General features: G+C 68.0%; 102 protein-coding genes, 3 tRNA genes and 1 pseudogene. 68 read left to right on the top strand and 38 right to left on the bottom strand.

Translation table 11 applies throughout. From position 1 onward, the window contains the following. The first annotated feature begins 123 nt into the window (after positions 1 to 123). From E3T19_RS10385 to E3T19_RS10375, 3 genes are read left to right on the top strand one after another with little or no spacing between them, the layout of a single operon-like run. Positions 124 to 447: a hypothetical protein gene (locus E3T19_RS10385; protein WP_370291363.1), complete on the top strand. Its 324-nt coding sequence runs from the start codon at positions 124 to 126 to the stop codon at positions 445 to 447. Positions 448 to 452: 5 nt separating this feature from the next. Further along, a complete protein-coding gene (ettA, locus tag E3T19_RS10380) occupies positions 453 to 2,135 on the top strand; it encodes an energy-dependent translational throttle protein EttA (protein WP_088456413.1) in 1,683 nt (560 codons plus the stop codon). 7 nt (positions 2,136 to 2,142) lie between these two features. Then, positions 2,143 to 2,619 carry a thioesterase family protein gene (locus tag E3T19_RS10375; protein WP_088456412.1) on the top strand — a complete coding sequence of 159 codons (477 nt, stop codon included), beginning with the start codon at positions 2,143 to 2,145 and terminating at the stop codon, positions 2,617 to 2,619. A gap of 23 nt (positions 2,620 to 2,642) precedes the next feature. Here the strand turns inward: E3T19_RS10375 and E3T19_RS10370 are convergent, their stop codons facing one another. Then, on the bottom strand, positions 2,643 to 3,059 hold the full coding sequence (locus E3T19_RS10370; protein ID WP_134408753.1) for a ubiquinol-cytochrome c reductase iron-sulfur subunit: 417 nt from the start codon (positions 3,057 to 3,059) through the stop codon (positions 2,643 to 2,645). A 36-nt stretch (positions 3,060 to 3,095) separates the two neighbouring features. After that, positions 3,096 to 3,971, bottom strand: a complete 876-nt coding sequence (locus tag E3T19_RS10365) for an acyl-CoA thioesterase II (protein ID WP_174776234.1) — start codon at positions 3,969 to 3,971, stop codon at positions 3,096 to 3,098. A 64-nt stretch (positions 3,972 to 4,035) separates the two neighbouring features. On the opposite strand from E3T19_RS10365, the gene E3T19_RS10360 reads away from it, so the two are divergent. Further along, on the top strand, positions 4,036 to 4,713 hold the full coding sequence (locus E3T19_RS10360) for a hypothetical protein (protein WP_088456410.1): 678 nt from the start codon (positions 4,036 to 4,038) through the stop codon (positions 4,711 to 4,713). Between the two features lie 24 nt (positions 4,714 to 4,737). On the opposite strand, the gene E3T19_RS10355 is transcribed toward E3T19_RS10360, so the two are convergent. The 4 genes from E3T19_RS10355 to pepN form a co-directional block, all read right to left on the bottom strand. After that, positions 4,738 to 6,423 (bottom strand): FAD-binding dehydrogenase, encoded by a 1,686-nt coding sequence (locus tag E3T19_RS10355; RefSeq protein WP_134408752.1) that lies wholly within the window; start codon positions 6,421 to 6,423, stop codon positions 4,738 to 4,740. A gap of 53 nt (positions 6,424 to 6,476) precedes the next feature. After that, positions 6,477 to 6,917 (bottom strand): globin, encoded by a 441-nt coding sequence (locus tag E3T19_RS10350; RefSeq protein ID WP_088456408.1) that lies wholly within the window; start codon positions 6,915 to 6,917, stop codon positions 6,477 to 6,479. After that, positions 6,907 to 8,052, bottom strand: a complete 1,146-nt coding sequence (locus E3T19_RS10345; RefSeq protein WP_134408751.1) for a mechanosensitive ion channel family protein — start codon at positions 8,050 to 8,052, stop codon at positions 6,907 to 6,909. Before E3T19_RS10345 ends, E3T19_RS10350 begins: the two co-directional genes overlap by 11 nt. Positions 8,053 to 8,168: 116 nt before the next feature. After that, complete coding sequence (gene pepN / locus E3T19_RS10340; RefSeq protein WP_134408750.1) at positions 8,169 to 10,712, bottom strand: aminopeptidase N; 2,544 nt, start codon at positions 10,710 to 10,712, stop codon at positions 8,169 to 8,171. 102 nt (positions 10,713 to 10,814) lie between these two features. Between pepN and E3T19_RS10335 the strand changes: the two genes are divergently transcribed. Beyond that, positions 10,815 to 11,852 (top strand): DUF2332 domain-containing protein, encoded by a 1,038-nt coding sequence (locus tag E3T19_RS10335; RefSeq protein ID WP_134408749.1) that lies wholly within the window; start codon positions 10,815 to 10,817, stop codon positions 11,850 to 11,852. A gap of 7 nt (positions 11,853 to 11,859) precedes the next feature. Here E3T19_RS10335 and E3T19_RS10330 read toward each other — a convergent pair whose 3' ends face one another. The 3 genes from E3T19_RS10330 to E3T19_RS10320 all read right to left on the bottom strand — a co-directional run bounded on the left by E3T19_RS10330 (position 11,860) and on the right by E3T19_RS10320 (position 16,076). After that, entirely contained in the window at positions 11,860 to 12,615 is a 756-nt protein-coding gene (locus E3T19_RS10330) for an exonuclease domain-containing protein (protein ID WP_240632188.1), read from the bottom strand. Positions 12,616 to 12,789: 174 nt separating this feature from the next. Further along, positions 12,790 to 14,334, bottom strand: a complete 1,545-nt coding sequence (locus E3T19_RS10325; protein ID WP_088456405.1) for an SDR family oxidoreductase — start codon at positions 14,332 to 14,334, stop codon at positions 12,790 to 12,792. A gap of 167 nt (positions 14,335 to 14,501) precedes the next feature. After that, positions 14,502 to 16,076: an MFS transporter gene (locus tag E3T19_RS10320; RefSeq protein ID WP_088456404.1), complete on the bottom strand. Its 1,575-nt coding sequence runs from the start codon at positions 16,074 to 16,076 to the stop codon at positions 14,502 to 14,504. Positions 16,077 to 16,359: 283 nt separating this feature from the next. On the opposite strand from E3T19_RS10320, the gene E3T19_RS10315 reads away from it, so the two are divergent. The 7 genes from E3T19_RS10315 to E3T19_RS10285 all read left to right on the top strand — a co-directional run bounded on the left by E3T19_RS10315 (position 16,360) and on the right by E3T19_RS10285 (position 22,972). Then, positions 16,360 to 16,986 carry a disulfide bond formation protein DsbA gene (locus E3T19_RS10315; RefSeq protein WP_134408748.1) on the top strand — a complete coding sequence of 209 codons (627 nt, stop codon included), beginning with the start codon at positions 16,360 to 16,362 and terminating at the stop codon, positions 16,984 to 16,986. Between the two features lie 41 nt (positions 16,987 to 17,027). Next, positions 17,028 to 17,516 (top strand): ribose-5-phosphate isomerase, encoded by a 489-nt coding sequence (locus E3T19_RS10310; RefSeq protein ID WP_088456402.1) that lies wholly within the window; start codon positions 17,028 to 17,030, stop codon positions 17,514 to 17,516. A 41-nt stretch (positions 17,517 to 17,557) separates the two neighbouring features. Continuing rightward, on the top strand, positions 17,558 to 18,544 hold the full coding sequence (locus E3T19_RS10305) for an Fpg/Nei family DNA glycosylase (RefSeq protein ID WP_134408747.1): 987 nt from the start codon (positions 17,558 to 17,560) through the stop codon (positions 18,542 to 18,544). A 65-nt stretch (positions 18,545 to 18,609) separates the two neighbouring features. Further along, positions 18,610 to 19,266: an FMN-binding negative transcriptional regulator gene (locus tag E3T19_RS10300; RefSeq protein WP_134408746.1), complete on the top strand. Its 657-nt coding sequence runs from the start codon at positions 18,610 to 18,612 to the stop codon at positions 19,264 to 19,266. Next, entirely contained in the window at positions 19,263 to 20,744 is a 1,482-nt protein-coding gene (locus E3T19_RS10295; RefSeq protein WP_103479564.1) for an amidohydrolase, read from the top strand. Before E3T19_RS10300 ends, E3T19_RS10295 begins: the two co-directional genes overlap by 4 nt. A gap of 78 nt (positions 20,745 to 20,822) precedes the next feature. Continuing rightward, complete coding sequence (locus E3T19_RS10290; protein WP_134408745.1) at positions 20,823 to 22,274, top strand: sensor histidine kinase; 1,452 nt, start codon at positions 20,823 to 20,825, stop codon at positions 22,272 to 22,274. Then, the gene (locus E3T19_RS10285) at positions 22,274 to 22,972 is read left to right on the top strand and encodes a response regulator transcription factor (protein WP_088456397.1); all 699 of its coding nucleotides are present in this window, start codon (positions 22,274 to 22,276) and stop codon (positions 22,970 to 22,972) included. The genes E3T19_RS10290 and E3T19_RS10285 overlap by 1 nt, the downstream gene beginning before the upstream one ends. Positions 22,973 to 23,075: 103 nt before the next feature. Here E3T19_RS10285 and E3T19_RS10280 read toward each other — a convergent pair whose 3' ends face one another. Further along, positions 23,076 to 23,765 carry a hypothetical protein gene (locus E3T19_RS10280; RefSeq protein WP_134408744.1) on the bottom strand — a complete coding sequence of 230 codons (690 nt, stop codon included), beginning with the start codon at positions 23,763 to 23,765 and terminating at the stop codon, positions 23,076 to 23,078. A gap of 98 nt (positions 23,766 to 23,863) precedes the next feature. On the opposite strand from E3T19_RS10280, the gene E3T19_RS10275 reads away from it, so the two are divergent. Next, a complete protein-coding gene (locus E3T19_RS10275; RefSeq protein ID WP_103431987.1) occupies positions 23,864 to 24,850 on the top strand; it encodes an L-lactate dehydrogenase in 987 nt (328 codons plus the stop codon). A gap of 3 nt (positions 24,851 to 24,853) precedes the next feature. Then, entirely contained in the window at positions 24,854 to 25,807 is a 954-nt protein-coding gene (locus E3T19_RS10270) for an oxidoreductase (RefSeq protein ID WP_103479561.1), read from the top strand. Positions 25,808 to 25,835: 28 nt separating this feature from the next. Here E3T19_RS10270 and E3T19_RS10265 read toward each other — a convergent pair. Next, positions 25,836 to 25,909 (bottom strand) — tRNA-Gly (locus E3T19_RS10265). Between the two features lie 206 nt (positions 25,910 to 26,115). Here E3T19_RS10265 and E3T19_RS10260 point away from each other — a divergent pair. The 5 genes from E3T19_RS10260 to clpX all read left to right on the top strand — a co-directional run bounded on the left by E3T19_RS10260 (position 26,116) and on the right by clpX (position 30,556). Beyond that, positions 26,116 to 26,192, top strand: a tRNA-Pro gene (locus E3T19_RS10260). A gap of 54 nt (positions 26,193 to 26,246) precedes the next feature. Next, complete coding sequence (tig, locus tag E3T19_RS10255) at positions 26,247 to 27,653, top strand: trigger factor (RefSeq protein WP_134408743.1); 1,407 nt, start codon at positions 26,247 to 26,249, stop codon at positions 27,651 to 27,653. Positions 27,654 to 27,818: 165 nt separating this feature from the next. Then, a complete protein-coding gene (locus tag E3T19_RS10250; protein ID WP_088456392.1) occupies positions 27,819 to 28,418 on the top strand; it encodes an ATP-dependent Clp protease proteolytic subunit in 600 nt (199 codons plus the stop codon). A 12-nt stretch (positions 28,419 to 28,430) separates the two neighbouring features. Then, complete coding sequence (locus E3T19_RS10245) at positions 28,431 to 29,117, top strand: ATP-dependent Clp protease proteolytic subunit (protein ID WP_370294270.1); 687 nt, start codon at positions 28,431 to 28,433, stop codon at positions 29,115 to 29,117. A gap of 158 nt (positions 29,118 to 29,275) precedes the next feature. Further along, complete coding sequence (clpX, locus tag E3T19_RS10240; protein WP_088456390.1) at positions 29,276 to 30,556, top strand: ATP-dependent Clp protease ATP-binding subunit ClpX; 1,281 nt, start codon at positions 29,276 to 29,278, stop codon at positions 30,554 to 30,556. A gap of 81 nt (positions 30,557 to 30,637) precedes the next feature. On the opposite strand, the gene E3T19_RS10235 is transcribed toward clpX, so the two are convergent. Beyond that, positions 30,638 to 32,683: a M3 family metallopeptidase gene (locus E3T19_RS10235; RefSeq protein ID WP_103479560.1), complete on the bottom strand. Its 2,046-nt coding sequence runs from the start codon at positions 32,681 to 32,683 to the stop codon at positions 30,638 to 30,640. A 67-nt stretch (positions 32,684 to 32,750) separates the two neighbouring features. Between E3T19_RS10235 and E3T19_RS10230 the strand changes: the two genes are divergently transcribed. Genes E3T19_RS10230 through E3T19_RS10220 form a run of 3 tightly spaced genes read left to right on the top strand, consistent with a single transcriptional unit; the run spans position 32,751 to position 36,287 of the window. Further along, positions 32,751 to 33,617: a class I SAM-dependent methyltransferase gene (locus tag E3T19_RS10230; RefSeq protein WP_088456388.1), complete on the top strand. Its 867-nt coding sequence runs from the start codon at positions 32,751 to 32,753 to the stop codon at positions 33,615 to 33,617. A 32-nt stretch (positions 33,618 to 33,649) separates the two neighbouring features. Continuing rightward, positions 33,650 to 35,095 (top strand): class I adenylate-forming enzyme family protein, encoded by a 1,446-nt coding sequence (locus E3T19_RS10225; RefSeq protein ID WP_103479558.1) that lies wholly within the window; start codon positions 33,650 to 33,652, stop codon positions 35,093 to 35,095. Next, complete coding sequence (locus E3T19_RS10220) at positions 35,076 to 36,287, top strand: thiolase family protein (protein ID WP_088456386.1); 1,212 nt, start codon at positions 35,076 to 35,078, stop codon at positions 36,285 to 36,287. Before E3T19_RS10225 ends, E3T19_RS10220 begins: the two co-directional genes overlap by 20 nt. A 53-nt stretch (positions 36,288 to 36,340) precedes the next feature. Here E3T19_RS10220 and E3T19_RS10215 read toward each other — a convergent pair whose 3' ends face one another. The 3 genes from E3T19_RS10215 to valS are packed head-to-tail and all read right to left on the bottom strand — an operon-like array spanning position 36,341 to position 39,649. After that, entirely contained in the window at positions 36,341 to 36,607 is a 267-nt protein-coding gene (locus E3T19_RS10215; RefSeq protein WP_088456385.1) for a hypothetical protein, read from the bottom strand. Positions 36,608 to 36,609: 2 nt separating this feature from the next. Next, positions 36,610 to 37,056 (bottom strand): GNAT family N-acetyltransferase, encoded by a 447-nt coding sequence (locus E3T19_RS10210; RefSeq protein WP_088456384.1) that lies wholly within the window; start codon positions 37,054 to 37,056, stop codon positions 36,610 to 36,612. Positions 37,057 to 37,066: 10 nt separating this feature from the next. Beyond that, entirely contained in the window at positions 37,067 to 39,649 is a 2,583-nt protein-coding gene (valS, locus tag E3T19_RS10205; RefSeq protein WP_088456383.1) for a valine--tRNA ligase, read from the bottom strand. 416 nt (positions 39,650 to 40,065) lie between these two features. Here valS and E3T19_RS10200 point away from each other — a divergent pair, with 416 nt between their 5' ends. Both E3T19_RS10200 and E3T19_RS10195 read left to right on the top strand, forming a co-directional pair. Next, a complete protein-coding gene (locus E3T19_RS10200; protein WP_088456382.1) occupies positions 40,066 to 40,689 on the top strand; it encodes a hypothetical protein in 624 nt (207 codons plus the stop codon). Positions 40,690 to 40,735: 46 nt separating this feature from the next. Then, on the top strand, positions 40,736 to 43,654 hold the full coding sequence (locus E3T19_RS10195) for a hypothetical protein (RefSeq protein WP_134408742.1): 2,919 nt from the start codon (positions 40,736 to 40,738) through the stop codon (positions 43,652 to 43,654). Positions 43,655 to 43,689: 35 nt separating this feature from the next. Here the strand turns inward: E3T19_RS10195 and E3T19_RS10190 are convergent, their stop codons facing one another. Continuing rightward, the gene (locus E3T19_RS10190; protein WP_241980151.1) at positions 43,690 to 44,238 is read right to left on the bottom strand and encodes an HNH endonuclease; all 549 of its coding nucleotides are present in this window, start codon (positions 44,236 to 44,238) and stop codon (positions 43,690 to 43,692) included. Next, positions 44,238 to 45,029, bottom strand: coding sequence for a hypothetical protein (locus E3T19_RS10185; protein WP_134408740.1), 792 nt, complete (start codon positions 45,027 to 45,029; stop codon positions 44,238 to 44,240). The genes E3T19_RS10190 and E3T19_RS10185 overlap by 1 nt, the downstream gene beginning before the upstream one ends. 157 nt (positions 45,030 to 45,186) lie before the next feature. Between E3T19_RS10185 and E3T19_RS10180 the strand changes: the two genes are divergently transcribed. From E3T19_RS10180 to E3T19_RS10170, 3 genes are all read left to right on the top strand, one after another. Then, positions 45,187 to 45,879 carry a hypothetical protein gene (locus tag E3T19_RS10180; RefSeq protein WP_134408739.1) on the top strand — a complete coding sequence of 231 codons (693 nt, stop codon included), beginning with the start codon at positions 45,187 to 45,189 and terminating at the stop codon, positions 45,877 to 45,879. Next, positions 45,876 to 46,469: a hypothetical protein gene (locus E3T19_RS10175; RefSeq protein WP_103479554.1), complete on the top strand. Its 594-nt coding sequence runs from the start codon at positions 45,876 to 45,878 to the stop codon at positions 46,467 to 46,469. Before E3T19_RS10180 ends, E3T19_RS10175 begins: the two co-directional genes overlap by 4 nt. A gap of 89 nt (positions 46,470 to 46,558) precedes the next feature. Beyond that, positions 46,559 to 47,044 carry a hypothetical protein gene (locus E3T19_RS10170; protein WP_133159796.1) on the top strand — a complete coding sequence of 162 codons (486 nt, stop codon included), beginning with the start codon at positions 46,559 to 46,561 and terminating at the stop codon, positions 47,042 to 47,044. 15 nt (positions 47,045 to 47,059) lie between these two features. Here the strand turns inward: E3T19_RS10170 and E3T19_RS10165 are convergent, their stop codons facing one another. The 5 genes from E3T19_RS10165 to E3T19_RS10145 all read right to left on the bottom strand — a co-directional run bounded on the left by E3T19_RS10165 (position 47,060) and on the right by E3T19_RS10145 (position 53,635). Further along, complete coding sequence (locus tag E3T19_RS10165) at positions 47,060 to 48,322, bottom strand: hypothetical protein (RefSeq protein ID WP_103479552.1); 1,263 nt, start codon at positions 48,320 to 48,322, stop codon at positions 47,060 to 47,062. Between the two features lie 27 nt (positions 48,323 to 48,349). Then, positions 48,350 to 50,101 carry an ABC transporter ATP-binding protein gene (locus tag E3T19_RS10160; protein ID WP_134408738.1) on the bottom strand — a complete coding sequence of 584 codons (1,752 nt, stop codon included), beginning with the start codon at positions 50,099 to 50,101 and terminating at the stop codon, positions 48,350 to 48,352. Continuing rightward, positions 50,098 to 50,898 (bottom strand): ABC transporter permease, encoded by an 801-nt coding sequence (locus E3T19_RS10155; protein ID WP_103479624.1) that lies wholly within the window; start codon positions 50,896 to 50,898, stop codon positions 50,098 to 50,100. The genes E3T19_RS10160 and E3T19_RS10155 overlap by 4 nt, the downstream gene beginning before the upstream one ends. A gap of 80 nt (positions 50,899 to 50,978) precedes the next feature. After that, positions 50,979 to 51,968 (bottom strand): ABC transporter permease, encoded by a 990-nt coding sequence (locus E3T19_RS10150; RefSeq protein ID WP_240632187.1) that lies wholly within the window; start codon positions 51,966 to 51,968, stop codon positions 50,979 to 50,981. Next, positions 51,953 to 53,635, bottom strand: a complete 1,683-nt coding sequence (locus tag E3T19_RS10145) for an ABC transporter substrate-binding protein (protein ID WP_174776233.1) — start codon at positions 53,633 to 53,635, stop codon at positions 51,953 to 51,955. The genes E3T19_RS10150 and E3T19_RS10145 overlap by 16 nt, the downstream gene beginning before the upstream one ends. 124 nt (positions 53,636 to 53,759) lie before the next feature. Here E3T19_RS10145 and E3T19_RS10140 point away from each other — a divergent pair, with 124 nt between their 5' ends. The 5 genes from E3T19_RS10140 to ndk all read left to right on the top strand — a co-directional run bounded on the left by E3T19_RS10140 (position 53,760) and on the right by ndk (position 60,204). Beyond that, on the top strand, positions 53,760 to 54,383 hold the full coding sequence (locus E3T19_RS10140) for a TetR/AcrR family transcriptional regulator (RefSeq protein ID WP_240632186.1): 624 nt from the start codon (positions 53,760 to 53,762) through the stop codon (positions 54,381 to 54,383). 260 nt (positions 54,384 to 54,643) lie between these two features. Continuing rightward, positions 54,644 to 58,072, top strand: coding sequence for an isoleucine--tRNA ligase (gene ileS, locus E3T19_RS10135; protein ID WP_134408737.1), 3,429 nt, complete (start codon positions 54,644 to 54,646; stop codon positions 58,070 to 58,072). Continuing rightward, positions 58,065 to 59,435 carry a folylpolyglutamate synthase/dihydrofolate synthase family protein gene (locus tag E3T19_RS10130; protein WP_088456376.1) on the top strand — a complete coding sequence of 457 codons (1,371 nt, stop codon included), beginning with the start codon at positions 58,065 to 58,067 and terminating at the stop codon, positions 59,433 to 59,435. Before ileS ends, E3T19_RS10130 begins: the two co-directional genes overlap by 8 nt. After that, a complete protein-coding gene (locus E3T19_RS10125) occupies positions 59,432 to 59,788 on the top strand; it encodes a DUF4233 domain-containing protein (protein ID WP_103459903.1) in 357 nt (118 codons plus the stop codon). Before E3T19_RS10130 ends, E3T19_RS10125 begins: the two co-directional genes overlap by 4 nt. Then, positions 59,785 to 60,204 carry a nucleoside-diphosphate kinase gene (gene ndk / locus E3T19_RS10120; protein ID WP_088456374.1) on the top strand — a complete coding sequence of 140 codons (420 nt, stop codon included), beginning with the start codon at positions 59,785 to 59,787 and terminating at the stop codon, positions 60,202 to 60,204. Before E3T19_RS10125 ends, ndk begins: the two co-directional genes overlap by 4 nt. 80 nt (positions 60,205 to 60,284) lie before the next feature. Here the strand turns inward: ndk and E3T19_RS10115 are convergent, their stop codons facing one another. Next, complete coding sequence (locus E3T19_RS10115) at positions 60,285 to 60,884, bottom strand: vitamin K epoxide reductase family protein (RefSeq protein WP_103431970.1); 600 nt, start codon at positions 60,882 to 60,884, stop codon at positions 60,285 to 60,287. A 278-nt stretch (positions 60,885 to 61,162) separates the two neighbouring features. Here E3T19_RS10115 and E3T19_RS10110 point away from each other — a divergent pair, with 278 nt between their 5' ends. The 4 genes from E3T19_RS10110 to E3T19_RS10095 all read left to right on the top strand — a co-directional run bounded on the left by E3T19_RS10110 (position 61,163) and on the right by E3T19_RS10095 (position 67,281). Continuing rightward, a complete protein-coding gene (locus E3T19_RS10110; RefSeq protein WP_103479549.1) occupies positions 61,163 to 63,829 on the top strand; it encodes an Rne/Rng family ribonuclease in 2,667 nt (888 codons plus the stop codon). 144 nt (positions 63,830 to 63,973) lie between these two features. Beyond that, positions 63,974 to 65,035, top strand: coding sequence for a permease (locus E3T19_RS10105; RefSeq protein ID WP_088456371.1), 1,062 nt, complete (start codon positions 63,974 to 63,976; stop codon positions 65,033 to 65,035). A 4-nt stretch (positions 65,036 to 65,039) separates the two neighbouring features. Further along, positions 65,040 to 65,837, top strand: coding sequence for a TIGR03943 family protein (locus E3T19_RS10100; RefSeq protein ID WP_241980143.1), 798 nt, complete (start codon positions 65,040 to 65,042; stop codon positions 65,835 to 65,837). Further along, the gene (locus E3T19_RS10095; RefSeq protein ID WP_103479547.1) at positions 65,827 to 67,281 is read left to right on the top strand and encodes a hypothetical protein; all 1,455 of its coding nucleotides are present in this window, start codon (positions 65,827 to 65,829) and stop codon (positions 67,279 to 67,281) included. The genes E3T19_RS10100 and E3T19_RS10095 overlap by 11 nt, the downstream gene beginning before the upstream one ends. 7 nt (positions 67,282 to 67,288) lie before the next feature. Here E3T19_RS10095 and E3T19_RS10090 read toward each other — a convergent pair whose 3' ends face one another. Then, positions 67,289 to 67,552, bottom strand: a complete 264-nt coding sequence (locus E3T19_RS10090) for a DUF4031 domain-containing protein (protein ID WP_088456368.1) — start codon at positions 67,550 to 67,552, stop codon at positions 67,289 to 67,291. A gap of 260 nt (positions 67,553 to 67,812) precedes the next feature. On the opposite strand from E3T19_RS10090, the gene rplU reads away from it, so the two are divergent. From rplU to E3T19_RS10040, 10 genes are all read left to right on the top strand, one after another. Next, complete coding sequence (gene rplU, locus E3T19_RS10085; protein ID WP_066595881.1) at positions 67,813 to 68,121, top strand: 50S ribosomal protein L21; 309 nt, start codon at positions 67,813 to 67,815, stop codon at positions 68,119 to 68,121. Between the two features lie 18 nt (positions 68,122 to 68,139). Beyond that, positions 68,140 to 68,397 carry a 50S ribosomal protein L27 gene (rpmA, locus tag E3T19_RS10080; RefSeq protein ID WP_066595878.1) on the top strand — a complete coding sequence of 86 codons (258 nt, stop codon included), beginning with the start codon at positions 68,140 to 68,142 and terminating at the stop codon, positions 68,395 to 68,397. Between the two features lie 84 nt (positions 68,398 to 68,481). Continuing rightward, positions 68,482 to 70,065 (top strand): GTPase ObgE, encoded by a 1,584-nt coding sequence (obgE, locus tag E3T19_RS10075; protein WP_088456367.1) that lies wholly within the window; start codon positions 68,482 to 68,484, stop codon positions 70,063 to 70,065. A gap of 20 nt (positions 70,066 to 70,085) precedes the next feature. Then, positions 70,086 to 70,886, top strand: a complete 801-nt coding sequence (gene proB, locus E3T19_RS10070; protein WP_088458016.1) for a glutamate 5-kinase — start codon at positions 70,086 to 70,088, stop codon at positions 70,884 to 70,886. 4 nt (positions 70,887 to 70,890) lie between these two features. Beyond that, complete coding sequence (locus tag E3T19_RS10065; protein ID WP_134408736.1) at positions 70,891 to 72,180, top strand: glutamate-5-semialdehyde dehydrogenase; 1,290 nt, start codon at positions 70,891 to 70,893, stop codon at positions 72,178 to 72,180. A 106-nt stretch (positions 72,181 to 72,286) separates the two neighbouring features. Next, positions 72,287 to 72,493, top strand: a complete 207-nt coding sequence (locus tag E3T19_RS10060; RefSeq protein ID WP_088456365.1) for a hypothetical protein — start codon at positions 72,287 to 72,289, stop codon at positions 72,491 to 72,493. Between the two features lie 2 nt (positions 72,494 to 72,495). Next, positions 72,496 to 73,098 carry a nicotinate-nucleotide adenylyltransferase gene (nadD, locus tag E3T19_RS10055; RefSeq protein ID WP_255416811.1) on the top strand — a complete coding sequence of 201 codons (603 nt, stop codon included), beginning with the start codon at positions 72,496 to 72,498 and terminating at the stop codon, positions 73,096 to 73,098. Between the two features lie 206 nt (positions 73,099 to 73,304). Continuing rightward, the gene (locus tag E3T19_RS10050; RefSeq protein ID WP_103479546.1) at positions 73,305 to 74,051 is read left to right on the top strand and encodes a hypothetical protein; all 747 of its coding nucleotides are present in this window, start codon (positions 73,305 to 73,307) and stop codon (positions 74,049 to 74,051) included. 72 nt (positions 74,052 to 74,123) lie between these two features. Then, a complete protein-coding gene (gene rsfS / locus E3T19_RS10045; RefSeq protein ID WP_088456363.1) occupies positions 74,124 to 74,609 on the top strand; it encodes a ribosome silencing factor in 486 nt (161 codons plus the stop codon). A gap of 73 nt (positions 74,610 to 74,682) precedes the next feature. Then, positions 74,683 to 74,758: transfer RNA gene (locus tag E3T19_RS10040), tRNA-Ala, on the top strand. 144 nt (positions 74,759 to 74,902) lie between these two features. Here the strand turns inward: E3T19_RS10040 and E3T19_RS10035 are convergent. Both E3T19_RS10035 and E3T19_RS10030 read right to left on the bottom strand, forming a co-directional pair. Continuing rightward, positions 74,903 to 75,697, bottom strand: a complete 795-nt coding sequence (locus E3T19_RS10035; RefSeq protein ID WP_088456362.1) for a PspA/IM30 family protein — start codon at positions 75,695 to 75,697, stop codon at positions 74,903 to 74,905. Further along, positions 75,694 to 76,320: a hypothetical protein gene (locus tag E3T19_RS10030; protein ID WP_134408735.1), complete on the bottom strand. Its 627-nt coding sequence runs from the start codon at positions 76,318 to 76,320 to the stop codon at positions 75,694 to 75,696. The genes E3T19_RS10035 and E3T19_RS10030 overlap by 4 nt, the downstream gene beginning before the upstream one ends. 257 nt (positions 76,321 to 76,577) lie before the next feature. On the opposite strand from E3T19_RS10030, the gene E3T19_RS10025 reads away from it, so the two are divergent. The 11 genes from E3T19_RS10025 (at position 76,578) to E3T19_RS09975 (ending at position 90,081) form a co-directional block, all read left to right on the top strand. Continuing rightward, entirely contained in the window at positions 76,578 to 76,928 is a 351-nt protein-coding gene (locus E3T19_RS10025) for a zinc ribbon domain-containing protein YjdM (protein ID WP_088456360.1), read from the top strand. Between the two features lie 84 nt (positions 76,929 to 77,012). Then, entirely contained in the window at positions 77,013 to 77,528 is a 516-nt protein-coding gene (locus tag E3T19_RS10020) for a heme-binding protein (RefSeq protein WP_088456359.1), read from the top strand. A gap of 20 nt (positions 77,529 to 77,548) precedes the next feature. Then, a complete protein-coding gene (locus E3T19_RS10015; RefSeq protein ID WP_103479545.1) occupies positions 77,549 to 77,977 on the top strand; it encodes a YchJ family protein in 429 nt (142 codons plus the stop codon). A gap of 55 nt (positions 77,978 to 78,032) precedes the next feature. Further along, positions 78,033 to 79,697, top strand: a complete 1,665-nt coding sequence (locus tag E3T19_RS10010) for an ABC-F family ATP-binding cassette domain-containing protein (protein WP_088456357.1) — start codon at positions 78,033 to 78,035, stop codon at positions 79,695 to 79,697. Between the two features lie 114 nt (positions 79,698 to 79,811). Continuing rightward, positions 79,812 to 81,275, top strand: coding sequence for an FAD-binding oxidoreductase (locus tag E3T19_RS10005; protein ID WP_134408734.1), 1,464 nt, complete (start codon positions 79,812 to 79,814; stop codon positions 81,273 to 81,275). Positions 81,276 to 81,357: 82 nt separating this feature from the next. Next, positions 81,358 to 82,392, top strand: coding sequence for an LLM class flavin-dependent oxidoreductase (locus E3T19_RS10000; RefSeq protein ID WP_134408733.1), 1,035 nt, complete (start codon positions 81,358 to 81,360; stop codon positions 82,390 to 82,392). 106 nt (positions 82,393 to 82,498) lie between these two features. After that, on the top strand, positions 82,499 to 84,727 hold the full coding sequence (glgX, locus tag E3T19_RS09995; RefSeq protein WP_134408767.1) for a glycogen debranching protein GlgX: 2,229 nt from the start codon (positions 82,499 to 82,501) through the stop codon (positions 84,725 to 84,727). Between the two features lie 5 nt (positions 84,728 to 84,732). Further along, positions 84,733 to 87,054, top strand: coding sequence for a malto-oligosyltrehalose synthase (treY, locus tag E3T19_RS09990; RefSeq protein WP_134408732.1), 2,322 nt, complete (start codon positions 84,733 to 84,735; stop codon positions 87,052 to 87,054). Then, entirely contained in the window at positions 87,051 to 88,817 is a 1,767-nt protein-coding gene (gene treZ, locus E3T19_RS09985) for a malto-oligosyltrehalose trehalohydrolase (RefSeq protein WP_241980140.1), read from the top strand. The genes treY and treZ overlap by 4 nt, the downstream gene beginning before the upstream one ends. An 81-nt stretch (positions 88,818 to 88,898) precedes the next feature. Continuing rightward, entirely contained in the window at positions 88,899 to 89,423 is a 525-nt protein-coding gene (locus tag E3T19_RS09980; protein WP_134408731.1) for a DNA-binding protein, read from the top strand. 85 nt (positions 89,424 to 89,508) lie between these two features. Further along, on the top strand, positions 89,509 to 90,081 hold the full coding sequence (locus E3T19_RS09975) for a hypothetical protein (protein ID WP_088456352.1): 573 nt from the start codon (positions 89,509 to 89,511) through the stop codon (positions 90,079 to 90,081). 19 nt (positions 90,082 to 90,100) lie between these two features. On the opposite strand, the gene E3T19_RS09970 is transcribed toward E3T19_RS09975, so the two are convergent. After that, entirely contained in the window at positions 90,101 to 90,964 is an 864-nt protein-coding gene (locus E3T19_RS09970) for an oxygenase MpaB family protein (RefSeq protein ID WP_134408730.1), read from the bottom strand. Between the two features lie 174 nt (positions 90,965 to 91,138). Between E3T19_RS09970 and E3T19_RS09965 the strand changes: the two genes are divergently transcribed. Further along, positions 91,139 to 91,699: a YceI family protein gene (locus tag E3T19_RS09965; RefSeq protein WP_088456350.1), complete on the top strand. Its 561-nt coding sequence runs from the start codon at positions 91,139 to 91,141 to the stop codon at positions 91,697 to 91,699. Between the two features lie 88 nt (positions 91,700 to 91,787). On the opposite strand, the gene E3T19_RS09960 is transcribed toward E3T19_RS09965, so the two are convergent. From E3T19_RS09960 to sepH, 4 genes are read right to left on the bottom strand one after another with little or no spacing between them, the layout of a single operon-like run. Then, complete coding sequence (locus E3T19_RS09960; RefSeq protein WP_134408729.1) at positions 91,788 to 92,480, bottom strand: TMEM175 family protein; 693 nt, start codon at positions 92,478 to 92,480, stop codon at positions 91,788 to 91,790. A 9-nt stretch (positions 92,481 to 92,489) separates the two neighbouring features. Beyond that, entirely contained in the window at positions 92,490 to 93,533 is a 1,044-nt protein-coding gene (locus tag E3T19_RS09955; protein WP_370028116.1) for an aromatic acid exporter family protein, read from the bottom strand. Between the two features lie 51 nt (positions 93,534 to 93,584). Further along, positions 93,585 to 94,718 (bottom strand): winged helix DNA-binding domain-containing protein, encoded by a 1,134-nt coding sequence (locus E3T19_RS09950; RefSeq protein ID WP_134408728.1) that lies wholly within the window; start codon positions 94,716 to 94,718, stop codon positions 93,585 to 93,587. Positions 94,719 to 94,747: 29 nt separating this feature from the next. Beyond that, the gene (gene sepH / locus E3T19_RS09945; RefSeq protein WP_088456347.1) at positions 94,748 to 95,863 is read right to left on the bottom strand and encodes a septation protein SepH; all 1,116 of its coding nucleotides are present in this window, start codon (positions 95,861 to 95,863) and stop codon (positions 94,748 to 94,750) included. 196 nt (positions 95,864 to 96,059) lie between these two features. On the opposite strand from sepH, the gene E3T19_RS09940 reads away from it, so the two are divergent. Continuing rightward, positions 96,060 to 96,353, top strand: coding sequence for a DUF4193 domain-containing protein (locus E3T19_RS09940; protein WP_066599570.1), 294 nt, complete (start codon positions 96,060 to 96,062; stop codon positions 96,351 to 96,353). A 6-nt stretch (positions 96,354 to 96,359) separates the two neighbouring features. Here E3T19_RS09940 and E3T19_RS09935 read toward each other — a convergent pair whose 3' ends face one another. Further along, on the bottom strand, positions 96,360 to 96,815 hold the full coding sequence (locus E3T19_RS09935) for a DUF3093 domain-containing protein (protein ID WP_088456346.1): 456 nt from the start codon (positions 96,813 to 96,815) through the stop codon (positions 96,360 to 96,362). Between the two features lie 38 nt (positions 96,816 to 96,853). Between E3T19_RS09935 and dut the strand changes: the two genes are divergently transcribed. From dut to E3T19_RS09900, 7 genes are all read left to right on the top strand, one after another. Continuing rightward, a complete protein-coding gene (gene dut, locus E3T19_RS09930; RefSeq protein WP_134408727.1) occupies positions 96,854 to 97,366 on the top strand; it encodes a dUTP diphosphatase in 513 nt (170 codons plus the stop codon). 95 nt (positions 97,367 to 97,461) lie between these two features. Next, positions 97,462 to 98,055: a DUF3710 domain-containing protein gene (locus E3T19_RS09925; protein WP_134408765.1), complete on the top strand. Its 594-nt coding sequence runs from the start codon at positions 97,462 to 97,464 to the stop codon at positions 98,053 to 98,055. Between the two features lie 31 nt (positions 98,056 to 98,086). Next, positions 98,087 to 98,893: a DUF3159 domain-containing protein gene (locus tag E3T19_RS09920; protein WP_088456344.1), complete on the top strand. Its 807-nt coding sequence runs from the start codon at positions 98,087 to 98,089 to the stop codon at positions 98,891 to 98,893. Between the two features lie 121 nt (positions 98,894 to 99,014). Continuing rightward, entirely contained in the window at positions 99,015 to 101,834 is a 2,820-nt protein-coding gene (acnA, locus tag E3T19_RS09915) for an aconitate hydratase AcnA (protein WP_134408726.1), read from the top strand. A gap of 115 nt (positions 101,835 to 101,949) precedes the next feature. After that, positions 101,950 to 103,911, top strand: coding sequence for a 1-deoxy-D-xylulose-5-phosphate synthase (dxs, locus tag E3T19_RS09910; RefSeq protein WP_103459880.1), 1,962 nt, complete (start codon positions 101,950 to 101,952; stop codon positions 103,909 to 103,911). A 156-nt stretch (positions 103,912 to 104,067) separates the two neighbouring features. Beyond that, positions 104,068 to 104,448 carry a MerR family transcriptional regulator gene (locus tag E3T19_RS09905; RefSeq protein WP_134408725.1) on the top strand — a complete coding sequence of 127 codons (381 nt, stop codon included), beginning with the start codon at positions 104,068 to 104,070 and terminating at the stop codon, positions 104,446 to 104,448. Further along, complete coding sequence (locus E3T19_RS09900) at positions 104,445 to 105,425, top strand: aldo/keto reductase (protein WP_134408724.1); 981 nt, start codon at positions 104,445 to 104,447, stop codon at positions 105,423 to 105,425. Before E3T19_RS09905 ends, E3T19_RS09900 begins: the two co-directional genes overlap by 4 nt. 87 nt (positions 105,426 to 105,512) lie before the next feature. Here E3T19_RS09900 and E3T19_RS09895 read toward each other — a convergent pair whose 3' ends face one another. The 4 genes and pseudogenes from E3T19_RS09895 to E3T19_RS09880 form a co-directional block, all read right to left on the bottom strand. Continuing rightward, positions 105,513 to 107,705 carry a 3-hydroxyacyl-CoA dehydrogenase NAD-binding domain-containing protein gene (locus tag E3T19_RS09895; protein WP_134408723.1) on the bottom strand — a complete coding sequence of 731 codons (2,193 nt, stop codon included), beginning with the start codon at positions 107,703 to 107,705 and terminating at the stop codon, positions 105,513 to 105,515. Continuing rightward, complete coding sequence (locus tag E3T19_RS09890; RefSeq protein ID WP_134408722.1) at positions 107,702 to 108,907, bottom strand: thiolase family protein; 1,206 nt, start codon at positions 108,905 to 108,907, stop codon at positions 107,702 to 107,704. The genes E3T19_RS09895 and E3T19_RS09890 overlap by 4 nt, the downstream gene beginning before the upstream one ends. Positions 108,908 to 108,984: 77 nt before the next feature. Next, positions 108,985 to 110,196 (bottom strand): HRDC domain-containing protein, encoded by a 1,212-nt coding sequence (locus E3T19_RS09885; RefSeq protein WP_370294269.1) that lies wholly within the window; start codon positions 110,194 to 110,196, stop codon positions 108,985 to 108,987. Between the two features lie 562 nt (positions 110,197 to 110,758). Then, positions 110,759 to 111,313: pseudogene (locus E3T19_RS09880) on the bottom strand (DUF3000 domain-containing protein); the annotation flags it as partial. 23 nt (positions 111,314 to 111,336) lie between these two features. Here E3T19_RS09880 and E3T19_RS09875 point away from each other — a divergent pair. Continuing rightward, positions 111,337 to 112,614, top strand: a complete 1,278-nt coding sequence (locus tag E3T19_RS09875; RefSeq protein ID WP_241980138.1) for a S9 family peptidase — start codon at positions 111,337 to 111,339, stop codon at positions 112,612 to 112,614. A gap of 29 nt (positions 112,615 to 112,643) precedes the next feature. On the opposite strand, the gene E3T19_RS09870 is transcribed toward E3T19_RS09875, so the two are convergent. After that, positions 112,644 to 113,090, bottom strand: coding sequence for a SufE family protein (locus E3T19_RS09870; RefSeq protein ID WP_088456336.1), 447 nt, complete (start codon positions 113,088 to 113,090; stop codon positions 112,644 to 112,646). Next, on the bottom strand, positions 113,087 to 113,989 hold the full coding sequence (locus E3T19_RS09865; RefSeq protein ID WP_134408721.1) for a sulfurtransferase: 903 nt from the start codon (positions 113,987 to 113,989) through the stop codon (positions 113,087 to 113,089). Before E3T19_RS09865 ends, E3T19_RS09870 begins: the two co-directional genes overlap by 4 nt. Positions 113,990 to 114,153: 164 nt before the next feature. Here E3T19_RS09865 and zapE point away from each other — a divergent pair, with 164 nt between their 5' ends. Continuing rightward, a complete protein-coding gene (gene zapE / locus E3T19_RS09860) occupies positions 114,154 to 115,200 on the top strand; it encodes a cell division protein ZapE (RefSeq protein ID WP_134408762.1) in 1,047 nt (348 codons plus the stop codon). Positions 115,201 to 115,343 lie beyond the last annotated feature (143 nt).

Below are 115,343 nucleotides of genomic sequence, written 5' to 3'. Positions count from 1 at the left end.
TGTCTTGTCCTCGGCCTGGGCCTGGCCGGATGCTCCGCCGCCCCCGTCGACCGCCCGACGCCGACAGCGACAGCGCCCGCGACCGCAAGCCCAACCCCGACGGAGGTTGCTCCGCCGGCGCTCATGCCTGAGGGCACCGCCGCCGAGAACCTGCCCTACTTCGACTCGGTCATCACCGCGGCGCTCGCCGCCGACCCCAACGTCGCCGGCCGCAGCTACATCGACGCCCTGGTCGCCGCCGGCTTCGACAAGACAACGATGGAGGTCACCGCCGACACCACCACCAAGGGTGAACCGGCGGACTCCATCCAGTTCTCCGTGAACATCGCCGGAGAGTGCCTGATCGGCCAGAACGGTCCCTCCACCGGCGGCTACCACAGCGTCGTCGCCCCCCTGCTCGCAACCGGAACGTGTCTCGTGGGAGCCACGCGCCAAATAGACTGGTAAACACTATGGCTGAATTCATTTACTCGATGGTGCGTGCGCGCAAGGCAATCGGCGACAAACTCATCCTCGACGACGTCACAATGTCGTTCTTCCCCGGAGCCAAGATCGGTGTGGTGGGCCCCAACGGTGCCGGTAAGTCCACGATCCTGAAGATCATGGCCGGGCTCGATACCCCGAGCAACGGTGAGGCCAGGCTTTCGCCGGGCTACTCCGTCGGCATCCTCATGCAGGAGCCGGAGCTCGACGAGACCAAGACCGTGCTGGAGAACGTGCAGGAAGGCGTTGGCCCGATCAAGGCCAAGGTTGACAGGTTCAACGAGATCAGCGCCGCGCTGGCCGAACCCGACGCGGACTTCGACACCCTGCTCGCCGAAATGGGAACCCTGCAGGAAGAGATCGACGCCGCCGACGCCTGGGACCTCGATTCCCAGCTCGAGCAGGCCATGGATGCGCTGCGCACCCCGCCGGGCGACTACCCCGTCGTCGACCTCTCCGGTGGTGAGAAGCGCCGCGTGGCGCTCTGCAAGCTCCTGCTGCAGAAGCCCGATCTGCTCCTCCTGGACGAACCGACTAACCACCTCGACGCCGAAAGCGTGCTGTGGCTCGAGCAGCACCTCGCCAAGTACCCCGGCGCCGTGCTCGCCGTCACCCACGACCGGTACTTCCTCGACCACGTGGCCGAGTGGATCGCCGAGATCGACCGCGGCCACCTGTACCCCTACGAGGGCAACTACTCCACCTACCTGGAGAAGAAGCAGGAGCGCCTGCAGGTGCAGGGCAAGAAGGACGCCAAGCTTTCCAAGCGTCTCGCCGAGGAACTCGAATGGGTGCGCTCCAACGCAAAGGGCCGTCAGGCCAAGTCGAAGGCCCGCCTGGCCCGCTACGAGGAGATGGTGAACGAGGCCGAGCGCGGACGCAAGCTCGACTTCGAAGACATCCAGATCCCCGTCGGCCCCCGCCTGGGCGCCCAGGTCATCGACGCCAAGAAGCTCAAGAAGGGCTTCGGCGACCGGGTGCTGGTCGAAGATCTCTCCTTCACCCTGCCGCGTAACGGCATCGTCGGCGTGATCGGCCCGAACGGTGTCGGTAAGACGACATTGTTCAAGACCATCGTGGGCCTCGAGCCGCTGGATGCCGGTGACCTCAAGATCGGCGAGACCGTCGACATCTCCTACGTCGACCAGAGCCGTGGCGGCATCGACCCGAACAAGTCGCTGTGGGAGGTCGTCTCCGACGGCCAGGACTACATCCAGGTCGGCAAGACCGAGGTGCCGTCTCGCGCCTACGTGTCCACGTTCGGCTTCAAGGGCCCCGACCAGCAGAAGAAGGCCGGTGTGCTCTCCGGTGGTGAGCGCAACCGCCTGAACCTGGCGCTGACGCTCAAGCAGGGCGGCAACCTGTTGCTGCTCGACGAACCGACTAACGACCTCGACGTCGAAACCCTCGGTTCGCTCGAGAACGCGCTGCTCGAGTTCCCCGGCTGCGCCGTGGTCATCACTCACGACCGGTGGTTCCTCGACCGCATCGCCACGCACATCCTCTCGTATGAGGGCACCGCTGAGGCGCCGGGGAACTGGTACTGGTTCGAGGGCAACTTCGAGTCCTACGAGCAGAACAAGATCGAGCGACTAGGCCCGGACGCGGCCAAGCCGCACCGGTCCGCATACCGCAAACTGACGCGCGACTAGGAACCCCATGCGGCTGCACGTTCCCATCCGGCTGCGCTGGTCGGACCTCGACGCCTACGCCCACGTGAACAACGCCGAGATGCTGCGCCTCCTCGAGGAGGCGCGCATCCAGGCGTTCTGGGTCAACGACGAGGCGGCCGGTGCATCGGGTGCGCGGGGAACCGCGGTGCTGGACGGGCGGCCGGGGGCGGCGACGCTGACCCTGATCGCCCGGATGGAGATCGAGTACCTCGCGCCGATCCCGTATCTGCGGGAGCCCATCGACGTGCAGCTGTGGATCGGCAAGCTCGGCGGCGCAAGCCTTGACGTGTGTTACGAGGTATACGGACCGGCCGGGCAGGAGTCCGCGCGGCTGTACGCCCGCGCGACCACCACGATCGTGCTGGTGGACGCGGCGACGGAGCGCCCCCGCAAGATCAACGACGTCGAACGAGCCGCCTGGACCCCATACCTGGAGCCCGCGGTCCCCTTCACCCGCAAGTAGCCCCGTTCACGAGCGTGAACGGGTCAGCCGGCGAGGACCTTGTCGCCGTCGAGGGTGACCGTGACCGCCGGGAGGGGCTCGGTGGCTGGTCCCTGGAGGACCGCGCCGGTGGCGGTGTCGAAGAGAGACATGTGGCAGGGGCAGTTCAGGCCCTTCTTCTCCGGAACCACGATGCAGCCCTGATGGGTGCAGATGGCGCTGAACGCCACGACCTCGCCGGCGGTGGGCTGCGACACGATGATCTGCGCACCGTCGAACATGACAGCGATGGCGCCGCCCACGGGGATGTCGGAGAGTACCGCGACCTCGGCGGGTGAGGCCGTGCCGGCGTCGGTATCCGTGTTCGGGTCGCCGGGTGCGCAGGCGGCCAGGGCCAGGGCGGTACCGGCGCCTCCGGCGACGAGCAGGGTGCGGCGGGTGAGGTCAGCGTCGTGGGTCATGATGCTCCTACTGGCTCGGACAGGTTGGGCTGCAGCCTAGTCACGGGGCTTGGGAACCCGCACCATGCCCTCCTGGGCCACCGTGGCCAGCAGCAGGCCTTCGCGGCTGTAGATGCTGGCGGTGGACAGTCCCCGGCCGCCCTGGGCGGAGGGGGAGTCCTGCACGTACAGCATCCACTCGTCGACCCGGCCGAAGCGGTGCCACCACATGGCGTGGTCGAGGCTGGCGACCTTGAGGCCCGGGGTGGCCCAGGGCAGGCCGTGCCGGCGCATAACGGGTTCCATGATCGAATAGTCGCTGACGTAGGCGAGTGCGGCGCGGTGCAGGTCGGGGTCGTCGGGGATGGGCTCGAAGGTCTTCATCCAGATCATCTGCTTGCTGGTGTGCTCGCCGTCCACGGTGAGGTAGATCGACGAGGGCACGTGGCGCATGTCGAACGGGCGGTCGTTGGCCCAGGCCCGCGCGAAGTCGTGGTCGATGTGACCGAGGGTGTCTGCCGTGGTCGGCAGGGATTCGGGGTCGGGCAGGTCGGTCGGCATCTCGATGTGATGCTCGAGACCCTCGTCGGTGTCCTGGAACGACGCGATCATCGACAGGATCGGCACGCCGTTCTGGTACGCCTGGGTGCGTCGAGTGGAGAACGAACGGCCGTCGTGGATGCGGTCGACCGAGAAGGTGATCGGGTGGTTGACGTCGCCGGGGCGCAGGAAGTAACCGTGCATGGAGTGCACGTTTCGTTCGTCGGGCACTGTGCGCATGGCGGCGACGAGGGACTGCGCGAGCACCTGGCCGCCGAAGACGCGACCTTGTGGCATCCACTGCGAGGGGCCGGTGAAGATGTCCTCACTGGTGCGGGCACCGGTGTCGGTCAGGTCGAGAGCGGCCAGAAGACCCTCCAGCGGTGCGTGCATGCTGCCTCCTTGTTCGAGCTCGGGTCCCCGGGACACCGACGTACCTTGGTAGTTTAGACAGCAGATGAGCCAGTCATTTTCCCTCTCAGATTCCCTGTCCCTCGGCGACCTCCGGGTCTACCTTTCGCGCGCCAGCCGGGTGGAGGACGGATCGGTGCGGCTCGTCTCCGCGGCGGGCGTGCTCGCCGTGTACACGGCGATCCTGTACCCGCGTGGTCTGCTGGACTCGAGCCCCACGGTGTTGGGCCTGCGCACCTTCGCGCTCACCGAACCTGTTGACCTCGACGTCGTCGTTCCGGTGCGGTCGCTGTTGGATCGGCTGCTGCGCCTCGAGGCCGCCGTCACCGACGCGGATGCTCCGGTCACCGTCACCGTGCCGCTGCAGGTATCCTCGGTCACCTGGGCGGGCATCACGCCGCCGAAGGGAGGCTGGACATCCCATGGCAGCGCCTCACCGGCTGTGCTGGAGGGCGCCGCCCGCGAGGGCATCGCCGAAGTCGCGTCCGTCATCCCGACCGGCACCGGTGAGCAGATCGTCCAACGGGTACGGTCCGAGGTCTGGGGCCGCCCGATCGAGGCCCTGGACTTTGTACCCGCCGGTGCCGGGTTCGCCGCGGTGAGCCTGGGCTTCCTCGCGGCGGATGAGCCGGTGCAGCTCTTCGAGACCGGCCCCTGGACGCGTCTGAGCACAGCCCGCGGCCACATTCTGGTACGCCGCAAGCCCTGGTCCTTGCGCGCCTGACGCTCCACCCGGGTGCGGGACGGGTTAGAGCGCGGCGGCGACGGCTCGACCGGCGGTGCGGCCGGAGAACAGGCAGCCGCCGAGGAAGGTGCCCTCCAGCGAGCGGTAGCCGTGCACGCCGCCGCCGCCGAAGCCGGCGGCCTCGCCTGCCGCGTAGAGTCCGGGGACCGGTTGCCCGTCGGCTCGGAGAGCCCGGGCGGAGAGGTCGGTTTCGATGCCGCCCAGGCTCTTCCTTGTGAGCAGGTGCAGCTTCACCGCGATCAGCGGCCCGTTGGCGCGGTCGAGCAGCTTGTGCGGGCTCGCCACCCGAATGAGCCTGTCGCCGCGATAGTGCCTGGCCTGGCGAATCGCGTTGATCTGGGCATCCTTGCTGAAGTCGTTGTCGAGCTCCCTGTCGCGGGCCAGAATCTCCCGTTCCACCTGCGCGGCATTGATGCGCACCTCGGGGGAATGCTGCTGCATGCCCTTGATCAGCTGGTGCAGGGTATCGGCCACCACGAAGTCCTCACCCTTGCTCTTGAACGCTTCCACCGGGCCGGGCGCGCCCGATCCGAGCCGCTGGGCGAGCAGGCGCAGGTCCTTGCCGGTGAGGTCGGGGTTCTGTTCGCTGCCCGAGAGGGCGAACTCTTTCTCGATGATCTTCTGGGTCAGCACAAACCAACTGTGCTCGTGGCCGGTCTTGAGCAGGTATTCCATCGTGCCGAGGGTGTCGAAACCGGGAAACAGCGGGGCCGGCAGGCGTTTTCCGGTGGCGTCCAGCCACAGGGATGACGGGCCGGGCAGAATGCGGATGCCGTGGGCCGGCCAGACCGGGTCGTGGTTGACGATGCCCTCGGTGTAGTGCCACATACGGTCGCCGTTGATCAGTCGGGCGCCGGCCTTCTCGGTGATCCCGAGCATCCGGCCGTCGACATGGGCGGGCACACCGGAGAGCAGCTTCGCGGGTGCCGGTCCCAGCCGGGCCGGCCACTGGGCGCGCACCAGGTCGTGGTTGCCGCCGATCCCACCGCTGGTGACGATCACCGCGGACGCCCGCAGCTCGAACTCGCCGACGATCTCCCGGCTGCTGGCCTGACCGCGCGCCGCAGCGCTCGGGATGAGCAGGCTGCCCCGCACTCCCGCCACGGCGCCTCCCTCGACGATCAACTCGTCGACGCGATGCCGGTGCAGGGTGGTGACCAGGCCGGCGCGCACCCCTTCACGGACCCTGGTGATGAACGGCTCCAGGATCGCGGGCCCGGTTCCCCAGACGATGTGGAAGCGTGGTACCGAGTTGCCGTGTTCCAGGGCGGTGTAACCGCCACGTTCGGCCCAGCCGACGACCGGGAAGAACGTCACGCCGCGTTCCTTGAGCCAGGCCCGCTTCTCGCCGGCGGCGAAGTTGAGGTACGCCTCGGCCCACCGGGTCGGCCAGTAGTCCTCACCGCGATCGAACCCGGCGCTGGCGAACCAGTCCTGCCGGGCCAGAGCCAGGGAGTCCGTGACTCCCATTCGGCGTTGTTCGGGGGAGTCGACCAGGAACAGCCCGCCGAACGACCACCAGGCCTGACCGCCGAGCGAGGCGGCGTTCTCCTGGTCGACGAGCAGCACCCGTTTCCCCGCCTCCACGAGTTCGGCCGTGGCCACCAGGCCGGCCAGGCCAGCCCCCACCACGATCACGTCGGCGGAGGTGTTCGGATGCGTGGGCAGGCCGGGGCGGGCTGGGCTCATGGTGACTCCATTGTCAGTGAGGGTGCTGCGGGGCGGATGGTGCGGTTCGAGTGTTACGCGTCGAAGGTGTTGACCATAGCGTGTGCGGCTCGCTCGAGGTAGTCCCACAGGGTGGCGCGTTGCAGCGGGGGCAGGTCGCAGGAGTCGACGGCGTTCCGCATGTGCAGCAACCAGCGGTCCCGGGAATCCGGGTTCACCTTGAAAGGCTGGTGACGCTGGCGGAGCCGCGGGTGTCCGCGTTGCTCGCTGTAGGTGCCCGGCCCGCCCCAGTACTGCTCGAGGAAACCGGTCAGCCGCTCCGCAGCGGGGCCAAGGTCCTCCTCAGGGTACATCGGTTTGAGGACCGGGTCGCCGGCGACGCCCCGGTAGAACTCGGCGACGAGCTTCTCGAAGAACGGCCGGCCGCCGACCTCCTGGTAGAACGACGGGCTCACGGCGGCGGCGTTCTCGCTCGACCGAAGGTGTACTCCGAGCGGGATGTTGTCACTTGTCATCGGGCTTCTCCTGTTCGGTGGCCGCTGCGCCGCCTGGCGTGCCGGTCGATCCGGAATCGGGCTGCTGGTCCGTCGCGGGCTTCTTCGGCCGGCGCGGGGCACGAACCCGGCGGGCGGGCACGGGCTGTTCGAAGGGCGCCGTGTCGGTGCTCGGGAGCGCGGCGGCGGCCTGGGCCGCTGCATCCACCGGGGCGCCGTCTGCCGCGCCGTCACCGTTGTTGCTTCCGGCGGACACCGATCCGTCGGCCGCGGCCATCACCACGCTGTTGAGCGGGGTGAGTCCTGAGCCCATCCCGTCGAGGGCTTTCTTGAGATGGAGCCGCAGGTCACGGGCGAAGTCCCAGCGGGCGCCCACCCGGGTGCGCACGACCAGGCGCACAACGAGGGCCTCCGCCGAGATGGATTCGAGGCCCCAGATCTCGGGCTTGCCGAGCATCGCCCCGCGCCACTTGCGGCTGGACGCCAAGGCTCGGGCGACCTTGAGCAGTTCGGCCTGCACGGCCTCGACATCCGACGAGTAGGGGATGGCAAGGTCGACGATGACGCGGGCCCAGCCCTGGGACATGTTTCCGGTGCGCAGGATCTCGCCGTTCCGGACGAACCAGAGGGTGCCCTCGATGTCGCGCACCTGGGTGATGCGGATGCCGACGGACTCGACGACTCCGGTGGCCAGGCCGAGGTCCACCACGTCGCCCACGCCGAGCTGGTCTTCCATCACCATGAAGAGACCGTTGAGCACGTCCTTCACGATGTTCTGGGCGCCGAAACCCAGGCCGGCGCCGAGAGCGGCGGTGAGCAGGGCGAATGACCCGAGGATGTTCTCGTTGATCGTCGTGACGATCAGCAGGGTGGTCACGATGACGACCAGGACGTTGACGATATTGGTCAATACCGACCCGAGTGTGCGGGTGCGCTGCACGACACGCACGGCGGTGACCGGTGACACGTCCAGCGACTGGGTGTCGTCGACGTTCTGGCCCTTCTTCACCCCGGACACGATCTGCGTGACGACCCGCCTGATCACGAAGAGCAACACCCAGCGGGCGACCAGCGCGAAGATGATGATGACGACGACCTGCACGATGGTCAGGTTCCAGATGTAGTCGGCCGTAGCCCAAAAAGTGTCCCAGTTCATAGATCGACCAGTCTACCGAGCGCCGACTCGGCGCTTCCTGAAGGTGCCATACGACAACGGCGCCGCCACGATGAAAATCATCGAAGGCGGCGCCGTTGTCCGGTGGTGCCGGCGGACTACTCCTGGTCGCGGGCCTGCACGCGCAGGCTGCGTTCGACGCCGGCGAGGTTCTCCACCACGAGACGGCGAAGCGCCGCGGGCTCCGGGTTGGCGTCCAACCACGCCCGGGTCGCGTCGACCAGGGCCTGGTTCGACAGCGGCGACGGGTAGAGGCCCACGATCAGCTTCTCGGCGATGGAGTAGCTGCGCTCGGCCCACACCTTCTGCAGCACATCGAAGTACTGGCCGACGAACGGCTCGAGCAGGCTCGTGTCGTGTGCGCGCAGGAATCCGGCGGCGGTGACCCGCACGATGGTGTTCGGTGCGGTGTCCACGTCGATCAGCGAGGCCCAGGCTGCCTGCTTGCCTTCGATGGTGGGGATCGCGGCGCGCGCGTTGGCGGCGGACTGGGCACCGGTGGCGGTGTTGTCCGCGGCCAGGGCGGAGGCGATCTCCGCCTCACCGGCTTCGCCGCCGGCGACCAGCGCCGCGAGCAGCTCCCAGCTGAGGTCGGTGTCGATGTCCAGGCCCGGCAGCTTGAACGAACCGGTGCGAAGGCCCGCAACGGCGGCCAGCTGGGCCGGCGTCTCGGCGACGGAGGCGAAGAACTTCACAAACTGGAACTGAGCATCACTGCCGGCCTCTGCGCCCTGGGCCAAGGCCCAGAGTGCGTCGCCGACCGAGGCGACGGTGGCGTCGCGGTGCTCCGGGGCCACGTAATACTGCGCGGCGAGGGACACCTGGCCGAGAACCGTGCGGAGCGTCGTCGACTCGGTCTCGGTGGCGACGTTGCCCAGCACCAGCTTCACGAAGTCGCGCGGCGAGGTCTCGGCGTCGCGGGTGGCGTCCCAGACGGAGCCCCAGACCAGCGAGCGGGCCAGCGGGCTCTCGATCGCTGCGAGGTGCTCGAGCGCCACGGCGTGCGAGGCGGGGTCGAGGCGCACCTTTGCGTAGGCGAGGTCGTCGTCGTTGAGCAGGATCAGATCGGCACGGGTACGACCGACGAGTTCCGGCACATCCGTCTGCACGCCGTCGACGTCGAGTTCGACGCGGTGGGTGCGCACCAGGGCGCCGTCGACCAGGTCGTAGAACCCGATCGCGAGGCGGTGCGGGCGGATGGTGGGGTAATCCTCGGTTGCGGTCTGCAGCACGGCGAACGCGGTGATGACCCCGGCATCGTCGACCTCGATCTGCGGGCGCAGGGTATTGACGCCGGCGGTTTCGAGCCAGAGGGCGGCCCAGCCGGAGAGGTCACGGCCGCTGGCGGCCTCGAGCTCGACGAGCAGGTCGGAGAGCTCGGTGTTGCCCCAGGCGTGCTTCTTGAAGTAGGAGGCGACGCCGGTGAAGAACGCGTCGATGCCGACCCAGGCGACGAGCTGCTTGAGAACGGATCCGCCCTTGGCGTAGGTGATGCCGTCGAAGTTGACCTGCACGTCTTCGAGGTCGGTGATGGTGGCCACGACCGGGTGGGTGGAGGGCAGCTGGTCCTGACGGTACGCCCAGCTCTTCTCCATTGCCGCAAAGGTGGTCCAGGCTTCGGTCCACTCGGTGGCCTCGGCGGTGGCGATGGTGGATGCCCACTCGGCGAACGATTCGTTCAGCCACAGGTCGTTCCACCACTTCATGGTGACCAGGTCGCCGAACCACATGTGCGCCAGCTCGTGCAGGATCGTGACGACCCGGCGTTCCTTGATCGCGTCGGTGACCTTGGAACGGAAGACGTAGGTCTCGGTGAAGGTGACCGCGCCGGCGTTCTCCATCGCGCCGGCGTTGAACTCCGGCACGAACATCTGGTCGTACTTGTCGAACGGGTACGGGAAGTCGAACTTCTCCTCGAAGTAGGCGAAGCCCTGGCGGGTCTTCTCGAAGATGTAGTCGGCATCCAGGTACTCGAACAGGCTCTTGCGGCTGAACAGGCCCAGCGGAATGATGCGGCCGTCGCTGGAGGTGAGCTCGCTGCGCACCACGGCGTACGGACCGGCCACGAGGGCGGTGATGTAGCTGGAGATTGTGTGGGTGGGTTCGAACGCCCAGGTCTTGTTGCCGTTGCCGGCATCCGTGGGCTCTGGCGTGGCCGAGTTGGAGATGACCTCCCAGGCGCCGGGCGCGGTGACGGTGAAGGTGAAGGCGGCCTTGAGGTCGGGCTGCTCGAACACCGCGAAGACGCGGCGGGAGTCTGGCACCTCGAACTGGCTGTACAGGTACACCTCGTTGTCGACGGGGTCGACGAAACGGTGCAGGCCCTCGCCGGTGTTCGTGTACGCGGCGTCGGCGACGACGGTGAGCACGTTCTCGGCCGCGAGGTCGTCAAGCTGAATGCGGACGCCGTCGCTGACGACAGCCGGGTCAAGCGAGGCGCCGTTGAGGGTGACGCTGTGCACACTCTCGGTGATCGCGTCGATGAAGGTCGAGCTACCGGCCACGGCGCTGAAGGCGACCGTGGTGGTGCTGGCGAAGGTCGTGGGACCCGTCGTCAGGTCAAGGGTGACGTCGTAACTGGTCACGCTGACGAGCGCTTTGCGCTCCTGGGCTTCGATCCTGGTGAGGTTTTCTCCGGGCAACGGTTTCTCCATCTTCGTTTCGCGAGAGCGCTCTGGCGCATCCGCATAGAGAACAAGCCTAGCCACGGTCGCGCTGGTGGCGCGCCTGATTAGGCTGCCGGCATGAGAACCAGCACGGATGCCGGCGCCGATACCGCGCTGCGCTATCGAGCCTTCGCCGAGGTGGAGGCCCGGGGGCTGAGCGCCTGCTACGAGGCCTGGGCGGCGGGGGTGGCGTGCGATGCGGCGACGATCGGATTGATCGACCGGCTGCCGCCGACCAAACGGCAACCCAACCTGGTGTTCAGCGCGGCCAGGTTCCACGGCGCCGAGGCCGGCGGTTATCTGGGTTTCCGGGCCTGGCTGGCCGAGAACTGGGCGGTGGTCGAGCAGACGTGCCGCAGCCACGCGACCCAGACCAACGAGCCGGGCCGATGCGCGGTGCTGCTCCCGACGCTCGGGAGTCTGCCGGGGCCGCTCGCCCTGATCGAGGTGGGGGCGTCGGCCGGGCTCTGCCTGCTGCCGGACTTATACAGCTATCGGTATCGGCCGGGCGGTCGCAGTGCTGACGGCCCGGGTGACGGCGCGGCCCTGCTCGACCCGCCCGCGGGGACCAGCCCAGTGCTGCTGGAGTGCGCGGTGACCGGATCTGTTCCCGTGCCGAGCCGGCTGCCTCGCGTGGTGTGGCGGGCCGGCATCGACCTCAACCCGCTCGACGTGACCGATCCCGCCGACGTGGCCTGGCTGGAGGCTCTGATCTGGCCGGAGCACGATGACCGGCGGGCCCGGCTGCGGGCGGCCGTGCAGGTCGCCCGCACAGCCCCGCCCCGGCTAGTGCGCGGCGACCTCAACGAGCAGGTCGAGGCTCTCGTGGCCGAGGCCCCGCCGGATGCGACCGTCGTGGTGTTCCACACGGCGGTGCTGGCCTATCTCGACGAGGCCGGCCGGGACCGGTTCGTGGCGACCATGGCCCGGTTGAGGGCCGAGCGTGGGGTGCGCTGGCTGGCCAATGAGGGGCGCACCGTGGTGCCAGGGGTGGCCGGGACGCTGCCGTCGACGCTGCCTGCGGCATCCGGTTCGGCTGACTTCGTGCTGTCGTTGGACGGCCGGGCGGTCGCGCTAGCCCAGCCGCACGGTCGCGCGGTGCATTGGCTCGGCTGAGGGCAGGCTAGATCGCCGGTGTGGCCAGCATGGGCGCAGCCGCGGCACGGTCGGCGCCGGCCCGGATCGGCCAGGCACCGTCGATGACGATCAGGTCGTCGCCCTTGGACTTGCGCAGGTAGGTCTGGAAGCTCTCTGCCTGCTCCCTGGCCCAACCGACCTGGCGGTCGTGCAGGGTGTACAGGTCGGTCTCCTCGGTCTTGGCCAACAGGGCCCAGGCGACCCGACCGGTGGCCACGGCATCCGCTTCGGCGTCGTGGGCCCCCTCGAGCAGCACGCCGTAGTACTCGGCGGTGGCCACCAGGGTGCGCTTGCCCTTGCGGTAGCGGTCCACAGCCTTGTCGATCACGTAGGGGTCGAGCACCGGGCCGAAGTCCTCGATGGGCGCCAGCCCGTAGCGGCGGGCCTCGGCGTTGAGCATCGACAGGTCGAAGCTGGCGTTGTAGGCCACGATCGGGCGGCCTCCGTCGATGCTGCGGCGCAGTACCGTGAGCATCTCGGCGATGGCGGTGGCCGGGTCGACGCCGTCACGCTGGGCGACCTCGTCGGTGATGCCGTGGATGGCGGACGCTCCCTCCGGAATGGGGATGCCGGGATTGAGCAGCCAGCTGTACGAGCCGTTCACCGTGCCGTCGCGCATGACGCGGCCGATGAAGCACGTGACGATGCGGTCCTCATCGGTGTTCACACCCGTGGTCTCCAGGTCGAACACGCACAGCGAGGGGATGTCGGCGATCGCGGTCTTGGCGGTTGATGTCTGCACGTTCCGACCCTATCGGCGCCCACCGACACTCCCGGTGAGGCGGCCGGGAGTGCCGCGCATCCTCTCCACAACTCATCGCGAAAGCGGTGAATCGGTTGCTTCAGCGCCGCGGAGGCAGCCGTGAACCCGCTTTCGCGAGATGAACCTTTCGCTAAGAGGGGGTGGTGCGGTCCCCTACCAGGTACCGGGGCGGTAGTCCTTGAGGAAGACCCCGTGCACGTCTTCGCCGGCCTCGCCGCGCACGATGGGGTCGTACACCCGGGCGGCGCCGTCAACCAGGTCGAGTGGGGCATGGAAACCCTCCTCGGCCAGGCGGATCTTGGTGGGGTGCGGGCGCTCGTCGGTGATCCAGCCGGTGTCGACGCTGGTCATCAGGATGCCGTCGGAGAGCATCTCCTTGGCGCTGGTGCGAGTGAGCATGTTCAGGGCGGCCTTGGCCATGTTGGTGTGCGGGTGCCCCGGACCCTTGTAACCGCGGCCGAAGACACCCTCCATCGCTGACACGTTCACGATGTAGGTGCGCCGAGCCTCGGATGCCGCCATCGAGGCCCGCAGACGGCTCACCAGCAGGAACGGGGCCGTGGTGTTGCACAGCTGCACCTCGAGCATCTCGAGTGGGTCGACGTCTTCGACGTTGGCCGTCCAGCTGTTCTCCTCGTGCAGGTCGGGCACCAGTCCGCCCGCGTCGATGGCGGTGCCAGCGGCCAGCCGTGCCAGCGAAGAGGAGCCGGGGGCCAGGGCCAACGCGGTGAGGTCGTCGGCGGTGAGGGCGGCGCCGGTGGCCGCGGCGGCGAGGATCGGGTGGCTGGCCACGGACGCGGCCAGCGCGGTGGGGTGCGCATCGTTGGTGTGCCCGAACGAGACGATCTCGGGCAGTTCGCCGTCCGGCAGCGGCGAGGACTCGGCCTCCACCAGCGGGGAGTACGACCCGGGAGAGCGGCGCACGGTCTGCGCGGCGTTGTTGATCAGGATGTCCAGCGGACCCTGCGCGGCGACGGAGTCGGCCAGGCCGATCACCTGGGCGGGGTCGCGCAGGTCGATGCCGACAACGCGGAGGCGGTGCAGCCAGTCCTTCGAGTCGGGCATGGCGCTGAACCGGCGCACCGCGTCGCGGGGGAACCGGGTGGTGATGGTGGTGTGGGCGCCGTCGCGCAGCAGCCGCAGGGCGATGTACATGCCGATCTTGGCGCGGCCGCCGGTGAGCAGGGCGCGTTTGCCGGTGAGGTCGGTACGGGCGTCGCGCTTGGTGTGGCTCATCGCCGCGCAGCTCGGGCAGAGCTGGTGGTAGAACGCGTCGACGAGGGTGTACTTCTGCTTGCAGATGTAGCAGGCGCGCGGCACGAGCAGTTCGCCGGCCGAGGGCCGGTCGGTGCCCAGACGCAGCTGGGCGCCGATGGTCTCGTCGTCGATGCGGGTGGGAGCCCCGGTGGCGGTGGCGGCGATGACCTCCCGGTCCGCGTCCGCGATCAGCTGGCGCTTCTCGTGGCGGCGCACGGTCTTCACCGACTTGAACATCTTGGCGGTGGCCTGGCGCACGGTGACGAAGTCGGGGTCGTCCGGGTCGATGGTGGCCAGGGAGGCGAGCACGCGCAGGGCCACCTCGAGGTCGTGGGGGTCGATCGCGGGTGTCGCGGATGCGTCGCCGGTGGGAGCATCATCGACGGACGCGACGGATGCGGGCTCTACGGGTGTGCTCTGCGGGTGTTGCTCGGTGGTCATCAGAGAATTCTACGACGGCGCATCCGCCCCTCACACAGCCGGGCGAACAGACAACTGTGGCCGGTGCGGACAATTGCGCCCGGTGTGCGGGTAACAATTGTCCGCACCGGCCACAGTTGCTTGTGTAAAGCAGTCCTCCGAAGTGGACGGGGCGGTGCGAGGTGGAGCTAGACCTTGGCCGGCTCCGAGTCGGTCTCGGTCTTGAGCGCGCTCAGGTCCATCGACGAGGTCGGCGGCTCGAAGGTGGCGTCGAACGGCATCTCGTCGTGGTCGAGCAGGGGGTTCTCAAACTGGCCGGCAACGAGCTCGTGTGCCTCTTCGACCGATTCCACGCTCGGCATGGAGCCGGGCAGCGGGCGGTTGGCGGATTCCTTGAGCCAGAAGATGCTGATTCCACCGATGAACGAGGTGGCCATCAGGTAGTAGGCCGGCATCATGTCGTCACCGGTGGCGGCGATGAGCGCCGCGATGATGAACGGCGTGGTGCCACCGAAGATGGCGACGGCGAAGTTGTACGCGATGCCCATCGCGCCGTAGCGGCTGGCCGTGGGGAACAGGGCCGGCAGCGCCGAGGCGAGGTTGGCGACGTAGAACGTCACCGGGAGGGCGATCAGGGCCAGACCGGCGAGGGTCGTGAAGACGGAGCCCATACCGATGAGCAGGAACGCGGGGATGGCGAAGACCACGGCGCTGATCGAACCCATCCAGAGCACTGGGCGACGGCCGATCTTGTCGCTCAGGCGACCGGTGAGCGGGATGCAGCAGGCCATGATCACGAGGATCGGGATGGTCAGCAGCGTGCCGTGCAGCTCGTCGTACCCCATGGTGCTGGTGAGGTAGGTCGGCATGTACGAGGTGAGAGCGTATCCGACGGTGTTCGCGGCGGCGACGAGGATCATCGCGAGGACGATGCCGCGCCAGTAGTTCTTGAAGATGGCGACAGGTCCCTTGGGGATGCTGTCGTCCTCCACGAAGTCGGGGTTCCTGGCGTTGACTTCCTGAGCGTCCAGGCTGGCCTGGAAGGCCGGGGATTCCTCGATCTTCATCCGGAAGTAGATGGCGATCAGGCCCAGCGGTCCGGCGAGCAGGAACGGCAGACGCCAACCCCACTCTTCCATGGCCGCCTGACCGAGAGTCACCTGCAGGATCGACACGAGAGCGGCACCCATCGCGAAGCCGAGGTAACTACCCATGTCGAGGAAGCTGGCGAGGAAGCCACGGTTCTTGTCCGGAGCGTGCTCGCTGACGAAGGTGGTGGCACCGGCGTACTCGCCGCCGGTGGAGAAGCCCTGCACGAGCTTGGTCAGCACGAGCAGCACCGCTGCCCAGATGCCGAGCTGGGCGTAGCCGGGCAGGATGCCGACCACGAAGGTGGAGGCGGCCATGAGCATCAGCGTCATGGCGAGCACCCTCTGGCGGCCCAGCTTGTCGCCGAGCCAACCGAAGAACACGCCACCGAGGGGGCGGGCAATGAAGGTGGCGGCGAAGGTGCCGAGCAGGAACAGCGTCTGCACGGTCGGGTCGGCTTCGGGGAGGAAGACGGGACCCATTGTGGTGATCAGGTAGCCGAAGACTCCGACGTCGTACCATTCCATGGTGTTTCCGACGATCGTGCCGCCGAGCGCCTTCTTCAGCATCGGGCGGTCGACGACGTTCACGTCGGAGACCTTGAGCTTCCGGCGCAACAGCGGCTTCTTGATCTTCTTCACGGTGCGATCAGCACCGTTAATAGCGTTTGACATGTGTCACTTTCTGACAGTAGAGATGCCTCTTGTGGAGGTCATGACATGACTCTTGCGCAGGCACGTCGAGCCTCGAATGGAGGTCGTGAGATGCCTCAGATGGAGGTCATGTGCCCCGGATGCGGGGCCGCCCCTCGATGGGCATAAGCATCAATTTTAGCGCAATTTGCCTCAGAATCAGGCATTTCTCTTTCGATAGCCGCTCTGGACAGGGCTTTAGCCGGGTTCGGTGCGCGCCGCTTCGGCGGCATTTCGGGACCTTCGACTCGCTTAGGCTGGGTCGATGAGCGACTCTGTGACCTTCTGGTTCGACCCCTCCTGCCCCTGGGCCTGGATGACTTCTCGTTGGGTGGACGAGGTGAGTGATCTGCGCGGCTTCGAGGTGAGCTGGCAGGTGATGAGCCTCGCGGTGCTGAACGAAAACACCGACGTTTCCGAGGAGTACCGCGCGTTCTTCCCCCGGGCCCTCAAATACACCCGTCTGGTGCAGGCCGCTCAGGAGCTGCACGGCCAGGAGACCGTCAAGGCTCTCTACGACGCGCTGGGCACCCGAATCCACCACGAGGGCAACTCGGATGCCGATTCCGTGATTCCCGTGGCGCTCGCCGAGGTGGGCCTGCCGGCCGACTTCGCCCGCTACGCCGAGAGCGACGAGTTCGACGTGCAGATGCGCGCCAGCCACTTCGACGGCATCAACCGGGTGGGCCAGGACGTCGGCACCCCGGTGATCGCCGTGAACGACGTTGCCTTCTTCGGCCCGGTCATCTCGCCGGCACCGACCGGGGATCAAGCGCTGGCCCTGTGGGACGGCGTGGTCGCGGTGGCCGGCTACGACGGCTTCTTCGAGATCAAGCGCAGCCGCACCCGCGACCCGATCTTCGCGCCCGCCCTCGTTGCGGCAGCCGAGTAGCAGCGCCGCAGCATCCCGCCCGACTAAATAGACTGCTCATCATGCGCATCCACATCGCCACCGACCACGCCGGCCTCGACTTCAGCACCCTCCTGATCAGCCACCTCGGTACGGCCGGGCACGAGGTCATCGACCACGGGCCCACCAGCTACGAACCGCTCGACGACTACCCGGCGTTCTGCATCAGCGCGGCGGCGGCCGTGGTCGCCGACCAAGCGGCCGGCGTCGAGGCACTCGGCGTGGTGTTCGGCGGCTCCGGCAACGGTGAGCAGATCGCGGCCAACAAGGTGCACGGCGCACGCGCCGCGCTGGTCTGGAACGCGGCCACCGCCACCCTCGCCCGCGAACACAACAACGCCAACGTCATCGCGATCGGCGCCCGCCAGCACCCCATCGAGGACGTCATCGCGTTCATCGACGCCTTCATCGCCACCCCGTTCCCCGGCGAGGAACGCCACCAGCGCCGCATCGACCAGCTGGCCGAATACGAGACCACCGGCACCATCGCCGGCACCGTCCTGAGCAACTGAGCTGTACCTCACCTGATCCACCGAGTCGGAAAGGCATCGCCGTGCCAGAGGGTCATTCCGTCCATCGCATCACCCGGCAATTCGCGCGCAACTTCGTGGGCCGCCCGGTGCAGCTCTCGTCGCCGCAGGGCCGGTTCGCCGCCGGTGCGGCACAACTGAGCGGTCACGTCATGACGGATGCCCGCGCCGTGGGCAAACAGATGTTCCTGGAGTTCGACAACGGGCTCTGGCTACGGGTGCACCTGGGCATGTACGGCGCCTGGGACTTCGCGGGCGACATCATCATGGACGCCACGATCGCCTCGAGCAACGGCCGGATGGGACAGACCAACCAGCGCGGCACCGACCTCGCGCCGGTGCTCGATTCAGCGGGCGAGAACTCCATGCACAGCATCGGTGCGCCCCGCCGCACCCGGGTGCGCATGGCCGAGCAAGAAAAGGAGATCGACCAGCTCGACACGTTCCCGCCCGAACCCGTCGGCCAGGTGCGGGTGCGCCTGCTCACCGACACGGTCTCGGCCGACCTCCGCGGCCCGACCGCCTGTGAGGTGCTCGACCCCGCCCAGGTCGACGCTGTGCTGGCCAGGCTCGGCCCCGACCCGCAGCTCGACGACAGCCCGGAGGCCGAACAGCGCTTCGTGGACACCGTGCGCAAGAAGCCCACCCGTATCGGCCTGCTGCTGATGGACCAGTCAGTCGTCAGCGGTATCGGCAACGTCTACCGCGCCGAGCTGCTGTTCCGGGCGAAGATCAACCCGCACGCCCCGGGCAAGTCGCTGACCGAGGAGAGCCTGCGGGCCCTCTGGCGGGACTGGGCGCATCTGCTGGCCATCGGTGTGAACACCGGCCAGATGATGACCATGGACGACCTGACCGGCGAGGATTACCGACTCGCGATGAAGAACCGCGCCGACCGGCACTGGGTCTACAAGCGCGAGGGCCTGCCCTGCCGGATCTGCGGCACCCACATCACCCTCGAGGAAATGGGCGCCCGCAAGCTCTACTACTGCCCGTCCTGCCAGGCCTGACCCGTCCCATCCGCCGCACCTGCGTCTGTCATCGCTGACCCCGCCCGCACCCCAGGAGCCCGCCCGTGAGAACCAACCCCAGCTTCGCGCTCGACCAGGTCGACGAGGTACGCCGTCTGATTCAGGAGTACCCCTGGGTCACCCTGGTGAGCTCCACGGAGGCGGGCGAGCTCGTCGCCTCGCACTACCCGGTGATCCTCGACACGGCGGCCGCCGACGGCGAGATCGTGCTGCTCAGCCACGTCGGTCGGCCCGATGAGCAGCTGCACGAGCTGGGCGCGCACGAGATCCTCGTGATCGTGCAGGGCCCGCACGGCTACATCTCGCCCGGCTGGTACGACGCCCGCCCCGCCGTGCCCACCTGGAACTTCGTCACCGCGCACCTGCACGGCACTCCCGAGATACTCTCCGACGCCGAGAACCTGCGGGTACTCGCGGCCCTGGTCGACCACTTCGAGGACCGCATGGACGAGCCCCGGCGCATGAACGGCACCCCGGAGAACGCCGACTACGCTGCCCGCATCGTCGCCGGTACCGTGGGTTTCCGCCTGCGGGTGACGCGCTTCACGGCGAAGGACAAAATGAGCCAGAACAAGCCGGCCGCCACAGTCGACCGTATCCTCGCCGAGCTCGACGGTGACGGTCCGTACGCGAGCCCGGCGCTGGCCGCCCGGATGCGCCGGGCCCGCGACAGCGCCGCCGAACCCAGCGCCGCCGAATGAGCCTGGTACTGCGCAACGGCCGCCTGCCCGGCAGCGACGACCTCGTCGACGTGCGCGTTGACGACGGCCTGATCACCTCGATCGGCTACCTCGCACCCGCGAGCGGCCACTCGCCGGCGACCCGGACCGTTGATCTGGACGGGCGCTGGATCACGCCGGGGCTCTGGGACAATCACGTGCACTTCAGCCAGTGGTCCCAGACCGCCAGGCGCCTCGACGTGTCCGACGCGACGAGCGCCCGGGCGGCCGCCGATCTGGTCGCCGACCGGCTGGCCGCGGTGCCGGCCGCCGGCAAGCACGACAGACTCGTCGGCTTCGGCTTTCGGGACGCCCTGTGGTCGGATGCCCCGAGCCGCACTCTGCTCGACGCCGCGTCAGGGCCGGTGCCGGTGGTCCTGGTCAGCGGCGACCTGCACAGCTGCTGGCTGAATTCCGCCGCCCTCGCGGTCTACGGTTTCGCGGGCCACCAGACCGGGCTGCTGCGCGAGGACGACGCCTTCGCGGTGGAACACGCCATCGACAACGTGCCGGACGCCGACCTCGACGCCTGGGCCGACGAGGCCGCCCGTGCTGCGGCCGCCCGCGGTGTGGTCGGCATCGTCGACCTGGAGATGACCTGGAACCTCGACGTCTGGCGGCGCCGCATCGATGCGGGCACCGACAGCCTGCGGGTCGATTTCGGCCTGTACACGCACCACCTCGACGACGCGATCGCGCAGGGTCTCACCAGCGGCCAGGTGATCGACGGCACCGGCGGGCTGCTCACCGTCGGCCCGTACAAGGTGATCACCGACGGCTCGTTGAACACCCGCACCGCGTACTGCTTCGAGGCCTACCCAGGACTCTCCGGCGACCACGACCGTGGCATGCTCACCGTGCCCGCCGACGAGCTCGAGGCCCTGATGCGGCGGGCCGCCGCCGCCGGCATCCGCCCCGCCGTGCACGCCATCGGCGACAACGCCAACAGTCTCGCCCTCGACGCCTTCGAGGCCGTGGGCTGCACCGGCAGCATCGAGCACGCCCAACTTCTCACCGCGGCCGATGTGGCCCGGTTCGCCCGCCTGGGGATCACAGCCAGCGTTCAACCCGAACACGCCCTCGACGACCGCGACGTGGCCGACCGGTACTGGGCCGGCCGCACCGAACGGGCGTTCCCGCTGGCCGACCTGCTGTCCGCCGGGGTGCAGCTGGCGCTCGGCTCCGACGCACCCGTCGCGCCACTCGACCCGTGGGTGGCCATCTCGGCCGCCGTGGGGCGCAGCCGGGGCGAGCGCGCCGCCTGGCACCCCGACCAGGCGATCTCCCGGCAGGCCGCGCTGGCGGCATCCGCCCGAGGCCGGCACGGCATCGGTGTGGGCCAGATCGCCGACCTCGCGATCTGCGAGATCGACCCGTTTGTGGCGTCGGTGGCCGATCTGCGACGGATGCCCGTGGCCGCGACACTGCTCGGTGGCCGGTTCACGCACAGCACACTCTGAGGTGCGGGGGATAACCCCCACACAGATCCGGCGGCTGAGGGGATGGGCGCAGGCCGCCGCCGAGAGCACGCTGGAACCATGACCAACGACACCCTCAATTCCGCCACGGGCGCCGGTGACACCACCGGGAGCCCGAACTCTGCCACGCTGGGCTTCGTGCAGCCCGCCATCAAGCCCGCCGAGAGCGGCCAGAGCCCGACCGGCTATCTCAGCCTGTGGGCGCGCACGCCCAGGGAGCTCGGCTTCCTGCTGCCGACCCTGCCCATCGTCATCGTGTCCCTGACCGTCCTGGTGACCCTGTTCGCCACGGGAGTGAGCCTGGTGGCCCTGTTCGTGGGCCTGTTCATCGTCGTGGCCGCCCTGTACGCCGCCCGCGGCTTCGGCGTCGTCGAGCTCACCCGGCTGCGCTGGGCCGGCCAGCCGGCCATCACCCCGCCGCAGTGGACACCGCGCGGCGAACCCGCGACGCCGCTGCGCGCCATCCTCGGCCCGCTGGTGTCCGGTCATTACTGGCTGTACCTGCTGCACGGCATGATCGTGAATTTCATCGTGGGCGTCGTGTCCTGGTCGATCGTCATCGTGTGGCTGTCCGGCGCGCTTGGCGGGCTCACCTACTGGATCTGGAGCTGGTCGCTGCCCAACGACAGCGAGTCCGTGGGGCTCTTCGATCTGATTACCGGTTCGTTCGGCCCCGACAGCGGCCAGAACCTGGCCGCCGAGAACGTGCTGAACGCCGCCCTGGGCCTGGCCTTCCTGCTCACCCTGCCGTTCGTCACCCGCGGCATGGTCTTGATGCACCAGGGCATCGCCAGCGTGATGCTCGGCGCCTGGTCGTCCGAGGCCCTGCAGCGCGAGGTCGCCGACCTCAGCGCCTCCCGCGGCGCGGCCGTGTCGGCTGAAGACCAGTCGCTGCGGCGGCTCGAACGCGACATCCACGACGGGCCCCAGCAGCGCCTGGTGCGCCTGCAGATGGATCTCGCCAGCGCCGAACGCCGGCTCGACGACGACCCGGATGCCGCGCGCCGGCTTCTCGTCGAGGCCCGCGAACAGGCGCGCGACACGCTAGAGGAACTGCGGGCACTCTCCCGCGGACTGGTGCCGCCGATCCTGCAGGACCGCGGCCTGATCGTGGCCCTGGAGTCGCTGGCCGCTCGCAGCACCGTGCCCGTTCAGCTGGAACTGCAGGTGGACCACGACCTGCGGCTGCCCTCGGAGATCGAGCGCAGCAGCTACTTCATCGCCGCCGAACTGCTCACCAACGTGGCCAAGCATGCCGGGGCCACTGGCATCCGGCTGCACCTGGAACTCCGCCGGGTCCCGGAGGACGACTCCACCTGGCTGGACCTCTGGGTGATCGACAACGGCCGCGGCGGCGCGGTGCTGCAGGACGGCCACGGTCTGGCCGGCCTGGACGAACGCCTCAAGGGCCTGCGCGGCATCCTGTCGGTGCGGAGCCCGCACGGCGGCCCCACCGCGGTGGGCGCGCACATCCCTGTGGTGCACGACCTGGGCAGCTCCGTCGTTCGGTGATGAGTGCGCCCTATCCTGAACGGGTGAGCACACTCCAGCGTCCCACCCCGACCGCACCGCTACGCCTGGTCCTGGCAGAGGACTCCGTGCTGCTGCGTGAGGGTCTGGTGCGGCTGTTCGCCGAGGCAGGTTTCGACACCGTGGCCGCCTACGGCGACGCCGACGCCCTGCTCGCCGAGATCGAAGCCCTGCGACCCGACCTGGCGGTGCTCGACGTTCGTATGCCGCCCACCTTCCGCGACGAGGGGGTGCGCGCCGCGATCGAGCTGCGGCGCCGGCTGCCGGGCATCGGCATCCTGCTGCTCAGCCAGTACGTCGAGGGCACCTACGTGCAGGAGCTGCTGGCGTCGGGGGAGGGCGGCCTGGGCTACCTGCTCAAGGACCGGGTCGCGTCGCTCGACGAGCTGCAGGATGCCGTCGCCAGGGTGAGCGCCGGCGGCACGGTGCTCGACCCGCAGGTGGTGCGCGAACTGCTGGCCCGCCGCACCAGTCCGCTGGCGGCGCTGACCCCGCGGGAGCGTGACGTGCTCGGCCTGATGGCGGAAGGGCGCACCAACGTGGGCATCGCCGAACGCCTCGTGATCGGGGTCGGCGCGGTGGAGAAGAACGTCACCGCGATCTTCGTCAAGCTCGGGCTCGACGACACCGGGTCCGATCACCGCCGGGTGCTCGCGGTGCTGGCCTTCCTGCAGGGCTAGCAACTGCAGGGCTAGCAACTGCAGGGCGCCCCTGACTTGCGGCACCGTGCCCCGTCAACGCCCGCACACGGTGCTTCGTTCGCACGTCGGCGAAGAGCAGGGATCACTCGGCAGGGGGAGACGGGAACAACGGCGTGTACCGCCGCCAGAAGCCGAGATACCGGGTGCCGCCCACCACGATCGAGCCGGCCAGGAAGCCCACGCCGCCCACTACGGAGATCGCGAGGCAGACGAGCAGCGGCAGGCCAAGCCCCAGAGTGATCCCGGCCAGCAACAGGCCGAGCAGGGTGGAGTTCACCGCGATGATGAACATCATGCTGCTGCCCAGAACCTGGCTGAAACTCCGCGGCTTGCCGCCCAGGAAGTAGTAGGTGGTCTGGGTGCCGGGCAGGTCGTCGAACCGGGACGCCATCAGGTACGGCGCGACCCCGGGGTCAAGCTCCACGTACGCCGCCCGCAACCTGTTCATCGCCAGCACGTAGGCCAGGTCCTCCATGCTCACATTCGTCACCCGTACCTGGGTGAGGACACCCACGAGCAGGATGATGCCGAGCACCGTGAGGGCGAAACCGGGGAAGCCCTCGTCGAACTGGGTGGCCTGCCCGGCCAGGGCCAGGCTCACCAGCCCGGCCGAGACCAGGTACAGGAACATGCTGATGCGGGTGAGCACCTCACCCTGGGTGGTGCTGCGCGAAGCCAGCAGGCTCCAGTGCTCGGTGGCGAGCAGCTGGGCGCGCACCGCGGGCGGTACCTCCGGGTTCGGGCGGGCCGGCGCCGGTTCCTCGTCGGGCATGCAGCCATAGTGGCCCGCATCCGCCAAGCCGCACAGTGCACCCGGCGTGACAGGGCACGGCGTGAGGGAGCGGACCCACGATAGAGGACACTGGGACCATGAGCGTGATTGAGAACTCCAAACTGGCCATCGTCGGCGCCGGCGCCGTCGGCACATCCCTGGCCTACGCGGCCCTGATCCGCGAGTCCGCCCGTGAGGTGGCTCTGTACGACATCAACTCGGCCAAGGTGGCCGCCGAGGTGCTCGACCTCGCACACGGCACCCAGTTCACCGGGGCATCCAGGGTCACCGGCGGCGATGACCTCGACGTGGTGAGTGGCGCCAACGTCGTCGTGATCACCGCCGGCGCCCGCCAGCATCCCGGCCAGTCCCGCCTCGAGATGGCCGGCGTGAACGTCGAGATCCTGCGCGACCTGATGCCCAAGCTCGTCGAGCGGGCCCCCGACGCCATCTTCGTCCTCGTCACCAACCCCGTCGACGTGCTCGCCGTGGCCGCCCAGCAGTTCAGCGGCCTGCCGCCGGCGCGGGTGTTCGGCTCCGGCACCGTGCTCGACTCCTCCAGGCTGCGCTGGATGCTCTCCGAACGCGTCGGCGTGGCGATCTCCAACGTGCACGCCCTCATCGTCGGCGAACACGGCGACTCCGAGTTCCCGCTCTGGTCGCAGGCGCGTATCGGGCCGATCTCGCTGGCCGACTGGATGCTGGCCCGCGGCGCCACCGGACCGGCGCAGGGCAGCGGATCTGTGCCGTTCTCCGAGGCCGAGTTCGAGTCGATCGCTGACGAGGTCAAGAACGCTGCCTACAAGGTGATCGAGGGCAAGGGCGCCACCAACTACGCCATCGGCCTCTCCGGCGCCCGCATTGTCGAGGCGGTGCTGCGTGACGAGGGAGCCATCCTGCCGGTCAGCTCGGTGCTCACCGACTACCGGGGTGTCAGCGGGGTGGCCCTGTCGGTGCCCAGCGTCATCGACGCCAGCGGTATCGCCCGCGTCATCGACGTGCCGTTCTCGGCCAAGGAGCAGGCGCTGTTCGAACACTCCGCCGCCACCCTCCGCGCCTCCCTCGACACCCTCGGACTGGCCTGACCCGTGGAACCGAAACTCGGCTACGGCTGGACCGAAGACAAGATTCCCGACCTCACCGGCCGCACCGCCATCGTGACCGGAGCCAACTCGGGTTTGGGCTTCGTGACCGCGGCGCAGCTGGCCGCGCACGGCGCATCCGTGACCCTGGCCGTGCGGGACGGCGCCAGGGGAGCGGCGGCCGTGGAGCGGATGCGGGATCGCCTGCCGGATGCCGATCTGTCGGTTCGAGTGCTGGACCTGGCCAGCCTGGTCTCGATTGCCGCTTTCGCCGAGGAGTTCATCGCCGGCCCCGGTCGTCTCGACCTGCTGGTGAACAACGCCGGTGTGATGAACCTGCCCGAGCGGCGCACCGTCGATGGTTTCGAGATGCAGTTCGGCACCAACCACCTGGGTCACTTCGCACTGACCGGGCGGCTGCTTCCGCTGCTGGTGGCCGGCCCGGATGCGCGCGTGGTGACGCTGTCGTCGACGGTGCACCGCATCGGACGGATGAACTTCGACGACCTGATGGGCACCAGGCGCTACCGGCCGTGGCCGGCGTACGGGCAGAGCAAGCTCGCCAACCTGTTGTTCACCAGCGAGCTGCAGCGCCGGTCGGCGGCCGCGAAGCTGTCCCTGCGGGCGATGGCTGCGCATCCGGGCTTCGCCCTGACGAACCTGCAGACCGCCGGTCCTGCCATGCGCGGTGCGAAGACCACCACCAGGCGCAGCCGCCTGATGGCGACGCTGACCCGGGAATTCGCCCAACCGGCGGTGTGGGGTGCGTTGCCGTCGCTGTACGCGGCCACCCTGCCCGGGCTGGCCGGCAACTCGTTCGTCGGGCCGGAGGGGTTCGGGCAGCAGCACGGGCATCCGGTGCCCGTCACACGCTCCAAGCGCGCACAGAACACCGACGACGCCCGCCGCCTCTGGACGGAGAGCGAGCGCCTTACCGGTGTGACCTACGTCTTCGCCTGACCCGGAAGGGCCCGAGACCCTTGCAATATGGAGGGGATGACGGGAATCGAACCCGCGCCATCAGTTTGGAAAACTGAGGCTCTACCATTGAGCTACATCCCCATGTGCCACACCTGCTGGCACTCGAATATCGTAGTACAGGTTTCGGTGCGTGATTTCCCCAGCGCCGACAAACACCCCGGAACGCGCCCGGAATCCGCTCAGGGACGCCCCGGGCTGCGGGTGGTGCACTAGACTGACGGAGGTCAATCCGCCTGTCGCGTGAGTATGCGTGCCAAGTTGGTGGCCCCAACGGGTGAGATGACATCCGGGGCGTAGCTCAGCTTGGTAGAGCGCTCGGTTTGGGACCGAGAGGTCGCAGGTTCGAATCCTGTCGCCCCGACCATCACCCCCCTGCACATCTGTCGAACATAATCTGTCGAACACAGGAGATTTAAACGTGAAGTCCACGGTAGAAAAGCTGAGCCCCACGCGCGCCAAGGTCACCATCTCGGTGACTCCGGAAGAGCTGAAGCCCAGCATCACCCACGCCTACGGGCACATCGCCGAAGACATCAACATCCCCGGCTTCCGCAAGGGCAAGGTCCCGCCCGCCATCATCGACCAGCGCGTCGGCAAGTCCGCCGTGCTGGAGCACGCGGTCAACGAGAGCCTCGACGGTTTCTACCGCAAGGCCGTTGACGAGCACAAGCTGCGCCCGCTCGGCCGTCCGGAGGCCGACATCGTCGAGTGGCCCAGCGACAAGGACTTCTCCGGAGACTTGCAGCTGGCCATCGAGGTCGACGTGCGTCCCGAGATCGACCTGCCCGTCTACGAGGGCATCAAGCTCACCGTCGACGCCGTCGAGATCTCCGACGATGAGGTCACCGAAGAACTCAACACCTTGCGCAGCCGCTTCGGCACGCTGATCACGGTCGACCGTCCCGCCACCTCGGGCGACTTCGCCCAGATCGACCTCGTCGCATCCGTCAACGGTGTCGAGGTCGACAACGCCAGCGGCATCTCCTACGAGGTCGGCTCCGGCGACCTCATCGAGGGCATCGACGAGGCCCTCGAGTCCCTCACCGCCGGTGAGACCACCACCTTCGCCTCCAAGCTGCTCGGCGGCGACCACGAGGGCGAGACCGCGGAGATCACCGTCACCGTCATCGCTGTCAAGGAGCGCGAGCTTCCCACCGCCGACGACGACTTCGCGCAGATCGCCAGCGAGTTCGACACCATCGACGAGCTCACCGAGAGCCTCAAGGTCCAGGTCGGCCGCTCCAAGGTCTTCGGCCAGGGCAACCAGGCCCGCGAGCTGCTCATCGAGCAGCTGCTCTCCTCCGTCGAGGTCCCGATCCCCGAGGCCATCATCGCCGACGAGGTGCACCGTCACCTCGAGGGCGAGAACCGCCTCGAAGACGAGACCCACCGCGCCGAGGTCACCGAGGCCAGCGAGAAGACCTTCCGTCAGCAGATCCTGCTCGACACCATCGCCGAGGCTGAGAAGGTCAAGGTCAGCCAGGACGAGCTCACCCAGTACCTGATCCAGGGTGCCTCGCAGTACGGCATGGACCCGAGCGAGTTCGTTCAGGCCCTGTCCGGCAACGGCCAGATCCCGTCCATGGTCGCCGAGGTCGCCCGCAACAAGGCCCTCGCGATCGCCCTGGGCAAGGCCGAGGTCACCGACTCCAACGGTGCCTCCGTCGACCTGTCCGAGTTCACGGCCGTCGTCGACGACGAGCCTGCAGCCGACGAGGCTCCTTCTGACGAAGCCGCCTCTGATGAAGCCGCCTCTGATGAAGCAGCCGAGGAGGCCCCGGCCGCCGAGGCCAAGCCGAAGAAGAAGGCTGCTGCAAAGAAGTAACCCCGACGCCTGATGGCGCTGGTAAACGGGTCGGATGTCTGCGGACATCCGGCCCGTTCTGCGTGTACCGCCGCCGGCGTGAATCTGCCGAGGGCGAACAGAGCCTTTTGCGCGCGTTGGACCCTATAGATTCATTCTGAAGCGACAAGCGAAACGGAGCGCGACATGGCCGAAATGGCACTTACACCCGGCGTTTTTGACAAACTGCTGGCCGACCGCATCATCTGGCTCGGCTCAGAGGTGCGAGACGACAACGCCAACGAGATCTGTGCCAAGATCCTGCTGCTGGCCGCAGAGGACTCGCAGCGGGATATCTTCCTCTACATCAACTCACCCGGTGGCTCGATCACCGCGGGCATGGCAATCTACGACACCATGAAGTTCGTATCGAACGACATCGTCACCGTGGGAATCGGACTGGCGGCCTCGATGGGCCAGTTCCTGCTCTCCTCCGGCACCAAGGGCAAGCGGTACATCACCCCGAACGCGCGCGTGCTGTTGCACCAGCCGTCCGGTGGGTTCGGCGGCACGGCGGCCGACATCCAGACCCAGGCCAAGGTCATCCTCGACATGAAGAAGCGGATGGCAGAGCTCACGGCCGAGCAGACCGGCAAGTCGGTCGAGCAGATCCTCATCGACAACGACCGCGACAACTGGTTCACCGCCCAGGAAGCCCTGGACTATGGATTCGTTGACCACCTGCGCGAATCTGCGACGCAGGTTGTCGGCGGCGGCGGCACCGACGACTCAGTGAACAAGAAGTAGGACGGGCAGAAAATGGAATTCACTAATTTTGGCCACCAGGCCGGCAGAATGGCGCCCGGTGGAATGGCACCGCAGGCCCCGCAGTCGCGTTACATCCTCCCCACCTTCGAGGAGCGCACCGCCTACGGCTACAAGCGCCAGGACCCGTACGCCAAGCTGTTCGAGGACCGCATCATCTTCCTCGGCGTGCAGGTTGACGATGCCTCGGCCGACGACGTCATGGCCCAGCTCCTGGTCCTCGAGAGCCAGGACCCCGACCGCGACATCGTGATGTACATCAACTCGCCCGGTGGCTCCTTCACCGCCATGACGGCGATCTACGACACCATGCAGTACATCCGTCCGCACATCCAGACGGTCTGCCTCGGCCAGGCGGCCTCCGCCGCCGCCGTGCTGCTGGCCGGTGGAACACCCGGCAAGCGCCTCGCGCTGCCGAACGCCCGCATCCTCATCCACCAGCCGTCGGCCGGCGGCCAGGGTGGCGGCCAGGCCTCCGACATCGAAATCCAGGCGGCCGAGATCCAGCGGATGCGCGAATGGCTTGAAGAGACCCTCGCCGGTCACTCCAACCGCACCAAGGAGCAGGTCCACAAGGATATCGACCGCGACAAGATCCTCGGCTCGAAAGAGGCCCTCGAATACGGTCTGATCGACCAGATCCTGACCAGCCGCAAGAACGTGCCCACGCTGGTCAAGTAGTACCGCAACGGACGGGTTGGCCCTCTGGTCAGCCTGTTCACCGAACGGCGCGTCGCCCCGAGGCGGCGCGCCGTTTCGCATTGTTCCGTGGCTGCACGCATCTGTCACACGCACAAGCTAGGCTCGAATTCAGCGTCATTGATGGAGGAGGCTCACGGATGGCCCGAATAGGCGAGAGCGCCGACCTGTTGAAGTGTTCTTTCTGCGGAAAGAGCCAGAAGCAGGTGCAGCAGCTCATTGCCGGACCCGGCGTGTACATCTGCGATGAATGCGTTGAGCTCTGCAACGAGATCATCGAAGAACGTCTGGCCGAGGCCGGAGCCGAAGAAGTCGGCAGCGAATTCGAGCTGCCCAAGCCCCGGGAGATCTTCGGATTCCTCGAGGAGTACGTCATCGGGCAGGAAGCCGCCAAGCGCGCCCTCGCCGTGGCCGTCTACAACCACTACAAGCGCGTGCGCAGCCGCGCCACCCTGACCGCGGCGGACGCCATCCATGACGACGTCGAGATCGCCAAGTCCAACATCCTGCTGATCGGCCCCACCGGTTGCGGCAAGACCTACCTCGCCCAGACCCTCGCGAAGCGGCTCAACGTGCCGTTCGCCGTCGCGGATGCCACGGCCCTCACCGAGGCCGGCTACGTGGGTGAAGACGTCGAGAACATCCTCCTCAAGCTCATTCAGGCCGCCGACTACGACGTGAAGCGCGCCGAGACCGGCATCATCTACATCGACGAGATCGACAAGATCGCCCGCAAGGCCGAAAACCCGTCGATCACCCGCGACGTGTCCGGGGAGGGCGTGCAACAGGCGCTCTTGAAGATCCTCGAGGGAACCGTCGCCTCGGTGCCGCCGCAGGGCGGCCGCAAGCATCCGCACCAGGAGTTCATCCAGGTGGACACCACCAACGTGCTGTTCATCGTTGCCGGCGCTTTCGCCGGGCTCGACGACATCATTTCCCAGCGTGCCGGCAAGAAGGGCATCGGCTTCGGCGCCCCGCTGCACAGCAAGGGCGACGACATCAACCTCTTCAGTGAGGTGCTGCCGGAAGACCTGCACAAGTTCGGGCTGATCCCCGAATTCATCGGCCGGCTGCCCGTGGTGACCACGGTCACCCAACTCGACCAGGTCGCCCTGATGCAGATCCTCACGGTGCCCAAGAACGCCCTGGTGCGCCAGTACCAGCGCATGTTCGAGCTCGACGGTGTGGAACTGGACTTCGAACAGCCCGCGCTCGAGGCCATCGCCGACCTCGCGGTCCTGCGCAAGACCGGTGCCAGAGGCCTCCGCGCCATCATGGAGGAGGTGCTCGGACCGATCATGTTCGAGGTACCGTCTGCCACGGATGTCGCCCGCGTCGTGGTCACCCGCGAATCGGTCCTCGAGAACGCGGCTCCCACCATCGTGCTGCACTCGGCTCGGCGCGAGGAGAAGTCCGCGTAACCGGTCCCGTCCGCCCCGAACCGCCCCCGACCTCACATCGGGGGCGGTTCTGCGTCCACGGTCGATTACGTTTACGGCCGGTTAGTCGAGCCCGCGGCGGTCGAGCAGGGGCTGGATGTGCGCGTCGCGACCGCGGAAGGACCTGTAGGCGACCAGCGGGTCGCCGCTGCCGCCCACGCCGAGCAGCCGGTCACGGAACCTGTCACCGTTGGCCCGGGTCAGGCCGCCGTTCTCGGTGAACCAGGCCACGGTGTCCGCGTCGAGCACCTCGCTCCAGATATAGGAATAATAGCCGGCGTCGTAGCCGCCGGAGAAGGTGTGCGCGAAATATGTGCTCGCGTACCGGGTGGGGACCACGGGGTTGTCCAGGCCCACCGCGGCCAGCGCGGCCGCCTCGAAGGCAGCCACATCCGCCACGGTGTCGTCGGCGGTGATGCGGTGCCAGGCCTGGTCGAGCAGGGCGGCGGCAAGGTACTCACTGGTGGCGAATCCCTCGTTGAACGTCGCCGATTCGCGGATGCGGTCCACGAGCTCCTGCGGCATGGACTCGCCGGTGCGGTAGTGCCTGGCGTAATTCGCCAGGACCTCGGGCCAGAGCATCCACATCTCGTTGACCTGGCTCGGGAATTCGACGAAGTCCCTGTAGACATTGGTGCCGGCGAAGCGCGGGTAGGTGACCTGCGCGAAAAGACCGTGCAGGGCGTGCCCGAACTCGTGGAACAAGGTGGTGACCTCGTCGAAGGTGAGCAGGGTGGGGGAGCCAGCGGCGGGCTTGGGCACGTTGAGGTTGTTGGTGACGATGGTGGGAGTGCCCAGCAGGGTGGACTGCGAGACCAGCGCGTTCATCCAGGCACCGCCGCGCTTGGAGTCGCGGGTGTAGAAATCGGCGATGTACAGGCCCACCGGGGAGCCGTCCTCGTTCGCGACCTCGAAAACGCGAGCCTCGGGATTCCAGGCGGTGAGGTCGGGCCGTGCGGTGAAGGTGATCCCGTAGAGCCGGGTGGCAGCGTAGAAGACCCCGTCGTGCAGCACCCGCTCCAGTTCGAAGTACGGCCGCATGGCGCTCGTGTCGACGTCGTACCTGGCCTGTCGTACCTTCTCGGTGTAGAACGCCCAGTCCCAGGCAGCGAGCTCGAAGTCGCCGCCAGAGTCTCGTACCGCGGCCTGCAGCGCCTGCTGTTCGTCGCGCGCGTTGCGTGCCGCGGCGGGCGCGAGTCGATCCAGCATCCCGGCGACGGCTTCCGGGGACTTCGCGGTTTCGTCGGCCGTGACGTATGCGGCGTGGCTGGCGAAGCCGAGTAGCCGCGCGCGCCGGGCTCGCAAGCGGGTGATCTCGAGCACCAGCTCGCGGTTGTCGTGCTCGCCGCCGCGGATGCCGCGTGACCGGGACGCGGTCAGCAGGCGTTCCCGAACCGCGCGGTTGGTGAGCGAGGCGAGGTACGGATGGCTGGTCGGCAGCACCAGGGTGATGACGTACTTGCCGGTAAGACCCCGTTCGGCGGCGGCGCCGGCGGCCGCCGAGATCTCGCCGTCGCCGAGCCCGTCGAGCTCGGCGACGTCGTCGATCACGACGGCGAGGTCGTTGGTGTCGGCGAGCAGGTTCTTCTCGAACCGGGTGGTGAGGGTGGACAGACGCATGTTCAGGTCGCGCAGGGATACTTTGTCAGCGTCAGAGAGCGCCGCGCCGGCGAGGGTGTACTCGGTGTGATATCGCTCGAGCAGGTACGCGGTCTCCGGGTCGAGATCCAGGGAATCACGTCGCTCCTGCAGCGACGCGATACGGGCGTACAGCGCAGGGTCGAGCCGAATGGCGTCGGCGTGCGCTGCGAGCAGCGGTGCGAGCTCCTCCTCGAGTGCGGTGCCGAACTCTGTGGCGTCCGACGAGCTCAGCGAGAAGAACACCGTGGCCACGCGCTGCAGAACCTGTCCGCTGCGTTCGAGTGCGATGAGGGTGTTCTCGATGGTCGGCTCCGCGGGGTCTGCCGTGATGGCCGTGATCTCGGCGAGCTGCTCGGCCATCCCGGCGTCGAACGCCGGACGATAGTGCTCGTTGCGGATCTCACCGAAGGGGGGCAGCTGGTAGGGCAGGGTGCTGGGAGCAAGGAAGGGATTCGCGGAGTCGGCCATGGACCCAGCCTAGGACGCCGGTTGACGGGGCCGCTCACAACGGGGCCAGGCGTCGTACAGTGGCGGCATGAACAGTGTCGGCACGAGCAATGGAGGCCGGGGTGACACCCCGGAGCGACAGGAGACCGCACCTCGTGCCGGGCATCCGTTCGGTCACGAGCACCCGCAACGGGTGTTGACCTGGCGCACCGCCGAGAATTCCGCCGGCTACCTGCTCCCGCACTTGCGACCCGGCCTCAGCCTGATCGATGTCTCGAGCGGAGCGGGCACCGTCACGCTCGATCTGGCCCGACGGCTCGCGCCGGGCTCCGTTCTCGGCGTGGACACGTCGGCCCTGGCCGTGCAGCAGGCGGCGGGCCTGGCCTTCGATGAGGGAGTGCACAACGCCAGGTTCGCGGTCGGGAACGCCTACGCGCTGCCGGCGGAGGACGCATCCGTGGACATTGTGCACGCGCACCAGGTGTTGCAGCACCTGGACAACCCGGTGGCGGCGCTGCGTGAGATGAGGCGGGTCCTCAAGCCCGGCGGCATCCTCGCCGCCCGCGATGCGGACTACGGTGCCGTGGCCTGGTACCCGAAGCTGGCCGGGCTCGGCTCCTGGATGCAGGTGTACCGCGCGGTGCACAGCTTCGACGGCGGTGACCCCGACGCCGGTCGGGCGTTGAAGGCCTGGGCCAGGCAGGCCGGCTTCGACACGGTGAGCGTGAGCGCGTCGATCTGGTGCTTCTCGTCGGAGGCGGAGCGGGAATGGTGGGGCGAATCCTGGGCGGCGCGCGCAATCGAGGCGGACTTCGCCGCTCACGCCATCGAGTCCGGGGCCGCCCGGCTGAGCGACCTGCACGAGATCAGCGCCGCGTGGCACCGGTGGGCCGAGGATCCGGACGGCTGGTTCTGCATGCCGCACGGCGAGATCATCGCCGTCCAACCGTCCTGATCCGCCGGCACAGTGCGGTAGAAATGGTACCGATGCCCATTCTCACGTCCCTCCAACTCTGGGCCGAGTCGTTCCCCGACCAGGTCGCCGTGGCCGTTGACGACGACAAGGTCAGCTATGCCCAGTTGCGCCAACGCATTCTCGACCACCCCGGCAGCACCGGCCTCACCGTGCTCAACAGGGTCAACAGCATCGACGTCGTCGCTGACTTCCTCGCGGCTGTGTCGGGCAGCGGATGCGTCGCCATGCTCGACCCGCACTGGCCGGCAGAGCAGCGCGCCGAGGTCGAGGGGCGCCTACGCGGCATCGCCACCGGATCCGATGCGCGCAGTGCGCCGGGTGCGTCCGGTCCTGGAGGAGGCACCGCGGGGCGTCTTACCGACGGTCCGGCAGAGTCCACCTTCCTCTACGGATTCACCTCGGGAACAACCTCCCTGCCCAAGGCCTTCCGCCGCACGCGGCGGTCCTGGCAGCGGTCACTCGAGCACAGCGCCGAGGTGCTGCACCTCACACGGCATGACCGCACGCTCGCGCCGGGTCCGCTCACGGCCAGCCTCAACCTCTACGCGTTGGCCGAATCGCTGCAGGCCGGCGGCAGCTTCCATACCCTGGAGAGGTTTGATGTGGCGGCAGTGCTGGGCTGCCTCGAGCGGGAACGGATCAGCAGGCTGGTGGCCGTTCCGACCGTGCTGCGGATGCTCGCCGACCGGGCGGTGGCGGCCGGCCGGGTGGATCGCGGGCTCACCTGCATCGTGAGCGGTGGGGCCAGGCTCGACGCGGCCACCACCGGGCTGCTGCAACGGTGGGCGCCCCACGCCACCATCGTGAGCTATTACGGCGCCGCCGAACTGGGCTTCGTCGCGGCGTCGTCGGTGGCCCCTGGCGACGCTGCCGGCAGCGCCGTCGCCGGCGCCGACAGTGCCGTGGGCCAGCCCTTTCCCGGGGTCAGCATCCGCATCGCGGACGACGACGGCCGACCGCTCCCCGCCGGTGCGACCGGAACCATCCAGGTTGCCAGCGACTTCGTCTGTGACGGCTACCTGTGGGGTGATGACGGAGAGGCTTTTACACGCGTCGGCGCGTGGTGCACGGTCGGCGACCAGGGCTTTCTCGACGAGTCCGGCGTGCTGCACGTGCTGGGTCGCCGTGCCGACATGATCGTCAGCGCCGGCACCAATGTGTATCCGCAGGAGGTGGAGGCCGCCCTGCACCGGGTGCCAGGAGTGCAGGCCGCCGTGGTGACGGGATGCGCCGATGCCGTCGTCGGCACCCGGGTCGTCGCCGCCGTGATCGCCGCGCCCGTGGTGGACGCCGCCCGGCTCCGGAACGCCTGCATCTCAGCGCTGGCCGGCGAGCACCGGCCGCGTGATTTCTTCCGGCTGACCGAGCTTCCCGTGACGACGGCCGGCAAGGTCAGTCGCGGCCTGCTGGCCCGGTGGATCGAGGAGGAGGACCCCCGTGTCGTTCGCCTCCGCTGATCCGCTCAGCCCCACGCCGGGTGTCATCCCTGATGACCGGCAGCCCGTCATCCTGCTGGGCCGTCGCACGGCGTTCACCCGTTTCAACGGGGCCCTACGCGGCGTGACCGCCGCAGAGCTGCTGGCGCCGGTGCTCGAGGCAGTCCTGGCCGACAGTGGCCTGCCCGCCGCAGACGTCGATGACGTGATCATCGGCAATGCCGTGGCCGGCGGCGGCAACGTGGCGCGACTGGCCCTGCTCACGGCGGGACTTCCGCCGGCCGTTCCCGGGGTGACCATCGACCGGCAATGCGGATCGGGCCTCGAGGCCATCGTTCTCGCCTGCCGGCTCGTGCAGGCCGGTGCCGGCAGCCTGTACCTCGCGGGCGGGGTCGAGAGCACGAGCACGGCTCCGCTGCGAGCCCACCGGCTCAGTTCCACGGACGGCGCCCCGGATTTCTACGACCGGGTGCGATTCTCGCCCGACGACATCGGCGACCCGGACATGGGCGTTGCGGCAGAGACGGTCGCGGCCGCCTACGGCATCGAACGCGAGCGGCAGGATTCCTTTGCCCTCCGAAGCCACCGGCTCGCTGTTGCGGCCGGGCAGGCGGGCGCGTTCGCCACCGAGATCGTCGACGTTGAGACGGCGAACGGGCCGGTCTCGGTGGATTCCGGACCGCGGCCGACCTTGACCCCGAGCCTCCTGGCCCGGTTTCCGGCGGTGTTCACTGCTGGGGGAACGGTCACGGCCGGTAACTCCTGCGGCGACGCGGATGGCGCCGTGGTTGTGGTTGTCACCAGCCGGGCGCGGGCGGCCTCTCTCGGCGCATCCGGTTGCCTGGCCTTCGTAGATGCGGTGCCGGCGGGCGTCGACCCCAACCTGCTCGGGATCGGCGGCGGGGCGGCTGCGCTCAGACTCTTCGCCCGCACCGGTGTATCGGCCGCGCAGCTGGGCCGGGTCGAGTTCACCGAGGCGTTCGCGTCGCAGACGCTGGCATCGCTGGACCTGATAGCGGTCCCGGTGGAGCGCGCCAACCTGCAGGGCGGTGCCATCGCGCTCGGGCACCCCTACGGAGCTTCCGGCGCGCTGCTGGTTCTGCGCCTGCTCAGCCAGTGCCGCGCCGAGGCTTCGGCGGGTGAGCTATCCCTGAGCGCCCTGAGCATCGCGGGCGGACTGGGGCTCGCCGCCCTGTGGCGGTGGGAGAGCTAGGGCGCTGGGAGAAAACGGGCAGTGGCGGAACAAGGGCAGTGGCGGAACGAAGACTAGATCCAGTCCTCGTCATCGTCCATGACGATGGCGGGCTGCGTGATGGTGGCGCTGTCTTCCTTCGGGTCGAACCGGATGACGGTGCCGTCGTCGAGCTCGATGACCGGGTTGCCTTCCAGCCAGGTCAACGTCCATCGCCAGGCGCTGGTGTCGTCGGGCAGCGCCTCGAGGTCGCCCTCGACCGCCTGCAGGGCGATGACGACGACCTCGGGCAGCCCGGTCGGCGGTTCTGCGCCGAGGGACCAGCGGGTTCCGAGCTGCATGGTTAGACCTCGGCCTGGTAAGTGACCAAGCTGGTGCGGGTGCCGACCTCGTCGTAGAGCTTCTTGGCGGACTTGTCGTCTGCCGTGGTGACCCACTGCAGGGTGCGGTAATTGTGCGCCTTGGCGTACTCGCGGGCGAATTCCAGCAGGGACTTGCTCACCCCGCCGTCACGGACAGCCGAGGTGACGAAGAGGTCGTCGATGAACAGTCCGACGTCGCCGCTGAGGGTGCGTGGGAACGGTCGGTAGAGCGTGAATCCGACGAAGTCCCCGTTGTCGTCGACCGCGACAGCGCCGTCGAGGTCATGGTTCTTGTCGATGATCCAGCTCCACACACGCAGAGCCTTCTCGTCGGTCAGGTCGCTCTTGGAGAACTCGCTATACCCTTCGAGCAGGCCCAGCCACGGGAAGAAGTCTTTGTCGCCCAGCGGGCGGACCTTGATTGACATGCGGTTCTCCTTAGATTTCCGACACCGTGGCGAGCACGATATCAGTTACGACCAGCTCATCGGCCTTGACGAAGGTCAAGTCCGTGATCCGGCCTACTGCTTTCAAATCGGCGGCGACCTGCGCGAGCAGGGCAACCTCTGCTTCCGGTCCGCCGATGGTGGCGGAGACGACGGCAGACTTCTGTGACGCCTTCGCGTCGGTCTTCGCGCGGCGGATGCCCGTGAGCGCCCGGCTGGCCAGGTCCAGCAGCGCGAGGCTGTCGGCGTCCGGCGTCGTGCCAGAGGCGACCGGCCATGGGGCACGGTGCACCGAGTCGTCGTTGGACCACGACCAGGCTTCTTCGGTGGCGAACGGCACGAACGGGGCAAACAGGCGCAGCAGGGTCGACAGGGCGGTACGCAGCGCGGCGACGGCCGACGCCTGCTCCGGACCGGGCTCGCCGTAGGCGCGTTCCTTGACCAGTTCGAGGTAGTCGTCACAGAAGGTCCAGAAGAAGCTCTCGGCGGTCTCGAGCGCACGGGCATGGTCGAATGCGTCGAACGCGGCGGTCGCCTGGCCGACGACGACGTCGAGACGGGCGAGCATGCTCACATCGATGGGTTCGGTCACCGGTGCTGCGTCATCGCCGGCGAAGCCGAGGATGAACTTGCTGGCGTTGAGGATCTTGATCGCCAGGCGGCGGCCGATCTTGATCTGGGTGGGGTTCTTCGGGTCGAACGCCGCGTCGGTGCCCAGCCGCGAGGACGCCGCCCAGTACCGTACGGCGTCCGAACCGTGCTGACTGAGCACGTCGGCGGGAGTGACCACGTTGCCCTTGGACTTGGACATCTTCTTACGGTCGGGGTCGACGATGAAGCCCGACAGTGCCGCGTGCTTCCACGGCGATTCGCCGTGTTCGAGTTCGGCGCGCAGGAGGGTGGAGAACAACCAAGTGCGGATGATGTCCTGGCCCTGGGGACGCAGCGAGTACGGGTACACGAGGTCGAAGAGTTCGGGGTCGCGCTCCCAACCGCCGGCCAGCTGAGGGGTGAGGGACGAGGTGGCCCAGGTGTCCATCACGTCGACCTCGCCGACGAAGCCGTTGGCCGCTCCGCGCTGCTCGGCCGTGTAGCCGGGGGCCACATCCGAGGACGGGTCGACGGGTAACAGGTCGGCGGTGGCGATGATCGGCTGGTCGAAGACCGGGTTGGACTCGGCGTCGAGCGGGTACCAGACGGGCAGGGGAACTCCGAAGAAGCGCTGGCGGGAGACAAGCCAGTCACCGGTGAGGCCGTTGACCCAGTTCTCGTAGCGCACGCGCATGAATTCAGGATGCCACTGCAGAGCGGATCCGTGTTCGATCAGGCGGGCGCGAAGCTTTTCGTCGCGGGCACCGTTGCGGATGTACCACTGGCGGGTAGAGACGATCTCGAGGGGCTTGTCGCCCTTTTCGAAGAACTTGACCGGGTGCACGATCGGCTTGGGGTCGCCGATCAGGTCGCCGGACTCACGGAGGAGCTCCACCATGGCCTGCTTGGCCGAGAAGACCGTCTTGCCGGCAAGCTGGGCGTAGGCGGCCAGCGCGGCCGGGGTGACGATGACGTCGGGGGCCTCGGCGATGATACGGCCGTCGAAGCCCATGATCGCGCGGTTGGGCAGGTCGAGTTCACGCCACCAGACCACGTCGGTCACGTCGCCGAAGGTGCAGATCATCGCGATCCCCGAGCCCTTGTCCTTCTGGGCGAGGTGGTGAGCGAGAATCGGGATCTCGACGTCGAACACCGGGGTGCGTACCGTGCTGCCGAAGAACGGCTTGTAGCGGTCGTCGTCCGGATGCGCGACAAGAGCGACGCAGGCGGCGAGGAGTTCCGGCCGGGTGGTCTCGATCTCGATGGTGGAGCCGTCCGGCTTGTGGAAGGAGACCCGGTGGTACGCGGCCGGCATCTCCTTGTCCTCGAGTTCGGCCTGGGCGACGGCAGTGCGGAAGGTGACGTCCCAGAGGGTGGGAGCCATGGCCTGGTAGGCCTCGCCACGGTTGACGTTGCCGACGAAAGCGAGCTGGGAGGCGGTGATGGACTCCGGCGCGATGGTGCGGTAGCTCTGGTTCCAGTCGACGCTGAGGCCCAGGGTGCGCCACAGTTCCTCGAACTGTTTCTCGTCCTCGACGGTGAGGCGTTCGCAGAGTTCGATGAAGTTGCGGCGGCTCACGGGGAGCTGGTCGGCGGCCTTGGTGCTCTTGCCGTCGCCCCCCTCGAAGGGCGGCACGAAGTCGGGCGTGTACGGCAGCGATGGGTCGCAGCGCACGCCGTAGAAGTTCTGCACACGTCGTTCGGTGGGCAGGCCGTTGTCATCCCAGCCCATCGGGTAGAAGACGCTCTTGCCGCGCATGCGCTGGAAGCGAGCCACGACGTCGGTGTGCGTGTAGCTGAAGACATGGCCGATGTGCAGTGAGCCGGAGGCGGTCGGCGGGGGAGTGTCGATCGAGAAGATCGACTCCTTCGTGGCGGCCGCGCGGTCGAAGCGGTAGGTGCCCTGTGCTTCCCAACTGGTCTCCCACTTGGCTTCCAGCCCTTCGAGGGCGGGCTTTTCGGGAACGCGGTCAGCGTTGGTCATGACACTCCGATTCGGTTCAGCGGCACCGTGTCGATGGTGAGGTGCCTTCAGTACTGCTGAACCAATCTAGCCGATTCTGCGCCCGAGGCCGCACGACGAGGGGGCGAACGGGCTGATCCGAGCGAGGATCGCGACGTTGGCTCCCACCGAATCTGCCTTTCGGCGGACATCTGGCGGGCGGGCGGCGCGGTGCCGGGGCGGTCGCCAGAATGGCGAAGAATATTGACATGAAAATACTTCAGATTTAACTTGTGCGCGGTGGTGGGAGACCGCTAGTTTGAGCGAAGGGGCAACCGATTTTTTTGGGTCTACCGGGGAATTTCCTTCCTGACTGGGTCAACTCAGGGTTTCGATTGGGTCGCATACTGCGGCCTTCATTCTGGACCCCGGCCTGCCCTGAACCGAAGGATTCCGTCATGCGTAAACCCAGTACACTCGCCCGGCGTATTGTGACCGTTGGTGTTGGCCCGGCCGCCATCCTGCTCGCCGGCGCGATGGTGTTCCAGGCGTCGAACGCCGCCTTCTCATCCTCGACCCGAAACCCCGGCAATAGCTGGAGTACCGGAAGCGTGGCCCTCACGGACGACGACAACGGCACCGCCGGCTTCCAGGTCACCAATGTCACGCCTGGCGACACGGGCGAGAAGTGCCTCGTCGTGACGGCATCGTCGTCCGTCGCCGGGGTAGTCAAGGCCTATGTGCAGAACCTGTCGCCCTCGGCGCAGGGACTGGAGAAATACATCAAGCTGAAGATCGAACAGGGCACCGGCGGGAGCTTCGCCGACTGCACGGGTTTCGTCATCGACCCGGCGGTCCCGGTCCTGCCGGCAGCGTCGTTGGCCACGCTGTCCACGGTCAATAGCGACTACGCCACCGGTGGTAGCGCGTGGACGACCACAGGAAACGCCAGCGGGGAGTCCAAGACCTACAAGGGCACCTGGACCTTCGACGCGACCGGACTGACCCAGCTGCAGGTCGACGCGTTGCAGGGCGCCTCCACCAGCATCGACCTCGTCTGGGAGCTGCAGAACAGCAACTAGTTCGGCCATCCCACCACCAGGTAGCGCCCCGACAGATCAGGTAGCAGTGTCCCTCGACAGCGGATCCACCGACAGCACCGTCGGTCGCCAGCCCCGCGCCGTGCGCGGGGGCTGGGGATTCCTGACGATCGCCACCCTGTCGAGGGCCTACCTGGTGCTGATGCTTGCCCTGGGCGCCTGCGCCACCCTGCCGATGCTCACCGGCCTCACGGGTTCGATCGTGCAGAGCGGGTCCATGGAACCGCTGATCAGCACCGGCGACGTCGTGCTCTCCGAGCCCATGGAGGCCGACACTCCGCCGCCCCTCGGGCGCGTCGTGAGCTTCCCCGCCCCGGCCGGATCTGCCACCGCAGGCACCATGCTGCACCGGGTCGTCGGGGCCAACGAGGACGGGTCGCTCATCACGGCGGGTGACGCCAACCAGAGCGTGGACAGCAGCCCCCTGGACCGGGGCGACATTATCAGCCAAGCCCAGCTCCTGATCCCCTGGATCGGGCTGCCCGCCTTCTGGCTGACCACGACGGCCATTACTCCGCTAGTGCTGTGGCTGATCCTCACCGCCGCGGCCGTCGTCGTCGTCGCGCTGGACGGCGCCGCGAACCCCCGGCCGCGCCGGCCCCGTGGACGTCACTTCCGACCGTCCCGCCAGGGGAGGGGCCCGCGGGTTGCTCCGGCCGAACTGGCCGCAGTGGGAGTCGTTGCGACCCTGATCGCCGTCACACTGGTGGCGGCACCGCCAACCGAGGTGACCGCCGCCTTCAGCGCCTCCACAACCATGGCCGGCAGCTCTTGGGAGACCGCCGGCCCCGCAACCCAACTGGCCTTCACGACCGCCCCCTCCGGGTCAACCGGCGGCGTCGCCTGGGCCCGTCAACCCGTCGTGGCCATCCAGAACGCCGAAGGGGAAACCGCGTCGAGCTCCGCCAGCGTGGCCCTGACCTTGACCAATCCGGCTGGGGCGACCCTGGCCTGCGCGGCCAATCCGGTAGCCGCCGTCTCCGGCCGGGCGTCATTCGCCGGCTGCCGCATCGACCGGGCCGGAACCTACACCCTGACCGCCCGTTCCGGCGCACTTCCCGCCGCTGTCAGCGCCACATTCACCATCACGACGGGCCCGGCCTCGAAGCTGGTCTTCACGGCCCAACCGGGTTCCACATCGGTGGACACGGCCTTTGCCGTCCAGCCGGTACTGGCGATCCAGGATGCCGGCGGGAACACCGTCAGCAGCACAGCGGCCGTCACCCTGGGCCTGACCAGCGCAGCAGGGGCCGGCCTCACCTGTACGGCCAACCCGAGAGCTGCCGTGGCCGGAACCGCGACCTTCGCCGGCTGCAAGATCACCAAGCCCGGGAGCTACTCCCTGACCGCGACCGCGGCCGGGTTGACCGCGGCCGTGAGCGGATCCGTCGCGATCAGCGCTGGTCCCGCCGCTCGCCTCGTCTTCACCACCAGCCCGTCCGGCTCAACCGGCGGGAGAGCTTTTGGCACCCAGCCCGTGGTCGCCGTACGGGACGCGGGTGGCAACGCCGTCGCCACCACCATGCCGGTCACCCTGGCGATCACCACAGCGGCGGGGGCAACCCTCGCCTGCAGCGCGAACCCGGCCACGGGCACCGGGACCGTCGCATTTGTCGGCTGCTCTATCGGGCGGGCGGGCACCTACACCCTGACCGCCAGCTCGGGAACACTCACGGCGGCAGTGAGCGCAAGCTTCACCATCGCGGTCGGACCCGCCACGAAACTGGGTTTCACGTCGGCACCGAGCACGACCCGGTACAACACCACCTTTGACACCCAACCCGCGGTCGCGATTCAGGACGCCGGCGGCAACACCGTCGCGAGCACCGCCGCCGTGACCCTGAAGCTCACGACCGCTGCCGGGGCCACGCTGTACTGCACAGCGAACCCCAAGGCGGCAGCGTCCGGGGTTGCGACGTACTCCGGCTGCAGGATCGACAAGGCAGGCAGCTATACGCTGACCGCCACATCCGGCGTCCTGACCGCGGCTGTCAGTGGCAGCTACACGGTGACCCCGGGTCCTGCAGCGAAACTGGCTTTCAGCGTCAACCCCGGTGGGTCGACCGGCGGCGTGGCGTTCTCCGGCCAACCCACGGTCGTGGTGCAGGACGCCGGCGGCAACATCGCGACCGGCACCACGCCGGTGACACTGAGCCTGACCACCGCAAACGGAGCCACGCTGACCTGCACGACGAACCCGGTCTCCCCGCTGTCGGGCGCAGCCGCATTCGCCGGCTGCGCCGTCGACCGCGCCGGCAGCTACACGCTGCGGGCGGTGTCCGGCAATCTCACCGCCGCCACGAGCGCAAGCTTGACGGTCGCGACCGGGCCCGCAGCCCGGCTGGTCTTCGTCTCTTCACCAGGGTCGACGACCTCGGCGACCACGTTCGGAAACACGCCGGCAGTGACCGTGCAAGACGCAGGCGGTAACGCTGTCACCGCGACCGGGCAGGCCACGCTTGCCCTGACCAATGCTGCCGGCGCAACACTGGCTTGCGCGACAAATCCCGCGCCGTCGTACGTCGGTTGGGGATTCATCTTCTCGGGATGCAGCATCGACAAGGCCGGTACATACACACTCACCGCAACCGCCGGCACTCTGACGACCGTGAGTCCCGCATTCACGGTCACGCCCGGTGCCGCGAGCAAGCTGGTCTTCGTTGCGGCTGGGTCGGGTGGGTCGGTGAACCAGGTCTGGGGCACCCAGCCGAGCGTGGCCATCCAGGATGCCAGCGGCAACGTCGTTGCGAGTTCGGCCTCGGTCACTGTCAGGCTGACGACCCCGGCAGGCGCCACTCTCACGTGTACCAGTAACCCTCGTGCGGCGGTGTCCGGTGTGGCGGCGTTCGCCGGTTGCCGGGTGAATCGGGCGGGGAGCTACACGCTCACCGCGACGTCGGGGACCCTCGCGGCGGGGGTCGGCCCCGGTTTCACGATCGCTCCGTAGTCGTGGAATAGCGGAGTTCGCCCGAACCCGCCCGATCAGAACGGCGGATCGTCGGGCAGGTCGCTTGTCCGCGGCCGTGCCGGTGTCGCTGGTGGTTTGGGTGTGGGGGCCAGGGTGGGTGGTGGCCCGAGGGTGGTTTCGGGGTAGGTGCGGTGGGTTTCCCCGGCCGGGGAGGTCCAGCGCAGCACCCCGCCGGGTTCTTGCACCACGGCCCATAGTGTTTGGTGTTTGGGCCGGCGGTGGGCGCGGCAGAGGTGGGCCAGGTTGTCGAAGTCGGTAGGTCCGCCGTGTTCTCGGGCGATGGTGTGGTCGATATCGCTGCGGGATGCGGGCCGGGTGCAGCCCGGGAAACGGCAGGTGCCGTCCCGCAGCGCAACCCAACGGCGCATATCAGCGGGGGCTGTGTAGTGTTCTTTTCCGACCGAAAGCACGGCCCCGGTCTCCGGGTGGGTGAGTATCCGAATGAAGCTGGGGCAGCCGGCAGCGATCTCCCGGGCGGTGTCGGCCGGGATCGGCCCGTACCCTTCCAGGAATCCCGGTTCCATGGTTCGGCCCATCAGGGTGAAGACCGGGACGGTGACCATCACGCTGCCGCGGATGCCGCCGCCGGTGCCGGCGGGGGTGACCCCGTCCAGGACCAGGTCAGAGTGCCCATGCCATCGGCCCGACCCTCCCACCAGACCCCGCGTTCGGCAACCGCGGCGGTGGCCCGTTGGGTCAGGGTCTCCGGGTGCGCCCGCTCCCGCATCCGCCGGGCCTTCACCGCGAGCTTGCCGACCGTGAGGTCTTTCGCCACGGGCAGCAACCTCGCTTCGAACTCGGCGGCCTCCTCGAGCGGGGGGAAGCTGAGCTGCTCCATCAACACCTGGCCATGCCGGTAACTGATCTCGCCGGAACTCATCGCCGTCGAAGTGGCCTGCATCGGGCCGGCGAACAAGGAGGATTCACCGATCAGGTTCTCCGCCGTGCGATCAGCCAGGCGCAGCGAGCAGGCGACCTCGGTCGTGATGGTGCGGCGGGCGATTTCCTGGTCTTCCCACGCCGCGACCTTCCGCGGGCTCGCGTCGGCGTCGGTGCGGACCGGCCCGCGGGCCGACTCGGCGGCGTAGTCCGGGTTGAGCAGTTTCGCGGTGGCAGGGTCGGAGCTCCACCGCTGCAGCTCCGCGAGTGCGCGAGCACGTTCGGCGGTCGCCTTCGCGATCCTGCGGTGGGCCTTCCTGGCCTTGGTGACCTTCCGGGCGAGGGTGGCCTGCGCCTGCTCCTGCAGGGTGCGGCGGCGCCGGTGCGCCTGCGCGTGAGCGTCGGCATCGGGGCTGCGGGCGTCGTGACCCGGGTCCTCCGGGTCGGTCGGGAACTGCTCAGCTGGGCTGCTCATACCCCGATAATCGCACCGACCACCGACACTCCAGCCCCTCCAGAACCGGGTGGGGAAAGGTCCTCAAACCGGCCGCCTGTGGAGGAGTAGCGGGCTGGACGCATCAACGGTCCCTTCGCTCGCTACGATGTCCCCATGGCCTACCGAGGGGGATTCAGTGCCGGATGATTCAGCGGCAGCCCCGCCCGATTCTCCCGGCGCGACCCCGATCCCGCCGCCCAGGCCCGCCTTCTGGCGGGAGCGTATCCCCGGGTTCGCCGACCGGCTGCCGACTAAGTGGCTCCTGACCGCACTGACGACCGTGCTCCTCGGGCTGTCGGCCGTGTTCGGCGGCCTCTCTGACGCACCGGTCCAGGCTGCCCCGGTCATCGCGGCGGGTGAACGCCACGTCGGATCCGAGCTCACCGTCACCGTCAGCCAGGCGCTGCTCATCGACGCCTTTCCTGAGCAGTTGCTCGTTCCGGCCGAGGGCAACCGGCTGCTCGTCGTACGGGCGATGGTGGACAACACCACCACGGAGGCCATCCGACTGGGCACGGCCGAGTCGGACAGGATCCGGGTGGGCGGGGTGCCCGGTCTGCCCGAGGCCGAGCCGCCGACCCGTGTCCTGGTAATCGATGACGGCAGCGGCACGGTGTTCGCGCAACCCGGCGTGCCTGTCGAGGTCGTATTCATCTGGGAGGTTGCCGGCGACGCCGTGGCGAAGGGTGACTCCATCGACGTTCAGCTGCTCGACCGCGTGCTCATCAGCGAGGGCGAGCTCACCTACGGCGGACTGTACGACGACCCCGTCGTGACGGGCACCCTGGAGCTGGAGCTGGGCGACGTCGGGGCCGGGGTGTCGGGATGACCCCGCCGATCGCGCGCTGGCGGTATGCCGCGAACGGGGCGGCGCTGCTGGCCGTCCTGTCCGTCGCGTCGGTCGTCTTACACACGACGCCGAACCGGGAGCTGCAGCACTCACCGATGGTCGTAGCGGCGACGCTGGCGGAGCCGGCCAGCGGGCGTGACATTCGCGCCACCGTGCATTCCGTCGCGATCACGGAGGCGGTGACCGCCGGAAACGGCTGGGCCGGCAGCACGCCGGGCGTCTGGGTTGTTGTCGAACTCAGCGTCGAGGCTGTGGTGGAAGACCGGGACAGGACACTCGGCACGGCCGTGCTGCGGGTGGGTGACACCGAATACAGCGCCTCGACCCGGCCGGGGACCGCCACGCTCGTTTCAGGCAGGCCCGCCACCGGCATCCCATTGACCGGCCCGCTCATGTTCGAACTCCCCGCGGACGTCGTCTCGGCTCCGGCTGCGGAACGCGCCACCCTCGAACTCGCCAGGAATTCCGACCCGCGCGTCGACTCCCTGCTTGTGATGCCCGTGGATCTGGCCGCACTGGACGTGCGACCGAGCATCGATGTCGACTTGCCCCATTGGGGCGTCAGGTGAGTCGCGGCGGAGAGCGCGCGGGTTGGCTGAGGCGGAACGGCCGAGCGTTGCTGGCCATTCTGGTGCTCCTACCGGCGACGCTGGGGATCATGTTCGCGAACCAGTGGATCCGGTATGTCGAGGACGGGCCCAGCCGGTCGGTGAACGTCACAGCGGGCGAAATGCTTGAGTACGGCAACGCACGGTGGCGCATCGAGGCGACCGACAGGGTCAGCGCAGACAGCGCAGCCGGGCGTGAGCGTGACCTCCCGGCCGGCACCGACCTGATATCCGTCACGGTCGAGGTCGACCCGACGGGCACAGGGCCGGATGGCGTGCCGGACGGGTGCACCGCACGGCTGGAGGAATCCGGTGGCGGGACCGTGACGCGGAGCTGGTCGAACGCCAGCCAGGGTGCGATCGACCTCGGCCCCGGAGGGCCGTCGCTCACCTCCTGCAGCTCAGACCTGAGCACCCGGTATTCCTTCGTGGCGGAGTTCGTGGTGCCCGCCGAGGCGGGGGACTCCTCGTCCCTCACCGTCAACATCTCCGTCCCGGGCGTCCTGCCCGAGTACGCCAGGTTCGCCGTGGACTGACCTGCCAGGTGCGGGTTACACGGTCGTGCTGACAGGTTCCGCGAGGGCGGCTGCCTGGCGCCGCTCGCCCAACCGGCGCAGGCAGTAGTCGTAGCCGGCGGCGATGAGACAGATGCGCAGCGGCTCGAGGAGGACCTCGATGGCGAAGATGAGGCCGTCGTCGACGATCATCCACCACGTCACGAGGTCGTGGGCACCGATCAGCCGGGTCGCGCCGAACCCGATCCAGGCCCCGGCGGCTTCGATCACGGTGTAGGCGAGCACGAAGATACCCATCGGAACCACCCCGGCCCGCCACACCAACGTCAGGGCGTTCGCGAGCGGCTTCCAGCGGCCCACGAAGCCGGTGCCGACATCCGCAAATCGGCGGGAGACGGCCCTGGGCACGCGGGCATAGCGGATGCGCACCCGGTCGGAGTAACGGTTCTGCGGCACCCTGATGAGCAGTGGGCCAGTGGTGAGGGCCCGGCCGTAGACGATGCCCGCGAGCGCGAGCCAGGCTACGGGGAGCAGCACGAGGGCGCCGGCCTCGCCGATCGCCCAGGCGATGCCGTCCCAGGCGACCCCGATGGGGGCGAAGACGTCTCCCAGCGCGGCGCGCAGATCTGCTATCCAGTGCATCGCCGCCCGGTTGGCGACCCACGACTCGAAGTCGTCACGGTAGTTGCTGATCAGGAACAGGGTGAGATAGACCCAGACGGCCTCGAGGTACACGGTCACCACGGCACTCCAGCGCGGCAGTCTGGCGCTGTACCGCTTGAGCAGGAATCGCCCGGTGAATGCGACAGCGATCGCCGTCGCAGAGGCCCAGGTGAGCTCGAGGTTGAGCACCCCGGCCGAGTTGTCGGTGTCGTCGAACGGGTTGATCTTGGCCAGTGCCGAGGCCGCGTACTGCAGGGTGTCCTCCGCCAGGAACTGCCAGGCGGCGTAGAAGGCGAAGAAGGGCAGGACACTGGCCAGGAACAGGTCCTGCATGCTGGGACGCGTGGTGACCGGGGCGTCCTCGGTGCGGTCGATGGCGTCGTCGCCGGCCTTGGCCAGATCGTCGAAGGCGGGCATCCCTTGTCGCAGCACCAGGAACATACCGATGAAGCTCGCCAGCCGGGCGAGGATGGCGACGGGCATGATGAGGAACGCGGTCAGGGCGTCCGTGGTCCCGACCAGGGCGGCGACCTCGATCACGAGGTACCGCGCCAGCCATCCGGCCAGATACAACGCCAGCAGGACCGGCCACCTGGAGGCGGCCAGCCGAAGCGTTGAGGTCACGATGGAGAACACATGGCTCAGCGTAGGGTACCCGCGGGTTCACGGCAGCCGGGGCACCGCCGCGAGTAACGCCTGTGTGTACGGATGCGTCGGTGCCCTGAATACCTCGGCGGCGGTGCCGGTCTCGACGATCCGGCCGTCGTTCATCACGGCGACGTGGTCACTCACGTGCTGGATCACCCCGAGGTCGTGGGAGATGAACAGCAGGCTCAGCTTCAGCTCGTGTTGCAGCTCGTCGAGCAGGTCGAGGACCTGGGCCTGCACACTGACATCGAGCGCGGAGACGGGTTCGTCGCAGATCAGGATCTGGGGGCTGGAGGCCAGGGCCCGGGCAATGCCCACCCGCTGGCGTTGCCCGCCGGAGAGGTCGGTGGGCCGGCGCTCCAACAGGGACTCGGATAGGCCGACATCGTCAAGAAGTGCGGACACCCGGGCGGGCATGGCGCGGCGCCCCGCCGAACCTCCTCCGGCGCTGCTCCCGGCGGCGGCGGCGACGGCATGGCAGAGGATCTCGCGCACGCTCAGCCGGGGGTCGAACGATCCCAGCACGTCCTGGTAGACCGCGCCGACCAGGGGCCGCCTGGCCCGGCGGTCGCGTTCGCGCAGCGTGCTCCACGCCTCGCCGAGCAGGCGCACTTCACCGGTGTCGGCTGCCGTGAGCGCGAGGGCGAGCCTGGCGGTGGTGGTCTTGCCGGAGCCGGACTCGCCCACGATGCCCAGGGTGCTTCCCCTCGGCAGCCGGAAGGACACCTCGGCGACGGCGCGGTGCACGGTGCCGAGCGGGCCACGGAACGACTTGGACAGCCCGATGGCCTCCAGGGCGCTGACCGGTTCAGCAACGGGCTTTGCCGCCGGGGTCCGGGACGCAACGCTGACGGGGACCCGCTCGGCCAGGTGCTCGGGGACGCGCGCGGGCGGGTGCGCCACGACGGGCTGCCGCACGGCCGTCGCCGGCGCGAGCCTGGACCCGCGCGGCCTGTCCACGGGAACCGCGGCCAGCATCCGCCTGGTCTCGGCGTGCCGTGGGTTTTGCAGCACCTCGGCCGTTGTGCCGGTCTCGATGATGCGGCCCTCGTGCATCACGGCGATCCGGTCGGCGATGCGGCTCACCACGGCGAGGTCGTGGCTGATCAGCACGATGGCCGTTCCCCGGCCGCGCACCTGCTCGAGCAGGTCGAGCACCTGGGCCTGCACTGTCACGTCGAGGGCTGTCGTGGGTTCGTCTGCCACCAACAGTGGGGGATCGAGGGCGAGGGCGGCGGCGATCAGCGCCCGCTGGCGCTGGCCGCCGGAGAGCTCCCCGGAGCGCCGGCCCGCGTAGAGCTCCGGCTGCGCCAGTCCTGCGGCGGCGAGGATCTCGAGGACCTTACGGCTGCGTTCGGTCTGGTCGAGGCGGGTGTGCAGGCGCAGCGAGTCGCCGATCTCGCGAATGATCGGGCGGAGCGGGTCGAGGGAGGCAAGGGCGTCCTGCAGCACCAGACCCACGTCCCGGCCGCGGCGGCGGCGCCAGGCTGCCTCCGACAACCCGAGCACGGACTCGCCGGCGAGGCTGAGCTCGTCGGCGCTGACCCGAGCGGCGGTGCCGGCCAGTCCGAGGATGCTCCGCGCGGTGACGCTCTTCCCCGAACCGGACTCGCCCACGATGGCCAGGCATTCGCCGGCGGGGAGCTCGAACGAGACGCCGCGCACGACATCGGCGGCGGACGCATCGCCGAAACCCACCCGGAGGTTGCGCACCCGCAGGGCGACCGCCGGGTGCGGGCCGGCGCAGCGTGAATCCGTGGCGCTCATGCGTGCCTCATCCGTCGTTCGATCGAGCGGCCGAGGGTCGTCGCGCACACAGCGGTGAGCACGATGAACAGACCGGGGAAGAAGCTCATCCACCAGGCCGAGGTGATGTAGGTGCGGCCGGCGGAGAGCATGGCGCCCCACTCGGCGGCCGGCGGTTGCGCGCCCAGCCCCAGGTAGCTCAGCGCGGCGGCCCAGACGATGGCCTGGCCGATGCCGAGGGTGCCGAGAACGAACAGCGGCGCCAGCGTATTGGGCAGGATGTGCCTGGCCAGGATCCGGCCGCGACCGAGGCCCTGCACGGTGGCGGCCTCCACGAACGCCGAGGAGCGCACCCGCAGCAGCTGGGCACGGATGATGCGCGCGTAGCCCGGCGCCGTGGAGAGCCCCACCGCCACAATGGCGCTGCCCGGACCCGGACCGAACACCAGGATGAACAGCAGCGCCAGCAGCAGCCCGGGAAACGCGAACAGCACCTCGAGGAACCTGTTGACCGTGAAGTCCACGGCCGCGCCGAGGGTGCCGGCGATCGTGCCGAGGACCGCACCGAGGCCGAGCCCGATCACGGTGGCGGTGAGGCCGATCAGGAGGGAGTCCCTGGCGCCGTCGACGACGCGGGTGTAGATGTCCCGGCCCGATTCGTCGGTGCCGAACCAGTGGTCCCACGACGGGGCGCCGAACGCGGCCAGCGGGTCGATGGCGAGCGGGTCGCCCGGGGCGAGCAGGCGCGGCGCGATCGCCGCGGTGAGCAGCAGCATGGCCACCAGCACGGCAGCGAGCTCCACCACGGAGGCCCGCATGCTGCCGAACCCGCCGGGAGCGGATGACTGGGAGCGGCCGGCACTGTGACCGGTCGCCGACGCCTGAATCTCCAGTTCGCTCACGAGAGCGCTCCGTTCCCGATTTCGGTGGGTCGTGGGTCGGCCAGGCCGGACGCGAGGTCGGTGACGATGGTCATCAGGATGTAGGCCAGAGCGACCACCATCACCACGCCGACCACCACCGGAACGTCGCGCACGGTGACGGCGTTGAGCAGGGTGCGGCCGAGGCCGGGCCTGGCGAAGATCGTCTCGACCACCACGGCGCCGCTGATCAGGGAGCCGAACGCCCAGCCGGACAGGCTGATCGCGGGCAGTGCGGCGTGCCGCAGGGCGTGCCGCCAGAGCACCCCGCGGTCGCTTTCCCCCCTGGCCCTGGCCGAGAGCACAAACGGTGATTCCAGGGCGGTGTTCAGGCTCTCCCGCATGACCTGGCCGAGGAAACCGGCCAGGGGGATGGCCAGGGTGACGACGGGCAGGACCAGGCCGCGGGCATCCGCGGTGCTGATCGGCGGCAGCACCCCCCACCAGACGCTGAAGACCACGATGAGCGTGGTGGCCAGCCAGAAGTGCGGCAGAGCCGCAGCGACGATCTCGAGGCCGGTGCCGATCCGGGCCGCGAGGCGGCCGCGCCCGGTGGACCACGTGGCCAGGACGAGGGCGATCAGCCAGGCGACCGCGAGCGAGAGAACGGCCAGGACCAGGGTGCCGCCGAGCTGGCTGAGCACGAGCGGGCCGACATCCATGTTGAGCGCATAGGACCGGCCGAGGTCGCCGGTGGCCAGGCGGCCCAGCTGCTGCAGATATTGCACCAGCAGCGGCTGGTCGAGCCCGTACTCGGCGCGCACCGCCGCGAGCGCCTCCAGTGAGGTCTGTGAGCCCGGACCGCCGAGGATCGCCTCGGCAGGGTCGCCCGGGATCAGTCGCACGGCGAAAAACGTGACGGTGGCGACGGCCCACAGCACGAAGACCGCGCCCGCGAGTCGCCGGGCGAGACCTCGGAGCCGAGGCCGTGCGCCCCGCCGGGCGGCTGTCGTCAGCGGTTCAGCCACGCGTCGTAGAACGCCGGCGTCGACACCGTCGGCAGCGCGCGAGCGCCCTCGACCGCCGTGCCGAGCAGGAAGTGATTCTGCTGGTCGTAGAGCGGCAGGATGTAGAAGCCCTCCAGGATCAGGTCCTGAGCGTCCTCGTACAGCGCGGCGCGCTGGTCGGCGTCACCACCGTTGGTCGAGCCTGTCGAGACCTGGTTCGCCTCGGTGAGGAGCGAGTCCAGTTCGGGATCGTTCACCTGGGCGTGGTTGGCGAAGTAGCCGCTGGGCGCGGGGGTGATGCCGTCGGAGTGGAACAGGATTCGCAGCACGTCGGGGCCGATCTTGGTGTACGGCGCGCTGACGGCGTCGTACGCGTTGCTGCCCAGGGCGGTGTACCAGCTGGAGAGGTCCAGCTTGGTCAGCTGAACGTCGAACCCGGTCTCCTTGGCCGTCGCCTGAATCTGCTCGAACAGCGACTGTTCGGCGGGGATGGACTGGTTGGTGCTGACCGGGAAGACCACGGTGAGTCGCACTCCGTCCTTGACCCGGTAGCCGTCGGAGTCCTTCTCCGCCCAGCCGGCACCGTCGAGAAGCTCGGCGGCGGCGTCAGGGTCGTAATCGAACAGATCCGGCCTGGACACCCCGAGCGGTTCGACGCTGGACAGTGCGGAGGTGGACCGTTCGGCGCTGCCCTGGAACAACGACGCAACGGCGTCGTCGACGTTGGCCGAGCGGATGAACGCCTCACGCACCGCGGCGTCGTTGAACGGTGCCTTGCCGGAGTTCAGTTCGATGCGATTGGAGGCGCCGGGGCGCGGCGCGTCGAGGTGAACGATGGTGTCGCTGGCCTCCGCCTGGCTGATGGTGTCGGGCTGGGCGTTGTCGATCACATCGACCTCGCCGGCCTGCAGGGCGGCGTACCTGGAGGCCGAGTCCGGGATGAAGCGCCAGACGATTTCTTCCAGGTACGCCGGCCCGTCGTGCTCGGCATCGGCCGGGGGAGAGCTGTAGTCCTCGTTCCGCACCAGGGTGATGGCGTTCTGCTTCACCCAGGAGTCGACGATGAATGGTCCGGTGCCCACCGGTGCGGCGCAGTTCTCGTCCTGGCTGCGCATGAGCGCGGTGGGGGATTCGATGGCCAGCCACGGCTGGGCGAGCGACTCGAGCAGGGCACTGTCTGGCTGGGCCAGGGTAAGCCGCACCACGGAATCCGAGACCGCTTCGGTACCGGTGACCTTCGCCAGGGCCAGGTATCCGGTCGATGAACCGGTCTCCGGGTCCTGCAGGTGCGCGATGTTGGCCTGCACCGCGGCGGCGTCCAGAGGGGTGCCGTCGGTGAAGGTCACGCCGTCTTTCAGCGTGAACTCCCAGGAGAGGCCGTCGGGGCTCACCGTCCAGCTGTCGGCCAGCCACGGGATGATGGCGCCGTCGGCGTCGAGGGAGACCAAGGATTCCAGGAACTGGGAGCTGACCAGGGCCTGCGGGTAGTTGCCGCCGACGTGGGGGTCCAGGCAGGTGGGCTCGGCGTCACCGGATGCGTAGGTCAGGGTTCCACCGCTGGTGGGCTCGTCGCCGCCTCCGGAGGACGCGGCGCTCGTGCAGCCGGTCAGGGCGAGGCCGAGGGCGGCCGCACCGGCCAGGGCGGCGAGGGTGGTGGAGCGCGAAGGAATGATTCCCGGACGGGGCATGCGGCGGTCTCTTTTCACGAAAGCGGTGCGGTTCAGGGGAAATACGGGGGAAGCCTGCTGTGGCATTATTGGACTCAGTCCAAAAAAAGATGTGTTGAGTCTCATCGTAGAACACAGGAGAGCCGTGTCCGATTCCCGTGCCCCCGGTCGACCCCAGGCGTCGTCCCGGGCCATGCTCGAAGAAGCCGCGGCGGAGCTGTTCCTGGAGCAGACCTACGCCGGTACCACGATCGGAGATATCGCCCGGCGGGCCGGGGTGAGCCGCAACACCTTCTTCAATTACTTCTCGGCCAAGAGCGATCTGCTCTGGGTGGATGTCGATGCGGGCCTGGACGTTCTGCCCGCCTCCCTCGCCGATTGCGACAGGGCCGCCCCGGTCACCGAATCGGTGCGACAGGCTCTGCTGCGGGTGGCCGCGGGGTTCGGGCCCGGCCGGGTGCCCTGGGCGCTCACCCAGTATGAGTTGATGGCGACGAGCAGTGAGCTGGAAGCATCCGCGCTGGCCAGATTTCTCGTGCAGGTGGGTCTCGTGCACGAGTTCGTCGGCGCCAGACCGGGGCAGGCCGCCCTGGCCGATCTCGCCGGACGGGCGTTCTCGAGCGCGGTGGTGGCGGCGGCGGTCGCGGCCGCCAGGGAGTGGGCCGCCGCCGGCGTGGGCCGCGGGGAGCTGGCCGGGTACGTTGACGTGGCGATCTCGCCGGTCTGCGCGGGATTCCACCCGGTTCTCGACCGGGTCCAGGATTCCTGACAAGATAGTATTGATCGATAGTGATTCACAGACGCAGATCCGGCTATCACCGGGGAGTCTTCGGAAGAACGTCGTGTTCGTGCCCCGGCACGTTCTCGACAAGTAGAGCCGAACGGGTCGGGCCCGTCACAGCCTTAGTTTGAGCGGTCGTTCGCTACTTCCAGGAACGGCAAGCGAGGTGGTACCGCGCAACGTCCTGTCGGGGCGAGCGTCCTCGTGGAATAGGCCAGCGACTCAACACCGCCTCGTCCAGGAGAAGCATGACGTACCCGCAGCAGCCCACAGACAACGCGTTCGGCCTCCCCGACGCCGACCCGGCCCGCTTGGACGCAGCCGTCGTTCCCTCACCGAACTTTCCGCAGATCGAAGGCGAGGTGCTGGACTTCTGGGAGAAGGACGGCACCTTCCAGGCCTCCATCGACAACCGCGAGGGAGCGCCGGAGTGGGTCTTCTATGACGGCCCGCCCTTCGCCAACGGCCTGCCGCACTACGGCCACCTGCTCACCGGGTACGCCAAGGACCTGTTCCCGCGCTTCCAGACCATGCGCGGCAAGCAGGTGCACCGCCGGTTCGGCTGGGACACCCACGGTTTGCCCGCCGAGCTGGAGGCCGAGCGGAAGCTCGGCATCACCGACAAGAGCCAGATCGAAGAGATGGGCCTGGCCGCGTTCAACGCCGTCGCCCGCGAATCGGTGCTCGAATACACCAAGGACTGGGAGAAGTACGTCACCCGCCAGGCCCGCTGGGTCGACTTCGAAAACGACTACAAGACCCTCGACATCACCTTCATGGAGTCGGTGATCTGGGCGTTCAAGGAACTGCACACCAAGGGCCTCGCCTACGAGGGCTACCGGGTGCTGCCGTACTGCTGGCGGGACCAGACCCCGCTGTCCAACCACGAACTGCGCATGGACGATGACGTCTACAAAATGCGCCAGGACCAGACGGTCACGGTCACCTTCCCCCTAGTCGGCGCCAAGGCCGAGACCCTCGGCCTCACCGCCGTTCGGGCCCTTGCCTGGACCACCACCCCCTGGACCCTGCCGACCAACCTCGCCCTGGCCGTCGGCCCCGAAATCGTCTACGCCGTCGTTCCCGCCGGCCCCAACGGCACGCCGGATGCCGAGGTGCTGCGCGAGCAGGCCGGCGCACCCGATCCCGCCACCGAGGTGCTCGGCGCCGAGTACCTGCTGGCCATCGACCTGGTCGGCAGCTACGCCAAGGACCTCGGCTACGAGAGCGCCTCCGACGCGACGGCCGCCATCAGCCGCACCGTCACCGGCCGCGACCTCGAAGGCGTCTCCTACGACCGTCTGTTCGACTATTACGCCGACGAGAGCGAGTGGGGCACCCAGAACGCCTGGCGCTTCGTGGTCGCCGACTACGTCACCACCTCCGACGGCACCGGCATCGTGCACCAGGCTCCCGCTTACGGCGAGGAGGACCAGACGGTCTGCCAGGCCTACGGCATCCCGGTCATCCTCTCGCTGGACGACGGCGGAAAATTCCTGCCCGCCGTCACCGAGGTCGCCGGTCAGCTCTGGAGCGACGCCAACAAGCCGCTCACCCAGCTGATCAAGTCGCAGGGCCGGCTGCTGCGCCAGGCCAGCTACGAACACTCCTACCCGCATTGCTGGCGCTGCCGCAATCCGCTGATCTACAAGGCCGTGTCGAGCTGGTTCGTCAGGGTCACCGACTTCCGCGATCGTATGGTCGACCTCAACCAAGAGGTCAACTGGGTTCCGGAGAACGTCAAGGACGGCCAGTTCGGCAAGTGGATCGGCAACGCCCGGGACTGGTCGATCAGCCGCAACCGGTACTGGGGCTCCCCGATCCCGGTGTGGAAGAGCGACAACCCCGCCTACCCGCGCATCGACGTCTACGGTTCGCTCGATGAACTCGAAGCGGACTTCGGCGTGCGCCCCACCGACCTGCACCGCCCTTACATCGACCAGCTCACCCGGCCCAACCCCGACGACCCCACCGGGCAGTCCACCATGCGACGCATCGAGGATGTCCTGGACGTCTGGTTCGACTCCGGCTCGATGCCGTTCGCGCAGGTGCATTACCCGTTCGAAAACCGGGAGTGGTTCGACAGCCACAACCCGGCCGACTTCATCGTGGAATATATCGGCCAGACCCGCGGCTGGTTCTACCTGCTGCACGTGCTCTCGACCGCCCTGTTCGACCGGCCCGCGTTCAAGAACGTGGTCAGCCACGGCATCGTGCTCGGCAACGACGGCCAGAAGATGAGCAAGTCGCTGCGCAACTACCCCAACGTCAACGAGGTCTTCGACCGCGACGGCTCCGACGCCATGCGCTGGTTCCTGATGAGCTCCCCGGTATTGCGTGGCGGCAACCTCATCGTCACCGAGGAGGGCATCCGCGAGGGCACCCGCCAGATGCTGCTGCCGTTGTGGAGCACCTGGTACTTCTTCTCGCTCTACGCCAACGCCACCGACTACACCGCCACCTGGCGCACCGACTCCACCGATGTGCTCGACCGCTATCTGCTGGCCAAGACCCGCGACCTCATCGAGGACGTCACCGGCGACCTCGAACGCCTCGACAGCACCCTCGCCGCCTCGCGCCTGCGCGACTTCGCGGACGTGCTGACCAACTGGTACGTGCGCCGGTCACGCGACAGGTTCTGGGCAGGCGTCACCGCCGACGGCACCGGAGCGGATGCCTTCGATACCCTGTACACGGTGCTCGAAACCGTGACCCGCGTAGCCGCGCCGCTGCTGCCGCTGATCAGCGAACGCATCTGGCAGGGCCTGACCGGCGGACGCAGCGTGCACCTCACCGACTGGCCTGACGCCACGGTGTTCCCGGCCGACCCCGGCCTGGTCACGGCCATGGACCAGGTGCGCCTGGTCAGCTCAACAGTGCTGTCGCTGCGCAAGAAGGCCGGCCTGAGGGTGCGGCTTCCCCTGGCGAACCTCACCGTGGTCACCACCTCCGCGGCCGCCCTGGCCGGCTTCGAGGGCATCCTGCGCGACGAGCTGAACGTCAAGGCCGTGACCCTGGTCGAGCAGGAGGCCGACAGCGCTGAGAGCTACGGCATCACCTCCAAGCTCACGGTGAACGCCCGCGCCGCCGGCCCGCGCCTGGGCAAGCAGGTGCAGCAGGTCATCAAGGCCGCCCGCACCGGCGACTGGTCCGAAACCGACGGTGTCGTCACCGCCGGCGGCATCGAACTGGTCGCGGGGGAGTACGAACTGGAACTGCAGGCCGCCTCCACGGCCGCGGACGCCGAGTCGGTGCTGAACAGTTCGGCGCTCGCCCTGCTCGCCGGCGGCGGATTCGTGTTGTTGGAAACCACCACCACGCCCGAACTCGAGGCGGAGGGCCTGGCCCGCGACCTCATCCGCGCCGTGCAGGACACCCGCAAGTCGGCCGGTTTCGAGGTCAGTGACCGCATCCGCCTGGACCTGGTCTTCTTCGACGAGGCCGACGCCGCCACCTTCTCGTTGGCGACAGGCGTCGACGTCGCCGGCGAAACCTTGGCCATCCGGTTCAGCACGCACTCGGCACCGGCCGATGCCGCCGGCACCCCGTCCGAATGGCTGCCCGGTCTGACCGGCTCGATCGTGGAGCACTACGTGCGCTTCGAGGCCAACCACTACGCGAACCACGGACCGGTCATCGTTGCCGTCGCCCGCGACAAAGGAACCATCAATGTCTGACGATTACTACCCCGACGAATTCCGTGACGCCGGCGACGCCGTGCTCGCCGCACTGCTCGAAAGGGTGGGCGAGGGATCTCCGCAGCCGCGGCTGCAGGCGACCCGCCGGGCGGTCGAACTGCTCGGCGACCCGCAGAACTCGTACCCGATCATCCACGTGACCGGCACGAACGGTAAGACCAGCACCAGCCGCATCATCGAGAGCATCCTGCGCGCCTACGGCCTGCGTACCGGCCTGCTGGTGAGCCCGCACCTCGTGCGACTCAACGAACGCATCGTGATCGACGGGCAGTCCATCACCGACGAGGCCCTGGCCGCGAACTGGGCCGACATCCAGCCCTACCTGCTCATGGTCGACGCCGAACTCGCCACCGCCGGTGACGAACCCCTCACCTTCTTCGAGGCCCTCACCGTTCTGGCCTTCGCCTGCTTCGCGGATGCGCCGGTCGACGTGGTCGTGCTCGAGGTCGGCATGGGCGGCGAATGGGACTCCACCAACGTCGCCGACGGCCAGGTGGCCGTGTTCACCCCGATTGCCCTGGACCACACCAAGCGGCTCGGCAGCACCATCGCCGAGATCGCGCGCACCAAGTCCGGCATCATCAAGCCCGCGGCGGCCGTCGTGACCGCAGCGCAGCCGCCGGAGGCCATGACCGAGCTGACCCGGGCCGCCGAGCTCACCGAGTCGACCCTGGTGGGCGAGGGCAGCGAATTCGCCCTCCTCGCCAGCCACGTGGCCGTCGGCGGCCAGCTCATCTCCGTGCGCGGCATCGCCGGCACCTACTCCGAACTGTTCCTGCCGCTCTACGGCACCCACCAGGCCCAGAACGCCGCCGTGGCCATCGCCGCCGTCGAGTCATTCCTCGGCGCGGGCAGCCAGGCCCTGGTCGAAGACATCCTGGTGGAAGGACTCGCCACCGCGACCTCGCCCGGACGGCTGCAGCTGGTCGGCATCGAGCCGACAGTGCTCGTCGACGCCGCGCACAACCCGCACGGGGCCCTGGCCCTGTCCGCGGCGCTGGAGAGCTATTTCGACTTCGACGAGATCGTCGTGGTCGTCGGCATCCTCGCCGACAAGGACGCCGCGGGCATCATCGAGGCCCTGCGTCCCGCCGTGGCCCGCTTCCACGTGACCCAGTCACACTCCGAGCGGGCGATCCCGGTCGACGACCTCGCCGACCTCGTCGCTGAACACGTCGGCGACGCGGACACGTTCAGGTTCGGCGACCTCGCCCAGGCCCTCGACGCAGCTCGCGGCTGGGCCCAGGACGCCCCCAAGCGCGCCGTGCTCGTCGCCGGGTCGATCACCCTCGTCGGTGACGCCGTCGCGTTGGCCGACGCGGGGGACTGGATGACCACGTGAGAAGCGGATCGGTTCGACGATCACTCGCCTCGATCGTGCTCGGCTTCGAGCTGATCGTGGTGTTCCTGGCCACCCTGGTGATCTTCGGGCTGAGCGATCTGCCAGCCTGGGTCACCCTGGGCGGGGGAGCGTTGCTCTGCCTGATCATGGTCGCCACCCTCGGGTTGCTACGGTTCAACTGGGCCTACCTGATCGGTTGGGCCGTCCAGGTCGTCGTCGTCGCCACCGGATTCCTCAACCCGGCGATGTTCTTCGTCGGGGCACTCTTCGCCGGCATGTGGGTCTACTGCATGATCACCGGCACACGGATCGACAGACAGAACGTCGAAAGACAGAACAAGGAGAACTCATGACGAACGTTCAGGAAACACTCGTATTGGTCAAGCCCGACGGCGTGGCGCGCAACCTCTCCGGCGAGATCCTTCGCCGGATCGAGGCGAAGGGGTACTCCCTCGTCGACATCAAGCTCGTGCAGGCCGAGCGCTCGCTCCTCGCCGAGCACTACGCCGAGCACGCCGGCAAGCCGTTCTTCGAACCGCTCGTCGAATTCATGGAAAGCGGATCGATCCTGGCCCTGCGTGTTGCCGGCGACCGCGTCATCGAGGGCTTCCGCGCCCTGGCCGGCACCACCGACCCCACCACGGCCGCACCGGGAACCATCCGTGGCGACCTCGGCCGGGACTGGGGCCTGAAGGTTCAGCAGAACCTCGTGCACGGTTCGGACTCGCCCGAGTCCGCGGCCCGCGAGCTGGCCCTCTGGTTCGCCTAAACACCTCCCGAACCGCGAGAAAGGCCCCGAAAACGTCGAGTTTTCGGGGCCTTTCTCACGTCTTGCGGGCTGGAGAAGCCTCAGAGGCGGTGAAGGAAGTCCATCTGGAGTTGGGCGATCGTCGCGGCGACGAGGTAGCAGGCGATCGTGATGACGAAGATCCACGAATAGGCGCCGGCCGCGAGGCGCCGCACCCGCGCCGAACCCGGAATGATGCCGGTCTTGAGGTTGTACAGGGTCACGGCGAGGAACACCGGGATCGTCACCGTCCAGGTGACCATGCACCACGGGCACAGCACGTCGAGGACGAAGAAGCTCTGGCCCATCAGCCAAATGACGAAGGCGAGCGCACCGGCGACCCCCAGGTTCAGGCCCAGCCAGAACCACCGGGCAAAGCGGGCGCCCGAAAGGATCGCCGCCCCGATGGTGATCACCACGCTCCAGCCCGCCACCCCGATCAACGGGTTCGGGAATCCGAACACCGCGCCCTGCCAGGAGCCGAGGTTGGTGCTGCAGCCCACCAGGACACTGAAGTTGCAGGACAGTTGCGCCGCGGGATCCTCCAGCATCGTGAACTTGTCCAGGGTGAGCGCGAATGCCGCCGCGAAACCGATTGCCCCCGCGAGAATCAGGAAAACGGCGAGACCGATCGGAGGCTTTTTTGACGTGGTGAATGGCACATTCGGATTATGTCATGTGTCGCGTGCGCGTCCCTGGGAATGCGTGCGATAATCAAAACAGTCGTTTGAGCCGCGCTCAAACCGATGCCATAAGGCTTAATGGGCGGCATTCGCCCAGATTCATTGGTCCTAGACCAAAGGTATTTGCAACCAGAGCCAAGAGCCGGTTGCGGCACGCAATAGGATTCGCGGGGTTTTCGCGCAAGCGAGAGCAACGCACGAGAGAGTAACCGAGTGGGTGGCGCGGTCATCCACAGCGGTCAAGGAGCGCACCAGTGATGGTGGAAGACAACGACAACAAGAAGCGCAAGGGCCTGTTCGGCACTCGCAAAACAACCAGGAAGGCGGCACCGGCCAAGCAGCTCGAACCGATCGGTGACACGCCCCGTGTACCCGCTCAGGACGACCCGGCCGTGACGCCGGAGTCACCCTCGGCTTCGGCCGACCGAGTGGCTTCCGACCAGGTGCCGTTCGGCCAGGCCTCGTCCGATCAGGCGGCAGCCGCGGCGGACCAGCCGGTGGCATTCCCTGCCCTGCCGACACCCTTCGACGAGACCGTCGAGGTCGTTCGCCGGCCGACGACGTCCCTGATCTTCCAGGCCCCGGCGATTCTGCCGGCCCCGGTCCGGTCCGGCGGCCGTCAGCTCGACGACGAGGATGACGACCCCGAAGAGGGCTCGACGGTGCGCCGTCGCGCGCGCCGTCGCACCGGTGAAGAAGGCCGCAGCGACGACCCCGCGAACACCGTGGTGCGGGTGCGGACTCCGCGCGAACCCGAGCTGATCACCGAGCCCCAGCGGATCAAGGGCTCCACCCGCCTGGAGGCCAAGAAGCAGCGCCGCCGCGACGGCCGCGACGCCGGCCGCCGCCGCCCTGTCATCACGGAGGCCGAGTTCCTCGCCCGCCGCGAGTCGGTCGACCGCGCCATGGTCGTGCGGGCCAAGCACAACAAGATCCAGATCGGCGTTCTCGAAGACGGAGTGCTCGTCGAGCACTACGTGGCCAAGAACCAGGATGCGTCGCTCATCGGCAACGTCTACCTCGGTCGTGTGCAGAACGTGTTGCCGAGCATGGAAGCCGCCTTCGTCGACATCGGCCGCGGCCGCAACGCCGTGCTCTACTCCGGTGAGGTCGACTGGGACGCCGCCGCGGTGAACTCCCCGGGTGCGAGCCAGACTCGCCGTATCGAGCTGGCGCTCAAGCCCGGCGACAAGGTGCTGGTGCAGGTCACCAAGGACCCGATCGGTCACAAGGGCGCCCGGCTCACCAGCCAGGTGTCGCTGCCCGGCCGCTACCTCGTCTACGTGCCCAATGGGTCGATGAACGGCATCAGCCGCAAGCTGCCCGACACTGAGCGCGCCAGGCTGAAGAAGATTCTCAAGGAGGTCCTTCCGGACAACGTGGGTGTCATCGTGCGCACCGCAGCCGAGGGCGCGACCGACGAACAGCTCACCCTCGACGTCAACCGCCTCACCGCGCAGTGGGCCTCCATCGCCAAGCAGGTTGAAACGGTGTCCGGTCCGGCCCTGTTGCACAGCGAGCCTGATCTGCTGATCAAGATCGTGCGGGATGTCTTCAACGAGGACTTCCACAAGATGGTCATCTCCGGCGACGACGCCCAGGAGGTCATCGAGTCCTACCTGCGCCAGGTGGCTCCCGACCTCGTCGAGCGCGTCCAGCGCTACGAGGGCGAGCGCGACGCGTTCGACGAATACCGCATCTCGGAGCAGATCGAAAAGGCACTGGACCGCAAGGTCTGGCTGCCGTCGGGCGGTTCGCTCGTGATCGACCGCACCGAGGCGATGACCGTCGTCGACGTCAACACCGGCAAGTTCGTCGGATCCGGCGGAAACCTCGAGGAGACCGTCACCAAGAACAACCTCGAAGCAGCCGATGAGATCGTTCGGCAGCTGCGCCTGCGCGACATCGGCGGCATCATCGTTGTCGACTTCATCGACATGGTCCTGGAGTCCAACCGTGACCTGGTGCTCCGTCGCCTGGTCGAGTGCCTCAGCCGCGACCGCACCAAGCACCAGGTGGCCGAGGTCACCTCGCTCGGGCTCGTGCAGATGACTCGCAAGAAGCTCGGCTTGGGCCTGCTCGAATCGTTCAGCGAGAACTGCGAGGCCTGCGCCGGACGTGGAATCGTCATCCACCACGACCCCGTCGTCAAGCACCGCCAGACCGCTCAGCCCACTCAGGAGCGCCGCCCCCGCAGCAAGTCCAACGGCAACGGCGGCTCCGGCCACGACGCCGGCAACTCCGGTCAGCGCGGCAACGGCAACCAGAATTCCGGTCAGGCGCATGGTGCGCCCGTACAGACGGATTCCACCAAGGCCGGCCACGGCACGCACGGAATCACCGAGGACGCCAAGCACGCCCTCGCGCTGATCGCCGCGCGCACCATCAGCCGCTCACTGACCGGTTCGATCCCCGTGCTCGCGCCGACCGAGACGGCTGCCCCGGCCGCCGCCCCGGCTGCTGAGGCCGACGCCCCGACCGCGGCCGAGAGCGTCGACACCGCGCCCACGGCCCGTTCGAACTCCCGGGGCAACCGTTCGGGCAGTCGTTCGGGGGGCCGCACCGGCCAGTCGACCGACAGTGCGCCCGCCGTGCAGCCCGACCGGGCGTCCACCGACCCGTTCGGCGCAGAGCCCGACACCGCCGCCCCGGCGGTTCAGGCGCCTCTCCTGGCTCCGGAGGCCGTGCCGGCCGACTCGGCCGACGGTGTCGCTATTCTCGACATCCCCGTGCAGAAGTCACCGCGCAGCCGCCGTCCGGTGAGTAAGCAGGTCACCGACCAGCTGCTCGATTCGGTGCTTGAAGCCCTGCCGGAGCCCAAGCAGCCCGGCCAGGGTCGTTCGCGCAGCCGTCGGGTCACCACCGCCGGCGGTCCGACCGCCACCGTGCAGCCGATCGTGGCTCCCACGCAGGACAACGCCTAACGGTCGACGGCCTCATCGGCCCTGCAGCGGTGCCGCCCGATTCGGGCGGCACCGCTGTTGTCGTCCGGGGCCGGTCGACCTGGCCGGTCGACCTGGCCGGTCGACCTGGCCTGTCTGGTTGCCGCACTCCGGTAAGATCGATGGATGCACAGGGATCGGGGGACGGTGCGGCGCGTGCCCACCGGACTCATTCTCGGTGTGGTCCTGGTCGCCGCCGCGTTCGCGCTCCGTGCCGTCAGCCCGGCGTTCGCCGGCTGGGGAGTGCCGGACCGCGTCCAGGACACCATCACCCTCGCCCTGAGCGTGATCATCGAGTCAGCGCCTTTTGTGTTCCTCGGCATTCTGCTGTCCACGGTGGTGCAGGTGTGGCTCCCACACGGCTTCATCACCCGATTCCTGCCCCGCCAACCAGTGCTCCGCCGCGCCTGCATCTCGCTGCTGGGCATGTTCTTCCCGGTCTGCGAATGCGGCAACGTGCCCTTGGCCCGCGGGTTCATGGTGGGCGGCTTCACGGTGCCGGAATCGATCACTTTCCTGCTCGCCGCGCCCATCCTGAACCCGATCACGATCATCACCACCCACCAGGCGTTCGGCTGGGGAGACGGGATCCTGATCACCCGCATCGTGGCCGGCTTCGTGATAGCCAACGTTATCGGGTGGCTCTTCAGCCGGCACCCGGACCCGGACAGCCTCCTGACCCGCACCTTTTCAGCGTCCTGCGAACGGCCGGACGCGCCGGTGAGCAATGGCGGGCATGACGGCGGGTTGCACGAGGGGCACACTCACCCGCACGGTTCCCGGCCGGGCCGTATCGAGCGGTCAGTCGACCTGTTCACCCGCGAGACCGCGGTGATCATGCCCGCACTGTTCATCGGATCGCTGATCGCGGCGCTCGTCCAGGTTTTTGTGCCCCGCTCGGTGCTGCTGGCGCTCGGCAGCAACCCGGTCTGGTCGGTGCTGGCCATGATCGCCCTGGCCTTCATCGTCGCGGTGTGCTCCAACGTCGACGCCTTCTTCGTGCTGTCGTTCGGCAGCACCTTCATGCCTGGCGGCATCGCCGCCTTCCTCACCTTCGGAGCCATGATCGACGTCAAGATGCTCGCCCTGATGCGCACCACCTTCACCACCCGCACCCTCGTGCAGATCACCGCGTTGGTGGCCCTGATGAGCGCGGCCGCCGGCCTGTTGGTGAACTATGTCGCATAAGGAAATGTCGCATAAGGAAATGTCGCGTAAGGGCACGTTGGCCGGCTACCTGGCCGAGCGCTGGCGCGGCATCGGCCTGAGCCTGGTGATCGTGGTGGCCACCATCTGGCTCGGCGCCACCGGGCAGCTCGGGTTGTACATCCACCCGCGCTACTTCATCTTCACCACCGTGATGGCCGTTGTCGGCCTCGTCTTCGTAGTGGCCAGCTTCGTGTTTCGCACCCCGGCGGCAGGGGAGTCGGAGCCGTCCGGCCGCAGGTCCGCCGGCCGGCGGACCTGGGCATTGAGTGGCAGCGCCCTGCTTCTGGCCATCGCGACGGTCACGGTGCTGGCCCTGCCCCCGGCCACCCTGACCAGCGCCACAGCCACCCAACGGGAGGTCAATTCCGGCGGGCTGGACAGCGAGGCCGCAGCGGAGGAGGCGGCCGCCCTGGTGGGCACCGGCGACTACGAACGCCTGAGCGTGAAGGAGTGGGTGTCGCTCCTGGCCCAGTCCGAGGATCCCGCCCTCTACGCCGACAAAACGGCCAGCATCACCGGCTTCGTCCTGCCGGACGCCGCAGACCCCGACAACGTCTTCTACGCCGCCCGGTTCGTGGTCACCTGCTGCGCCGTCGACGCCCAGCCCATCGGCGTTGCCGTCTACCAGCCCGGCTGGCAGGCCAGCTACGACACCGACGACTGGGTGCAGGTGACCGGCACCTTCGTGAGCAACCCGAGCGCCCGATCCGCAGACACCCTCGCCGTGCTTCCCACCACCATCGAGCCCGTCGACCAGCCGAGCGACCCGTATGTCTACTGACCTCACGTCTGGGCAGTTTTCGACAGCCGACCCGGACACCGCAGCCGGTGGCCGGCGGTTCCGCCGCACCCTCGCCGCCCTCCTCACCGGCCTGATCGTGCTGTGTCTGGCCCTGGTGGCCGTCAACGTGCTCAACGGGCCCCGGCTGACCGGTTTCCAGGTCGACACGAGCGCCGTCGTCACCACGGCCAACCAACGGCTCGTCCTCGACACGAACCAGCAGCTCGCCGAGGTGAGCACGGACCAGATCACCGTCAGCCCGGCCGGCGTCGTCGACGTGCAGACCAGGAACGATTCCATCGTGATCGTTTTCCCCCAGCCGCTCGCCTACGACACCGAGTACACGGTGACCGTCAACGACGTCACCGGCCCGTTCGCCGACAGGTCGAGCGACCTCGCCGTCTCCTTCCGCACCGACGAAGCGCCGCTCTACCTGCTCAGCCGGTCCCCGGCGCAGCCGAACGAGCCGACCAAGGCGCCCGACCGGATCGTACGCACCACCGTCGGATCCGCCGAGACGAGCGTCGCATTCAGCGCCCCATACATCCAGTCGTTCGTTCCTGTCGGCGACGAACTCGTGGTGGTCACCCTCACCGAGGACCTCACCAACACGCTCAGTCTGGTGGACCGTGACGGCCGCTCCGCCGAACTCACCATGCCCGGCACCGGAACCGTGCACGACCTGCAGGCCTCCCCGTCCTCGAGCACGATCGGCTTCCGCTTCACCAGCGCAGCAGGAGCAGGAGGCCACGTCTACGACAACACCCTGTTCCTGCTCGACCTCACCCGCGGCACCGTCGACACCGTGACCGGGCTCGATGGTGAGCCCGTGCAGGCCATCGCCTGGGGGTTCATGGCCAACCGCGCCGAGGTCGTGGCTCAGCTCTTCGACACCACCCTGCTGCTGATAGACCCCCGAGCAGGCACCGAAACCGTACCCATCCCCATCGGCCAATTCCCTAACCTCAACGCGTTCGCCCCCGACGGGCTGCGCATTGCCGTGTCAGACCAGGACCGCCAGTACATCCTCGACCTGTCCACGGGTGCCGAGGCGGCGATCGTGCCGCAGGATGTCGCCGGCACCACGCCGTATACAGCCGAACTGCGCTTCCTCACCGGGGGAGAGGGGTACGTGCAGAGGGTGGCCGAATTCGACCAGGCGACCGGGCGCGTGGGACAGTCGCTGATCCTGGTCACGGGCGACCCCGCGACTCCGACGACGCGGGTGGTCTACGAACCGGTGCTACCCAACGAGACCATCGTGGGCTTCGCCATCTCACCCAACGACCAGTACCTGGCGATCCAGACCGTGCCGAACAGCCAGACCCAGGTGACGGATGGCTACCCCGTCGACCCGCAGGCCACCACGGCGACGACACTCTTCGTCGACCTGTCAACCGGGGCCATCACTCGCAGCATCGTGGGCATCGACGCGACCTGGTGAGCGTCTGTCAGCGGTCCCTGGCCTTGACCCGCAAGCCGCTCGCCCGCAGCCGGGTGACGAGACCGCGAAAGTCGACCGGCTCCGCTCCGGCCGCCACCAGGGAGTCGTAGCGGTCCTGGGGCACGTCGTAGTGGTCCAGATCGAATCCGCGCCGGGGGATGCCCTGCGCGGCCGCGAAGGCGTGCAGCTCCGCCAGCGAGGAGTCGCTCACCAGGTGAGACCAGAGCGTGCCATGGGCCGCCCAGGCCGGCTGGTCGATCAGTATGCCCATGCTGAAAGTGTATGGACAATCGCGGCCCTAAGCTTGTCCAGGGCGTCGCCATCGAACCGAGGGCGCGACACGCCCTCTCGAGGTGGTTTGACCGGGGCATTCCGATCAGCTAAAGTCGAGTGTTGGTGTGCGAAGGACTCTGTCCACGTAGCGCCCAAGGTTTTCTGAAGTGACATGGTCCGACTTGGTCCATGTGCACTCGGTAACTTTCCATCATAGGAATCGGAGCCCCCGGGGTTCCCCAGAGATAGGTACGTAAAGTGGTTTACGCAGTTGTGCGCGCCGGTGGGCGGCAGGAGAAGGTAGAGGTCGGGACCATCGTAACGATGGACCGAATCAAGGCTGACAAGGACGGCAACGTCGAGCTGGCCGCCGTGCTTCTCGTCGACGGCGACAAGATCACCTCTGACTCGACGTCGCTGGCCAACGTCAAGGTCACCGCCGAGGTCCTCAACGACCTTCGCGGCCCGAAGATCGTCATCCAGAAGTTCAAGAACAAGACCGGTTACAAGAAGCGTCAGGGGCACCGTCAGGAGCTCACTCGCGTTCAGGTCACCGGCATCGCCTAGGCCCGAGGAGAATAACTAATGGCACACAAAAAAGGTGCGAGTTCCACTCGCAACGGTCGTGACTCCAACGCTCAGCGCCTCGGCGTGAAGCGCTTCGGTGGTCAGGTTGTCGGCGCGGGCGAGATCATCGTCCGTCAGCGTGGCACCCACTTCCACCCCGGCGTGAACGTCGGCCGTGGCGGCGACGACACTCTCTTCGCCCTCGAAGCCGGCTCGGTCGAGTTCGGTGCCAAGGGTGGCCGCAAGGTCGTCAACATCGTGGTAGCTGCCGCTTAGGCATCCACACAGCTTTTCAGCATGAGGGCGGGCTTCGGCTCGTCCTCATGTTTGTTTGTATCGCCACCTGAAAGGGGCATTCCCATGGCCACGTTCGTTGACCAAGTCACGCTGCACCTGCGAGCGGGCAACGGAGGAAACGGTTGTGTCTCGGTCAAACGCGAGAAGTTCAAGCCTCTCGCCGGCCCCGATGGCGGAAACGGCGGAAACGGTGGCGACATCGTTCTCGTCGCCGACCCGCAGGTGACCACCCTGCTCGCGTTCCACCGTTCACCGCACCGCAGTTCCGCGAACGGCGGCCCCGGCATGGGTGACCACCGCAACGGGTACGGCAGCGACATCATTGAGCTGAGCGTGCCGCTGGGCACCGTCGTCAAGGATGCGGAGGGCAACGAGCTCGCCGACATGACCGAGCCCGGCTACCGCATCGTCGTCGCCGCGGGCGGACAGGGCGGACTCGGCAACGCCGCGCTCGCCTCCACCAAGCGCAAGGCCCCCGGCTTCGCGCTGCTGGGCACCTACGGCTTCGAGGGCGATGTCTACCTCGAGCTCAAGACCGTGGCCGACGTCGCACTCGTCGGCTACCCGTCGGCCGGTAAGTCCAGCCTGATCGCGGCCATCTCGGCGGCCCGGCCCAAGATCGCCGACTACCCCTTCACCACCCTGCAGCCCAACCTCGGCGTAGTGGATGCCGGTGAGGTGCGTTACACCGTCGCCGACGTGCCCGGTCTCATCGAGGGCGCCAGCGAGGGCAAGGGGCTCGGCCTCGAATTCCTGCGCCACGTTGAGCGCTGCACCGCATTGCTGCACGTGCTCGACTGCGCCACGCTCGACCCCGGTCGCGACCCGATCAGCGACCTGGACATCATTCTCGGCGAACTCGCCGCGTACCCGGTGCCCGAGGGCCAGACGCCCCTGCTCGAGCGTCCCCAGCTGATCGCGCTGAACAAGATCGATGTACCGGAAGGCCGCGAACTCGCCGCCTTCGTGAAGGCCGAACTCGAGGAGCGCGGCTACCGCGTCTTCGAGATCTCCACGGTCAGCCACGAGGGACTTCGCCAGCTGAACTTCGCCCTGGCCGAGACCGTCGAAGCCGGCCGGATCACGAGCGCCGAAGCCGCGGCCCTCAAGCCGCGTATCGTCATCCGCCCCAAGCCCGTCGACGACAGCGGTTTCATCGTGCGCGTCGAGGGTGGTTCGTTCGGCAACATCTTCCGTATCCTCGGCGCCAAGCCCGAACGCTGGGTGCAGCAGACCGACTTCAAGAACGACGAGGCCGTCGGCTTCCTCGCCGACAGACTGGCCAAGCTCGGCACCGAGGACGAACTGTTCAAGGCCGGCGCTGTCGCCGGTTCGACAGTGGTCATCGGCCCTGGCGACGGCATGATCTTCGACTGGGAGCCCACCCTCACCTCCACAGCCGAGCTGATCACTGCCCCGCGTGGTACCGACAGTCGGATGGACGACTCCAAGCGCCGCACCAGCAACGAGCGTCGTGAGGAATACCTCAAGCGCATGGACGCCAAGTCCGCCGCGCGTGCCGAACTCATCCGTGAGCGCGAGGCCGGTATGTGGTCCACCGGTGAAGAGGAGTTCAACGCCGGCGAAGGCGAAGTCACCGAGAACAACGCCGCCCGCCGGCGCGTCAAGGAGGGCGACTCCGAGTGACCGGAGGAGCGAGGCGGCCGCTGGAGCGCAGCGGCGTCGGCACTGCGGCACGGATCGTCGTGAAGGTGGGATCGTCCTCGATCAGCGGCGCCAATGTGGGGCAGATCGCACCCCTCGTTGACGCCCTGGCGTCAGCGCACGGCCGCGGCGCCGAGGTGGTACTGGTGTCCTCAGGCGCCATCGCCACCGGGATGCCGTACCTGCAGCTCGACGAGCGTCCCACCGACCTCGCCACCCAGCAGGCCGCAGCGTCCGTGGGGCAGAACTTGTTGATCTTCCGCTACCAGGACAGCCTCGACCGGTACGACATCGTCGCCGGCCAGGTGCTCCTCACCGCGGGTGACCTCGACAACGCGTCGCCGCGCAGCAACGCCCAGCGCGCCATGGAACGGCTACTGGGCCTCCGCATCCTGCCGATCGTGAACGAGAACGACACCGTCGCCACCCACGAGATCCGGTTCGGCGACAACGACAGGCTCGCGGCCCTCGTCGCCACCCTCGTCAAGGCGGACCTGCTCGTTCTGCTCAGCGACGTTGATGCGCTGTACACCCGGCCCCCACACCTGCCCGGAGCGGAACGAATCGAGCACGTGGCTCTGGGCGATACCCTCCCCGGCGTCGAATTCGGCTCCTCCCAGTCCGGCGTGGGCACCGGCGGCGCCGGCACCAAGGTCTCCGCAGCCCGGATCGCCGCAGAGGCCGGAACCGCGGTCCTGGTGACGTCGACGGCGCTGGTCGCCGAGGCCCTCCGCGGCGACTCGATCGGCACCTGGTTCGAGCCGGCCGACCCGACAACAGTGAGGCGTTCTGCCCTAAACTGACGGCATGTCGCAGACCCTACCCGCCACGGCCGTGCCCGGTTCCAGCCCTGACGGGTTCACGGCGATGCTCGTCGCAGCCCGGACGGCTTCGCTCGCACTGGCGTCCGCGCCGACCCGGCTGAAGAACACGGCGCTCCAGGGAATCGCCGTGGCATTGCGCGAGAACGTGGCGCAGATCGTCGCCGCCAATGCCCTCGACCTGGCCGCCGGTGCCGAGAACGGCCTGACTGCCGGACTTCTCGACCGGCTGCGCCTGGACGAGGCGCGCATCCGCTCGTTGGCCGACGCCGTCGACGAGATCGAAGCGCTGACCGACCCTGTCGGCCAGGTCGTGCGCGGCAGCAGCCTGGCCAACGGCGTCAAGATCAGCCAAATACGCGTGCCCTTCGGTGTCGTGGGTGTCATCTACGAGGCCCGCCCGAACGTGACCGTGGACATCGCCGCTCTCGCCCTCAAGAGCGGCAACGCCGCCGTGCTGCGTGGCGGGTCCGCCGCCGAGAACTCCAATCGGGTACTCGTCGGCCTGATCCACGAGGCGCTGGTCGCCGCCGGCCTGCCGGGGGAGTGCGTGCAGACCATCGACCCGCTCGGACGGGCCGGGGCGACGGCGCTGATGCAGGCCCGCGGGCTGGTCGACGTGCTCATTCCGCGCGGCAGTGCCGGGCTGATCCAGGCCGTCGTGACCGAGTCGACGGTGCCCGTGATCGAGACCGGGGCCGGTGTCGTGCACATCTTCCTGGATGCCTCCGCCAACGAGCAGTGGGCCGCGGACATCGTGCACAATGCCAAGGTTCAACGACCCAGCGTCTGCAACGCCGTCGAGACCGTGCTCGTGCACGAGCAGGCGGCCGCGCGGGTGCTGCCAGGGGTGCTCGCCAAGCTCGCCGGCGCCGGGGTCACCATCCACGGCGACGCCGCGGTGCGAGCACTCTACCCGGCGGCGGTTCCCGCGACCGACGAGGACTGGGCGACCGAATACATGAGCCTGGACCTGTCCGTCAAGGTGGTGGCCGACCTTGACGCCGCGATCGCGCACATTCGTCGGTATTCGACCGGGCACACCGAATCGATCATCACCAACGACATCGTCAACGCGGAGCGCTTCCTCAACGAGGTCGACTCGGCCGCGGTCATGGTCAACGCGTCCACCCGGTTCACCGACGGCGGTGAGTTCGGGTTCGGCGCGGAGGTCGGGATCTCGACCCAGAAGCTGCACGCCCGCGGACCGATGGGTCTGCCGGAGCTCACCAGCACCAAGTGGATCGTGCGCGGTACCGGCCAGATCCGCGACTAGCGCCGGTGCCGCTCACCGGCACGGGCGGAGCGTCCCGCTAGACTGGTCGCGGTACCGCTGCCGCCCGCCGATGCAGCGCGAAAAAGTATTCCTGAACGGAGATTCCATGTTGTTCGTGACCGCTGTCCTTGCCGAGGTCGAGCACACCCAGCTGCCCGTCGCGACCTGGGTCTACGGCCTCGTGGCCCTCATCGTGTTCGCCGCCCTCGGGTTCGTCGTCTGGAGCTTCCGCGACGTCGCGAACCGCCACAGCGCCAAGGCCAACGCCTATGCCGCGGCTCATGGTGGCGCAGCCAGCCACAACGGCCACTGACAATCGGCGCCGTGACCCCGAACCGCCCGCGCATCGGCGTGATGGGCGGCACCTTCGACCCCATCCACCACGGGCACCTCGTCGCAGCGAGCGAGGTTGCGCAGAGCTTCGACCTCGACGAAGTCATTTTTGTGCCCACCGGGCAGCCCTGGCAGAAGACCGACGTGACGCGGGCCGAACACCGGTACCTGATGACCGTCATCGCCACGGCGTCCAACCCCCGTTTCACGGTCAGCCGCGTCGACGTGGACCGGACCGGCCCGACCTTCACGATCGACACCCTCCGCGACCTGCACGCCGAACGCCCGGATGCCGAGCTGTTCTTCATCACCGGCGCAGACGCGATAACTCAGATCCTGGGTTGGAAAGACGTCGCCGAACTATGGAAACTGGCCCACTTCGTGGCTGTGAGTCGCCCGGGACACGACCTGAGCATTTCAGGATTGCCTAACCAGGACGTAAGCTTGCTGGAGGTTCCGGCTCTGGCGATCTCGTCTACTGACTGCCGGGCACGCGTGAACCGGGGTTTCCCGGTCTGGTACTTGGTCCCCGACGGGGTTGTCCAGTACATCTCAAAGCACCATCTGTATCGGAGTGTGGCATGACGTTGGGTAATAGCCCGCAGCCACTGACGCGACGACAGTTGCGCGAGTTGGCTCGGGAGCACGAGCCGGCTGTCACAGAGACGCCTTCTGCAGAGGAGACTGCCACAGGCGACATCGTTGCGCCCGTCGAGGCTAAGCCCGTCGAGTCCGAGCCTGTCGAGTCCAAGCCTGTCGAGTCCGAGCCGCACCACTCGCGGCACACGTCTGTGGCCCCCGCCCCGCTGCCGGTCCCCGAGGATCCGGCCGTCGCCGACGCCGGTCGCACCCTCACCCGCCGTGAGCTTCGTGCCCTGCAGGCCGCCTCATCCGCGAGTGCCGCCGACGAGGTCTCCGGCCAGGCACAGGCCGCACCTTCTCAGGCCCCACCGGCTCCGGTCTCCGCACCCCGCTCCGCCCCCGCTGACGACCAGCCCCGAACCGAAGCGCCGGCCGCGGTCAACTCTCTGCACCCGCCGATCGGCCACTGGTCGATGGACCGCGAGGACGACAGCCACATCGAGACCATCGGGCGCCGCGACGACGCGACCTTCGACGACCTCGTGGGCCGCGGCGTCGGCGCCGGCGGCATGCCCACGACCACCAACGCCCTGATCCTGCCGTCCATCCCGCGTCAGGGCCCCGGCGGCCCCATCACCAGCACCGGGGAGATCATGATCACGGGATCGATCGACCTCCCGCGAAGCCTGGGCGCTACCGGTCAGCACCCGAACCTGTTCGACTCGTCCGAAATGGACCGCATGCTCGACCAGCTCGACGAGGGCGGTCACCACAACGATGTGGCACCCGTGAGCGCCAGCCGCGCCGTGAGCACCCACACCTCCACCCGGGGCGTGATGACGCCGCCTCGCAAACGCGGCGCCTCCCTGCCAACGGTTCTCGCGATCACCGCCGCGGTGCTCGCCATCGGTGTGCTGTCGCTGTTCGTCGTCGGCTACGCCCTCAATATCTACTAACCCCGAATATCCACCAACCCCATATCTCCTCATGCCATCTTTTTCGCTTTTACTAACTCAGGGATTCAATCGATGACCGCTTCTGCCCACGCTCTCGAGCTCCTCAAGGTGGCTGCCGCCGCCGCCGACTCGAAAGCGGGGGAGGACCTCGTTGCCATTGACGTTTCCACCCCGTTGCCGTTGGCCGACATCTTCCTCATCGTCACGGGACGCTCCGAACGCAACGTCGTCGCGATCGCCGGCGAAATCGAGGACAAGCTGATCGAGGCCGGCTACAAGCCGCTTCGCCGCGAGGGACGCGCCGAAGGGCGCTGGATTCTCGTTGACTTCGGCGACCTCGTCGTCCACGTGTTCCACGAGGAAGAGCGCGTCTATTACTCCCTCGAGCGCCTCTGGAAGGACTGCCCGGTCATCCCCATCGACCAGGCCAGTGCCCGCGCCATCGACGAGGCCGCCTCGTCCGACGAGTCCGTCGACACCTCCGCAGACGGCGCCGCAAACACGACCGTCGACGCCGCGGATGTCGAATCCACCGTGGAAATTGACGCCGCGGACTAGCGTTTGGTTCGCGAGCACTCAAAACATGTAGTAACCTAATGAAGTTGTTTCGGAGGAATTCGAAACAAAGTCTGGGTCCGTGGCGCAGCTGGTAGCGCACCTGCATGGCATGCAGGGGGTCAGGGGTTCGAATCCCCTCGGATCCACCAAGCACAAGGAAAACCCCCGATGACAGTAGTCATCGGGGGTTTTTTCGTCGTGCTGTGAACCCGGGTGAAAAGAATTTCCGGAAATATTTCTGGGGAATTCTTGCCGGCTCTTCTCACCCGGCGTTGGCGAGTTGGCGGCACGCTTCAGGGGGCTTCAGGACCTGGCCCGGTCGGACCATTCCCGATACTGAGCCACGCGTCCGGCCCCGCTCCCCGAGACCCGGCCGGCCGACCCTGGCGTGCCGTCCTGGCATCCTTCATGGCTCGCAATTGCCGCTCAACCTCTGCCGAGGTCGCCCCGGACGACAGCTGGCGCTCCAGGTCGGCATCCGGTGGGGCAGTGAGATCGGTGAGGGCGCCGCTGGCGAGCAGTTCGTCGGTCGCGGCGGCGCGGGCCTGCATCTGAACGATCCGGTCCTTGGCCCTGTCGAGGCTGACACCGACCTCGCTCATCTGCGAGCCGAGGCCGGCCGCGGCCTCGTTCGCCTTCACCTGCGCCTGCGAGGCGGCGTAGCTGGCCTTGATGCTCTCCTTCTCGGTGCGGAACGCGGCTACCCTTTCGGCCAGGCGCCGTTCGTTGTCCTGCAGCTGCCCCTGCTGCTTCTGCAGGAGGGTGTACTGGTCACGGAGTGCGGCCACCTGGCCCTCCAGCAGGGAGCGGCGTTCCAGAGCGGTCCTGGCCAGGTCTTCCCGGCCCTGGTTCAGGGCGGAATCGGCCTGGTCGGCCAGCCGTTGGTGCCTGGCGCCCATCTCCTGGCCCTGCAGCTCGATCCGTTTCTTCGCGGTGGCAACCTCGGCCAGGCCCAACCTCACGTCCTGCAGCATCCGCACCAGCTGCTCGTAGCTGTCGTCAAGAGCTTCACGCGGGTCCTCCAGTCGGTCCAGGGTGCGGGAGGCCTTGCTCCGGAAGATGACTCGCAGTCGGTTGGTGAAGGTCATGGGGTGCTCCTTTTGTCTAGCCGGTGCGCCGAGGTTTGCTGCATCGAGGTCCGCTCCGGCGTGGGCAACCCGTCCAGCAGGGTGAGGGCGTGCAACTCCGCGACACCGGCGCCGACGGCGGCGATCTCACGGTCCACGTCGGCGCCCAGGGTCGTGAGGGTGTCATCGGTGCGCACACCGAGGCCGGCGGCAACGACGGAACGGACCCGCCCCACCAACCCGGTGATCTGGTCGACGCGCCGACTGGCCACCGGGAGAGTCTCTCGGAGCACGACAGGGTCCCGTTCGGTGGCCAGCAACAGCAATTGCGACTCCACTCTGGTGCCCTCGTTCTGCAACCGTCCGACGAGCCTCTGCAACTCACCATGCGGGCCTCCGCTCTGCACGGCGAGGTCAACCGCGGCCTGTCCACTGGCGAGCGAGTCCCTCAGACGCAACCGAAGGCGGAGGATTTCGTGGTTCGGGCCGACACTCACCCGCGTGCGCACACGCAGCACGGCACCGTTGAGAGCCCGACTTCGCCGTAGCCGCCTGTACAGCACGCGTGCAATGACGATGACCGTGACGGTGGACACGACCATGATCGCCGCGAGGGCGATCAGGATCTCAGCGAGGACGCTCACGTCAACCACCCGCCTCGTCCGCTCGCCAGTGGCGGATTCTTAAGGACGTGCAGGGTCATATCTCCACCTTCATCCCAGGGCTGGTGCGGTGCCGTCCCGAACGACGGCACGCTCTACCGGGCAAAATACGCTCATTAGCGTGGAGTTGTCGGGGAATGCCCTGTTCTTGTCTGAACGCTCTCGTCAACCCGCGGCGACGCCAACGGCTCACCGCGGGCGGGACCATCGACTCTGGGCCCCCGCTCTACGATGGGGAGGTGAATGAGACCCTGCCGCCGTGCCCGGAATGCTCCAGCGAACTGACCTACGAGATGGGGGCGCTGCTGGTCTGCCCACTGTGCGGGCACGAGTGGGCGGCAGGGGCCGCCTCCGCCGGTGAGCCGGTGCAGGATGCCGCGATCACCGACGCTCACGGCAGCGTGCTGGCCGACGGCGATTCGGTGACCATCATCAAGGACCTCAAACTCAAGGGCAGCTCTACCGTCATCAAGGTGGGCACCAAGGTGCGCGGAATCCGCCTGCGCCAGGGTGTGGGCGATCACGACATCGAATGTCGAATCGAGGGAGTGAGCATGCAGCTCAAGTCCGGGGTCGTCAAGAAGGCCTAGCCCTCGGCTCGGCAGTCAAGGGGGTCACGATTACAGCCCCAGATTCCACCCCCAAGTGGGGGCCTTCGGATTACACTCCCCGATATGACCGAGCAGCAGCAGTACACCGTGGTGCGGGCCTTCCCTGGCTTCGATGTGCGCCGTTATCCGGACTGTGTTCTCGTGCAGGTGCAGGTCGACGGGGGCTTCACGCGGGCGGCGAGCCGGGGCTTCCGGCCGCTGCAGAACTATCTCGCCGGCAACAACCTGTCGGCAACGACGATCCCCATGGCGCCGCCGGTGCTGCACGAGCGGGCGGGGGAGTCCGCGCACCTGATCAGCTTCGTGCTCCCGGGTGAGTCGGACCCGGACCGTGCGCCCCTGCCACTGGACGAGAGGTTGCGGATAATCGTCCTGCCCGCCCACGAGGCCGCGGTCCTGCGGTTCGGCGGGGGCTGGAGCACAAAGAGATTCACCGATCACGGGCGTTCCCTGCTCGGGTCGCTGGAGGCCGCTGATCTCCTGCCGGACGGGCCGGTCTACTACGCACGGTTCGACCCGCCGTTCCGGCCCGGACTCCGGGGGCGCAATGAGGCGTTGGTGCGAGTGACCTCGGCCTGACGGGCGTCGATAATGGCTGGATGCCCCCTTCAGCATCTGCAGCCCGTTCAGACCAGGCATCGATCCCCGCCGCTCCCGTACGCTGTCCGTGCGGCAGCGGCAACAGTTACGACGACTGCTGCGGGCGCCTGCACCGCAGCGACGCCCGAGCCGCCACGGCCGAGCAGCTCATGCGATCGCGCTACTCGGCCTTCGCGGTCGGCGACGCAGGCTATCTCCTGCGCACCTGGCATCCGAGAACTCGGCCCGACACCATCGAGTTGGACACGACTGTGCGGTGGATGCGGCTTGACATCGACCGGACCGAGCGGGGAACCCTGTTCGACACCGAGGGCGTCGTGGAATTCACCGCACACTCGCGTCAGGACGGCCGGCGGGCTCAGCAGCACGAAGTCAGCCGATTCGTCAAGGTGTCCGGCGCCTGGCTGTACCTCGACGCGGCCGACTGAGCAACGGAATCGACGGGGCGTCGGGCGCGTCACGTCCAGATGGGAAACTGGACCCATGACCGCAACACTCGTCGCCAAGGCCCTGGCCGGTGGCTACGCCCACCGCACACTGTTCGATTCCCTCGACCTCACCGTCGCACCCGGCGATGTCGTCGGTATCGTCGGCGTGAACGGTGCGGGCAAGTCCACCCTGCTGCGCCTGCTCGCGGGCCTCGACGAGCCGCAGGGCGGTTCCGTTGCCCTGTCGCCGGCGGATGCCTTCGTGGGCTGGTTGCCCCAGGAACACGAACGGGTGCCAGGGGAGACCGTGGCGGAGTACATCGGTCGTCGCACCGGCTGCGCCCAGGCGACCAGGGAGATGGACGCCGCCGCCGCTGCCCTGGCCGAACCAGCCGCACCGGGCGGGGCTGACCCGGCCGATGTCTACTCGGTGGCCCTGGACCGCTGGCTGGCCAGTGGTGCGGCCGACCTCGATGACAGGCTCCCTGCCGTGCTGTATGACCTCGGTCTTTCCCTCGACGCCGACGTGGCCGCGGACGCGTTGATGACATCGCTCTCCGGCGGCCAGGCCGCCAGGGTGGGACTGGCCGCCCTGCTGCTGTCCAGATTCGACATCGTGCTGCTCGATGAGCCCACCAATGACCTCGACCTCGACGGGCTCGAACGCCTGGAAGGCTTCGTCACGGGCCTTCGCGGTGGAGTCGTGCTGGTCAGCCACGACAGGGAGTTCTTGGCCCGCTCGGTCACCAAGATCCTCGAACTGGACCTCGCCCAGGGCGCCAACCGGGTTTTCGGCGGCGGCTACGACTCCTACCTGGAGGAGCGCGAGACGGCCAGACGGCAGAAGCGCGCCGACTACGACGAATTCGCCGAAAAGAGGGCCGATCTGGTCGGCCGGGCCCGGACCCAACGGGAGTGGTCCAGCCAGGGTGTGCGCAACGCCATGAAGAAGTCTCCGGACAACGACAAGATCCGACGCAAGGCCGCCGCCGAATCCAGCGAGAAGCAGGCGCAGAAGGTACGCCAGATGGAGAGCCGCATCAGTCGTCTCGACGAGGTCGACGAACCGCGCAAGGAATGGCAGCTCGAGTTCACCATCGGCGCCGCACCGCGCTCGAGCAGCGTGGTCTCGGTCCTGAACGAAGCGCTCATCCGCCAGGGTGACTTCGTCTTCGGTCCGGTCTCCCTGCAGGTCAACGCGGGGGAGCGCATCGGCATCACCGGACCCAACGGCGCCGGCAAGACCACGCTGCTGCGCGCCCTGCTCGGCCGCCTGGCGGCCGATTCCGGTTCCACAAGCCTGGGCGCGAGCGTCGCCGTCGGCGAGATCGACCAGGCCAGGGCCAGCGTCACGGGCGAGCAGACCCTGGTGGCCATCTTCGAGCAGCGGCTGCCCGAGCTCTCGGCCGGCGAGATCCGCACCCTGCTCGCCAAGTTCGGCCTCACCGCCGACCACGTCAGCCGACCCGCCGACGCCCTGTCACCCGGTGAACGCACCCGCGCCGGTCTCGCCCTGCTGCAGGCCACGGGCGTGAACCTCTTGGTGCTCGACGAACCAACCAACCACCTGGACCTCGCCGCGATCGAGCAGCTGGAGCAGGCACTCGAGTCCTACACGGGCACCCTGTTGTTGGTGACCCACGACCGACGGATGCTCGCCACCGTGCGCCTCGATCGGCACTGGGCGGTCGAGGATGGGCGGGTGACCGAGTCCGTGTGACGGAAACCGTTTGACGGAGGCCGTGTCATCGAAGCCGTGACAGGCGTTGCGGCCGGGCTCTGAGGGTGCTGTCATGGATGTCGACCCGTGATGTAGATCAACGGAGGACTCCCGATGACATCGAGCACCTTCCCCGAGAACGGCACAGATCCCCGCCGGCTGGTTGAGGACCTGCGCACCGACGTAGAGGCAGACCTGATCGTCGACACCGACCCCGGCTACGACGACGCGAGGCGGGTGTGGAACGGCATGATCGACCACCGGCCCCTGCTGATCGTGCGTGCCCGTGCTACCGGCGACATCGCGCCGACCCTGGCCCTGGCTGCCAGGCACCGGCTGCCCCTCGCCGTGCGCGGCGGCGGGCACAACGTGGCCGGCAACGGCACCGTCGACGCGGGGATCGTGCTCGATCTCGCCGCGCTCAACACCGTCGAGGTCGACCCGGACGCCCGCACCGTGCGGGCACTGGCCGGGGCGACCATGGCCGACATCGACCGGGCAACCGAACCCTATGGGCTCGCCGTGCCGCTGGGCGTGGTCTCCGCCACCGGCATCGCCGGTCTCACCCTCGGCGGCGGCGTCGGCTGGCAGACCAGGGCACACGGGCTGACCCTAGACGCCATGGTGGCGGCGGATGTCGTCACGGTGGCCGGGACGAGAGTGCGGGCCAGCGCGACCGAGAACCCCGAGCTGTTCTGGGGGCTGCGCGGCGGCGGCGGCAACTTCGGCGTGGTGTCCTCGTTCACCTTCCGGGCGCATCCGTTGCCGGCGCGGCCGGTGACCGGCAATTTCGTCTACCCGAAGGAGCAGTGGGCGGCGACGCTGGCGGCCTACGACGAGTGGACCAGGGACCTGCCAGACGAGCTGACCTCCATCCTCAGCGTGCTGGTGCCGCCGCCGGCCATGGGGCTCGGCTCTGAGCCGCTGATGCTGCTGGGTTTCGCCTGGGCCGGCACCGACACCGACAGGGCCCGGGAGGTCATCGACCGGATGCGCCGCGCCGCCCCGCCCGCGGTCGAGGCCGACGAGCCGATGCCGTGGACCGCGTGGCAGTCCGCCGTCGACGGGGTCTTCCCCAAGGGTGTGCGCGGCTACTGGAAGAACACGTCCTTCGACAGTCTGGATCCGGCGGTGATCGATACCCTGCTGCGCCGCGGAGCGGAGCAGACCTGGCTCGGCACCGCCTTCGATATCCACCACATGGGCGGCGCCTTCGCCAGGGTGGCCGAGGACGACACGCCGTTCCCGAATCGGGGAGCGCGGTTCTGGCTCAACATCTACGGATTCTGGACCGACCCTGCCGACGACGCCGAGCGAGTGGCCTTCGTCCGCGAGTTCGGCGCGGAGATGGCGGTGCTGGGCTCCGGCGGCACGTACGTGAACTTCCTCGGCGCGGAATCCGGCACCGACCCGGTGGCCCAAGCGCTGGCCGTCTACGGGCCGGCCAAACTGGAGCGACTCGCCGCCCTCAAGCGCGAGTACGACCCCGAGAATCTGCTGAGGCTCAACCACAACATTCCGACGACGGTCACCCGCACTGGGTCGCCCGGCGACACCGCGACCGGCGACACTCAGTAGCGACGCGGAATAGAACGCCGGTGCGCCCCGTTGAGCCCTAGTATGCGTATGCATACAAACTGATCGGAAGGGCGCACCACACATGGCACCGACACTGGAACTGGGTCTCGACACGTTCGGCGACGTCACCTACGCCGCGGACGGCAGCCTGCTCAGCCACGCCCAGGTGCTGCGCAACGTCGTCGCCGAGGCGGTGCTCGCCGACCAGGTGGGCCTGAGCTTCTTCGGTATCGGCGAACACCACCGCGAGGATTTCGCCGTCTCCGCCCCCGAGGTCGTGCTGGCCGCCATCGCCGGTCAGACCAGCACCATCAAGCTCGGCTCCGCCGTCACCGTGCTCAGCTCCGACGACCCCGTGCGCGTCTTCCAACGCTTCGCCACCCTCGACGCCGTCTCCAACGGTCGCGCGGAGGTCATCCTCGGCCGTGGGTCGTTCACCGAATCCTTCCCCCTGTTCGGCCTGGAGCTCAGCGACTACGAGCAGCTGTTCGAAGAGAAGCTCGAGCTGTTCGCCGAACTGCTCAAGGAAGCGCCGGTGACCTGGTCGGGTAGCACGCGCGGCTCCCTGACAGAGCAGCGGGTGTTCCCGCCGACCGAATCCGGCTCCATCCGCACCTGGATCGGTGTCGGCGGCAGCCCGCAGTCCGTGGTGCGCGCCGCCCACTACGGTCTGCCGCTGATGCTCGCCATCATCGGTGGTGAGCCTCTCGCCTTCGCCCAGTTCACCGACCTGTACCACCGGGCGCTCGACCAGTTCGGCAAGGACCCGCAACCCATCGGCGAGCACTCACCCGGCTACGTCGCCGCGACGGACGAGCAGGCACGCGAAGAGATGTGGCCGCACTACCGCGCCATGCAGGACCGGATCGGCCGCGAGCGAGGCTGGGGCCCGGCCACGAAGGCCAGATTCGAGCAGGATGCCGGCCCCGACGGAGCCCTGTTCGTCGGCTCCCCGCAAACCGTCGCCACCAAGATCGCCAAAATGGCCACCGGGCTCTCGCTGTCCCGTTTCGACCTCAAGTACAGTCTCGGTACCCTCTCGCACGACAAGCTGATGACCAGTATCGAGCTCTACGGCACCGAGGTAGCCCCTCTGGTACACGAAATGATGGCCTGACGGGAATTTGGCGTGCCCCGGACGGGGTAGCGTGAACACGTGGGCCCGGCTCGGGCAAACCACCCACCTTCATCCTTTCGTTCTGACCTTCCTCGAGGAGTACACCGTGGAAACCTGGCCCGGATCTGCCTACCCGCTTGGCGCAACCTATGACGGAAGCGGCACCAACTTCGCTCTGTTCAGTGAGGCCGCCGAGCGGGTGGAGCTCTGCCTGTTCGACGAGAACGGCGCCGAGACCCCCGTCGAAGTCCGGGAATCCAGCGCCTTCGTGTGGCACTGCTACCTGCCGGAGGTGCAGCCGGGCCAGCGCTACGGCTACAGGGTGCACGGCGAATACAACCCCAGCGAGGGCAAGCGCGCCAACCCCAACAAACTGCTGCTCGACCCGTACGCCAAGGCCACCTGCGGCGTCATGGACTGGGACCAGGCACTGTTCTCGTACAACTTCGGCGAACCGGACTCCCGCAACGACGAGGACTCCGCCCCGCACATGATGCTCGGCGTCGTCGTCAACCCGTTCTTCGACTGGACCGGCGACCGCTCCCCGCGCACCCCGTACAGCGAATCGGTCATCTACGAAGCGCACGTCAAGGGCCTCACCCAGCTGCAGCAGGAGGTGCCGGAATCCCAGCGCGGCACCTACGCGGCCGTCGCGCATCCGTCGGTCATCGAGCACCTGCAGAAGCTCGGCGTCACCGCGATCGAACTGATGCCCGTGCACCAGTTCGTCAACGACAGCACCCTGCAGGACCAGGGCCTGAGCAACTACTGGGGCTACAACACCATCGGCTTCTTCGCCCCGCACAACGCCTACTCCTCCAGCGGCGACCTCGGCCAGCAGGTGCAGGAGTTCAAGGGCATGGTCAAGAACCTGCACGCCGCCGGCATCGAGGTCATCCTCGACGTGGTCTACAACCACACCGCGGAGGGTAACCACCTGGGCCCGACCATCTCGTTCAAGGGCATCGACAACGCCGCCTACTACCGGCTGATGGACGACGACGGCCGGTACTACATGGACTACACGGGCACCGGCAACACCCTCAACGTGCGCCACCCGCACTCGCTGCAGCTGATCATGGACTCGCTGCGCTACTGGGCCATCGAGATGCACGTCGACGGTTTCCGGTTCGACCTCGCCAGCGCCCTGGCCCGCGACCTCTACGACGTCGACAAGCTGTCCACCTTCTTCGAGCTCGTGCAGCAGGACCCGATCGTCTCCCAGGTCAAGCTGATCGCGGAGCCCTGGGACGTCGGCCCCGGCGGCTACCAGGTCGGCAACTTCCCGCCGCAGTGGACGGAGTGGAACGGCAAGTACCGCGACACTGTGCGCGACTTCTGGCGCGGCGAGCCCTCCACCCTGGGCGAATTCGCCTCCCGCATCTCCGGCTCCGCCGACCTCTACGAGCACTCCGGCCGCCGCCCCGTCGCGTCGATCAACTTCGTCACCGCGCACGACGGCTTCACCCTCAACGACCTCGTGTCGTACAACGAGAAGCACAACGACGCCAACGGCGAGGACAACAACGACGGCGAAAGCCACAACCGGTCCTGGAACGCCGGAGTGGAGGGCCCCACCGACGACGCCACCGTCCGCACCCTGCGCGGCCGCCAGCAGCGCAACTTCATCGCCACGATGCTGCTCTCCCAGGGCGTCCCGATGATCCTGCACGGCGACGAACTCGGCCGCACCCAGCACGGCAACAACAACACCTACGCCCAGGACTCCGAGCTGAGTTGGATCCACTGGGACGAGGCCGACCAGCCCCTGATCGAGTTCACGTCCGCTGTGGTCCGCCTGCGCAAGGAGCACCCCACCTTCCGTCGGAGCCGGTTCTTCGACGGGCACCCCGGCAAGCGCGGCGAGGGCGACCCGCTGGCAGATATCGTTTGGCTGAACACCGACGGCCAGGAGATGCGCGCGGAGGACTGGGACGAAAGTCGGTCCCGCACCGTCAGCATGTTCCTGAACGGCCAGGGCATCCGGGAACGCGACTCCCGCGGGCGCGAGGTCACCGACGTCAACTTCATCCTGCTGTTCAACGCGGATGCCGAAGACGTCGAATTCACCCTGCCGAGCGCCGAGTACTCGCCCGCCTGGGAGATCGTGATCGACACCGGGGGAGAGGGCGCCGATTCGGAGCCCCGCCCGGCCGGTGCCACCCACACCGTGATGGGACGCTCACTCGTCGTGCTGCGCGAGTACCACGTGCCCGAGGTTGCTCCGGACCACTCCGTTGCCGCGTCGCTGGCAAGCCACCCGTCGCCGCCGACGTCCACGCTGACCCTGCCGGTGCTGCCGGACCCGTACTCTTCGACCGAAGGACACGAGTAACCACCATGAGCATCCCCGTCTCCACCTATCGCCTGCAGATCACGTCGGCCTTCGATCTGGATGCGGCGGCGGGTGTGCTCGATTACGTCAGCCGGCTCGGCGCGGACTGGCTCTACCTTTCGCCGCTGCTCACGGCCGAGGAGGGCTCCGACCACGGCTACGACGTGATCGACCACGGCAGCATCGACCCGGCCCGCGGCGGCCCCGAGGCGCTCGCCCGACTGTCGGAGCGGGTGGCCGCGGCCGGCCGCGGCATCCTGGTGGACATCGTCCCCAACCACGTCGGCGTCCAGACGCCGCACAGCAACGCCTGGTGGTGGGACCTGCTCCGAGCCGGGCAGGGTTCCCGCTATGCCGAGGCCTTCGACGTGGACTGGCCCGCCGGCAACGGTCGGCTGCTGCTGCCCGTACTCGGTGACGGCGACACCGAACTCGACCAGCTCACCGTGGTGGGCGACGAACTGCACTACTACGACAACCGGTTCCCGCTCGCTCCCGGCACCGCGGACGACGGCGCCCCCGCCGCCGTCGTGCACGACAGGCAGCACTACGAACTGGTCAGCTGGCGCCGCGCCGACACCGACCTGAACTACCGCCGCTTCTTCGCCGTGAACACCCTCGCCGGTGTGCGCGTCGAGGTGCCCTGGGTCTTCGACGAATCCCACCGCGAGATCCTGCGCTGGGTGCACACCGGCCAGGTGCAGGGCCTGCGAGTCGACCACCCGGACGGCCTCGCCGACCCGGCCGGCTACCTCGACAGGCTGCACGCCGCCATGCCGGACGGCTACCTGCTGGTGGAGAAGATCCTGGAGGGCCGCGAACAGCTGCCCAGCAGCTGGTCGGCCCACGGCACCACCGGCTATGACGCCCTCGCCGACTTCGACAGGGTCCTGGTGGACCCGGCCGGCCAGGACGCCCTCGACACCCTGGAGGCCACCCTGCAGGGCGGCGCCGTCTCCTGGACCGAACTGGTCTACACCGGCAAGCGCGCCATCGCCGACGGCATCCTGCAGAGTGAGGTGCGCCGACTCGACCGTTTGATCCCCGAGGTCCCCGATGCAGCCGACGCCCTCGCCGAACTGATCGCCTGGTTCCCGGTCTACCGCTCCTACCTGCCCGTCGGCCGCAGCGAACTCGACACCGCCGTGCGACTTGCCCGGCAGCGCCGGCCCGACCTCGACACCACCATCACCGCCCTGCTGCCGTATCTCACCGACCCCGCACACCCCGCGGCCGTGCGCTTCCAGCAGACCTCGGGGATGGTGATGGCCAAGGGCGTCGAAGACACCGCCTACTACCGCTACAGCCGGCTCACCTCCCTCAACGAGGTCGGCGCGGACCCGAGCGAGTTCGCGGTGCCGGTGGAGGAATTCCACCGCCGCCAGCAGACCCGGCTGGCCGTTGCGCCCGCCTCACAGACCACGCTGTCGACCCACGACACCAAGCGCGGCGAAGACGTGCGGGCCCGCATCTCGGTCCTGGCCGAGATCCCGGATGAGTGGACCGCTGTGCTCGGCGAGCTGCGTGCCCTGGCCCCGCTCGGCGACGCCCCGTTCGAAAACCTGCTCTGGCAGGCCATCGTGGGTTCCTGGCCCGCCTCCACCGACCGTCTCATCGGCTATGCCGAGAAGGCGTCCAGGGAAGCGAACCTCTCCACCACCTGGACCGCGCCCAACGACGACTTTGAAAACCGGATGCGCGCCCTGGTTCGGGAACTCGCCGAGGACGGGCCCCTGACCCGCACCGTTACCGCCTTCGTCGACAGGGTGAAGCAGGCCGGGTGGAGCAACTCGCTCTCCCTCAAGCTCATCCAGCTCACCGCGCCCGGTGTACCCGACGTCTACCAGGGCAGCGAACTCTGGGAGATGTCGCTCGTGGACCCCGATAACCGCCGCCCGGTGGACTACACCGTGCGCCGGGACTACCTGGACCGCGTCAGCGCGGGCTGGCTGCCCCCCATCGATGAAACCGGCGCCACGAAACTGCTCGTCACCACCAACGCCCTGCGCCTGCGCCGCGATCGGCCGGAACTGTTCGTCCGGCACGCACCGGTCGAGGCATTCGGCCCGGCCGCCGCCCACGTGGTGGCCTACGACCGCGGCGGCGCCGTGACCGTCGCCACCCGGCTGCCCGTCGCGCTCGCCCGCACCGGCTGGGGTGACACCACGATCATGCTTGCCGGGCACGACTGGCATGATGCTCTCACCGGTGTCCGCTTCGCCGGCGGCCAGGTGCGTCTGGCCGACCTGCTGTCGAGCTATCCGGTTGCGCTGTTGATCCCCGCGAGCATCACCGCACCCACCGCTATCGAGGAGGCCACCCCGTGACGACAGACAACCCCGACATCGTCGCCGTTCCGATCGACGTGTGGGCGCCCGCCGCCGAGACCGTCGGGCTGGTCGCCGGCGACGCCACCGCGCCGATGACCCGCGGCGACGCCGGCTGGTGGCACGGCAGCCTGCCCGGCAGCGCTGACGGTGTCGACTACGGCTTCCTGCTGGATGGCGCCGGCCCGTTCCCCGACCCGCGATCCCGCCGCCAGCCGCACGGCGTGCACAACCTCTCCCGCAGCTTCGACCCGGCCACGCACACCTGGCAGGACGACGCCTGGACTGGTCGTCAGCTCGCCGGTGCCACCATCTACGAGCTGCACATCGGCACGTTCACCCCCGAGGGCACCCTGGAGGCCGCGGCCGGCCGGCTCGACCACCTCGTGTCACTCGGCGTGGACTTCGTCGAGCTGCTGCCGGTGAACGGCTTCAACGGCACTCACAACTGGGGCTACGACGGTGTGCTCTGGTATGCCGTGCACGAGGGCTACGGCGGCCCGGCGGCGTACCAGCGGTTTGTCGACGCCTGCCACGCGGCCGGCATCGGCGTGATCCAGGACGTCGTGCACAACCACCTGGGCCCCAGCGGCAACTACCTGCCCAACTACGGGCCCTACCTCAGCGACGCCGAGGGCAACACCTGGGGCGCCTCGGTCAACCTCGACGGCCAGGACTCCGACGAGGTGCGCCGGTACATCATCGACAGCGCGTTGATGTGGCTGCGCGACTATCACGTCGACGGCCTGCGGTTGGACGCCGTGCACGCCCTCAAGGACCACTCCGCGGTGCACCTGCTGGAACAGCTCGCCGGCGAGGTGGCCGTGCTCAGCGCCTCCGTGGGCCGCCCATTGACCCTCATCGCCGAATCGGACCTCAACGACCCCAAGCTGATCACCCCCCGTGAAGCCAACGGGTACGGACTCGACGCCCAGTGGAGCGACGACTTCCACCACGCCGTGCACGTCGCCCTCACCGGTGAGACCGTCGGTTATTACGCCGACTTCGCCCCCCTCGGCGCCCTGGCGAAGGTGCTCACCCGCGGGTTCTTCCACGACGGCACCCTGTCCACCTTCCGCGGCCGCCACCACGGCCGCCCTGTCGACACCGAACGGATGCCGGCCTGGCGGCTGGTCGTCGCCTCGCAGAATCACGACCAGATCGGCAACCGGGCCATCGGCGACAGGCTCAGCGCCCAGCTCGACACCGGCCAGCTGGGCATCGCCGCCGCACTCACCCTGCTCGGCCCGTTCACCCCGATGCTGTTCATGGGCGAAGAGTGGGGGGCGCGCACACCGTGGCAGTTCTTCACCTCGCACCCAGAGCCCGAACTCGGCCTGGCCACCGCAGAGGGCCGCATCGGCGAGTTCGCCCGGATGGGCTGGGACCCGGCCGTGGTGCCCGACCCCCAGGACCCGGCCACCTTCGAGCGGTCAAAACTGGACTGGTCCGAACTGCAGCGTGGCGATTCCGGTCGTCTCCTGGCGTTCTATCGTGACCTCGCGGGTCTCCGTCGCCGGCTCGCCGACCTGACCGATCCACGGTTCGCGCGGGTCGCGGTGGCCTATGACGAGGCGGACGGCTGGCTGCTGCTGTGCCGCGGCGAGACCGAGATCGTGATCAACCTCTCCACGACCGCTCGGTCCGTTCCGGTTGCCGGGCAGAGCGTCCTGCTCGCCTTCGCGAACAACGCCGATGCGAGCCCCCGGCTCGACGCCGGCTGGGTGTTGCTGCCGCCGCACTCGGTCGCGGTGCTCGTCTAGGTCCATCTATTCACCAGCTCCACTCGCCAGTACTACCCGCCAGCTCCACTCGCCAGTACCACTGACCATCGAGGAGGACCCATGGGCCATTTCCTATCCGCGGAGACGGCGGCTGCGCTGGCCCGGCTGACGGAGCTGGACGCCAACGCGGCGGCTCCGCCGCTGGAGCGGATGCGGGCCATTCGTGCGGTACTTCACCACCTTGACGCCGACCCGGCCGCGCTGGCGAGCGTACGCGACGCCCTGTCCGATGGAGCGGGCTGGCCCGAGATCGCGGATGCCGCCGGGCTCAAACCCACCGCGGCCAAGTGGCGCTGGCAGGGCACCGACTCCGACATCGCGGCCCGCCTGGATGCCGGACGCAAGCGCAGCGCGCGGCCCAGCAGCGTTCCGACCGACCTGCCCGGGCACTCGGTGGCCGAGGCTGCCGCATTGCTCGGCGTCAGCGTTCAAGCGGTATACCTGCAGGTGAGCAGAGGTAAACTGGTCAGCCGCACCGTCGAGCTGGCGGATGGCCGCAGTTACAAACGCGTCATCCTTCCCGGGGACGCGCTACCCTCGACGACAGAATCCGCGGAAACTGACCCCGAAAAACCAACCCCCTAGACGACGACCCCCGCAACGACGATCCCCTCAACGACAGAGCCTTGAGACATCACCCGAGCTACCGAACCCCACCCACGGAGTGACCATGACCGATCAGAGCTATGACCCGTTCGACCGAACGTTCCCCCTCGACACCTCGACCACCACAGAACGCCTGCCGATGCCGGGCACTCAGCCCGCCGGTGACGGGCCGACGGGTGAGGGGCCGGTCGAAACCGCAGTGTCCCCGGTCCCCAACCGGACCAAAACCCGAAGCCGCACCCTGCTCTCCGACCTCAGAACGGGACCGCCGCAGCGCGCCGCACTGGTCGTTCTCGTAGGCATCGCCGTTCTGACGATCGCGTTCATCATCATGATCTTCGTGAACGTCTCCAACGAGAGCATCATCGCCTTGGCCGTCATCGCCACGCCGATCGCCTCGATGGTGGCGGCGTACTACGCCGTCACCCTGAGCATCCAGCAGGTCGCCACTGAGCGTGCCGACAAGGAGAAGGCCCTCGCCAGGCTCACGGCCGTCGAGGCCGGTGCCCGCGAGACCGAGGTGTGGGCCTCCCAGATGGAGTCCGGGCTTCGGGTCGCAATGGCCAAGCTCGATGGCGCCGGTGTGTCCACCGTCGCGGTGACCCGGGCGGCCGGCACCCCGGACGACTTCTTCTAGGCGGTTCAGCTCAGCCCAGTCAACGCCCGGCGGCGCCGCCAGGTTGCCCGGTCGCGCGATCCCTCGCCGCGAGGGATCGGCCTGCACGAAGGTAGTGCCGCATGGGGGCCTGCCGCAGCCGCGTCGGCAGGCGCGGATAGATCAGACGGATGACGCCGATCACGGCGTTGTACCTGCGCTGGCGTCCGGGCGACCAGGGCAGGTCGAAGAGGGCTCGTTCGTCGGGCTGCAGGAGCCCCGTGGTGACCAGGCGCCCCAGCGGCATCGCCAGGCGCAACCAGACCGGTCCGGTGGTGGGGTGCAGCAGTTGCCTGGCCACCGATCGGGTCGTCTCGTCGGTCGCAAGGCCGGACGTTGCGCGGCTCCAATACGCCGCGAAAGCCTCCCGGTCCGCGGGCCACAGCCCGGGCGGTACCTGAAGGGCGGTGCCGAGCACGCCGTAGTCACGGTAGACGGACTCGGCGTCGGCATCCGTGAGCGGTCCGTAGACCAGCTCGTGCACACGGGTCGCGGATTCGTACAGGGTCGCGGCAACCCAGAGCTGCAACTGCGGATCGAAAGCGTTGTACCCCGGGGCGCCGACGCTCTGGGTGCCGTGCACCGGGCGATGGGCCAGGGACACCCGGCGCACGGCCGCGGCCCGGTCGATGGGCGAGCCGCAGGTGACGGCGTATACGTAGGAGAGCGTGCCGCTCAGTCGACTCAGCGGTCGGGTCGCGAAGTCGCTGTGCCTGGCGACGCCGTGCCCGACGGCGGGGTTCGCGAGCTGTAGGAGGATTGCGCGACCGCCGCCGAGAACCAGAACGCTTTCCGGGGCCACATCGCGGATGCTCAGTGCCGGGCTCGACAGGGACGCCGGACTGGACGGGGACGCTGTCGGCATCGTGGACTCCTCTTGACAGGCCGAGCCTACTTCCCCGCCGAGGAGTCGGGTTCTCCGCGCGTTCCTGAATCGTTCACATCTTTTCTGGTCGGTGATGGAATATCCTGTAGTCCTATGCGCTTGCATATACCTGAGGGCAGCGAATCCACCGCCCCCACGGACTTGAGGAGCACCATGAGCGACATCACCACCACGACCATCCCGGGCTACAAAGCGGGAACCTGGACCATCGACCCCACGCACAGCGTCGTCGGCTTCAGCATCCGTCACATCATGATCAGCAAGGTCAAGGGCACGTTCGAGACCTTCAACGCCACCTTCGTCACCACCGAGAACCCCCTCGAGACCAGCGTGACGGCGTCCGCCGTCGTCGCGTCCATCAACACCAACGAGGCCAACCGCGACGGCCACCTGCGCACCGGCGACTTCTTCGACGCCGAGACCTACCCGACCATCGACTTCGTGTCGACCGGAGTGCGCGTCGTCGGCGGCGACTACCTCGTGGACGGCAACCTCACCATCAAGGGCGTCACCAAGCCCGTCACCTTCGACTTCGAGTTCGGTGGCTTCGGCGGCGACCCCTACGGCAACTACAAGTTCGGCGCCACCGCCACGACCCAGGTCAACCGTGAAGACTTCGGTCTCACCTACAACGCGGCCCTCGAGACCGGCGGCATGCTGCTGGGCGACAAGGTCACCATCACCCTCGAACTGCAGGGTGCCCTCCAGGCCTAAGCACTCGGCAGCGCGCAACGGGGATCCCACCAATGGGGTCCCCGTTGTTGTGTCTGGGTTGTGTTGTCTCTGTGTGCGGTTCCGCCCGTCACCCGGCCACCGGTTCGTCCGGCGTCGGCCGCAGGACCCCGATTCGTCGCAACACCAGGGCGATGAGCGGATCAAGGGCGAACAGGAAGAACGCGGGGGAACCGACCAGCGTCGCCAGCAGTACGACGGCGAACGACTGTGCGAGCGCACTGACATTGTTCACCCGTGCGTTATGAACGGCGGTGGCGGATGCGCCATGCACGAGCTGTCTGCGGGGAGAGCTGGCGTGGAACCACTGCCAGGTGCTGAAGAGCAGGATCACGAAGAAGTTCAGGGGTAACAGCGTGCGGCCCAGCAGGTACCGGCTGAGTTCGTCGTTGAGACTCGTCGTGAACGGAACCAGGACCACGCCGAGAAGGCGGAAATTGTTGAGCCAGATGATGGTGGTATCCACACGGGGGATGAACTCGAACTGACGCACGTGAATGAACCACAGCAGGCTGAGCAGCAGAAAGCTGATGACCACGTTCAGGATGCTCGGTGCCAAGGCGTTGACCTGCCGCAGGAACTCGGCGTTCGACGTCACGACGCCGATGCTGTCCACGGAGACGTTCAGCACAAGCAGCGTGGCCGCGATGGCGAAGACGCCGTCAGTGTACGATTCCAGCCGCCGGGTGGACAGAACCGTTCGCCGGGCCGTCGTCGCCGTGGTCGGCGCAGCGTAGCGCTCGGGCTCCGGGCTGCTCGACATGCGGGCAGCCTACTCGCCGGTGATCTCCTCGCGCACCCGTCGCAGGTCCTCCATCAGGGCGCCGATCAAGATCCAGTGCTGGGGATGTGGAGTCATGATCATCAGCGGCGCCGTCAGGGCGAGCGGCTCGATCCCCGGAGCCGCCGAGGCGGACGGCTTCCCATCCGCCGGCACGGTGAGCAATCGCAGATCGTGCGCGGCCCTCTCCAGCTCGATGGCGAAGGCCTGCACGGTGGGCTCGAGGTGCAGGCTATCGTCGTAGTGGTCCCGCAGCGCTCTCGTCATGCCCAGTGCCCGGGTGACCAGGGGCACCAGGCGGGCGTAGAGGTCGGTGTCGGCGTCGAGAACCTCGCGGTGCCTGCTTTGGCGGGGATTGAGTGTCAGGCTCTCCTCGGCCTGGCTGATGGCCCGTTCGGCCTTGGCCAGCATGGGCCGCAGTAGTCGGGCCTGGATCATCAGGCTCTCCAGATCGGCGTACTTCTGCGGGCTCAGCAGCGCGGTGGCCACCCGGTCGAAGGTCGCGGCCACCTCCAGGGTGAGCCGGGTCACCGCGTCGTGTGCGGGCGTGAGCAACACCGGCGGAACGATCAACGCGTTGACGATCACTGCGATCGCGGCGCCCAGGATGGTCTCGATGATGCGGTCCCTGGCGTAGGTCGGTGTCGCGGCACCCAGCACGAGGACGAGCATCGCGCTGATCGGGATCTGATTCGCCGAGCCAGGCGACAGCTTCAGGGCCCAGGCCAGCAGGATGCAGAGCACGATCGCCCCCAGGACGATCCAGCTGTCCTGTCCGAACCACAGCCCGATGCCCAGAGCAACCAGGACTCCGCCGACGACGCCGAGGCTGCGTTCCAGGGCCCGTCCCAGGGACTGGTTGATGCTGGGCTGCACGACGAAGATGGCGGCCATCGCGGCGAAGATGGGCAGCTCGCCGGGCAGGAGCCACAGCGAGATTACCCAGGCCAGGACCACTGCGACCGAGGTCTTGAGGGTCTGCAGCAGCGGGATCCGTCTGGATACTCGCAGGCTGGTCGTTATTCGCACTGTCATAGGGTACAAGGCCCGACGGACCGGACCGATCACCGGTCTCACCACGGCAGGCTAGGGCGCGGCGGGCACGGTCGGTGGGGCCGGAAGTACCTGCACCGGGCGGCCGAGGAAGCGGGCGTATTCGTGAAGGGCCCGATCGGTTCCCGGGAGCGATGCGGCGCCCTGCGGGGTGAACGGCGCGGGGTGCACCGTGATCGCCCGGGGCTGCCATTCGCGCCGCCAGGTGCCGAAAATACGGCCGCCGCGAACCAGGACGGGCAGGAAGATCCCGTTCTTGCCCGGGACGACCCTGGTCAGGTTCTCGGGTTCGATCGCGAAGCTGCGATCCCGATAGCCGAGCAGGTATTCATCGAAGCCCGGCAGGGCCAGCACGGCACTGGGACCGCGCCCCGGCGCGGCGCGGCTCAGCGGTCCGAGATCTGAGCTCTGGGGGAGCAGGTGGCTCACTCCGTCGACGTCGAGGGTGTTGAGCTGCCCTCCACCAACGGCCAGGGCCGTCTTGGCGTCGCTCATGGTGAGCTGGGACCACCAGGCGAAGTCGGTCAAGGGAGCCGGCCCGTGTCCGGCCAGGTAGCGCAGCAGGTATTCGCCCAGTGCCTGGTCGCGTTCGAGCTGCCGGGGGTGCGGGACCCAGTCCGAGAGCAGCACGAGCATCTGTTGGGCGTCGAGCTGCCGGCCCCAGCAGAGGGTTCCCGACTGGGCGAGGTGCCAGATGAGGTGATATCCCCGCTGGCCGTCTGTGCCGATGCCGTGGCGCTCCAGCAGTGCCAGGAAGGCTGCCCTGGTGAGCTCCCGTCCGCCGCTGAGGGCATTCTCGGCCACGGTGCGGGAGCGTTCGATGGTCGCCTCGTCCAGGCCCAGGTCGCGGCGCCGGGTTGCCGCACCGGCCCAGAGCCTGGCGGTGGTGAGTCCGAGCATCCAGCCCAGGTCCGGCCCCGGCACCAGGTGCAGGGTTCCCCGCATCGGCCAGGAGCGCACGATCCTGGCGGAGTCGATCAGCGTGTCGATGTCGGCGGAGGTGCTTCCGGGGGCCCGCACGGCAACGGCCCACTTCGCCCAGCGGAGGTCCTGCGCCTGCACGGCCAGCATGCGGTCGACGACCTGGGCGGGCTCGGTGATCGACCCGGTCAGCGCCTGGCTGGCCAGGCGACGCCGGGTGATGTCGGAGCGGGAGGCACGCGTCATGGAACCGCAGCCTATGACTCAGGTGAGGATCAGGCCAGGTCGTCGTCGGTTCGTGCGCCGAAGACTATCTCGTCCCAGCTGGGCATCGATGCGCGGCCGCGGCGACCGGTCTGACCGGTGCGTGGTTGGCCCGTGGCGGCCTGAGTGGCCCACACGTTGCGGGTTTCCTCGGGGGCTGCGGTGGCAGCCTCGGCAACAGGGGGAGCCTCGTTGACCAGGCGGATCCCGGACTCGGCCGGTGCCCGCTCGGTACGGCGGGTGTCCACCACTGGTGTGACGGGCGTTTCGGTCTCTCCGGCGGCCGCTTCCCGTTCGCCGCGGCGGCGGCGAAGCGACTCGAGCAGGTCCGCGGTCTCGCTCAGGCTCTGCGGCGGTTCGGCCGCTCGCTTGATGGCGGCCTTGGACACGGCCTCCGTCGTACCGGCGGAACGGGCGTATGGCACCGGATCGTGCAGCGGAGCCGTGTCGTTGAGGATGTCGTCGGCCAGGGATTCCTTGAACGTGAAGGCGCCGCTGTCGAACCGGCTCACGTCGGCCAGGCTGGTTTCGGCGCCGACGGCACGCAGCCGGGGGATCAGGGCACCCTTGAGCTCGCCCTGTTGGGAGAGGGCAATGGCCTCACTGCCGATCGGCGAGAGGGTGTTCTTCTTGGGTTCGAAGCCCCACCGGGCGTCGTGGTCGATGTCGTCAGCCGTGAAGGCGAGCTTGACGATCCACCCGGCGCCGGGTTCCTTCCAGCTGGCCCAGCGTTCGTTGGACGCACCCAGGGACGCCAGGCGTTCCCGGATGACGCTGCCGAAGTTGGCCTGCTCGTCGATGGGATCGGGGTCGATCGCGGTGTGCACGGGCACGCTCAGCGCGCTCGACACTATGTATTCGCGTTCGGCGACCACCGGTCCCTCGAACCGCTTGACGAAGTCCAGCGACGCACCGGTCACTGCAGCGACGTCCTCCGCGGACATGCCGGCACGGATGTGCGCCTGCACCTCCCGGGGCGACAGTTTGGGCCGAACGGACGCATCCGTTTGGGTTTGGCGAAGCCGGGACTGGAGAACCGCATCGATGGGGATCCGAAAGCGATCACCCTCCTCTGACGCTGCAAGCAGCGCGCCGTTCTCGACTCCGATAACTTTCAAATCCTGCATGGCGAAAGCCCTCTCGCGATTACTGATGGCCCAACCCTGCCATGCAATGTGGCATTTTTCGGGGAATACTGCGGGCGTGCCGGAAGTTGCTCCCATTGCCAACCTGAAAGGTTGGCGATTGGTTTGCTATTCCGCACGGATTGTTGCAAACTATGGCCGCCGATTTCGTTTATCGGCGTTAATGAAATGGATGGGCATGGCAACCGATTACGACGCACCGCGAAAGACCGAAGACGACTCAGAGTCGATTGAGGCCCTCAAGGAGCGTGTACCCGACAAGATGTCTGGTGTCGTTGATGTTGACGACTCCGACAACCCCGGTGGCTTCGACCTCCCGGGCGCCGATCTGTCCGACCTCGACCTCGACGTCGTCGTCCTGCCCCCGCAGGCCGACGAGTTCACCTGCGTGGAGTGCTTCCTCGTGAAGCACCGTTCGCAGATGTCGCACGAGACCAAGCTCGGCCCGGTCTGCCTGGAGTGCGACGCCTAAGCGCGCTTAGTTACTTGATGCTGGCCGTCGCGATCCATTGATCGCGGCGGCCATTTTCTGCGGCCGGCGGCTGGAGACCAGCCAGTACGGCGCCGGATCGGTCGGGTCTTCAAGCGGGATCCGCACCACGGGTGCGATCCAGCCACGGATCAGCAGCCACGCGCGGGCATCCAGCTTCTGGCCACGCTCGAGAGTGGCATCCGCAGCCTCGAGGGGGACGGCCTCACCGAGCAGGCGGGTTTCGATGCGCGCCCGGCCGGCGGTGAGGACACCGTCGGACACCGAAACCGTCGGCGACGCCAGCACCAGCAGCAGGGCGCTGCCGAGGTAGAGGCCGGCGCCGGTCAGGATCCCCGCCAGCACCGAGATCGGCAGGAAGACCAGGAGGCTTGCGGGAATCACCAGCGCAGTGATGATGAAGAGCCATGGGGATGGCCAGAGTTTTTCGCGATAATCGGGCATGGGTCTATTCGACCAGATAACTGCACTACCCTCGACACGTGGCTGAAAGCGTCGAAGTCCTGATTACCGCGTCCGTTCTCCCGACCTACGCCCATCCGGGTGACGCCGGAGCCGACCTGCACGCCTCGGAGGCCTTGGTCCTGGCTCCCGGTGAACGGGCCCTCGTCGGCACCGGTGTGTCGATAGCGTTGCCGGACGGATACGCGGCCTTCGTGGTCCCCCGCAGCGGACTGGCCGTCAAGCACGGAATCACCGTCGTGAACTCGCCGGGGACCGTTGACGCGGGCTACCGGGGCGAGGTCAAGGTCTGCATGCTCAACACCGACACCGTCACCCCGTTCCCCATCAACATCGGCGACCGCATCGCCCAACTCATCGTGGTTCCGGTGGCCCGGGCGGTCTTCGTGCCAGTCGAGCGGCTCCCCGGCAGCATGCGTGGCGAGGGCGGCTTCGGCTCGACCGGCGTCGCGCCGGGCGCTCCTGCGGACCGCGCCCCCCAGACCGAATCGTCCGCCCCAACGGACGCCCACCGAAGCGGAGAAACCCTGTGAGTGACAAAGTGAACCCCGACACGCGCTCAAGCACCGACGAGACGGCCGGCACCGACAGCACCGAACTCACCGGAGCCGAGCAGCAGGTCCCCGACATGCACGCCAAGTCAGCTCCGGTCGACCGTGACGTGGACGGCCCCCTCGACGAGTCTGAGGCGAACCCGGTCCGCCCATACGTCGATCTCGGTGGCGTGAAGATCCTGCCGCGCGAGGGCCTGCACCTCCGGCTCGAGATCGAAGAGGGCTCCAAGCGAGTCGTTGCCATCGGCCTGGACTATGCCGGTTCGACCCTGCAGGTGCAGCCCTTTGCGGCGCCGCGCTCCAGCGGCCTGTGGCAGGAAATCCGCACCCAGATCGCCGACCAGATCGCCAAGCAGGGTGGCTCGACCACTCCGCGCGAAGGTCCGTTCGGGCCCGAACTCGTCGCCGAGATCCCCGTCGCAGCCGGCCAGGGTCCCGCGGGCACCACCCGGTTGGCCCGTTTCATCGGCGTGGACGGACCGCGCTGGTTCCTCCGCGGCGTCATCGCCGGCGAGGGCGCCATCAACCCCGAAGCCGCAGCGCAGATCGAAGACCTGTTCCGCAGCATCGTCGTGGTGCGCGGTTCAGCCCCGATGCCGCCGCGCGACCTCATCCCGCTTCGGATGCCGGCCACCCCGGCCGGTAAGCCCGAACCCACCGGCACCTGATCCGTCAGGTGCACTCACCGAAAGTCACCTGATGACGGATTCCCTCTCCGGGCCAGAACCCGAACCGCGTAAGACGTCCGACGGCACCGACGGCACTGACAGTGCCGCCAGAGCCGGTGCCAGCAGTGCCGGCAGCCCGGCAGAGCCCGCCGGCGCCCTCGCCGACAGTATGGCCGCGGCGGCCCGCCGCGCCGGATTCAGTCCGGCCGCAGACGGGGAACCCATCAGCGGCCACGCGCTGCTGGCTGCCATGGGCGGCATCCGCGGCCTGGTCGAGGCCGTCCTGCCGGGCCTGGTCTTCCTGGTCACCTATACCCTCACCCGTGAGCTGATTCCGTCCCTGATCGCTCCGGTGATCATCGGTGTGATCTTCTTCGCGCTCCGGCTGGCCCGTAAACAGACCGTCACCCAGGCCGTCGGTGGACTCGTCGGAATCGGCCTCAGCGCCGTGCTCGCCCTGTTCACCGGCCGCGCCGAAGACTTCTACCTGCCGGGCTTCTGGACCAACGGTGTGTACGGAGCGGCCCTGCTCGTCTCCGCACTGATCGGCTGGCCGCTCATCGGTGTGGCCGTCGGGTTCCTGATGGGGGAGCAGCTCGCCTGGCGGGCCGACCCGTCCAAACGACGGGTGCTGACAATTCTCACCTTCATGTGGGCGGGACTGTTCATCCTGCGCCTGGCCGTGCAGCTTCCCCTGTACTACGCCGGCAACGTCGAGTGGTTGGGCGCGACCAAACTGCTCATGGGGATCCCGCTGTATGCGCCGCTTCTTGTGGTCTCCTGGCTGATGGTGCGTTCCGTGTACGCGGCCACCGCCGCACAGCGGCCGGTGCTATAGTTATCTCGACGTCAAGATAGTTTGCGGTAAGGCTACCCTTGCTGGCAGAACTCGGCGTCAGTTGGTCAGGATTGAGGATCGCGGACGGGTTCCCGTCGGTTTCCACAAAGGAGAGGGCATCGTGTCTGCTGTTAATAGTTTTGGAGCTCGGGACACCCTGCGCGTCGGTGCGACGGACTACGAAGTCTTTCGCCTGGATGCCGTCAAGGGATACGAGAAGCTGCCGTTCAGCCTCAAGGTGCTGCTGGAGAACCTCCTCCGCACCGAAGACGGCGCCAACATCACCGCGGATCACATCCGCGCACTCGGCGCGTGGGTTCCCACCAGCGATCCCGACACAGAAATCCAGTTCACGCCAGCTCGCGTGATCATGCAGGACTTCACCGGCGTGCCGTGCATCGTCGACCTCGCCACCATGCGCGAGGCCGTCGCCGACCTCGGCGGCGACCCCAACAAGATCAACCCGCTCGCCCCTGCCGAGCTCGTCATCGACCACTCGGTCATCGCCGACCTGTTCGGCAGCGAGAACGCCCTCGAGCGCAACGTCGAGATCGAATACGAGCGCAACGGTGAGCGTTACCAGTTCCTGCGCTGGGGCCAGACCGCGTTCGACGACTTCAAAGTCGTCCCGCCGGGAACCGGCATCGTGCACCAGGTCAACATCGAGTACCTGGCCCGCGTCACCTTCACGCGCGAAGTAGGCGGCGTCCTCCGCGCCTACCCCGACACCTGTGTCGGCACCGACTCGCACACCACGATGGTCAACGGCCTGGGCGTGCTCGGCTGGGGCGTCGGCGGCATCGAAGCCGAGGCGGCCATGCTCGGCCAGCCCGTGTCGATGCTGATCCCCAAGGTCGTCGGCTTCAAGCTCAACGGCTCCATCCCCGCCGGCGTCACCGCGACGGATGTTGTGCTCACGATCACCCAGATGCTGCGCCGCCACGGCGTTGTGGGGAAGTTCGTCGAATTCTACGGCGAGGGCGTCGCCCAGGTGCCGCTGGCCAACCGCGCCACCATCGGCAACATGAGCCCGGAGTTCGGCTCCACCGCTGCCATGTTCCCGATCGACGACGTCACCCTCGGCTACCTGCGTCTCACCGGCCGCAGCGAAGAGCAGGTCGCACTCGTCGAGGCGTACTCCAAGCTGCAGGGCCTGTGGCACGACCCCGCACAGGAGCCCGTCTTCAGCGAGTACCTCGAACTCGACCTGGGCACCGTCGTTCCGTCGATCGCCGGACCCAAGCGCCCGCAGGACCGGGTCGAACTCAGCAACGCGAAGTCGCAGTTCGAGATCGACCTGCAGAACTACGCCACGCACGACCTGTCCATGGTGGACGCGGCCGTCGAGGCATCCTTCCCCGCCTCTGACCCGATCGGTTTCACCGCCGAGGACGAGCAGAGCGCCCACCAGGTTTCGCACCAGCACGTGAGCCACGCTCCCGTCTCGGTGTCGAGCCCGGTTCCGATCACCACGGCCGACGGGGCGAGCTACACGCTCGACCACGGAGCCGTCGCCGTTGCGGCCATCACCTCCTGCACCAACACCTCGAATCCGTCGGTCATGCTCGCCGCGGGCCTGCTGGCGCGGAACGCCGTGAAGAAGGGCCTGAAGTCCAAGCCCTGGGTCAAGACCACCCTGGCGCCGGGCTCCAAGGTCGTCACGGACTACTACGCCAAGGCCGGCCTCACCGACGACCTCGAGGCCCTCGGCTTCTACACCGTCGGCTACGGCTGCACGGTCTGCATCGGCAACACCGGACCCCTCATCAACGAGGTCTCCGCCGCGATCAACGACAACGACCTCGCTGTCACCGCGGTGCTCTCCGGAAACCGTAACTTCGAGGGCCGCATCAGCCCGGACGTCAAGATGAACTACCTGGCCAGCCCGCCGTTGGTCATCGCGTACGCCCTGGCCGGATCGATGAACTTCGACTTCGACACGGATGCCCTCGGCCAGGACACCGAAGGCAACGACGTGTTCCTCAAGGACATCTGGCCGGACTCCGCCGAGGTGCAGTCCACCATCGACAGCTCGATCGACACGGCCATGTTCACCAAGGAATACGGTGAGGTCTTCGAGGGAGATGAGCGCTGGCGTTCACTGCCCACGCCCGACAGCGAGGTCTTCGAGTGGGACCCCAAGTCCACCTACGTGCGGAAGCCCCCGTACTTCGACGGTATGACGCTGGAGACCAGCCCGGTCGCCGACATCGTCGGCGCCAGGGTGCTCGCCAAGCTCGGCGACTCGGTCACCACCGACCACATCAGCCCGGCAGGCAACATCAAGGCCGACAGCCCGGCCGGTGCGTACCTGATGGAGCACGGGGTCGACCGAAGCGACTTCAACTCCTACGGCTCGCGCCGCGGTAACCACGAGATCATGATCCGCGGCACCTTCGCGAACATCCGGCTGCGCAACCAGCTGCTTGACGGCGTCGAGGGCGGTTACACCCGCGACTTCACCAAGCCGGATGCGCCGCAGTCCTTCATCTACGACGCCAGCCAGAACTACCAGGCCGCCGGCACCCCGCTGGTGATTTTCGGCGGCAAGGAGTACGGTTCCGGCTCGTCTCGGGACTGGGCGGCCAAGGGCACGAGCCTGCTGGGTGTCAAGGCCGTCATCACCGAGAGCTTCGAGCGCATCCACCGCTCGAACCTGATCGGAATGGGAGTGGTCCCGCTGCAGTTCCCCGCCGGCGAGTCCTGGGTGACCCTGGGCCTGGACGGTACCGAGAGCGTCTCGATCACCGGTATCGAGGAACTCAACGAGGGCCGCACGCCCAAGACAGTGCACGTTGTCGCCACCCCGGCCGAGCACTCCGCTCCGGGCAAGGCCGTTGTCGAGTTCGACGCCGTCGTGCGCATCGACACCCCCGGCGAAGCGGACTACTACCGCAACGGTGGCATCCTGCAGTACGTGCTGCGCTCGCTCGTCGTCTAACCGGGAATTCGCAGAATCGCCGCAGACTGGCGCGTAGACTCGGGGAATCCGAACTGCGCGCCAGTTCTGCGTCGGCGTGAGCCGTTCGTTGCAACAAACGTGAAAGGTAGTGCCCATGACCCTTCTGGAGACGATCCACGGTCCCCGGGACCTTGACGGCCTCACGAAGGACCAGCTGGAAGAGCTGGCTGCGGAGGTCCGCGCCTTCTTGGTGGCGGAGATCTCGAAGACGGGCGGGCATCTGGGCCCCAACCTCGGCGTGGTCGAGATGACCATCGCCATCCACCGGATCTTCGATTCGCCGCGTGACGCCATCGTCTTCGACACCGGTCACCAGTCCTATGTGCACAAGATGCTCACCGGACGGCAGGACTTCAGCCGGTTGCGCCAGTCCGATGGTCTGGCCGGCTACCCGCAGCGCAGCGAATCCGTGCACGACATCGTCGAGAGCTCCCACGCGTCGAGCTCGTTGTCCTGGGCCGACGGGATCTCCCGCGCCTTCGAGATGACCGGGCAGAGCGACCGGCACGTCATAGCCGTCGTCGGCGACGGCTCGCTCACCGGCGGTATGACCTGGGAAGCGCTGAACAACATCAGCGACGACAACAACCGGCGCCTGATCATCGTGATTAACGACAACGGCCGCTCGTACGCGCCCACCATCGGCGGCATGGCCAGGTTCCTCAACACCGTGCGCCTGCGCCGCAGCTACCGGGCCGCCTACCTCTCCAGCCGGGAGGCCTTCGACCACATGGGCGCGCCGGCTCGCGCCATCTTCCGCGGCGTGCGTGGCGGTCTGCACGGCTTCCTGAGCCGGTTCTCCAACAACGAGGCGCTGTATTCCAACCTCGACATCAAGTACATCGGGCCGGTGGACGGCCACGACATGGAGGCCATGCTCGAGGCGCTGCGCCAGGCCAAGGACTACGGCGCTCCCGTGATCGTGCACACCATCACCCAGAAGGGCAAGGGTTACGACCCCGCCGTGCAGGACGTCGCCGACCAGTTCCACGCCGTCGGCGTCATCGACCCTGAGACCGGTGAGCCCACCGAATCCGCGGGAGCACCGTCATGGACCTCGGTCTTCGCCGATGAGCTGCTGAGCCTGGCCACCGACAATCCGAAGCTGGTGGCGATCACCGCGGCCATGCTGCGCCCCACCGGTCTGCACAAGATGGCCGAGCGGTTCCCCGAGCGGGTGCACGACGTCGGCATCGCCGAGCAGCACGCGGTGACCAGCGCCGCCGGGCTCGCGTTCGGTGGCCTGCACCCCGTGGTCGCCCTCTACGCCACCTTCATCAACCGTGCCTTCGACCAGGTTTTGATGGATGTCGCCCTGCACAGGGCCGGCGTCACCTTCGTGCTCGACCGGGCCGGGGTCACCGGGCCGGACGGTCCGAGCCACCACGGCATGTGGGACCTCGCAATCCTGCAGGTCATCCCGCACATCCGACTCGCCGCACCGCGCGACTCCACCCGACTGCGGGAAGAGCTCGCCGAGGCGGTCCTCGTGGACGACGCGCCCACGGTGCTGCGGTTCCCCAAGGGCAGCACCGGCGTCGAGTTCGACGCCCTCGAGCGTCTGTCCGACGGCGTCGACGTACTCCTCCGCAGCAGCCAGCAGGACGTGCTGATCGTCACCGTCGGTCCGATGGCCGGAATGGGCCTCGAGGTCGCCGAGCGGCTCGCCGCCCAGGGCATCGGTGCGACCGTCGTCGATCCGCGCTGGGTGGTCCCGGTGCCCCAGAGCATCATCGAACTCGCCGCCCAGCACCGCATCGTGGTGAGCATCGAGGACGGTATCCGGGTGGGCGGCATCGGCACCCGCATCCGTCAGGACCTGCGCGAGGCCGGCGTCGACACCGCCGTCACCGAGCTGGGTCTGCCTGACGAGTTCCTGGACCACGGCACCCGCGCCGAGATCCTCGAGCGGGTCGGCCTCACGCCGCAGCACATCGCCAGGGACGTCGTCGCGATGGTCCTCGGCAGCAAGCTGCCGCACGCCCGCCCCCTGCCGGCCGACGCCGACCGCCCCGAAACCGGCACCGTCCCCCTGCAGCGCGCCCCCCGCGACTGACCGCCTCACCCGCCGCCCGTCGGTATGTTCCGCGAAAGCGGCCCTGTGGTCACCTCCACAACGTTGAGGCGACCACGCGACCGCTTTGGCGGATGGCTATGGCCGGATCAGGACACCGCTTGACTTAGAGTGCGCTCGAGGTTTTAGGGTTGCAGCATGACCCCACCCGACGAACAGCTTTCGATCTCCGAGGTCGCCGAGCGCACCGGGCTGAGCGCCCATACGCTGCGGTACTACGAGCGAGCGGGCCTGATGCTCGCACCCATCCATCGGGCTGCCTCCACCCACCGGGCATACTCGGCGCGGGACGTGACCTGGATCATCTTCCTGACCCGCCTACGCAGCACCGCCCTGCCGATCGCGCAGGCCAAGGAGTACGCCGACCTCGCCCGGCGCGGCGAGGACACCACGCCGGAGCGCCTCGAGCTGCTGCAACGCCACCGGATCGCCGTCGTGGCACAGCTCGCCGAGATGCAGGCGAGCCTCGCCGCCATCGATCACAAGATCTCCCTCTACGCCGAAAGGACCAGAGCATGAAGCACATCACCCTGGGTACCAGCACTCCACTCGAGGTCGGCCGTCTCGGCCTGGGCTGCATGGGAATGTCAGCGTTCTACTCCGGCGCCGGCACCGACGATGCCGAGTCGATCCGCACCATCCGCACAGCCATCGACCTCGGTCTCACCCTGTTCGACACCGCCGAAATCTACGGCCCGTACCTCAACGAGGAACTCCTCGGCCGGGCGCTGACCGGGCGCCGCGACGACGTGGTCATCGCCACTAAGTTCGGTACCATCCACCACCGCACCGACGGCTCCAGGGGACTGGACGGCAGTCCGGAGAACGCGCGCTTGTCCGTCGAAGGGTCACTGGCCCGCCTCGGTACCGATCACATCGATCTCTACTACCAGCACCGGATGGATCCGGGCGTGCCCATCGAGGACACCGTCGGTGCCCTGGCCGAGCTCATCAGCGCCGGCCTGATCGGTCACTACGGCCTGTCGGAGGCGGCGCCGGACACCATCAGGCGGGCCCACGCCGTTCACCCGGTCACGGCGCTGCAGACCGAGTACTCGCTGTGGAGCCGCGAGCCCGAGACGGAACTGCTGCCCCTGGTGCGCGAGCTCGGGATCGGTTTTGTGCCGTACTCGCCGCTCGGTCGGGGCTTCCTGACCGGCGCCATCCGTACACTCGACCAGCTCGACGAGGATGACTTCCGGCGCAGTAATCCCCGGTTCGCCGGCGCCAACCTCGCCGCCAACATCCGCATCGTGGAGCAGGTCGACGCTGTCGCGACGGAACTCGATGCGACGCCGGCCCAGGTGGCCCTGGCCTGGCTGCTCGCCCAGGGCACCGACATCGCCCCGATCCCCGGTACCAAGAGGGTGGACCGGCTCGAGGAGAACGTCGCGGCGGATGCGCTTGTGCTCAGCGCTGCCCAGCTCGCAACCCTGTCCGCGATCGACGCCCCGGTCGGAGACCGTTACGCCGACATGAGCCCGCTGAACCGGTAGCCCGCATCTGTTCCCGAAACGGACAATTGTGGCCGGCGCACCGGCCACAATTGTCCGCACGGGCGACAGTTGTTGTGCCCTGAGCGGCTAACTCAGCACGGGAGTGCTGCTCGCCGTTGCCGCGGAGCCGACGCCGCGCACCATCGGGGTGTGGAACGTGCCGCCGAAGACCCGCTCGCTGGCGCCGACCCTGTCGAGGTACGGAGTGATCCCGCCCATCTGGAAGGGCCAGCCGGCGCCGAGGAGCATGCACAGGTCGATGTCCTCCGGCGCGTGCACCACATCGTCATCGAGCATCCGCTTGATCTCGTCAGCGAGGCCGTCCTCCACCCGGCGCAGGATCTGCTCCGCCGTGATGGGCGTCGTGCCGCCTGCGACGATCTTCACCGCACCCTTGTCGAAGCCGGTGACCTTGCCGCTGGAGTTGCGCTCGAGGATCTTGCCGTGCTCGGCCAGACGGTGCAGGTTGGTGCTCTCGAAGAACCGGTCGGGGAATGCGGCGTGGTGGGTGTCCAACACGTGCGCGCCGACCTTGAGGCCGACCAGCTCGAGCAGCTCGAACGGGGTCATCGGCAGGCCGAACGACGCCAGGGCGCCGTTGACGACCGCGAACGGTGTGCCGGTGTCGACGGCGTGCATGGCCTCGCCGAGCAGCTTGGCCAGCACCCGGTTCACCACGAAGCCCGGGGTGTCGCGGGTGATGACGGCGTTCTTCCGCAGCTTGGCGGCGATCACCATCGCGGTTGAGAGGGTGGCGTCATCGGTCGCGGGGGTGTTCACGACCTCGATGAGCGGCATCACGGCGACTGGATTGAAGAAGTGGAAACCGACCAGCCGTTCGGGGTGGGCCAGCTTCGCGCCGATCTGCTCCACCGACAGCGATGACGTGTTGGTGGCCAGCACCGCGGTGGGGGAGATGTGCTTTTCGATTTCGGCGAAAACGTCCTGTTTCACCCCGAGCTCCTCGAAGACCGCTTCGATGACCCAATCGGCGTCGGCGAAGTCGGCCTTGTCGGTGGTGCCTGTCACCAGGGCGCGCAGCCGGTTCGCCTCGTCGGAGCTGATCCGGCCCTTGTCCTGCAGGGTCTGGATCTCACCGTGGATGTAAGCCACTCCCTTGTCGACCCTGGCCTGGTCGAGGTCGGTGATCACGACGGGTACCTTCAGCCGGCGCACGAACAGGAGGGCGAACTGGCTGGCCATCAGGCCTGCGCCGATGACACCGACTTTGCCGATGGGGCGTGCCAGGGTCTTGTCCGGGGCGCCGGCCGGGCGCTTGGCGCGCTTCTGCACCAGATTGAATGAGTAGATGCTCGCGGGCAGCTGATCGCCGGAGATGAGGTCGGCGAGGGCTTCGTCCTCCCGGGCGAAGGCCTCGGCCTTGGTGCCGGTGCGGGCCGCCTTGATCAAGTCCAGTGCCGCGTACGGCGATGCCGCGACGGTGCCGATGCGGGACTCGAGCATCTTGCGGGCGATACCGACGGCCGCATCCCACTTGACCATGCGCTCGATCTTGCCGGGCACGTTGGGCCGGCTCACCGAAACGCTGCCGGCGATGACACCGTCTGCCCACCGGATGGAGTCCTCCAGGAAGGACACCGACCCGAACATTCGGTCGGCGATGCCCAGCTTGAGTGCGTCCGCGCCGGTCAAGGTGCGGTTGTTCTTCAGCGGGTTCTCAACGATGACCTTGAGGGCATTCTCGATGCCGATCAGGTTGGGCAGCAGGTAGGAGCCGCCCCAGCCGGGGATCAGGCCGAGGAAGACCTCGGGCAGCGCTATGGCCGGGACGCTCGCGTCGACGGTGCGGTAGTCGGCGTTCAAGGCCACCTCGAGGCCGCCGCCGAGGGCGAGACCGTTGATGAACACGAACGACGGCACCCCCAAGGTGCTCAGCTTGCCCAGGGCGAAGTGACCGAGCTGAGCGAGCAGCTTGCCCACCTCGCGGGACGGGATCTCGCTGACTTTACTGAGATCGGCTCCAGCGGCGAGGATGAACGGCTTGCCCGTTACGGCCACGCCGTGGATCTCACCGCGTCCGGCGCGGGCGGTGAGCTCGTCCATGACGGCGCTGAATTCCAGGAGGGTGACCGGGCCGAGCGTGTTGGGCCTGGTGTGGTCCCGCCCGTTGTCCAGCGTCACGAGGGCGAGGGTGCGGCCGCCGGAAAGCGGGACGTCCCGGACGAGCGAGTGGGTGACGACTTCATCACCAGACACCACGATGAGCGGGGAGAAGTCCACGGTGGCGTAGTCGATGGGGGTGCTGGTCTTGTCGGTCATCGCTTGGCTGCCTTCTTGTTGAAGTGCGGGTTTTCCCAGATCACAGTGCCACCCTGGCCGAGGCCTATGCACATGGCCGTGAGGCCGTAACGCACCTCGGGGTGTTCGGCGAACTGGCTGGCGAGCTGGTTCATCAGGCGCACGCCCGATGATGCGAGCGGATGCCCGATGGCGATGGCGCCGCCGTACTCGTTGACGCGGGGATCGTCGTCGTCGATGCCGAAGTGGTCCAGGAAGGAGATCACCTGCACCGCGAACGCCTCGTTGAGTTCGAACAGGCCGATGTCGGTGATCGACAGACCGGCCTTGCGCAGCGCCTTCTCCGTGGAGGGCACGGGGCCCAGCCCCATCACCTCAGGCTCGACACCGGCGAAGGCGAAGCTCACGAGCTTCATCTTCACGCTGAGCCCGAGCTCTTTAGCTGTGGCACCGCTGGCCAGAAGGCAGGCGGTGGCACCGTCGTTCAGGCCGGACGCGTTGCCGGCGGTGATGCGGCCGTGCGGCCGGAACGGCGTCTTCAGGCCGGCGAGGCCCTCGAGGGTGGTCTCGGGGCGCGGTGCCTCGTCGCGGGTGGCGAGGCCCCAGCCCGCGGCGCTGCGGGTTGCCACGGACACCAGGTCCGGCTGAATCTTGCCCGCTTCGTACGCGGCCGCGACCTTCTGCTGGCTGCGCAGGGCATACCGGTCGGAACGGTCCTTGGTGTACTCGGGGAACCGGTCGTGGATGCGCTCGGCGGTCGCGCCCATGTTGAGGGCGTCCTCATTGACCAGGCGTTCGCTGAGGAACCGGGGGTTCGGGTCGACCCCGGCGCCCATCGGGTGGCGACCCATGTGTTCGACTCCGCCGGCGATGGCGAGGTCGTATGCGCCGAAACCGATCGCGGCGCCCATGGTGGTGACCGAGGTCATCGCCCCGGCGCACATGCGGTCGATGGCGAAGCCCGGCACCGAGACGGGCAGGCCCGCCAGCAGGGCCGCGGTGCGACCGAGAGTCAGCCCCTGGTCACCGGCCTGGGTGGTCGCCGCGATGGCGACATCGTCGATGCGTTCGCCCGGCACGTTCGGGTTGCGTTCCATCAGTCCGGTGATCGCCTTGACGACCAGGTCGTCGGCGCGGGTATTCCAATACATACCCTTCTCGCCGGCACGACCGAACGGGGTGCGAACCCCGTCCACGAAGACGACTTCAGTTCTCTCGGCCACTTTGCCTCCATCACTCAAAACAGGTATCGCACGATCCTAGGGTGACGGAATAACCGGTGTGAATCCTTTGACTGTTCCTACGACTCAGCGTCGGCGGCAACGGACGCGCTTTGGTGGACTTCCACAAAGGCATCAGCTATTAGTTGTGCAGTGGCCTCAATCTGCCAGGTTCTCGCACCGAGACCGGCGAGGGCCTCGCCCACGGCATCGGCACCGGCAGGCTCCGGCGGCTGCCAAGCCACGCGACGCAGGTGGTCGGGAGTGAGGAGGTTCTCCAACGGCACCGCGCGCTCCTCCGAGGCCGCCGTCAGGGCGGCCCTCGCGGCCTTGTACCGCAGGTCGGCGTCGGGATTGCGGTCAGCCCAGGCGCGGGGCGGCGGCAGTGCGTCGCCGTTCGCCTTCACCGAGGGCAGGTCAACGCTGGCGAGGCCACGCAGGATGGCCTGCCACCACCTGTCGAGCTCGGTTCGGCTGGCGCGACCGTTGAACTCGCGAAGCTCGGCGAGAACGGCCCGGTTCGCGGGCAGCAGACGTGCTGCGGCCACGAGCGACGCGTCGGGAACCAAACGGCCGGGGGAGACGTCGAGCTCCTGGGCGAGGGTGTCCCTGGCGACCCACAGCTCGCGGGCCACGGCCAGGTTGCGCTGGCCACGCACGGCGTGCAGGCCGGACAGGCGGCGCCAGGGCTCCGCGCGGGCCGGCTTCGCTTCCTTGGCGAGTACCGCGGCGAACTCCTGGTCGGCGATCTCGGTCTTGCCGGATTCCACGAGCAGGTCGACCATGCTGTCACGGAGGTCCGGGAGTAGCTCCACGTCCAGGGCTGCGTAGACCAGCCAGCTTTCGGGCAACGGCCGGGTTGACCAGTTGGCGGCGGAGTGTTCTTTGGCTAGGTGAATGCCGAGGAGTTCTTCGACCACGGTGCCGAGTCCCACGCGGGGCAGGCCGAGCAGGCGTGCGGCGAGCTCGGTGTCGAAGATGCGGGTGGGGTCGAGGCCGACCTCGCGGAGGCAGGCGAGATCTTGACTTGCTGCGTGCAGGATCCATTCCTCGTCGGCGAGGGCGTCGTTGAGTTCGCTGAAGTCGCCGATAGCCGGTGGATCGAACAGGAAGGTGCCCGCATCCCGGCGGAAGATCTGGATCAGGTAAGCACGCTGGGAGTAGGTGAAACCCGATGCCCGTTCCGCATCGATGCCGATCGGCCCGGTTCCCTGGGCGAGCACGTCGAGTGCCGCCAGATAGGCTGCGCGGGAGTCGATGACCTGGTGGGTGACCACGGGTCGGTCAACCACGGGATGCACGATGTGCCGAGAGATACGCGACGCTGGTGAGATTCGGCGCCGTGCTGGTCAGAGGCGTGTTGCCCATGCCTAACGCCGTGTTGCTCAACGCCCCGGGGTTCATCCCCGGGCTGGTTTCGGTTCCGACTGCATTTCCTGCCATGACGTTCATTCCCGAGGTCTCCCTGCCGGCGCGTTCAGCGCCCGGCGCATCGAGGCCGGCCAAATCACCACCGGCCGTTTCCCTGCCGGCAGACTCGCGGCCGCCGGCGGCCACTCCCAGCGTATGCAATCCCGGGCCTGTTCGCAGAACAGACGAGGCTGACGGCCCGATCTGGTCCACCGGGCCCAGCGTGATTCCTGAGCTGCCCTGTTCTTTCGAGCCCTGTTCTGTCGAGCCCTGTCCTGTCGAGCCCGATCCCGTCGAGCCCGGTCCTGACACGCCATGGTCTGCACCCGGTCCAGAGGAACGGGGTACCTCAGCGCTGGAGGGACGCCCATGCCGAGCGGAGGAGGACGAAGAGGACGAGGAACGGGAGGAAGAAGAATGGCCGTGGCGGGGCGGGGCGGGCAGCTCGCTGGCGGGCGGGAGGCCTGCGAGCATGCACAGCAGCTCACCCCAGCCTTCGACGTGTGCGGCGAGGTCGTTGTCCAACGGACTCCATGACGCCCGCAGCTCGATCTGGGCGCCATCGCCCTGAGCGGCGAGCTCACCGAAGCCCGAGGAGAGAATCTTGGTGGCGGTGCCGGAGGCGGCGGTGTAGTTCGCACCTCGGGTGTCCAGGGCATCCACCAACCAGGCCCAGGCGACCTCGGCGAGGAACGGATCGACTCCGATGTCGTTCTCGAGGGGTGCCTGCGCGAAGCAGACGACGCGGAAGGGTCCGCCCCAACTTTCGGGTTCGTCGGGGTCGTAGAGCAGAATGAAGCGTCCGGTACCGAAGTCGGAGTCGCTGCCGTGTCGCACCGGCGTGACATCCGCAGACAGTGCCACGGCATACGGAGCGAGGTTTCCGGGGGCCGAAATCTCGGTGACCACCAGCTCCGGGCGCGGGCTGGAAGAACGGATAGCGTCGAGCGCCGCGGCAAACTGCGCAGGGCGCTGGGGCTGATCCTCTGAATCGGGCACGTCTGCAGACTAGAGTTTTTTCCGTGGGGCTGGTGCGAGGCACGCCGAACAGCGAAGAGGTAGGCATGACAGGGATCGGTACACGAGCGGAATCCACGCGCGGCCTGGCGTCGGCGGGGCTGGTGATCGCGGGCGGCGCCGTTGCGGTGAGTGCCGCCGCAGCTCTGGCGGTCGGTGTGCTGGCCGGTGTCATGGCGCGCCGCATCGTGACCCCGCCCACCAAACGCGCCGACGATACGAGGGTGTTCGACGTCGACCTCGACGCCGGCACCATCACCCTCGACGCGACCAAGGACGCGGTCCTTCCCGGTGATTACAGTTTCTGGTTCGCCGGTGACTCCGGACACGCGCGCCTGGGTGCCATCGAGTCTCGCGCGGCGAAGACCGTGACCCGCCGCATCCTGACCGTGGACTTCGGTGACCTCGGCTCGGTGACCTCGGGACGGCTGGGCGGCTATTCCTTCCTCGGGCCGTGGGACCTCGGGCTCGAGTTCTCCAACGTGACGGTGCCAACCGAGCTGGGTGATGCTCCCGCCTGGCTGATCCCCGCGTCAGAACCCTCCGGGCGCTGGGTGATCCAGGTGCACGGCCGTGGGGTCCGTCGGCACGAGACGCTTCGGGCCGTTCCCGTGTTCAACGCCGCCGGTTACACCTGTCTGCTGGTCTCCTATCGCAACGATGGTGAGGCGCCGCCGAGCGCCGACGGCCGGTTTGGGCTCGGCGACACCGAATGGCGGGACGTTGAGGCCGCCATCCAGTTCGCCGTGGAGAACGGAGCGACCCAGATCGTGCTGATGGGCTGGTCGATGGGCGGGGCGATCGCCCTGCAGGCGGCTACCCGCGCGAAGCACGACGGTCGGCTCACCGGCATCGTGCTCGATTCGCCCGTGATCGACTGGGCGGATGTTGTGGCCTACCAGGCGCTCACCCTCCGGCTGCCGAGGGCGGTGGTGCGCGGTGCACTGGTGGTGATGGGGCGCCCCTGGGGACGAATGGTCACGGGGATGCATCTCCCCATCGACTTCCCCCGACTGGACTTCGTGTCCCGGGCGAACGACCTGAGCCTGCCGATTCTCATCCTGCACAGCGACGACGACGGCTACGTGCCGTCAGCACCGTCCCGAGCCCTGGCCGAACGGCGACCCGACATCGTCACCCTGGTGCCGTTCGAGGTGGCCAGGCACACCAAACTGTGGAACTACGATCCGGCCGCCTGGAACGCGGCCATCCTCGGCTGGCTCGGCACGCTCGGGTCGGCACACCCCGCCGTGACGGCGGCCGGATACACCGGCGACCGGTAGGCCTCGGCCCTCGGCGGGCGCAGGCCACGCTAGCCCAGGGCGGCCTGCCGTTCGCGCAGCTGACGCTTGGTTCGACCCAGCATGGCGGTCATGCCACGCAGCCGGAGCGGCGAAACGGCCTGGGTGAGGCCGATCGACTGCGGATAGTCATCCGGAACGGCCAGGACCTCGTCGACGCTGAGGCCGTCCAGGCCCTGAGCGAGGATCGAGGCGAAGCCCCGGGTTGTGGGCGACTCCGCAGGCGCCGTGGCATAAAGGTGTACGGAACGGTCGTCGTCAACCTCGACGAAAATGAACACCGGCGACTGGCACTCCACGACACGTTCGAACAGGTCGGGATGGTCCCGGTACTTCTCGGGAAGGTCCGGCAGCTCGTTGGAGAACTCCAGCAGCAGCATCAGGCGATCCGGTTGTTCGAGCGCGAGGAAATCCTCGCGGATCTCGGCAAGCTGGCTGGGAAGGTCGACGGTGCTCATCGGGGTTCCGGGGCGGTTCCGGGGGCTGTGCCCTGCACGATCGGGACCCGTACCGCGCTGCCCCACTCTGTCCAGGAACCGTCGTAGTTGCGCACGTTCTCGAGTCCGAGCAGGTGGGTCAGCACGAACCAGGTGTGGCTGGATCGCTCGCCGATGCGGCAGTAGGCGATCACGGGCTCGTCGCCGGTGATCCCGGCCTCGTCGCGGTAGATGGCGTCGAGCTCGGCACGGGGCCGGAAAGTGGCGTCCTCGGCCGCGGCACGGGCCCACGGCACCGACACCGCCGAAGGGATGTGGCCGGCCCGGAGGGATCCCTCCTCGGGGTAGGCGGGCGCGGTGGTGCGTTCGCCGCTGTATTCCTCGGGCGAGCGCACGTCGATGAGCGGGTGGCCGAAGTGGGCGAGAACGTCGTCCTTGAACGCGCGGATGGGGGCGTCTGCCCGCTCGACGACAGGGTATTCGGCCGGTTCGGCCGCCTCGCGGTCCGTGCTCAGTTCGCGGCCCTCGGCGATCCACTTCGCCCGGCCGCCGTCGAGAAGGCGCACGTCGTCGTGGCCGAACAGGGTGAACACCCAGAGGGCATATGCCGCCCACCAGTTGCTCTTGTCTCCGTAAATCACCACGGTGCTGTCGCGGCTGATGCCCTTGCGGCCCAGCAGGGCGGCGAAGCCGGCCCCGTCGATGTAGTCGCGCTCCACGGGGTCGTTGAGGTCGGTGTGCCAGTCGATCTTGACTGCGCAGGGAACGTGGCCGGTCTCGTACAGAATGACGTCTTCGTCGGATTCGACCACGACCAGGCCGGGGTCGCCGAGGTGGGCCTGCAGCCAGTCGGTTGACACCAGGCGTTCGGGATGCGCGTACGCCGCGAACGTGGCTGACGGATCTGTTTCGACGGTCATGGTTTCCTCCCGGAGGGCTCGTGAACCTGGACGACGGCGCGGCCCTGGTGTGCGTGCATTTAGGCTGGTGGACAACCTGCGCGCAGGTCTCCAAGGTACAAGGCAGAACCCCACACCGAAATTCCACCAGGATGTCGGGGACAGACAGGAACCGGATGTCAAACATGGTCAGTGCGACCCAAAAGTTGCCCCTTCGACTCGTCGACAGGTCGCCATCCATCACCGGTGCGGAGATCGTCTCGGAGCTGGTGCCGCCACCGCAATTCGAACACGCCTCATTCGAGTCCTACCGCCCTGACCTGGACTATCCGTCCCAGCTCGAGGCGGTGGAGCGGCTGAACACCTTTGCAGCGTGGCGGGCCCGACCGGGCGGTTTCTTCTCCCGCACCCGCAAGGCCAAGGCCGAGTTGCCCGGCATCTACCTCGACGGCGGCTTCGGCGTCGGCAAGACCCACCTGCTGGCAGCGCTCTGGCACGGCGCACCCGGTCCCAAGTATTTCGGCACCTTCATCGAGTACACGGCGCTGGTCGGCGCCCTGGGCTATGCCGAGACCGTGACCCAGCTCTCCGGCGCGAAGCTCATCTGTATTGACGAGTTCGAGCTCGACGATCCGGGGGACACCATGCTGATGACTCGGCTGCTGGGCGAGCTGATCGCCTCCGGCACCCGGGTCGCCGCCACCTCCAACACCCCGCCGAACTCGCTCGGCGAGGGCCGGTTCGCGGCAGCTGACTTCCTGCGAGAGATTCAGGCCATGTCCGCGAACTTCGAGACCGTGCGCATCGACGGCCTCGACTACCGCCGCCGGGATGCGTCCGGGCACGCCGAGGCCGTTCTGCCCGAGGAGTTCGACCGCCTGAACGAGGCACTCATCGAGCGGGGCTCCAGGGTGACGTGTGACGATTTCGGTGCGCTGATGCGCCATCTCAGCACCGTGCATCCGTCGAAGTACATCAAGATGATCGCCGACGTCGACGTGATCGCCCTGCGCAACGTCTACCTGCTCACCGACCAGACCGATGCGTTGCGCCTTGTGGCCTTCATCGACCGGGTCTACGACGCCGAGATCCCGATCATCGCCAGCGGACTGCCGCTACACGACGTCTTCGATGCCGAGATGCTGGAGGGCGGCTACCGCAAGAAGTATCAACGCTCCCAGTCCCGGATGGTGGCTCTCACCACGGGCGAGCTGCCGCCGCACGCGGAGTGAGCGGGCTGCAGCGAAACACGCTCTTAACGTTCTCGCCGATTGCGTAACCTCCCCGAAACACGACGGTACGGCTGGTGAAACGTCTGGGTCGGAGACTGAGTTGCGTACCCAGGACTGCCCGGCACACTCGTCTGCGGCTTTCG

The organism is Cryobacterium sp. TMT4-31 (genome assembly GCF_004403385.1).
Taxonomy (GTDB): Bacteria; Actinomycetota; Actinomycetes; order Actinomycetales; family Microbacteriaceae; genus Cryobacterium; species Cryobacterium zongtaii.
This window is presented reverse-complemented; position numbering and strand designations above follow the sequence as displayed.

Coding starts and splice junctions, on each gene's coding strand:
- E3T19_RS10385 (WP_370291363.1), top strand. CDS start 124: ATGCCTGAGGGCACCGCCGCCGAGAACCTGCCCTACTTCGACTCGGTC.
- ettA (WP_088456413.1), top strand. CDS start 453: ATGGCTGAATTCATTTACTCGATGGTGCGTGCGCGCAAGGCAATCGGC.
- E3T19_RS10375 (WP_088456412.1), top strand. CDS start 2,143: ATGCGGCTGCACGTTCCCATCCGGCTGCGCTGGTCGGACCTCGACGCC.
- E3T19_RS10370 (WP_134408753.1), bottom strand. CDS start 3,059: ATGACCCACGACGCTGACCTCACCCGCCGCACCCTGCTCGTCGCCGGA.
- E3T19_RS10365 (WP_174776234.1), bottom strand. CDS start 3,971: ATGCACGCACCGCTGGAGGGTCTTCTGGCCGCTCTCGACCTGACCGAC.
- E3T19_RS10360 (WP_088456410.1), top strand. CDS start 4,036: ATGAGCCAGTCATTTTCCCTCTCAGATTCCCTGTCCCTCGGCGACCTC.
- E3T19_RS10355 (WP_134408752.1), bottom strand. CDS start 6,423: ATGAGCCCAGCCCGCCCCGGCCTGCCCACGCATCCGAACACCTCCGCC.
- E3T19_RS10350 (WP_088456408.1), bottom strand. CDS start 6,917: ATGACAAGTGACAACATCCCGCTCGGAGTACACCTTCGGTCGAGCGAG.
- E3T19_RS10345 (WP_134408751.1), bottom strand. CDS start 8,052: ATGAACTGGGACACTTTTTGGGCTACGGCCGACTACATCTGGAACCTG.
- E3T19_RS10335 (WP_134408749.1), top strand. CDS start 10,815: ATGAGAACCAGCACGGATGCCGGCGCCGATACCGCGCTGCGCTATCGA.
- E3T19_RS10325 (WP_088456405.1), bottom strand. CDS start 14,334: ATGACCACCGAGCAACACCCGCAGAGCACACCCGTAGAGCCCGCATCC.
- E3T19_RS10320 (WP_088456404.1), bottom strand. CDS start 16,076: ATGTCAAACGCTATTAACGGTGCTGATCGCACCGTGAAGAAGATCAAG.
- E3T19_RS10315 (WP_134408748.1), top strand. CDS start 16,360: ATGAGCGACTCTGTGACCTTCTGGTTCGACCCCTCCTGCCCCTGGGCC.
- E3T19_RS10310 (WP_088456402.1), top strand. CDS start 17,028: ATGCGCATCCACATCGCCACCGACCACGCCGGCCTCGACTTCAGCACC.
- E3T19_RS10295 (WP_103479564.1), top strand. CDS start 19,263: ATGAGCCTGGTACTGCGCAACGGCCGCCTGCCCGGCAGCGACGACCTC.
- E3T19_RS10290 (WP_134408745.1), top strand. CDS start 20,823: ATGACCAACGACACCCTCAATTCCGCCACGGGCGCCGGTGACACCACC.
- E3T19_RS10285 (WP_088456397.1), top strand. CDS start 22,274: ATGAGTGCGCCCTATCCTGAACGGGTGAGCACACTCCAGCGTCCCACC.
- E3T19_RS10280 (WP_134408744.1), bottom strand. CDS start 23,765: ATGCCCGACGAGGAACCGGCGCCGGCCCGCCCGAACCCGGAGGTACCG.
- E3T19_RS10275 (WP_103431987.1), top strand. CDS start 23,864: ATGAGCGTGATTGAGAACTCCAAACTGGCCATCGTCGGCGCCGGCGCC.
- E3T19_RS10250 (WP_088456392.1), top strand. CDS start 27,819: ATGGCCGAAATGGCACTTACACCCGGCGTTTTTGACAAACTGCTGGCC.
- E3T19_RS10245 (WP_370294270.1), top strand. CDS start 28,431: ATGGAATTCACTAATTTTGGCCACCAGGCCGGCAGAATGGCGCCCGGT.
- clpX (WP_088456390.1), top strand. CDS start 29,276: ATGGCCCGAATAGGCGAGAGCGCCGACCTGTTGAAGTGTTCTTTCTGC.
- E3T19_RS10235 (WP_103479560.1), bottom strand. CDS start 32,683: ATGGCCGACTCCGCGAATCCCTTCCTTGCTCCCAGCACCCTGCCCTAC.
- E3T19_RS10230 (WP_088456388.1), top strand. CDS start 32,751: ATGAACAGTGTCGGCACGAGCAATGGAGGCCGGGGTGACACCCCGGAG.
- E3T19_RS10225 (WP_103479558.1), top strand. CDS start 33,650: ATGCCCATTCTCACGTCCCTCCAACTCTGGGCCGAGTCGTTCCCCGAC.
- E3T19_RS10215 (WP_088456385.1), bottom strand. CDS start 36,607: ATGCAGCTCGGAACCCGCTGGTCCCTCGGCGCAGAACCGCCGACCGGG.
- E3T19_RS10210 (WP_088456384.1), bottom strand. CDS start 37,056: ATGTCAATCAAGGTCCGCCCGCTGGGCGACAAAGACTTCTTCCCGTGG.
- valS (WP_088456383.1), bottom strand. CDS start 39,649: ATGACCAACGCTGACCGCGTTCCCGAAAAGCCCGCCCTCGAAGGGCTG.
- E3T19_RS10200 (WP_088456382.1), top strand. CDS start 40,066: ATGCGTAAACCCAGTACACTCGCCCGGCGTATTGTGACCGTTGGTGTT.
- E3T19_RS10190 (WP_241980151.1), bottom strand. CDS start 44,238: ATGGTCACCGTCCCGGTCTTCACCCTGATGGGCCGAACCATGGAACCG.
- E3T19_RS10185 (WP_134408740.1), bottom strand. CDS start 45,029: ATGAGCAGCCCAGCTGAGCAGTTCCCGACCGACCCGGAGGACCCGGGT.
- E3T19_RS10175 (WP_103479554.1), top strand. CDS start 45,876: ATGACCCCGCCGATCGCGCGCTGGCGGTATGCCGCGAACGGGGCGGCG.
- E3T19_RS10170 (WP_133159796.1), top strand. CDS start 46,559: ATGTTCGCGAACCAGTGGATCCGGTATGTCGAGGACGGGCCCAGCCGG.
- E3T19_RS10160 (WP_134408738.1), bottom strand. CDS start 50,101: ATGAGCGCCACGGATTCACGCTGCGCCGGCCCGCACCCGGCGGTCGCC.
- E3T19_RS10155 (WP_103479624.1), bottom strand. CDS start 50,898: ATGCGGGCCTCCGTGGTGGAGCTCGCTGCCGTGCTGGTGGCCATGCTG.
- E3T19_RS10145 (WP_174776233.1), bottom strand. CDS start 53,635: ATGCCCCGTCCGGGAATCATTCCTTCGCGCTCCACCACCCTCGCCGCC.
- ileS (WP_134408737.1), top strand. CDS start 54,644: ATGACGTACCCGCAGCAGCCCACAGACAACGCGTTCGGCCTCCCCGAC.
- E3T19_RS10130 (WP_088456376.1), top strand. CDS start 58,065: ATGTCTGACGATTACTACCCCGACGAATTCCGTGACGCCGGCGACGCC.
- ndk (WP_088456374.1), top strand. CDS start 59,785: ATGACGAACGTTCAGGAAACACTCGTATTGGTCAAGCCCGACGGCGTG.
- E3T19_RS10110 (WP_103479549.1), top strand. CDS start 61,163: ATGGTGGAAGACAACGACAACAAGAAGCGCAAGGGCCTGTTCGGCACT.
- E3T19_RS10105 (WP_088456371.1), top strand. CDS start 63,974: ATGCACAGGGATCGGGGGACGGTGCGGCGCGTGCCCACCGGACTCATT.
- E3T19_RS10100 (WP_241980143.1), top strand. CDS start 65,040: ATGTCGCATAAGGAAATGTCGCGTAAGGGCACGTTGGCCGGCTACCTG.
- E3T19_RS10095 (WP_103479547.1), top strand. CDS start 65,827: ATGTCTACTGACCTCACGTCTGGGCAGTTTTCGACAGCCGACCCGGAC.
- E3T19_RS10090 (WP_088456368.1), bottom strand. CDS start 67,552: ATGGGCATACTGATCGACCAGCCGGCCTGGGCGGCCCATGGCACGCTC.
- rpmA (WP_066595878.1), top strand. CDS start 68,140: ATGGCACACAAAAAAGGTGCGAGTTCCACTCGCAACGGTCGTGACTCC.
- obgE (WP_088456367.1), top strand. CDS start 68,482: ATGGCCACGTTCGTTGACCAAGTCACGCTGCACCTGCGAGCGGGCAAC.
- E3T19_RS10065 (WP_134408736.1), top strand. CDS start 70,891: ATGTCGCAGACCCTACCCGCCACGGCCGTGCCCGGTTCCAGCCCTGAC.
- E3T19_RS10060 (WP_088456365.1), top strand. CDS start 72,287: ATGTTGTTCGTGACCGCTGTCCTTGCCGAGGTCGAGCACACCCAGCTG.
- rsfS (WP_088456363.1), top strand. CDS start 74,124: ATGACCGCTTCTGCCCACGCTCTCGAGCTCCTCAAGGTGGCTGCCGCC.
- E3T19_RS10035 (WP_088456362.1), bottom strand. CDS start 75,697: ATGACCTTCACCAACCGACTGCGAGTCATCTTCCGGAGCAAGGCCTCC.
- E3T19_RS10020 (WP_088456359.1), top strand. CDS start 77,013: ATGACCGAGCAGCAGCAGTACACCGTGGTGCGGGCCTTCCCTGGCTTC.
- E3T19_RS10015 (WP_103479545.1), top strand. CDS start 77,549: ATGCCCCCTTCAGCATCTGCAGCCCGTTCAGACCAGGCATCGATCCCC.
- E3T19_RS10010 (WP_088456357.1), top strand. CDS start 78,033: ATGACCGCAACACTCGTCGCCAAGGCCCTGGCCGGTGGCTACGCCCAC.
- E3T19_RS10005 (WP_134408734.1), top strand. CDS start 79,812: ATGACATCGAGCACCTTCCCCGAGAACGGCACAGATCCCCGCCGGCTG.
- E3T19_RS10000 (WP_134408733.1), top strand. CDS start 81,358: ATGGCACCGACACTGGAACTGGGTCTCGACACGTTCGGCGACGTCACC.
- treY (WP_134408732.1), top strand. CDS start 84,733: ATGAGCATCCCCGTCTCCACCTATCGCCTGCAGATCACGTCGGCCTTC.
- E3T19_RS09980 (WP_134408731.1), top strand. CDS start 88,899: ATGGGCCATTTCCTATCCGCGGAGACGGCGGCTGCGCTGGCCCGGCTG.
- E3T19_RS09975 (WP_088456352.1), top strand. CDS start 89,509: ATGACCGATCAGAGCTATGACCCGTTCGACCGAACGTTCCCCCTCGAC.
- E3T19_RS09970 (WP_134408730.1), bottom strand. CDS start 90,964: ATGCCGACAGCGTCCCCGTCCAGTCCGGCGTCCCTGTCGAGCCCGGCA.
- E3T19_RS09965 (WP_088456350.1), top strand. CDS start 91,139: ATGAGCGACATCACCACCACGACCATCCCGGGCTACAAAGCGGGAACC.
- E3T19_RS09960 (WP_134408729.1), bottom strand. CDS start 92,480: ATGTCGAGCAGCCCGGAGCCCGAGCGCTACGCTGCGCCGACCACGGCG.
- E3T19_RS09955 (WP_370028116.1), bottom strand. CDS start 93,533: ATGACAGTGCGAATAACGACCAGCCTGCGAGTATCCAGACGGATCCCG.
- E3T19_RS09950 (WP_134408728.1), bottom strand. CDS start 94,718: ATGACGCGTGCCTCCCGCTCCGACATCACCCGGCGTCGCCTGGCCAGC.
- sepH (WP_088456347.1), bottom strand. CDS start 95,863: ATGCAGGATTTGAAAGTTATCGGAGTCGAGAACGGCGCGCTGCTTGCA.
- E3T19_RS09940 (WP_066599570.1), top strand. CDS start 96,060: ATGGCAACCGATTACGACGCACCGCGAAAGACCGAAGACGACTCAGAG.
- E3T19_RS09935 (WP_088456346.1), bottom strand. CDS start 96,815: ATGCCCGATTATCGCGAAAAACTCTGGCCATCCCCATGGCTCTTCATC.
- E3T19_RS09925 (WP_134408765.1), top strand. CDS start 97,462: ATGCACGCCAAGTCAGCTCCGGTCGACCGTGACGTGGACGGCCCCCTC.
- E3T19_RS09920 (WP_088456344.1), top strand. CDS start 98,087: ATGACGGATTCCCTCTCCGGGCCAGAACCCGAACCGCGTAAGACGTCC.
- dxs (WP_103459880.1), top strand. CDS start 101,950: ATGACCCTTCTGGAGACGATCCACGGTCCCCGGGACCTTGACGGCCTC.
- E3T19_RS09905 (WP_134408725.1), top strand. CDS start 104,068: ATGACCCCACCCGACGAACAGCTTTCGATCTCCGAGGTCGCCGAGCGC.
- E3T19_RS09900 (WP_134408724.1), top strand. CDS start 104,445: ATGAAGCACATCACCCTGGGTACCAGCACTCCACTCGAGGTCGGCCGT.
- E3T19_RS09895 (WP_134408723.1), bottom strand. CDS start 107,705: ATGACCGACAAGACCAGCACCCCCATCGACTACGCCACCGTGGACTTC.
- E3T19_RS09870 (WP_088456336.1), bottom strand. CDS start 113,090: ATGAGCACCGTCGACCTTCCCAGCCAGCTTGCCGAGATCCGCGAGGAT.
- E3T19_RS09865 (WP_134408721.1), bottom strand. CDS start 113,989: ATGACCGTCGAAACAGATCCGTCAGCCACGTTCGCGGCGTACGCGCAT.
- zapE (WP_134408762.1), top strand. CDS start 114,154: ATGGTCAGTGCGACCCAAAAGTTGCCCCTTCGACTCGTCGACAGGTCG.